101 protein-coding genes and 1 pseudogene (2 of these 102 running past the window's edge) are annotated in these 115343 nt (G+C 42.0%); 54 read left to right on the top strand and 48 right to left on the bottom strand.

What is annotated here, in order from left to right; genetic code table 11:
* Both AM279_RS04640 and AM279_RS04635 read right to left on the bottom strand, forming a co-directional pair.
* Positions 1-1284, bottom strand: partial view of a multicopper oxidase domain-containing protein gene (locus AM279_RS04640; protein ID WP_054406557.1) — the 5' portion only. 939 nt of this gene lie to the left of the window's left edge; only the first 1284 of its 2223 coding nucleotides appear in the window; its start codon is at positions 1282-1284; its stop codon lies beyond the left edge, outside the window.
* 3 nt (positions 1285-1287) lie between these two features.
* A complete protein-coding gene (locus AM279_RS04635) occupies positions 1288-2124 on the bottom strand; it encodes a DUF3347 domain-containing protein (protein WP_074961690.1) in 837 nt (278 codons plus the stop codon).
* Between the two features lie 619 nt (positions 2125-2743).
* On the opposite strand from AM279_RS04635, the gene AM279_RS04625 reads away from it, so the two are divergent.
* The 6 genes from AM279_RS04625 to AM279_RS20600 all read left to right on the top strand — a co-directional run bounded on the left by AM279_RS04625 (position 2744) and on the right by AM279_RS20600 (position 10641).
* Positions 2744-3421 carry a response regulator transcription factor gene (locus AM279_RS04625; protein WP_054406550.1) on the top strand — a complete coding sequence of 226 codons (678 nt, stop codon included), beginning with the start codon at positions 2744-2746 and terminating at the stop codon, positions 3419-3421.
* Positions 3414-4685, top strand: a complete 1272-nt coding sequence (locus AM279_RS04620; protein WP_082344291.1) for a sensor histidine kinase — start codon at positions 3414-3416, stop codon at positions 4683-4685. The genes AM279_RS04625 and AM279_RS04620 overlap by 8 nt, the downstream gene beginning before the upstream one ends.
* A gap of 59 nt (positions 4686-4744) precedes the next feature.
* A complete protein-coding gene (locus AM279_RS04615; RefSeq protein WP_054406545.1) occupies positions 4745-7156 on the top strand; it encodes an outer membrane beta-barrel family protein in 2412 nt (803 codons plus the stop codon).
* Positions 7157-7236: 80 nt separating this feature from the next.
* Entirely contained in the window at positions 7237-9195 is a 1959-nt protein-coding gene (locus tag AM279_RS04610; RefSeq protein WP_054406542.1) for an LTA synthase family protein, read from the top strand.
* 101 nt (positions 9196-9296) lie between these two features.
* Positions 9297-10076 carry a phosphatase PAP2 family protein gene (locus AM279_RS04605; protein WP_082344179.1) on the top strand — a complete coding sequence of 260 codons (780 nt, stop codon included), beginning with the start codon at positions 9297-9299 and terminating at the stop codon, positions 10074-10076.
* Between the two features lie 418 nt (positions 10077-10494).
* Positions 10495-10641 (top strand): hypothetical protein, encoded by a 147-nt coding sequence (locus AM279_RS20600; RefSeq protein WP_160316428.1) that lies wholly within the window; start codon positions 10495-10497, stop codon positions 10639-10641.
* Between the two features lie 425 nt (positions 10642-11066).
* Here AM279_RS20600 and AM279_RS04595 read toward each other — a convergent pair whose 3' ends face one another.
* Positions 11067-11258, bottom strand: coding sequence for a hypothetical protein (locus tag AM279_RS04595; RefSeq protein WP_054406533.1), 192 nt, complete (start codon positions 11256-11258; stop codon positions 11067-11069).
* A 106-nt stretch (positions 11259-11364) separates the two neighbouring features.
* Between AM279_RS04595 and AM279_RS04590 the strand changes: the two genes are divergently transcribed.
* The 3 genes from AM279_RS04590 to AM279_RS04580 all read left to right on the top strand — a co-directional run bounded on the left by AM279_RS04590 (position 11365) and on the right by AM279_RS04580 (position 12590).
* Positions 11365-11739 carry a helix-turn-helix domain-containing protein gene (locus tag AM279_RS04590; protein ID WP_054406530.1) on the top strand — a complete coding sequence of 125 codons (375 nt, stop codon included), beginning with the start codon at positions 11365-11367 and terminating at the stop codon, positions 11737-11739.
* Positions 11740-11823: 84 nt separating this feature from the next.
* Entirely contained in the window at positions 11824-12084 is a 261-nt protein-coding gene (locus AM279_RS04585) for a hypothetical protein (RefSeq protein WP_054406527.1), read from the top strand.
* An 11-nt stretch (positions 12085-12095) separates the two neighbouring features.
* The gene (locus AM279_RS04580) at positions 12096-12590 is read left to right on the top strand and encodes a hypothetical protein (protein ID WP_054406525.1); all 495 of its coding nucleotides are present in this window, start codon (positions 12096-12098) and stop codon (positions 12588-12590) included.
* Positions 12591-12912: 322 nt separating this feature from the next.
* On the opposite strand, the gene AM279_RS04570 is transcribed toward AM279_RS04580, so the two are convergent.
* From AM279_RS04570 to tsaD, 7 genes are all read right to left on the bottom strand, one after another.
* Complete coding sequence (locus AM279_RS04570) at positions 12913-13743, bottom strand: endonuclease/exonuclease/phosphatase family protein (RefSeq protein ID WP_054410128.1); 831 nt, start codon at positions 13741-13743, stop codon at positions 12913-12915.
* 4 nt (positions 13744-13747) lie between these two features.
* A complete protein-coding gene (locus tag AM279_RS04565) occupies positions 13748-14062 on the bottom strand; it encodes a hypothetical protein (RefSeq protein WP_054406520.1) in 315 nt (104 codons plus the stop codon).
* A gap of 215 nt (positions 14063-14277) precedes the next feature.
* Positions 14278-14559: a hypothetical protein gene (locus tag AM279_RS04560; RefSeq protein WP_054406517.1), complete on the bottom strand. Its 282-nt coding sequence runs from the start codon at positions 14557-14559 to the stop codon at positions 14278-14280.
* A 6-nt stretch (positions 14560-14565) separates the two neighbouring features.
* Complete coding sequence (locus tag AM279_RS04555; protein ID WP_054406514.1) at positions 14566-15873, bottom strand: DEAD/DEAH box helicase; 1308 nt, start codon at positions 15871-15873, stop codon at positions 14566-14568.
* A gap of 191 nt (positions 15874-16064) precedes the next feature.
* Positions 16065-16538 (bottom strand): hypothetical protein, encoded by a 474-nt coding sequence (locus AM279_RS04550; RefSeq protein WP_054406511.1) that lies wholly within the window; start codon positions 16536-16538, stop codon positions 16065-16067.
* 282 nt (positions 16539-16820) lie between these two features.
* Positions 16821-17525, bottom strand: coding sequence for a 16S rRNA (uracil(1498)-N(3))-methyltransferase (locus tag AM279_RS04545; RefSeq protein ID WP_054406508.1), 705 nt, complete (start codon positions 17523-17525; stop codon positions 16821-16823).
* The gene (gene tsaD / locus AM279_RS04540) at positions 17525-18559 is read right to left on the bottom strand and encodes a tRNA (adenosine(37)-N6)-threonylcarbamoyltransferase complex transferase subunit TsaD (RefSeq protein ID WP_143090446.1); all 1035 of its coding nucleotides are present in this window, start codon (positions 18557-18559) and stop codon (positions 17525-17527) included. Before tsaD ends, AM279_RS04545 begins: the two co-directional genes overlap by 1 nt.
* A gap of 87 nt (positions 18560-18646) precedes the next feature.
* Here tsaD and AM279_RS04535 point away from each other — a divergent pair, with 87 nt between their 5' ends.
* The 4 genes from AM279_RS04535 to AM279_RS04520 all read left to right on the top strand — a co-directional run bounded on the left by AM279_RS04535 (position 18647) and on the right by AM279_RS04520 (position 26379).
* Positions 18647-23170: a translocation/assembly module TamB domain-containing protein gene (locus AM279_RS04535; RefSeq protein WP_054406506.1), complete on the top strand. Its 4524-nt coding sequence runs from the start codon at positions 18647-18649 to the stop codon at positions 23168-23170.
* A gap of 208 nt (positions 23171-23378) precedes the next feature.
* Positions 23379-24365, top strand: a complete 987-nt coding sequence (gene pfkA, locus AM279_RS04530) for a 6-phosphofructokinase (RefSeq protein WP_054406501.1) — start codon at positions 23379-23381, stop codon at positions 24363-24365.
* A 44-nt stretch (positions 24366-24409) separates the two neighbouring features.
* On the top strand, positions 24410-25411 hold the full coding sequence (gene gap / locus AM279_RS04525; RefSeq protein ID WP_054406499.1) for a type I glyceraldehyde-3-phosphate dehydrogenase: 1002 nt from the start codon (positions 24410-24412) through the stop codon (positions 25409-25411).
* A 119-nt stretch (positions 25412-25530) separates the two neighbouring features.
* A complete protein-coding gene (locus AM279_RS04520; protein WP_054406496.1) occupies positions 25531-26379 on the top strand; it encodes an N-acetylglucosamine kinase in 849 nt (282 codons plus the stop codon).
* A gap of 101 nt (positions 26380-26480) precedes the next feature.
* Here AM279_RS04520 and AM279_RS04515 read toward each other — a convergent pair whose 3' ends face one another.
* Together AM279_RS04515 and AM279_RS04510 are read right to left on the bottom strand one after the other, a co-directional pair.
* The gene (locus tag AM279_RS04515) at positions 26481-26858 is read right to left on the bottom strand and encodes a RidA family protein (RefSeq protein WP_054406493.1); all 378 of its coding nucleotides are present in this window, start codon (positions 26856-26858) and stop codon (positions 26481-26483) included.
* Positions 26859-26882: 24 nt separating this feature from the next.
* Positions 26883-29663: a putative LPS assembly protein LptD gene (locus AM279_RS04510; RefSeq protein WP_054406489.1), complete on the bottom strand. Its 2781-nt coding sequence runs from the start codon at positions 29661-29663 to the stop codon at positions 26883-26885.
* Between the two features lie 61 nt (positions 29664-29724).
* Here AM279_RS04510 and AM279_RS04505 point away from each other — a divergent pair, with 61 nt between their 5' ends.
* From AM279_RS04505 to AM279_RS04455, 11 genes are all read left to right on the top strand, one after another.
* Positions 29725-30870, top strand: a complete 1146-nt coding sequence (locus tag AM279_RS04505; protein WP_054406486.1) for an N-acetylmuramoyl-L-alanine amidase family protein — start codon at positions 29725-29727, stop codon at positions 30868-30870.
* A gap of 66 nt (positions 30871-30936) precedes the next feature.
* Positions 30937-31890 (top strand): MlaD family protein, encoded by a 954-nt coding sequence (locus AM279_RS04500; protein WP_054406484.1) that lies wholly within the window; start codon positions 30937-30939, stop codon positions 31888-31890.
* Positions 31891-31917: 27 nt separating this feature from the next.
* Positions 31918-33249, top strand: a complete 1332-nt coding sequence (locus AM279_RS04495; protein ID WP_054406482.1) for a (Fe-S)-binding protein — start codon at positions 31918-31920, stop codon at positions 33247-33249.
* A 20-nt stretch (positions 33250-33269) separates the two neighbouring features.
* Positions 33270-33722: an LNS2 domain-containing protein gene (locus tag AM279_RS04490; RefSeq protein ID WP_054406481.1), complete on the top strand. Its 453-nt coding sequence runs from the start codon at positions 33270-33272 to the stop codon at positions 33720-33722.
* A gap of 9 nt (positions 33723-33731) precedes the next feature.
* Positions 33732-34526, top strand: coding sequence for a (Fe-S)-binding protein (locus tag AM279_RS04485; protein WP_054406477.1), 795 nt, complete (start codon positions 33732-33734; stop codon positions 34524-34526).
* Between the two features lie 12 nt (positions 34527-34538).
* A complete protein-coding gene (locus AM279_RS04480) occupies positions 34539-35150 on the top strand; it encodes a hypothetical protein (protein WP_054406474.1) in 612 nt (203 codons plus the stop codon).
* A gap of 2 nt (positions 35151-35152) precedes the next feature.
* Complete coding sequence (locus AM279_RS04475) at positions 35153-35635, top strand: hypothetical protein (RefSeq protein ID WP_054406470.1); 483 nt, start codon at positions 35153-35155, stop codon at positions 35633-35635.
* 157 nt (positions 35636-35792) lie between these two features.
* Complete coding sequence (locus tag AM279_RS04470) at positions 35793-38693, top strand: glycoside hydrolase family 3 N-terminal domain-containing protein (protein WP_054406467.1); 2901 nt, start codon at positions 35793-35795, stop codon at positions 38691-38693.
* A gap of 78 nt (positions 38694-38771) precedes the next feature.
* Positions 38772-39230, top strand: coding sequence for a DUF1801 domain-containing protein (locus AM279_RS04465; RefSeq protein ID WP_054406464.1), 459 nt, complete (start codon positions 38772-38774; stop codon positions 39228-39230).
* Positions 39231-39321: 91 nt separating this feature from the next.
* Complete coding sequence (bshA, locus tag AM279_RS04460; RefSeq protein WP_054406461.1) at positions 39322-40461, top strand: N-acetyl-alpha-D-glucosaminyl L-malate synthase BshA; 1140 nt, start codon at positions 39322-39324, stop codon at positions 40459-40461.
* 66 nt (positions 40462-40527) lie between these two features.
* Entirely contained in the window at positions 40528-40959 is a 432-nt protein-coding gene (locus tag AM279_RS04455; protein ID WP_054406458.1) for a protease complex subunit PrcB family protein, read from the top strand.
* A 53-nt stretch (positions 40960-41012) separates the two neighbouring features.
* On the opposite strand, the gene AM279_RS04450 is transcribed toward AM279_RS04455, so the two are convergent.
* The 5 genes from AM279_RS04450 to AM279_RS04430 all read right to left on the bottom strand — a co-directional run bounded on the left by AM279_RS04450 (position 41013) and on the right by AM279_RS04430 (position 45238).
* The gene (locus AM279_RS04450) at positions 41013-42041 is read right to left on the bottom strand and encodes a M28 family metallopeptidase (protein WP_054406456.1); all 1029 of its coding nucleotides are present in this window, start codon (positions 42039-42041) and stop codon (positions 41013-41015) included.
* Between the two features lie 62 nt (positions 42042-42103).
* Positions 42104-42916 (bottom strand): hypothetical protein, encoded by an 813-nt coding sequence (locus AM279_RS04445; RefSeq protein WP_143090447.1) that lies wholly within the window; start codon positions 42914-42916, stop codon positions 42104-42106.
* Between the two features lie 21 nt (positions 42917-42937).
* Positions 42938-43759 (bottom strand): hypothetical protein, encoded by an 822-nt coding sequence (locus AM279_RS04440; RefSeq protein ID WP_054406451.1) that lies wholly within the window; start codon positions 43757-43759, stop codon positions 42938-42940.
* 69 nt (positions 43760-43828) lie between these two features.
* Positions 43829-44599 carry a dienelactone hydrolase family protein gene (locus AM279_RS04435; protein ID WP_054406448.1) on the bottom strand — a complete coding sequence of 257 codons (771 nt, stop codon included), beginning with the start codon at positions 44597-44599 and terminating at the stop codon, positions 43829-43831.
* A gap of 90 nt (positions 44600-44689) precedes the next feature.
* Positions 44690-45238 carry a type 1 glutamine amidotransferase domain-containing protein gene (locus AM279_RS04430; protein ID WP_054406446.1) on the bottom strand — a complete coding sequence of 183 codons (549 nt, stop codon included), beginning with the start codon at positions 45236-45238 and terminating at the stop codon, positions 44690-44692.
* 149 nt (positions 45239-45387) lie between these two features.
* Here AM279_RS04430 and AM279_RS04425 point away from each other — a divergent pair, with 149 nt between their 5' ends.
* Positions 45388-46080, top strand: a complete 693-nt coding sequence (locus tag AM279_RS04425; RefSeq protein ID WP_054406444.1) for a DUF421 domain-containing protein — start codon at positions 45388-45390, stop codon at positions 46078-46080.
* Positions 46081-46171: 91 nt separating this feature from the next.
* Here the strand turns inward: AM279_RS04425 and AM279_RS04420 are convergent, their stop codons facing one another.
* Positions 46172-47446 carry a hypothetical protein gene (locus tag AM279_RS04420; RefSeq protein WP_054406442.1) on the bottom strand — a complete coding sequence of 425 codons (1275 nt, stop codon included), beginning with the start codon at positions 47444-47446 and terminating at the stop codon, positions 46172-46174.
* A gap of 148 nt (positions 47447-47594) precedes the next feature.
* On the opposite strand from AM279_RS04420, the gene AM279_RS04415 reads away from it, so the two are divergent.
* Complete coding sequence (locus tag AM279_RS04415; RefSeq protein ID WP_054406440.1) at positions 47595-48092, top strand: GNAT family N-acetyltransferase; 498 nt, start codon at positions 47595-47597, stop codon at positions 48090-48092.
* A gap of 24 nt (positions 48093-48116) precedes the next feature.
* Here AM279_RS04415 and AM279_RS04410 read toward each other — a convergent pair whose 3' ends face one another.
* Positions 48117-49109 carry a YihY/virulence factor BrkB family protein gene (locus AM279_RS04410; RefSeq protein ID WP_054406437.1) on the bottom strand — a complete coding sequence of 331 codons (993 nt, stop codon included), beginning with the start codon at positions 49107-49109 and terminating at the stop codon, positions 48117-48119.
* A 257-nt stretch (positions 49110-49366) separates the two neighbouring features.
* Between AM279_RS04410 and AM279_RS04405 the strand changes: the two genes are divergently transcribed.
* Positions 49367-50677, top strand: a complete 1311-nt coding sequence (locus AM279_RS04405) for an NAD(P)/FAD-dependent oxidoreductase (protein ID WP_054406434.1) — start codon at positions 49367-49369, stop codon at positions 50675-50677.
* A gap of 97 nt (positions 50678-50774) precedes the next feature.
* Here the strand turns inward: AM279_RS04405 and AM279_RS04400 are convergent, their stop codons facing one another.
* The 3 genes from AM279_RS04400 to AM279_RS04390 all read right to left on the bottom strand — a co-directional run bounded on the left by AM279_RS04400 (position 50775) and on the right by AM279_RS04390 (position 54160).
* Complete coding sequence (locus AM279_RS04400) at positions 50775-51740, bottom strand: D-2-hydroxyacid dehydrogenase (protein WP_054406431.1); 966 nt, start codon at positions 51738-51740, stop codon at positions 50775-50777.
* Between the two features lie 202 nt (positions 51741-51942).
* A complete protein-coding gene (gene serC / locus AM279_RS04395; RefSeq protein ID WP_054406429.1) occupies positions 51943-53019 on the bottom strand; it encodes a 3-phosphoserine/phosphohydroxythreonine transaminase in 1077 nt (358 codons plus the stop codon).
* 82 nt (positions 53020-53101) lie between these two features.
* Positions 53102-54160 (bottom strand): acyl-CoA reductase, encoded by a 1059-nt coding sequence (locus AM279_RS04390; RefSeq protein WP_054406428.1) that lies wholly within the window; start codon positions 54158-54160, stop codon positions 53102-53104.
* Positions 54161-54232: 72 nt separating this feature from the next.
* Between AM279_RS04390 and AM279_RS04385 the strand changes: the two genes are divergently transcribed.
* The 3 genes from AM279_RS04385 to AM279_RS04380 all read left to right on the top strand — a co-directional run bounded on the left by AM279_RS04385 (position 54233) and on the right by AM279_RS04380 (position 56017).
* Complete coding sequence (locus AM279_RS04385) at positions 54233-54583, top strand: 4Fe-4S dicluster domain-containing protein (RefSeq protein WP_054406427.1); 351 nt, start codon at positions 54233-54235, stop codon at positions 54581-54583.
* A 139-nt stretch (positions 54584-54722) separates the two neighbouring features.
* Positions 54723-55151: a transposase gene (locus AM279_RS20810; RefSeq protein ID WP_054410124.1), complete on the top strand. Its 429-nt coding sequence runs from the start codon at positions 54723-54725 to the stop codon at positions 55149-55151.
* A gap of 14 nt (positions 55152-55165) precedes the next feature.
* Entirely contained in the window at positions 55166-56017 is an 852-nt protein-coding gene (locus AM279_RS04380; protein ID WP_054406426.1) for an IS3 family transposase, read from the top strand.
* 143 nt (positions 56018-56160) lie between these two features.
* Here AM279_RS04380 and AM279_RS04375 read toward each other — a convergent pair whose 3' ends face one another.
* Positions 56161-56676 carry a hypothetical protein gene (locus AM279_RS04375; RefSeq protein ID WP_054406425.1) on the bottom strand — a complete coding sequence of 172 codons (516 nt, stop codon included), beginning with the start codon at positions 56674-56676 and terminating at the stop codon, positions 56161-56163.
* Positions 56677-56889: 213 nt separating this feature from the next.
* Here AM279_RS04375 and ychF point away from each other — a divergent pair, with 213 nt between their 5' ends.
* Positions 56890-57984, top strand: coding sequence for a redox-regulated ATPase YchF (gene ychF / locus AM279_RS04370; RefSeq protein ID WP_054406424.1), 1095 nt, complete (start codon positions 56890-56892; stop codon positions 57982-57984).
* A gap of 73 nt (positions 57985-58057) precedes the next feature.
* On the opposite strand, the gene AM279_RS04365 is transcribed toward ychF, so the two are convergent.
* From AM279_RS04365 to AM279_RS04345, 5 genes are all read right to left on the bottom strand, one after another.
* Positions 58058-58792, bottom strand: coding sequence for a hypothetical protein (locus AM279_RS04365; RefSeq protein ID WP_054406423.1), 735 nt, complete (start codon positions 58790-58792; stop codon positions 58058-58060).
* A 234-nt stretch (positions 58793-59026) separates the two neighbouring features.
* The gene (locus tag AM279_RS04360) at positions 59027-59455 is read right to left on the bottom strand and encodes a hypothetical protein (protein ID WP_054406422.1); all 429 of its coding nucleotides are present in this window, start codon (positions 59453-59455) and stop codon (positions 59027-59029) included.
* Between the two features lie 67 nt (positions 59456-59522).
* Positions 59523-61742 carry an NADP-dependent isocitrate dehydrogenase gene (locus AM279_RS04355; protein ID WP_054406421.1) on the bottom strand — a complete coding sequence of 740 codons (2220 nt, stop codon included), beginning with the start codon at positions 61740-61742 and terminating at the stop codon, positions 59523-59525.
* Positions 61743-62132: 390 nt separating this feature from the next.
* Positions 62133-63158, bottom strand: a complete 1026-nt coding sequence (locus AM279_RS04350) for a hypothetical protein (protein WP_143090456.1) — start codon at positions 63156-63158, stop codon at positions 62133-62135.
* A gap of 111 nt (positions 63159-63269) precedes the next feature.
* A complete protein-coding gene (locus AM279_RS04345) occupies positions 63270-65822 on the bottom strand; it encodes an ATP-dependent Clp protease ATP-binding subunit (RefSeq protein ID WP_054406419.1) in 2553 nt (850 codons plus the stop codon).
* A gap of 272 nt (positions 65823-66094) precedes the next feature.
* Between AM279_RS04345 and gyrA the strand changes: the two genes are divergently transcribed.
* The gene (gene gyrA / locus AM279_RS04340) at positions 66095-68671 is read left to right on the top strand and encodes a DNA gyrase subunit A (protein ID WP_054406418.1); all 2577 of its coding nucleotides are present in this window, start codon (positions 66095-66097) and stop codon (positions 68669-68671) included.
* Between the two features lie 17 nt (positions 68672-68688).
* On the top strand, positions 68689-69993 hold the full coding sequence (locus AM279_RS04335) for a tetratricopeptide repeat protein (protein ID WP_074961720.1): 1305 nt from the start codon (positions 68689-68691) through the stop codon (positions 69991-69993).
* A gap of 68 nt (positions 69994-70061) precedes the next feature.
* On the opposite strand, the gene AM279_RS04330 is transcribed toward AM279_RS04335, so the two are convergent.
* Positions 70062-71828: a mechanosensitive ion channel family protein gene (locus AM279_RS04330; protein WP_054406416.1), complete on the bottom strand. Its 1767-nt coding sequence runs from the start codon at positions 71826-71828 to the stop codon at positions 70062-70064.
* 96 nt (positions 71829-71924) lie between these two features.
* Positions 71925-72353 (bottom strand): hypothetical protein, encoded by a 429-nt coding sequence (locus tag AM279_RS20455; protein ID WP_074961718.1) that lies wholly within the window; start codon positions 72351-72353, stop codon positions 71925-71927.
* Between the two features lie 4 nt (positions 72354-72357).
* Here AM279_RS20455 and AM279_RS20595 point away from each other — a divergent pair, with 4 nt between their 5' ends.
* Positions 72358-72516, top strand: a complete 159-nt coding sequence (locus AM279_RS20595) for a hypothetical protein (RefSeq protein ID WP_160316427.1) — start codon at positions 72358-72360, stop codon at positions 72514-72516.
* 67 nt (positions 72517-72583) lie between these two features.
* On the opposite strand, the gene dnaX is transcribed toward AM279_RS20595, so the two are convergent.
* The 10 genes from dnaX to AM279_RS04275 all read right to left on the bottom strand — a co-directional run bounded on the left by dnaX (position 72584) and on the right by AM279_RS04275 (position 83870).
* Positions 72584-73669, bottom strand: coding sequence for a DNA polymerase III subunit gamma/tau (dnaX, locus tag AM279_RS04320; protein WP_054406415.1), 1086 nt, complete (start codon positions 73667-73669; stop codon positions 72584-72586).
* Between the two features lie 165 nt (positions 73670-73834).
* Positions 73835-75085 carry a Na+/H+ antiporter gene (locus tag AM279_RS04315; protein WP_054406414.1) on the bottom strand — a complete coding sequence of 417 codons (1251 nt, stop codon included), beginning with the start codon at positions 75083-75085 and terminating at the stop codon, positions 73835-73837.
* A gap of 113 nt (positions 75086-75198) precedes the next feature.
* Positions 75199-76281 carry a DNA topoisomerase IB gene (locus AM279_RS04310; RefSeq protein WP_054406413.1) on the bottom strand — a complete coding sequence of 361 codons (1083 nt, stop codon included), beginning with the start codon at positions 76279-76281 and terminating at the stop codon, positions 75199-75201.
* A 3-nt stretch (positions 76282-76284) separates the two neighbouring features.
* Positions 76285-76590, bottom strand: a complete 306-nt coding sequence (locus tag AM279_RS04305; protein WP_054406412.1) for a hypothetical protein — start codon at positions 76588-76590, stop codon at positions 76285-76287.
* A 142-nt stretch (positions 76591-76732) separates the two neighbouring features.
* Positions 76733-78157 (bottom strand): L-serine ammonia-lyase, encoded by a 1425-nt coding sequence (locus tag AM279_RS04300; protein WP_054406411.1) that lies wholly within the window; start codon positions 78155-78157, stop codon positions 76733-76735.
* A 295-nt stretch (positions 78158-78452) separates the two neighbouring features.
* The gene (locus AM279_RS04295) at positions 78453-78848 is read right to left on the bottom strand and encodes a GldM family protein (protein ID WP_054406410.1); all 396 of its coding nucleotides are present in this window, start codon (positions 78846-78848) and stop codon (positions 78453-78455) included.
* 109 nt (positions 78849-78957) lie between these two features.
* Positions 78958-80223, bottom strand: coding sequence for a GldM family protein (locus tag AM279_RS04290; RefSeq protein ID WP_054406409.1), 1266 nt, complete (start codon positions 80221-80223; stop codon positions 78958-78960).
* Positions 80224-80475: 252 nt separating this feature from the next.
* On the bottom strand, positions 80476-81129 hold the full coding sequence (locus AM279_RS04285) for an XAC2610-related protein (RefSeq protein ID WP_054406408.1): 654 nt from the start codon (positions 81127-81129) through the stop codon (positions 80476-80478).
* A gap of 11 nt (positions 81130-81140) precedes the next feature.
* Entirely contained in the window at positions 81141-81575 is a 435-nt protein-coding gene (locus AM279_RS04280) for a tetratricopeptide repeat protein (protein WP_054406407.1), read from the bottom strand.
* A gap of 375 nt (positions 81576-81950) precedes the next feature.
* Positions 81951-83870: a M1 family metallopeptidase gene (locus tag AM279_RS04275; RefSeq protein ID WP_054406406.1), complete on the bottom strand. Its 1920-nt coding sequence runs from the start codon at positions 83868-83870 to the stop codon at positions 81951-81953.
* A 180-nt stretch (positions 83871-84050) separates the two neighbouring features.
* Between AM279_RS04275 and ccsA the strand changes: the two genes are divergently transcribed.
* The 3 genes from ccsA to menD all read left to right on the top strand — a co-directional run bounded on the left by ccsA (position 84051) and on the right by menD (position 89598).
* Entirely contained in the window at positions 84051-87215 is a 3165-nt protein-coding gene (gene ccsA, locus AM279_RS04270; RefSeq protein WP_054406405.1) for a cytochrome c biogenesis protein, read from the top strand.
* A gap of 28 nt (positions 87216-87243) precedes the next feature.
* Complete coding sequence (locus AM279_RS04265) at positions 87244-87840, top strand: glutathione peroxidase (protein ID WP_394331214.1); 597 nt, start codon at positions 87244-87246, stop codon at positions 87838-87840.
* A 99-nt stretch (positions 87841-87939) separates the two neighbouring features.
* Positions 87940-89598: a 2-succinyl-5-enolpyruvyl-6-hydroxy-3-cyclohexene-1-carboxylic-acid synthase gene (gene menD / locus AM279_RS04260; RefSeq protein WP_054406403.1), complete on the top strand. Its 1659-nt coding sequence runs from the start codon at positions 87940-87942 to the stop codon at positions 89596-89598.
* Here menD and AM279_RS04255 read toward each other — a convergent pair whose 3' ends face one another.
* A complete protein-coding gene (locus tag AM279_RS04255) occupies positions 89599-91026 on the bottom strand; it encodes a rhomboid family intramembrane serine protease (RefSeq protein ID WP_054406402.1) in 1428 nt (475 codons plus the stop codon).
* Positions 91027-91130: 104 nt separating this feature from the next.
* Here AM279_RS04255 and AM279_RS04250 point away from each other — a divergent pair, with 104 nt between their 5' ends.
* From AM279_RS04250 to AM279_RS04210, 10 genes are all read left to right on the top strand, one after another.
* Entirely contained in the window at positions 91131-91961 is an 831-nt protein-coding gene (locus tag AM279_RS04250; RefSeq protein ID WP_054406401.1) for a CvfB family protein, read from the top strand.
* Between the two features lie 59 nt (positions 91962-92020).
* Positions 92021-92197 carry a CAL67264 family membrane protein gene (locus AM279_RS20450; protein WP_236688537.1) on the top strand — a complete coding sequence of 59 codons (177 nt, stop codon included), beginning with the start codon at positions 92021-92023 and terminating at the stop codon, positions 92195-92197.
* Positions 92198-92240: 43 nt separating this feature from the next.
* On the top strand, positions 92241-92630 hold the full coding sequence (locus tag AM279_RS04245; RefSeq protein ID WP_054406400.1) for a four helix bundle protein: 390 nt from the start codon (positions 92241-92243) through the stop codon (positions 92628-92630).
* Positions 92631-92682: 52 nt separating this feature from the next.
* The gene (gene ettA, locus AM279_RS04240) at positions 92683-94374 is read left to right on the top strand and encodes an energy-dependent translational throttle protein EttA (protein WP_054406399.1); all 1692 of its coding nucleotides are present in this window, start codon (positions 92683-92685) and stop codon (positions 94372-94374) included.
* Between the two features lie 455 nt (positions 94375-94829).
* The gene (locus AM279_RS04235) at positions 94830-95675 is read left to right on the top strand and encodes an RteC domain-containing protein (RefSeq protein WP_054406398.1); all 846 of its coding nucleotides are present in this window, start codon (positions 94830-94832) and stop codon (positions 95673-95675) included.
* A 249-nt stretch (positions 95676-95924) separates the two neighbouring features.
* Positions 95925-96278 (top strand): helix-turn-helix domain-containing protein, encoded by a 354-nt coding sequence (locus tag AM279_RS04230; RefSeq protein ID WP_054406397.1) that lies wholly within the window; start codon positions 95925-95927, stop codon positions 96276-96278.
* Positions 96279-96290: 12 nt separating this feature from the next.
* Complete coding sequence (locus AM279_RS04225; protein WP_002978404.1) at positions 96291-96599, top strand: helix-turn-helix domain-containing protein; 309 nt, start codon at positions 96291-96293, stop codon at positions 96597-96599.
* An 85-nt stretch (positions 96600-96684) separates the two neighbouring features.
* Entirely contained in the window at positions 96685-98145 is a 1461-nt protein-coding gene (locus AM279_RS04220; protein ID WP_054406396.1) for a DUF3945 domain-containing protein, read from the top strand.
* Positions 98146-98151: 6 nt separating this feature from the next.
* Complete coding sequence (locus tag AM279_RS04215; protein WP_054406395.1) at positions 98152-100245, top strand: type IA DNA topoisomerase; 2094 nt, start codon at positions 98152-98154, stop codon at positions 100243-100245.
* Positions 100187-100870 (top strand): ORF6N domain-containing protein, encoded by a 684-nt coding sequence (locus AM279_RS04210; RefSeq protein WP_425319182.1) that lies wholly within the window; start codon positions 100187-100189, stop codon positions 100868-100870. The genes AM279_RS04215 and AM279_RS04210 overlap by 59 nt, the downstream gene beginning before the upstream one ends.
* Before the next feature lie 324 nt (positions 100871-101194).
* On the opposite strand, the gene AM279_RS04205 is transcribed toward AM279_RS04210, so the two are convergent.
* Positions 101195-102604, bottom strand: a complete 1410-nt coding sequence (locus AM279_RS04205; RefSeq protein ID WP_054406394.1) for an aminotransferase-like domain-containing protein — start codon at positions 102602-102604, stop codon at positions 101195-101197.
* A gap of 150 nt (positions 102605-102754) precedes the next feature.
* Between AM279_RS04205 and AM279_RS04200 the strand changes: the two are divergent.
* The 5 genes and pseudogenes from AM279_RS04200 to AM279_RS04185 form a co-directional block, all read left to right on the top strand.
* A pseudogene (locus AM279_RS04200) lies at positions 102755-103690 on the top strand (zinc-binding dehydrogenase); the annotation flags it as partial.
* Between the two features lie 117 nt (positions 103691-103807).
* Complete coding sequence (locus AM279_RS04195; protein ID WP_201782527.1) at positions 103808-104842, top strand: zinc-dependent alcohol dehydrogenase family protein; 1035 nt, start codon at positions 103808-103810, stop codon at positions 104840-104842.
* Positions 104843-104876: 34 nt separating this feature from the next.
* Positions 104877-105023 carry an antibiotic biosynthesis monooxygenase family protein gene (locus AM279_RS20865; protein WP_236688489.1) on the top strand — a complete coding sequence of 49 codons (147 nt, stop codon included), beginning with the start codon at positions 104877-104879 and terminating at the stop codon, positions 105021-105023.
* Complete coding sequence (locus AM279_RS21045) at positions 104980-105207, top strand: Dabb family protein (protein WP_083414784.1); 228 nt, start codon at positions 104980-104982, stop codon at positions 105205-105207. The genes AM279_RS20865 and AM279_RS21045 overlap by 44 nt, the downstream gene beginning before the upstream one ends.
* 12 nt (positions 105208-105219) lie before the next feature.
* Positions 105220-106242: an NAD-dependent epimerase/dehydratase family protein gene (locus tag AM279_RS04185; RefSeq protein WP_054406391.1), complete on the top strand. Its 1023-nt coding sequence runs from the start codon at positions 105220-105222 to the stop codon at positions 106240-106242.
* Between the two features lie 326 nt (positions 106243-106568).
* On the opposite strand, the gene AM279_RS04180 is transcribed toward AM279_RS04185, so the two are convergent.
* Complete coding sequence (locus tag AM279_RS04180; protein ID WP_054406390.1) at positions 106569-108182, bottom strand: hypothetical protein; 1614 nt, start codon at positions 108180-108182, stop codon at positions 106569-106571.
* Positions 108183-108362: 180 nt separating this feature from the next.
* Between AM279_RS04180 and AM279_RS04175 the strand changes: the two genes are divergently transcribed.
* Entirely contained in the window at positions 108363-108800 is a 438-nt protein-coding gene (locus AM279_RS04175) for a DUF1896 domain-containing protein (RefSeq protein WP_054406389.1), read from the top strand.
* Positions 108787-109416, top strand: a complete 630-nt coding sequence (locus AM279_RS20800; RefSeq protein ID WP_054406388.1) for a hypothetical protein — start codon at positions 108787-108789, stop codon at positions 109414-109416. Before AM279_RS04175 ends, AM279_RS20800 begins: the two co-directional genes overlap by 14 nt.
* Positions 109417-109421: 5 nt before the next feature.
* On the opposite strand, the gene AM279_RS04165 is transcribed toward AM279_RS20800, so the two are convergent.
* The 5 genes from AM279_RS04165 to AM279_RS04145 form a co-directional block, all read right to left on the bottom strand.
* A complete protein-coding gene (locus AM279_RS04165; RefSeq protein ID WP_054406387.1) occupies positions 109422-110249 on the bottom strand; it encodes an RteC domain-containing protein in 828 nt (275 codons plus the stop codon).
* Positions 110250-110443: 194 nt separating this feature from the next.
* Positions 110444-111265 carry a DUF4249 family protein gene (locus tag AM279_RS04160; protein WP_054406386.1) on the bottom strand — a complete coding sequence of 274 codons (822 nt, stop codon included), beginning with the start codon at positions 111263-111265 and terminating at the stop codon, positions 110444-110446.
* A gap of 17 nt (positions 111266-111282) precedes the next feature.
* Complete coding sequence (locus AM279_RS04155; RefSeq protein WP_054406385.1) at positions 111283-113655, bottom strand: TonB-dependent receptor; 2373 nt, start codon at positions 113653-113655, stop codon at positions 111283-111285.
* 491 nt (positions 113656-114146) lie between these two features.
* Positions 114147-114848, bottom strand: coding sequence for an ABC transporter ATP-binding protein (locus AM279_RS04150; RefSeq protein ID WP_054410120.1), 702 nt, complete (start codon positions 114846-114848; stop codon positions 114147-114149).
* A gap of 4 nt (positions 114849-114852) precedes the next feature.
* Positions 114853-115343, bottom strand: partial view of an ABC transporter permease gene (locus AM279_RS04145; RefSeq protein ID WP_074961710.1) — the final stretch only. The gene runs 745 nt beyond the window's last position; the window shows 491 of its 1236 coding nt (coding positions 746-1236); the start codon falls outside the window, past its right edge; the stop codon is at positions 114853-114855.

The following is a 115343-nucleotide window of genomic DNA, read 5'->3' as shown; positions in this document are numbered from 1 at the left end:
ACGGAACGGTTTATCGGGTAGCGTGGTTTTTACGGGGGATTTAAGCATGTTGTAGTTAAGTGTAACAATGCTGCTATTACCTTGCATGGAGTAATGGTCGTACCCTTTCATATCTTGCATACCGTCCATTTTTTTGCTATCCATGCCCTGCATATTCATCTCGTTCATTTGAGCGCCTGATATTTCAGGGTACATCACGACATTCATATCCATCTGTTGCAGGCTCATTTTCATGCCTATATCTTTCATGTTGCCACCCAATGTTATCATGTCGTTCATCATCTGCATACCTTCAAAATAGTTAAGCCGTTGCAGCGGATTGGCCAGTTGCTTAACGCCTTTGCCTAACCACAACGATGTCTGCCCCATGCGGTCTTCAGATGTAGCAGCCAGCTCATAAGCCACACCCTTGGGCGGAATGGTTACAATAACATCATAGGTTTCAGAGGTACCTACAATAAACCGGTCAACAGGAACCGGCACCACTTCTGATCCATCGGAAGCTACCACATCCATTTTGCCCCCTGCATAATTAAGCCAGAAATACGTGGAAGAGCTGCCGTTAATAATGCGGATACGTACCTTATCTCCGGGCTTAAATTCCGGGGCTTCAACATCGGTTTTACCATTGGCAAAAAAACGTTCATAATATACATCGCTCACATCCATAGCCCGCATGCGTTTCCATTCGTTTGTAAATTTTGTACCAAACTTACCCTGTTTTATGGCCTGGCCATAGTTTTGAGTGGCGCCTTTTTTAATGCTGAACCAGTCGTTCTCCTTATGCAGCATACGCTCTACTTGGTGTGGGTTAAGGTCGGTCCAATCACTCAGGAGCATGGTATATTCCGGCATTTTAGGTTCATCTTTTTTATGTATGATAAACGCCCCGTACATACCCGACTGTTCCTGCAACATAGTGTGCGAGTGGTACCAGTAGGTACCGCTTTGCTTCAACGGAAATTTATAAGTATGTACACTCATGGGCTTTATGGGCACTGTGGTAAGATACGGCACACCGTCCTCCTCATTGGGTAAGAGCAGGCCATGCCAGTGTACAGAGGTTTCGTGGTGCATCATGTTGTGCACCCGTATCACCGCTGTATCACCCTCAGTAAAATGCAGCTCAGGCCCGGGTATTTTACCGTTAATGGCAATGGCTTCAATACTTTTACCGGTATAGTTAACTACGGTGTCGGTTACATACAGGTCGTACTCCTTAATGTTCTGTGCCTGCACTGCCAGCGAAAGCAATAGCAGGCATATACTTACTAACTTTTGCATAGGCTACTTAAGGGTTTCGGTAGTACTGCCGCAACTTAGCATTTTACTGCCATAGTACGGATTTTTAACCTCTTTATCAAGGCTAAGCCAGTTGGCACCTTTGCCGTTATTATACATAGGGCAATGCTGGTAATACACGGTTTCATCCATCTCAAAAGCCTTGGCTACAGTGTATAAGGCATCAGACAGTGTTACAAAATGGTCGCGCTGGTGCTTTATGTCTTTAGTCTCGGCAATATGCTCTGCACCTTCCTGTAAGGCAGGCAGGTTTTTCATCCATACCATGTGGGCACTATGCTCCATTTTATCCATAGGCACTGCTTTCAGGGCTTTTACAAGTTGTGCCGATGCCGTAGCTGCCGCCACGCCGTTTGACTTTACAAGGGCGTCTTTCAGGGTAAAATAAGATGTATATACCTCTTTAAGGATTGATGTTTCGGCGGGTGTTTCCTGAGTCTTACCCATATGGCTTTCATGCATAGCTGTTTGTGCAGAGGCTTCAGCTTGGCGGTCATACTGGCAGCAGCCTGGTAGTTTATTATACGCTTCCGTCGGGGCAAGGTATTTTTCGTTATCATAACCGGCATAGGCTACTTTTTTAAGCAGTGCATCAGACGTTGTTTTGGTGCTGTCATACGTCAGGGTAAGCTTGTGGCTATCTTTATCCCATGCGGCTTCAGATACTTTTTTTTCTGTAGCAGTTTTTTCAATGGTTTCTTTACACATGTTGCAATTACCCTGCACAGTCAGGATTTCTGTTTTGGCATTTTTTATTTGCGCGTTAGCTTGCAGTGATGCTATAAAAAATACAGGCACCACTATTTTATAGAATAGGTTCATGATTTTAATTTTATAAGTAAACAAATAATTTAGGGAGTGTATTCCTGAGAGAACACACCTATGGCTACGCAATTATGGGTTTAGCTTATTTTGGGAGGAAGGCGTAAGCCTTTTGAATCTGCATTTACAAAAAGTTCAGAATAACTGAATCGTTCTTTTTTAGCATCTGGCAGAAGTAAAAATGTTTGTGGTACTGAAACCACAAGTGGTAAAAACTTAAACATTCCGCTTGTTATACACTGGCAGCAGGCACCGCCGCATTTACCGTGCTTATGGTTGTTGCAATTATGAGAATGGGTTGCTTTGGTGTTACAGCACTTTTTAATAGTTTCATTTCCGCCTATGCCGCAGGATTTATGCTTATATCTCACAGTGTTATGATTATTGCATGCAAAAGTATTAACAGGGCTTAGCATAAAGCCCAAAATCATTATTATGACAGCATAAAACTTTTTCACCTTCAGACAGTATCAGCAAACTTTGATTAAGTTATGTAAAGGTAAGTCTATATTTTTTATAACAGCTTACGTAATTTTATAAAGAATATATAATTTTTTTGGATTGTACTTTCCCTTCCTAATTCAAATTTTCTTCAAAATCTATTCATTAAATTGCAGGTATGAAAGTGCTGATAATCGAAGACGAACCTGCAATTAGCAAAAGCATTAAAGAGTACTTTAAGCCGTATGGTATTCAGTGCGAAAACGCAGCATCAAAGCGCGAAGCACTGGACAAAATAGGCATGTATGAGTATGATTGTATACTTTTGGATTTGATGCTGCCCGACGGAGATGGTTTTGATATACTTAAAGAACTTAAACGGCTTAACAAGACTGACGGCGTAATCATCATTTCAGCAAAGGAAACACTTGAAACCCGCATTGAAGGTTTTAACCTGGGGGCCGACGATTACCTAACAAAGCCTTTTCACTTATCTGAACTGTTGGTTCGTATGCAGGCACTCATACGGCGTAAGAACTTTAATGGCAGCAACATTATTACTTTTAACGAAATTTCGGTCGACCTGCTTGGTAAGAACGTAACTGTAAATGACATTAAGCTGGACATAACCAAAAAAGAAATAGATTTGCTGCTGTATCTAATAGGCAATCAAAACAAGGTGCTGAGTAAAAGTGCTATAGCCGAGTACCTTAGCGGTGATATGGCCGATATGCTTGATAACCACGACTTCGTATATGCCCACATAAAAAACCTTAAAAAGAAACTTACCACGTCCGGCGCGGGCGATTATATAAAAACCGTATATGGCCTGGGGTATAAATGGCAGGATGAGTAAAACAAAGCTTTTAAATAAAACCACCCGAAGTTTTCTGATTTATGCCGTACTCATTCTGCTGGCATCGGCTCCGGCGTTTTATTTTATCAGTCAGTGGTTGTATGTGTACGAAACTGATGAGGTACTGATTTTTCATAAAGAAGACTTTGTAAAAGGCACGCATCATAAGTTTACCGAAAGCGATATCGTTGCCTGGAACAAATACAACCGCGATGTAGAAATAGTACCCGATATGGGAGTTTCTACTGATTCCATCGTGGGTAAGTCGCTTTACGAACCTACATCGGGAGAGATGGAACCGTTCCGTATACTCTATTCTCCTGTAACCATAAACAGCAAAAAGTTTACTTATATAGAAAAGACCAACCTTGTAGAGATGGAGGGGATGGTGGTGAGTATAGCCATGATGTTTTTGTGCATCATTGTAATACTGCTAGCCGGAATTATTTATATATCAAGGGAATCTGCCGCTAAAATATGGAAACCATTTTATGACACGCTTCGCAAAATCCAGGATTTCGAAATAGACAAAAACCGTGAACCTAATTTTGCCCCAACGGATATTAAGGAGTTTGATTCGCTGAACAAAAGCATAGAAAAGCTTATTGAAAAAAATACTGCCATTTACAAAAGCCAGCGCGAGTTTGTAGAAAACGCCGCGCATGAGCTACAAACACCTTTGGCACTTTTCCAGACCAAAGTAGATACCCTTGCACAAGCTGAAGGACTGCCCGATGAAGCCTCTGATATTATAGGCGCGCTTAATAATGATATTTCGCGTATGAACCGCCTTAATAAGAACCTGTTGTTGTTGTCTAAAATAGACAACGACACCTATCTGGAAAAACAGCCGGTACAAATAAACAATTTGATTGAAAAGCACATTGACTTTTTCAGGGAGCAGGGCGAACCTAAAAATCTATCGTTTAAACTTGAATTGGATGTACAGCTTTCAGTCACTACCAATCCCGCTCTTGCAGAGGTACTGGTAAACAACCTGTTTATGAATGCCATAAGGCACAATGTTCAGGATGGCGAAATAATCATTACTACAACTCAAAACACTGTAACGTTTGCCAATACCGGGCTGAACAATCCACTGAATTCGGGGAAGCTGTTTAACCGTTTTTCTAAAGAAAACCCTTCATCGCAAGGCAACGGACTGGGGCTTGCCATCATAAAAAAAATCGGTGAGTTGAACCAATGGAACATTTCGTATGATTTTAAAAATGACCTGCATTATTTTATCGTAACCTTCCCATAATTCAGATTTACTTCCAAATCAGGTTGCAACTTCGCCATATCAAAAAACGAAGTACAACTATGAAAAAGAGCACCATTATTTATTTAGCATTGTTAATGCTGTGTTTTTATCAGGCAGCAATAGCGCAGGTAAAGGAGGTAACCATTTCCGGCACTGTAACTGAAACCGACAGTACAACACCTGTGGCTTATGCCAATGCTGTTATAAAATCGAAAACCAATACAGTTATAACAACTGCCATCACTAACGAAGAAGGAAGCTTTACCCTGTCTCCCATACCGCCCGGCAATTACCTGCTCGAAATACGTTTTATGGGTTATAAAACATTTACAAAAGAGCTGTTTGTGGGTACGCTTTCGGAATTTCTTAATATAGGTAAACTACAACTTACCACAGATGCCCAACAACTTGACGAAGTAGTTATAACCGCCCGGCAAGATGAAATAGGCAATAAACTGGACAAAAAAACATTTACACTTGCCGATAACATTGCCCAAAGCGGAGGATCGGTATTACAGGCTATGCAAAACCTGCCGGGCGTTACCGCCCAGGATGGTAAAGTACAGCTTCGCGGTAATGATAAAGTAATGATACTTATAGACGGAAAACAAACTGCACTTACAGGGTTTAACGCGCAGTCGGGACTGGACAACCTGCCTGCATCGGCTATAGAAAAAATTGAAATTATTAATAACCCTTCTTCTAAATATGATGCCAATGGCAATGCAGGTATTATTAACATCATCCTGAAAAAAAATAAAGATGAGGGGTTAAACGGTAAAGTGGGATTAGCATCAGGCTTAGGGGCGCTATGGCAGCGTAAAGGTAACCTCCCAACCATTCGTCCGCAATACCAGTTCACTCCAAAAATAAATCCTTCATTGTCACTTAACTATCGTAAAGAAAAAATTAATATCTACTTTCAGGGTGATTACCTGTATACCGAAACGCTGAATAAAAATGAATTTGTAACCCGTACTTATGATGACGGCACTATAATAAACCAGCAAACCAAACGCAACCGAAACACGCATTTTACCAACCTTAAAACGGGTATCGACTGGAACTATAATGATAACAACACTCTGGCTTTTTCGGCACTTTTTGGTAGTGAAAAGATTATTGATAATGGGGATGAACCATTTTTTAATGCAGATTATTCCGAGCGCCTGAGGTTATGGCAGTTTCTTGAAGATGAGCTAAAGACTACCGTAATGGCTTCGGCTTCATACCAGCATAAATTTAAAGAGGCCGGACATGTGCTTAATACCGGTGTTAACTACACTTTTCACAGGGAAGATGAAAAATATTTTTTTGATAATATATTGCCAGCTTCTACCGGGAGGGATGCTTTCAAACTTTTGTCAGACGAAAATGTACTGGACGTAAATATAGACTACATAAAGCCGTTATCTTCCGGTAGATTTGAAGCCGGTTTTAAATTCAGGAACAGGATTATCCCAACAAATATGCAGTTCTACCCCGGTCAAAACTCTGTGATAGATGCTGATGCCGGTGGGAAAGCAACGTATGAAGAATCGATACCCGCTGTGTATGGCAACTATATTTATGAAACTAACCTAATTGAAGCTGAAGCAGGGGTACGTGTAGAATATCTTGATCTTGAATATGAAGTGAACCCTAACCACCCCGTTTACCGCACAGACGGTTACCATTATCTGGAGCCATTTCCATCACTTCGCTTTGCATATAAATTAAACGATAACCACAAACTGTCATTGTTTTATAACCGCCGGGTAGACCGCCCTAATGAAGTAGATATCCGTATTTTTCCTAAATATGATGATGCCGAGATTATAAAAGTGGGTAATCCCGGCCTGCGCCCACAATTTACCAATACTGCCGAATTGGGTTATAAGACTAATTTTGAGAAAGGTTACTTTTTTGCGTCGGCATACTACAAGCAGGTAGAGGGCACCATTACACGTATTGCCACAACCACGCCAGGGAGTACACTTATTTATAATGTTTTTGAAAATGCCAGTAAAAGCAAAATGATGGGTTCTGAAGTTATGTTTTCATACAAAGCCACCTCATGGTATTCTTTTAACCTTAATGCTACACTATACCGCAACACCATTGATGGTTATAGTGTAGATATACTGTATCCTGAGCCCACAAATTATTCAGCCACAAAACAACAGATAACATCAGGCAATGTTAAGTGGAACAATACCTTTACTTTCTCGTCTACCCTTACAGGACAACTTATGGCAGCCTACCTGGCACCCGATATTATTCCGCAGGGCAAAACCCTCGGGCGTTTTTCTACTGATATTGGTCTGAAGAAAGTAATACAAAAAGGCAAAGGCGAATTGTTTTTAAATGCTACCGATTTGTTCAACACGCTCGTTATCCGTAAAGAAGTTCAGGGCAATGGTTTTAGCTACATCAGTAAAGATTATTATGAAACTCAGGTAGTGCGTTTCGGTTACAGTTATAAATTTTAGAATACTAAATAACCCAAGATTAGAAATTCTAATTTAATTCAGAATTAGGTTAGAAACTTGCATCATAAACTTAGTATGCAATGTTTCAGAAATTAAATAAATCGGGCAGGTTTTCGGTTTTAGTACACTTTATTTGTTGGTTCCTTATTGTTTGTCAGTTGTTGAGGGTTTGTTTCTTCATCTGGCAATATGATGAGGTTTCGTGGAATATACTGCATGTACTGCAAACATTACTTACCGGCCTGTTTTTCGATTTAGGCACTGTAGCCTTTGTATGTATACCGGCAGTTATTTACTACACACTAATGCCCAATCGTTTTGTGGGTTCGTGGATAGATAAGGGGCTGGTATGGTTCTTTACCGCTCTTACTATAACTATCATAGTATTTACCTTTTTTGCCGAAATTACATTTTGGGATGAGTTTAAAACCCGTTTTAACTTTATAGCGGTAGATTATCTCATTTATACCCATGAGGTAATGGCAAATATTAACCAGTCTTATCCATTACCACTACTCATAGGCGGAGTGTTATGCATAAGCGGGGGCATATTGTTCCTGTTTTACAAAACGGGTGCGTTTGCTACTTCATTTAGTGTAAAAGTATCTATAAAACAACGCCTGTATGTTTTAGGCAGCACAGTTACTGTGGTGTTTATCTTCGTGTTTTTCATTAACAACAGCATGGCAGAGTGGAGCACAAACCGCTATAATTCTGAAATATCTAAATCAGGTATTTACTCTTTTTTTGCGGCTTTCCGTAACAATCAGATGAAATATACTGAGTTTTATACTACGATAAATAACGACAAAGCATTTGCATTGGTACGCAAAAAACTGGGCGGGCCTAATGCTTTTTATACCAAAGAAAATTATTCCATCCACCGCAAGATTACCGATAGTCTTCCGTCTGAGCAAAAGAAGAATGTAGTGTTCATCTTGGTAGAAAGCCTTAGCGGTAGCTTTATGAAAGAATTTGGCAATACCGAAAACATTACCCCGTTTCTGGACAGCCTGGCACAAAAGAGTGTATTCTTTGATAACCTGTATGCTACGGGTACGCGCACCGTTCGCGGTATGGAAGCTGTAACACTTTGTATACCACCCACACCTGGGCAGAGCATTGTAAAACGGCCGGATAATGCAAACCTTTATACCGTAAACAGTGTATTTAAAGCCAAAGGATATGACAGTAACTTCTTTTATGGAGGCGACGGTTATTTTGATAACATGAACGCTTATTTTGGCGGAAACGGCTTTAATATCTACGACCGTGGTCACGGCAGTGTGCTGAGCGATGAAATTCAGGCAGTGCGCAACCACATTGAAGACAATGAGGTAACCTTTGAAAATGCGTGGGGCATTTGCGACGAAGATATTTTTAACAAAATGCTGCGTGTGGCTGACAAGCAATATGCTGCCGGGCAACCTTTTTTCAATTTTGTAATGACCACCTCTAACCACAGGCCATATACTTATCCGTCAGGAAAAATAGACATTCCGTCGGGCACGGGGCGTTCGGGTGCGGTTAAATATACTGATTTTGCACTGCGTGAATTTTTTGCCGATGCCAAAACAAAGCCCTGGTTTAAAAATACGGTTTTTGTTATTGTAGCCGACCATTGTGCCAGCAGCGCCGGTAAAGACGAAATTGATGTGGCCAACTATCATATACCAGCCTTTATTATAAACCTGGCCGAAGCACAAAACCAAAAGATAAACAAACTGTGTTCACAAATAGATTTATTCCCTACGCTTTTTGGCTTGCTGCACTGGAATTATGATTCTGACTTCTTTGGAAAAAATGTACTTAGAAATGAATTTGAAGAACGTTCGCTTATGGGGACCTACCGAAAGCTAACATTAATGAAACAGGATAAAGTAATGATACTGTCAGACCAGCGCAAACAGGCTTTTTATTTGTGGAATAAACAGAACAACAGCCTGAAAGCATTGCCTATGGAACAATCATTTTTAGAAGAAACCATTGCTTGGTACCAAACCGCTGACTATCTGTTTAACCATAAGCTTCTTAAATAATTTCGCGTTCAGGAAAAATTCAAAATCTGTACAGACTTTAGCTAAAAAAACAAGACCATCTTATGAAATAAAATTACGCAAACTTTTTAAATCCCCTTACCATGAGGAAAATCGTAATTTTATTTGCCTGTCTTCTAATTGTGCAACTTTCCAATGCACAGGACGACACTGTAAAAGCCTATACTGTACAGGACAGCTTAAAAGTTGATACCATACAAAAACTCAAGTTTAATTACAAACAGCTTATTATACCTACTATACTTATAGGCTATGGTGTTATAGGTATAGAAAACGACCAGCTGAAAAGTTTTAACACACAGATAAGGGAAGAAGTAAAAGAAGACATTGACCAAAAAACATCTATAGACGATTTTAGCCAGTGGGCACCTGCTGCATCAGTATTTGCACTGGACGCTTTTGGTGTAAGGGCAAAGCACAACCTACGTGACAGGGGTGTTATACTGGCAACATCTTATATTATTATGAGCAGCACTGTTTTTGCATTAAAATCAATATCGCATATAGAACGTCCGGATGGTACATCTAAGAACTCTTTCCCATCCGGGCATACTGCAACCGCCTTTGCCGGAGCCGAATTTTTATGTCAGGAATATAAAGATAAATCGGTTTGGTATGGTATCGCCGGGTATGCCGTTGCTACCGGTACTGGGCTATTCAGGATATACAATAATCGCCACTGGCTTACCGATGTTGCAGCTGGAGCAGGTATTGGTATATTAAGCACTAAAATTGCCTATTGGGTAAACCCGTTTATCAGTAAAACACTTTTCGGAAAGAAAGAAGAAACACACCCTACTTCTTTTATAATGCCATTTTACGATGGCAAAAATGCTGGAATAGGATTTGTGAAAACATTTTAAAATAACAAAGCCATTGGAATCCAATGGCTTTGTTTGTCTTTCTGTGGGCCGTCAGGGATTCGAACTCTTAACTTTCTATTGTTCTAATGTGTACGAGTTAGTGAAATAGTCAAAACAATCTAGACAAACGTTCCAAGTCTTTCTCAAAATAGTTCGACATTTGTTCGGGTAACGCTCCTTGGCGCGACAAGTCTTGGAAATCTGCTCCCCGTTATCGCAACGGAGCTGATATCTCTGGGCGTGATCGTGTCGATTTATTTTATGTACAGGAAAGCCACCCTTCCAAGGCAAAGGCATTGGATTGGACAATTACGGGTTGTGCTTTGTTGTGAACGGGCAGGGTATAGAGGAATGCGCAAGGCTGGGAGGACCTGATATAATTCCTTATTTCACGCATTCAGAAAGCATCAACCAGTGTATGCTGCACAACTACGGCCTGGTTATAGAGAAGCTTAAGGCCGCTTTACCGAATATCCAGGAAAACCATGATTTTGCCAATCAAGCCGTATCGGATTTTTACATTGGCAAAAGCCACTGGAAAATGGATAAGAGGGATATTACCTGAAGGGAATTGATAAAGCCTTTACCGAAAAGCAGTACGTCCGTCCCGACCTTAGGGAGGGATATGAGCTCCTTATTATATAGAAAATCTCTCAAAATAGTGTAAATTTCTACAAAGAAAATTTAAGTGAAGTAGAAGATTAAAAAACCATAAAAATTAGCTAAAACGTAAAAAATATCAAACAGGTAAAATGTGTAAACTACCTTAATTCATAAGTTTACTTAGATATTTTCATATTTAGGCTATATTTTCTCTAATAAGTATCTTGTAAAGTAAAGATAAATTATTTTAATTTAGTACCCTATTTGTACCATTATATTGTAAGTGGTTGATATATAGGCGCTATTAGTTTTGAAGAAGTAAAATAATCTGTTAAGACACAACAACAGGTTTGAAATAATAGACGCCCCGCATTTGTGGGGCGTTTTTTATTTTTCAAGTGGGCTGTTGCTGTACTTTTTATTGTATATAATCTGGTCTATGGTAGAGATGGAAAGATCTCCAAACTCCTTGCTAATTTGCTGTTTTGCTTCATAAGAGGGGATTCGTTTTACTTTAAGTTGTTGGTACCGGCTTATAATTTGCTCGTTTCTGGCTTTTAAAAAATCACTTGCTTTCATAAATTTTTATAATATGCAAAAAAAATCTGTATATTTATAAAGTTAAATTTAAATAAATAATTGCAAAAACAAAAATAAATCAGGTGTTAAAATAATTATAAAATGCATGAGGAATTTTATTGGCTTAAATATTAAATATTTGTGCGAAAATAATTATTTGTCGCAGGATGAGTTTGGGGCTAACTTTGGCCTTAAGAAAAGCGTTGTGGGTACCTATGTTCGCGGCATTTCTACGCCTAAGATAGAGGTGATGCAAAGCATATGTGCAGAGTACAAGCTAACATTAGATGAATTTGTTAATGAAGACCTTTATTTAAAAAATAAAGGTTACAAGTCATCTCCCATATATGCTGTGGCAGAACCCCAAACACGGGATTTTGAAGCAGAAAAACAGGCTTTACTTAAAACTATTGAAGCCCAGAACACTACTATAGAGGCATTAAAAATAGCTTTAGAGACCCTGCGGAAGAAAAATTTATAGCTATTTTAAGAAGCGGATTGTAATTAAATTAATAATTTGGATATGTCCTGTTAACCGGAATGTCTAAACTAATTACAACCCGTTATGCAAAATGATTTTTCTGAAATAATAAAGGCCTTTGAGAAGAATGGGGTAGATGTTGCATCTGCGGCATATTCATTTACGGCATATTCGCTAAACACACCGCTTAGCTTCAGATTTGAAAACCTTGCGGCTTTTTTGCTATTCCTGAATGTTTCTGCCGATAAACAAGGTCAGGTTAAGCAAATGCTTACCGATGCCGGGCTTGAGCCTGATAAATTCTTTTTTGTAAACTTCTTTAAGCCTAAAGTGGCTGAAATTTAATACTATACACTATGGATGTTGGTTACCTCAAAATAAAAATAGATATAAAATCAGAACACGACGACTATAAAAAGCGCTATGAGTTTAAGCGTAAGGAACTTAAGCGCTCTGAAATTAAGCGGGTATTTGATGGCTTTAAAGAGTTTTTTAAGGCTGATGGCAGTTTTAAATTTAAAGAAAACGAACACAGCATAGCTGCTGAGTATAAAGATCATGATATCAAGCTGGATATGGATATCTATAAAAATGTTGATAGCGAGGATTTTAACCTTAATGGGACCATTAAAACCTTTGAGAAAAACGTATATGAGTTTGTTGTAGAGGGTGTTTGTAACAAAGATCTTTCACTAATGCCGCCTGATGCTGATACCCAGGAGCGTATGATTTATGACACCAATTTTTATAAGGATTTTATAGAGGGTGATATAGAATATACCTTTCAGTACCGTATTGCAGGGAGCAAAAAGGCATACATTAGTATGGGGGAGATGCTACTGGCAATGTAAAGTATTTCAGGGTTTAATTATACTTTATTCCTTTTTTTAGCGTTATATATGTTGACACGCACCTAACCCCTTGATATGAAGCTTTTTTCCCTGATACTTTCAGTGCTCACCTTTATAGTTTCCCTGTATTTTTTTGTACTCAAGATACCTTATGTAGATACTTTTGACGAGATTATCTACGTAAGCCTCCTTATAACCCTTATGGCTATATGCGTAACCGGTCTTATTATCAATTGGAGCCTGATTAAAAAGCAGCGAAATAATAGAGTTATCTTATTTGTATCCAGTACTTTATATTCAAAAAAGAAAAAGTAGCCCATGGCTACTTTAATTCTGTTTCTACATATACCGGAGGATGGTCGCTGGGATACCGGCAGTCTTTAGAATCGCTTAATACTGCATATTTTTCAACTGATATTCCTGATTTTGATGTAAATGCATAATCAATGCGTTTGGTTACCGGTTTATTGAACTCAAATGCATTAAATGTACCATCAGGCCCAAACGTTTGATTAGCAACGGCTTTGCTATCGTTCAGGTGGCTGGCAATAAGCTTTATGCTTTCTGAATCCTCTTCAAGATTAAAGTCACCTGTTAAGATAAATGGCAGGTTTTTAGTGTTTAACTCATTGATTTTCTTAAGTATAAGTTTGGCGCTTTCTACACGTGCCACATTACCTAAGTGGTCAAAATGGGTGTTAAATACCCATACCTGCTTCTTGGTCTTAAGGTCTTCAAAAAGGCCGTAGGTACATACCCTGTTACAGGCGGCATCCCAACCAAGCCCCGGTTTATCAGGGGTTTGCGAGAGCCAGAAGGTAGACTGCTGTATCGGCTTATACTTTTTCTCGTTATAAAATATGGCAGAAAACTCGCCCTGGTTGTTGCCGTCATCGCGGCCTACACCAATGTATTTATAGATAGTTAGCACACTATCAAGGTATTGCACCTGGTGGGGTAGCCCTTCCTGTATGCCCATAAAGTCAGGTTCATAGAACTGTACCTGTCCTGACAGCATGGCCTTACGGTTATCCCAGCGGTTAATGCCATCACTCTCAACATCAAGGCGAATGTTATAGCTCATAACCTTTACGGTTTGCCCAAAACTACTCGCAACAGCTAATAAAGATATAGCCAATGATTTGATCTTCATTGTTTTACTTGTCATTTCTATGCTTCAGTAGCTTCTTTATTATAGCACCCGACTCGGCATCGGTAAGGGCATCATTGCCTGTAACCAGTATGCCTTTATGCCCGCTGGCCGACTCAATGCCATATACTGTGGCCTCATCGTCAGGGTTTGTGGCGCCTTCGTAAAAGTAGATGTGTGCAATTTCAAACTCCTCATCACTCCAGCGGCCTGAGTTGCTGGCTAAGTAGTTGTCTTCCAGGTTAAAATCTTCGTTAAAGCCTTTCTCCCGAAGCTCCTGAATGGCCTTTAATACGGTAGCATAATGGTAAACGGTACTCATAATTGTAGCGATTATTGGTTATACTATCAAATGTAAGCAAAATTTGCCATCAGGCGGCGTTAAAAAGTTGTTACCAGATGGGCATAAACCCAACGAAGTAAAACCTTACATTTTAAGATGATTTTAACGCTAATTTTTCACTTTCGGAGTTTGATATTCGTTAACTAATGCCGGAAAGTTAGAGTATAAAAAAATGCCGCTTTTTTAAGCGGCATTTAATCAGTATATTTTTGCGTTATTAAACTGTCTTTATCAAAAACCAATAAATATTTTACCGGCCCTAACGAATTATAATAGGTAACCCAAAATTTACCGTCTTTTGATGTTTGGCTAATTTTATCGGGTTCGCCCAAAAGTGCCTCAACTTTCGAATAGTGATCCTGTTTTTGAACCTTATCAAATTTACTGCCACGAATACTTTGTTCAGCAGAACACGATACCACATAAGCAAATGGCAGTAAGATTATCACAATTACTATTTTAAGCCCTTTTTTCATTTACAGTTAGTACCAGCGCCTTTTGTTCTTCTTCGAGGCTTCACTCTTGCGTGAATTGTTGCCTCCGCCGCCATTACCATTACCTGCCGGTTTCGATTTTCCGTTGCGGGCATTAGCACCGGCTGCCTTGTTCTTGTTGCGCAGGTCGGGCTTCTGGCCTTCCGGCTTGGGTTCGTCATTATAAGGGTAGGGATGCCCGTCAATAACCTTTATCTGCATCCTGATCAGCTTTTCGATATCCTTCAGGTACGGCAGCTCATCCTTGCCGCAAAACGATATGGCAAGTCCGCTGTTGCCCGCCCGGCCCGTACGGCCTATGCGGTGCACGTAGGTTTCAGGAATGTTAGGCAAGTCAAAGTTTATAACATACGGCAGGCTTTCAATATCAATGCCACGTGCCGCAATGTCAGTCGCCACCAAAACGGGAATTTCCTTAGCCTTAAACTGGTCCAATACGCGCTGGCGGGCGTTTTGCGACTTATCGCCGTGTATGGCGCCGGCCTCAACGCCGTTTTTCTTCAGGGCTTTTACCACGTTGTCGGCTCCGTGCTTGGTGCGGGTAAACACCAGTACATTGCTCAGGTTCTCGTTGCGGATAAGGTGGTACAGCAGCTTGCGTTTGTCGCCCTTGTCAACAAGGTACAATTGCTGCTTTACCTTCTCGGCAGTAGATGATATCGGCGCAACCGAAACATACTCCGGTTTCCTCAGGAACGTATCGGCCAGCTCGCGGATGGGCAGCGGCATGGTAGCGCTAAACAGCAGCGTTTGCCTGTTCTCGGGCGTAAGCTTTACAATTTTCTTTACATCGTTAATAAAGCCCATATCCAGCATCTGGTCGGCTTCGTCAAGCACAAGGGTGTGCAGGTGGTCCAGGTTAATGAAACCCTGTTTGTGCAGGTCTAACAAACGGCCGGGAGTGGCGATAAGTATGTCAACGCCCTTTTTAAGCTGGTCTACCTGGCTGGTTTGGTTTACGCCACCAAAAATGGTCAGCTGGCGGATGTTGGTATACTTGCCGTAGGTATCAAAGCTTTCGCCAATTTGCAGGGCAAGCTCACGCGTAGGGGTAATAACCAGTGCGCGGATGTACTTTACTTTCTTTATAGAACCCACAATGCGATGCTGGGCGTTAAGGATAGGGATGGCAAAGGCAGCCGTTTTACCCGTGCCCGTCTGTGCGCAGCCCACAAGGTCTTTGCCCTCTAAAATAATGGGTATAGCCTGCTGTTGTATGGGGGTAGGCGCCTCATAACCTTCTTCGGTAAGGGCCTGTTGTATATTCTTTAATAAATTAAGGTCTTCAAACTTCATGTAATCAATGTGCTGAAAGTCAGCATTAGTATTTATAATGCGGCAAAGATAGCGTTTTTAATGAGATGGAGGGAGAATGGAACGCGGATGACGCGGATTGGGCGGATTTCCACGGATTTTTCCTGTAGAGACACGCTGCGCCTGTCTTACGTAATAATGGGGGGGGGTAAGATACTCCTGTCAGTACAGTTTCAAAACTTCACAAACTCTTTGCATTGTGGCTCTTGCATGATGTACGACTGGTTTTCAATTTCAAAAACATACTCATCTTTTGCTTTGCAATATGCTTCCTTAAAAAGCGGTTTGTCAAGATTGAAAATTCTTAAGATTAAGAATTCAGTTTTAGAGATATAACCCTTTAATGTGTTAATTCGATAATGATATTTTTTATACTCTTCATCTGCCTTGCCAATATAGTCAAAAGCAAGATATACTTTATCTTCAAACCAATTCAAATCAATTTCAAGTGCAGTACCCGCGGTATATTTTTGTTCCAAAAGAATTTTGTTATTTTCAGACACAAAACTAAGCCTAACACCGGAAGTTACGAGTTCATTATCTATAATCAGGATGATGTTAACCTGTGCTTGATTTTCCTGTGCAATTATCTTGGCTACAAATGCAATGAACAGTATTGCTATAAAGTTGAATTTGAGGAGATTCATAATTTGAGCTTTAAATTGAATATATAAATTTAAGATATATTATTTATAGCAAAGGTTGGGAGTGGTATGTTTATTTTCAAAATGTCATCAGTCTATTTTAAACCACCTCGGCCCTCCGAAGGAGGGGAATCCTCACTCATGCCCTTAAAAGATTACTTCGTCGTGCCTCCTCGTAATGACAGGACGTGAAGAATGCAACCTGAAAAAATCCGTGTAAATCCGCCCAATCCGTGTCATCCGCGTTCCATTTTTTCTGAAAGCTAATCGCTGAAAGCTGACAGCTTACTCGTTCACAAACGCCACACTATGCGCTGCCACAACCGCTGCCGTTTCAGTGCGTAGCCTTGTGTTGCCTAATGAAACCGGTACATAACCTAATCCCAGCGCCTGTGCAATCTCTTTGGTGCTGAAATCACCCTCAGGGCCAATCAAAATAGTTATGGCCTCAGCGGGCTTTATTTCGGTTTTTAGGAGCTTCTTGTCCGTTTCCTCGCAGTGGGCTATAAAGGTTAACCCGTCGCGCTGTGCTTTCACAAAAGAGCTGAAAGGAACAGGCTCGTGCAGCACAGGCATGTAGTATTGCAGGCTTTGCTTCATGGCGCTTTGCAGGATTTTCTCAAATCGGTCGGCTTTAAACACCGTGCGTTCGCTGTGTTCGCAAATCAGGGGGGTAATTTCGGTAATACCTATTTCCACCGCTTTTTCCAAAAACCACTCATAGCGGTCGTTCATCTTTGTCGGGGCTACAGCCAAATGCAGGCGATAGGGCATGGGCTCATGAAGTTCAGGGCCTGTAATCTTCACCTCGCACTTCTTCTCGTTTGCAAATACAACTTGAGAAGTAATCAGGTAGCCTTTTCCGTTGGTAATGTGAATAATATCGCCCTCTTTCTTGCGCAATACTTTAACTATGTGGCGGCTCTCTTCCTTATCAAAAATAAAAGAAGCATCGTTGGGCTGTATGTCGGGGTTATAAAAAAGCTGCATTACAGTTCAATACGGGCTTTACTGGTTACAGAGCTGTCGTTAAACTGCCCCTCAAGAAATTTATGGTAACCCACAATGCCTATCATGGCGGCATTATCGGTGGTATATTCAAATTTAGGTATGTACGTTTTCCAGCCGTATTTCTTCTCGGCTTCCTTCAGCGTGTTGCGTATGCCGCTGTTGGCGCTCACACCGCCGCCTATGGCTACCTGGGTAATACCGGTTTCCTTTACGGCCATCTTCAGCTTGTCCATCAATATGTTAATAATGGTATACTGAATACTGGCGCAAATATCGTTCATGTTGTTTTGTATGAAATCCGGGTCGGTTGCCAGCTGCCTCTGCACAAAGTACAAAATCTGCGTTTTAAGCCCGCTAAAGCTAAAGTTAAGCCCCGGTACCTGCGGCTTGGTAAAGGCATAGGCTTTTGGGTTACCCAGTTGCGCATATTTGTCTACCAGCGGCCCGCCGGGGTAGGGAAGCCCCAGTATCTTGGCGCTTTTGTCAAACGCTTCGCCCACGGCATCATCGGTGGTTTCGCCTATTACTTCCATACTAAAATAACTGTCTACGCGCACAATTTGCGTATGCCCGCCGCTTATGGTCATAGCCAGGAACGGGAATGTGGGCTTATCAAAACCATCTTCATCTATAAAATGGGCCAGTATATGCGCCTGCATGTGGTTTACCGCAATAAGGGGCACCCCAAGCGCCATTGCCGCCGATTTTGCAAACGAGCTGCCCACCAAAAGGCTGCCCATTAAACCGGGGCCTTGTGTGAATGCTACCGCACTAAGTTGTTGCTTTTCCACACCTGCTTTTTGTAGCGCCACATCTACCACGGGCACTATATTTTGCTGGTGGGCACGGCTGGCAAGCTCGGGCACCACGCCGCCATATTGCTCGTGCACGCTTTGCCTTGCCACTACATTGCTCAGCACCTGGCTGTTATGTAGTATGGCTGCGGCAGTATCATCGCACGAGCTCTCTATTGCTAATATATAAACGGGGGTATCTCCCACAATTTCAGGCATGGATTTTGAGTTTATAAAAAAGGGTTAAACCCCGATTAATACAAGGCAAAAATTCCTACTTTTGCCACTAAACGCGCCACATACATTTTGGAAGACAAAGTTAAGACAAATAGCGGTTTCAAAAAATTTAAAAAAATACTGCTCCGCACCCTGTTGTGCCTGGTAGTATTTATAATACTGCTGGCTATTACCCTGTCGCTTCCGTTTGTGCAAACCCGCATTGCGCGCTATGCCACTAAAGAGCTTAACGCCAAGTTTGATACCCACATAAGCATAGATAAAGTAGCCATTACCATCTTTGGCAGCGTAAAGCTAAAGGGCGTGCTGGTAATGGACCACCATAACGATACCCTTGTTTCTGCCGAGAGGCTGCAAACCAACATACTTAGCTTTAAGAACATTGCCAACAGCAACCTGCAGTTTGGCACCATTAGTGCAGAAAAGCTTAACTTCCACATGAAGACCTACAAGGGAGAGAAAAGCTCTAACCTTGACCTTGTTATCCAGAAGTTTGACGACGGCAAGCCCGGCACCGGAAAGTTTCGCCTTAAGGCAGGTAAATTGTTTGTTAGCAACGGCCGCTACCGCCTTACGAATGAAAATGCCGTTACGCCCCGTGTGCTTGATTTTAAAAAGCTTAACGGCCAGCTACAGGACTTTTACATTAAAGGCAGCGATATTACGGCGGGCATAAAACGGCTGTCTCTGTTAGATCACCGTGGGCTTTTTATAGAAGACCTTACCGCTAATTTTACACTAACAAAAACCACCATAAAGCTTGAAACGCTAAAGCTAAAAACATCAGAATCTGAGTTGGAAGGTGCTGTGGCGCTTAACTTTAAGGTGGGCGATATGAAGGATTTTGTTAACAAAGTACAGTTCGATTTCCCGGTTACAAAGGCTTCCATATCCAGCAACGAGCTTAATATGTTTTACCCTGAGTTTGGCAAAGACCAGAAATATTTCCTGTCTTCCCATCTCAAAGGCCCCATGAATAACTTTATCCTGCACGACCTTAACCTGGTAGATGACAGCGGTAGCGAAATTATGGGTACGGTAAACTTCCGCCAGTTGTTTAACAAAGAGGGCGGCGGTTTTTATATGAACGGCGATTTCGACAGGATATCGTCAGAATATGCCAACCTGCGTGCCATTATGCCGCGCATACTGGGCAAGAGCCTTCCGCAGGTGCTGGAAAAATTTGGCCGTGTAGACCTTGTAGGCCACGTTACCCTTACTAAAAAAGACCTCGACACGCAGCTTTATGTCATGTCAGAGCTTGGCGAGGCCGATGCTGTGCTGGCCGTTAAAAACTATACTAAACCTACAGAGGCTGTTTATACCGGTACTATAGACCTGCAGGAGTTTAACCTGGGTGCCCTTGCCGATATGAAAACCCTGGGTACCGCCACCATGCATATAGATGTAGACGGGCGCGGGTTTACGCAGCAGTCGCTTAACACTATTGTAGAGGGCAAGGTAACCAGCCTGGCGTTTAACGGGTATTACTACAAAAACATAGAGATAGACGGCCGTCTTAAATGGCCGTATTTCAAAGGACGCTTTAACAGTAACGACCCTAACCTGCTCATGACGTTTGACGGCCTTGTAGACATGAGCCAGCGCACCAAGCAGTATGACTTCCACGCGCAGATAGACTATGCCGACCTTGCTCTGTTGAAAATCATGAAGCAGGATACCCTGAGCATTTTTAAAGGCGACCTTATTTTTGAGGCCAGCGGCACTAACCTTAACGATATGGCGGGCAGCCTGCAAATATCGCAGCTGTCGTATCAAAACAGCCGTGACAGTTATTATTATGAAGACTTTTCGCTGGTATCGTCTTTTGATGAAAACAATGTGCGTACGCTTACCCTTTCGTCTAACGATATTGTAGAGGGTCGCGTGCATGGCGTGTTTGATGTTAACCAGCTTCCTAAAATAATGGAGAACGCTGCAGGCAGCCTGTATGCTAACTATTCGCCGCACAAGCTTAAAAAGGGGCAGTACCTCGACTTTGATTTTACCGTATACAACAAGCTTATAGAAATTTTCCTGCCCGATGTTAAGCTTGGGCCAAACACCCGCCTGAGGGGCATAGTAAATGCCGATAAGGGCGAGTTCAGGATGAATTTTAATTCGCCTACCATTGATTATGGCGCAAACCGGATTAGTAATATTAAGGTGGATGTAAACAACCGCAACCCGCTTTACAACGCTTATATAAGCATAGACAGCGTGCGCATGAAAAACTACAAGGTTTCTGATTTCAGCATCCTTAATGTTACGCAAAACGACACCATGTACCTGCGCAGCGAGTTCAAGGGTGGCAATACCCAGAAAGACTTTTACAACCTCGACCTTTACCATACCATAGACCCGAAGGGTAATTCGGTAGTGGGCTTTAAAAAATCTGAGGTTAACTTTAAAGAATACCTGTGGTATATAAACGAAGATAATGCCACAGACAATAAAATCGTCTTTAATAAAAAGCTTACCGATTTTAATATAGAAGACCTTACCCTGAGCCATAACGACCAGCATGTAGACCTAAGCGGTATTATTAAAGGTAAGGATGTTAAAGACCTTAACCTGTCTTTTAAAGATGTAGACCTGCACAAGGTAACGCCATCGCTGGACAGTATAAACTTTGGCGGCAGGCTAAACGGCAACGTAAGCTTTAAGCAAAATAAGGAAGTGTATGAGCCCTCGGCATCATTAACTATAGATACACTAAGGCTTAATAAGTACACCCTGGGCGATATGCGCCTGCTTGTGGCGGGAGATAAATCATTACGCAGGTTTAATGTAAACAGCAGTATAGAGCATGACGGGCGTGAAACTTTTTCTACACATGGTTCAATAGAAATAGCTAACAAGCAAACCCAGCTGTCGCTCGATGCGCAGTTTTCAGAATTTGATATAAGTCCGCTTACTACCTTCCTTAAAACTATTTTCCCTGAAATAAGGGGTAGGGCTACCGGGCGTGCAGCTATTGTGGGCACGGCATCGCACCCGGAAATTGATGGCATATTATACATCCGCGGGGGTGGGCTTAAAGTGGGCTACCTGAATACCGATTATAATTTTGACGAAAATGCCACGGTAAACATTACCGAGAAAGAAATAATCTTTGGCCACATAGGCCTTACCGATACCAAGTACAAAACCACCGGGCGCCTTACCGGTACGCTTAAGCACGACCTGTTTAAAAAGTGGGAACTTGGCCTCAACATATCGTCAGACAGGATGCTGGTACTCGATACCCAGGATAGCGAAGAGGCACTGTATTTTGGTACGGCATTTATAAAGGGAAATGCATCGCTGCACGGCCCTACAACCAGCCTGGTTATAGATGTGCAGGCAACATCTGAAAAAGGTACCGATATTAAAATACCTATTAACAGTACCGGCGCCGTGAGCAATACCAGCGCCCCATACATACACTTTTTAAGCCCCGAGGAGAAAGAACGCATACTAAAGGGTATAGTAAGCCCAACCAAAACATACAGCGGCCTGGAGCTTAATTTTGACCTTATTGTAAACCCCGATGCTAACCTGGAGGTTATTATAGACCGCAATACCGGCCATATGCTGCGCGCCAGGGGTAACGGTAACCTGCTTATGGAAATTAATACCCTGGGCAAGTTTAATATGTGGGGAGATTATTCTATAACACAGGGCGAGTATTTCTTTAGGTATGGCGGGTTTATAGATAAAAAACTTACAGCACTACCCGGCGGAAGCATATTGTGGGAGGGCGACCCTAAGCGTGCGCGCCTTAATATAGAGGCCGTTTATAAAACAATGGCAAACCCATCTATACTTCTCGAAACGCCTACCTTTAACCGTAATATAAATACAGAGGTGGTTATTAACCTTACCGGTAACCTTATGCTGCCTGACCTCGATTTTAATATTAATTTCCCCGGCGTAAGCTCTGTGCTTAAATCAGACCTTGATTACAGGCTTAACGATGTAGATATGCGTAAGTCTCAGGCACTGGCGCTGCTTTCGTCAGGAGGGTTTATAAGCCCTACAAATGCAAACTCGGCAGTATACGGCAGTTTGTTTGAGAGGGCGGGCAGCCTGCTTAGCGACCTTTTTGCCGATGGTAACAGCAACCTTAATGTAAACCTTACCTACCAGCAGGGCGGGCGCAACCCTTATGCTGAAATGAGTAGCCAGGTGGGGTTAACGCTGTCGTCTCAAATTAACGATCGTATAACCATAAACGGCGTGCTGGGTGTGCCGGTAGGCGGGGTAAATGAAAGTGCCATTGTGGGCAACGTAGAGGTGCAGCTGCGCATAAACGAAGACGGCAGCCTTAAGGCACGCGTGTTTAACCGCGAGAACGATATTAACTTCCTTGGCGAAGGCATTGGCTATACGCAGGGGGTAGGGCTTAGTTATGAGGTAGACTTTGACACCATGCGCGAGCTTATCAATAAGATATTTAAAAAGGTTAAAATAGACAACGACCCCAATAAGAGCAATCCGTATGATACGCCTGACAGCGAGCTGATGCCGGACTACATGCAGTTTGACGAAACACGCAAAAAGAAGCAGGAACAAACCCCTCCGCAACAGCGCATACCCGAAACTGATTAATTTCTACATTATTAATCTAATAATTTTATTATCTCAAAAAAAAGCGGCTATTTTTTATTGATAGAAAAGGTTTTGGATATTTTTTAACAACCTTTTAGGTAAAACTTATTAACGAAAACGTTTGAAAAGTTGCTAATTTTCTAATAATGTGGTATTGATATTCCATTTATCGTATAAAATTCATACTTTTACGAACAAATAATAAAAAATGTCACTTGAAATTAAAAAAATCGCGGTGCTCACTTCCGGTGGCGACTCGCCCGGAATGAATGCCGCTATCAGGGCAGTTGTCCGCACATGCGCTTTCCATAATATTGAATGCATAGGAGTTTACAGGGGCTATCAGGGAATGATAGAGGGTGATTTTAGAGAAATGGGCCCGCGCGATGTAAACAACATTATAAACAAGGGTGGTACTATACTTAAATCTGCCCGTTCTAAAGAATTCATGACACCCGAAGGCCGTAAAAAAGCCTACAACAACCTTAAGGCACAGGGTATTGACGCCTTTGTTGTAATAGGGGGTAACGGTAGCTTTACCGGCGGGCTTATATTTAATGAAGAATATGGTTTCCCTGTAATAGGCATTCCGGGTACAATTGATAACGATATTTATGGCACCAGCTTTACCCTGGGCTATGATACTGCACTTAATACCGTTGTTGAGGCGATTGACAAAATACGTGATACTGCCAGCTCGCACAACAGGTTATTTTTTGTAGAGGTTATGGGCCGCGATGCCGGCCACATTGCACTTAATGCAGGTATTGCAGGCGGTGCCGAAGAAATTCTTATTCCTGAAGAAGATATGGGCCTTGACAGGCTTGTGGAATCTCTTAAAAAGAGTAAGGCAAGCGGCAAACTGTCAAGCATTGTGGTTATTGCCGAAGGCGATAAAATAGGCAAAAACGTGTTTGAGCTCAAAGATTATGTAGACGAAAATATGCCTGAGTATGATGTACGTGTATCTATACTTGGCCATATGCAGCGCGGCGGCACCCCTACGTGTTTTGACCGTGTACTGGCAAGCCGACTGGGTGTTAAGGCAGTAGAAACACTGCTTGAAGGCCAGAGCAACTACATGGTGGGTGTGCTTAAAGACGAAATTGTACTTACCCCGCTTGACCTTGCAGTAAAAGGAAAATCTCAGATAGATAAAGAGCTTATCAGGGTTTCTGATATAGTGTCTATCTAGTTTCAGATAAATTTAAAACAACAAAAAAACAATTAGAAGAAAAAATGGCAACAGTTAAATTAGGGATTAACGGTTTTGGCCGCATTGGCCGTATCGTTTTCCGCGAAACTTTCAACAGGGACAATGTTGAAGTAGTGGCAATTAACGACCTGCTTGATGTAGATCACTTAGCTTACCTGCTTAAATATGATTCAGTTCACGGCCGCTTTCAGGGCGAGGTTGAAGTAAAAGACAACCAGCTTTATGTAAACGGTAAACACATAAGGGTAACTGCCGAAAAAGACCCAAAAAACCTTAAGTGGGATGAAGTAGGTGTAGATGTGGTAGCAGAATCTACCGGTATCTTCACTACTATAGAAGCTGCCCAGCAGCACATTACAGGTGGTGCCAAGAAAGTTATTATTTCTGCTCCGTCGGCTGATGCCCCTATGTTTGTAATGGGTGTTAACCACGAAACAGTTAAGCCGGAAGATACTGTAGTATCTAACGCTTCTTGTACTACAAACTGCCTTGCTCCGCTTGCAAAAGTTATTAACGATAACTTTGGTATAGTAGAAGGCCTTATGACAACCGTTCACGCTACAACGTCAACCCAAATGACTGCTGACGGCCCTTCAAGGAAAGACTGGAGAGGCGGACGCGCTGCAAGCGTAAACATCATTCCTTCATCTACAGGTGCTGCTAAAGCGGTAGGTAAAGTAATCCCTGCACTAAACGGTAAGCTAACAGGTATGTCATTCCGTGTTCCTACGGTAGATGTTTCTGTGGTAGACCTTACTGTAAAAGTGGCTAAAGAAACTTCTTACGAAGAAATCATGGCAGTGCTTAAAGCAGCTTCAGAAAACGAGCTTAAAGGCATCCTTGGCTTTACAGAAGATGATGTAGTTTCTCAGGATTTCGTATCAGACAAACGTACAAGTATTATAGATGCTAAAGCCGGTATTGGCCTTAACTCTACATTCTTTAAGCTTGTATCTTGGTATGACAATGAGTATGGCTACTCAAGCAAGCTAATTGACCTTGCTGCACACATTGCATCAATATAATTAAAACCTTTGTCCCGCCTTTTATCTCAGATAAATGGCGGGACTTTGTTTTTATCAGCCCAAATTTAACCCAAATTTAAATCCTCAAACCCAAACTTAACCCAAACTTTAATTCTGTTATGAAGTTATTAGTTGATAGTGGCGCTACCAAGGCAGACTGGATTGCGCTTGATGACGACGGCAACAGGCTTTTTACAACCCAAACACTTGGCCTTAGCCCCGAAGTTATCAATAAAGAAGAAGCGCTTGAAAGGCTTGAAGCGCGTTTTGATATCTACAACAACCGCAAAGATGTTACTAACCTGTTTTTTTATGGTGCCGGTTGTGGTACAGACAGGATGAAGAACTATATGTCGGGCGTGTTTAAAGAGTTTTTCCCAAATGCAGAGGTAAGCGTTAAAGAAGATACCTATGCAGCAGCTTATGCCACAAACCCAAAGAATGAAAAGGCTATAATCTGTATTTTAGGAACAGGCTCTAACTGCAGCTATTTTGATGGCGAGCAGCTTATACAAAAAGTACAGTCTTTAGGTTATATAGCTATGGACGATTGCAGTGGCAACCGTTTTGGCCGCGACCTGGTAAGGGCTTACTACTTTAACAAGATGCCTAAGCACCTTTCAGAAAAATTTGCTGAAGAGTATAACCTTGACCCGGATGTAATTAAACACAACCTGTATAAGGAGCCAAACCCTAATGCCTACCTGGCTACGTTTGCAAAATTCCTTATTCAGAACAAGCAAGATGCTTTCATCAAAAAAATCATTGTTGATGCCATGCAGGTATTTGTAGACAACTACATCCTTCAGTTTGATGATGCACGCCAAGTGCCGGTTCACTTTGTAGGTTCAATAGCATTCTATCTTAAGGCAGAGCTTGCAGAAGTGCTAAGCGCTAACGGCCTTAAACTTGGTAATGTGCTCAGGAGGCCTATTGACGGTCTTATTGAGTATCATGAGCTTAACTAATCTTTGTATTAGCAGTAATAAAAAAACGGTTTGCATTGCAAACCGTTTTTTTTATGTCCATTGCCTAAAAGTGTGCCAACTGCAATCTGCCATCTGCTATCTTACAAAACCGCTATCATGCTAATTTCCACATTCACATCTTTAGGCAGGCGTGCCACCTGAACGGTTTCGCGTGCTGAGGCAGTTTCATCGGCAATGTAGCTTCCGTAAACAGCATTGATTTTACCAAAATCATCCATATTGCTAATAAAGATAGTGGTCTTTATTACGTTTTCAAACGTAGCGCCGGCGGCTTCAAGCACAGCTTTAAGGTTTTCCATAACCTGTTTGGTTTCATCTTCAATACCTGTTGTAATCAGTTCGCCGGTAGCGGTAAGGGGTATCTGGCCAGATGTATAAAGTGTATTGCCCGTAAGTACTGCCTGGCTGTATGGGCCAATAGGGGCAGGGGCTTTGTCTGTAAAAATAATTTTTTTCATTGTGTATATTGTAATGTTTTGTAATTAGTTACCCAAAGTCCTGTCCGGCACCTGGCGCTTGTCATACTTAATATCGCTAAGTACAGAAGACTTAATGCCTATAAAGAAGCCCCAATAAGTATTATCGCCAAACGGAACCCAGTTAAAGTCCATGCGCCAGCTAAGCAGGTCGCGCTCAAAACGCAGTTGGGTAAACGTAACGCCTTTTTGCACAAAATCATAACCTGATGAAAAGCCCATTTTCCACCTTGGGGTAATATCCACATTACCCGAAAGCATTATAGAGCTGCTGCTAATCTTGTTTTCGCGTTTGGCATTGCTGTACGTTAACGAGTAGGCCAGTCGCAAATCCCAGGGCAGTTCGGCATTATAAAAACCGCCTTTGCCTTTTTTGGGTTTTTCGTTGGTATCGTCTTCATCAAACATACTGTTGCGGCTGTCGCCCAGGTCGGTCGCCGTGCCAAAAAGGTCGTCAGTACGGCCACCGTTTCGTGCCGTCTGGCTATCTTCGTTTTTGCCCTGCCCGCTCTTGCCGTCTTCGCTGGTAATAGAGTAGTTAAGGGTTACGTTAGCGCTGGTCATCCTGAAAAGGCTGCCGCCGTTATTAATGTTGTAGGTGTCAATCCTTCGGCCTGCATTGTCTATGGCATACGGGTCTAACGTAGTACCAAAGTTCAGGTTCAGCTTGTCTTTAAAAAACGTGGTACCACCTGTTATGCGCACCGGAGACCACGCCAGCGAATCGGCTGCCATGTTGTAGCTGGTGCTAAGGTTAAGGTTGTTAAGCAGCATTACTTTTTTAGGCTCGGCATCAGCGCTGTCTTCATCATCATTGCGCACTTTGGCTTCAAAAGTGTTGTTTAGCGCAAGGCCTATGTTGTTGCTGTAACTTTGGCCGGGGGCACCAAAAAGCCCTCCGTTAAAACGGGTATATTCGCCATAGTTACCGGCAGCATCAAGCTGGTAGGTATCCCAATATTGGTCAAAAGATGGGGTGTAAGTGTAAGAAACAGCCGGACGCATTACGTGGCGTATGGCCTGAATTTTTTTGTCTTCGCCAAAGTTAAACGTACCGTAGATGGTGGTACCAATGCTTGAAGAAAAGTTATAGGTGCGGAATGCATCAAAGCCTTTATCAGTACTTATAAGCACTGTATCGCGGGCAGCATTATAAGTGCGCCTTTCGGTATCAAAAACCCAGGTTTCCTGGTAGCTTGTACTGGCCGAAACGCTAAAGAATTTAAATACTTTAAAGTTTGTGCTAAGTGGTATGCTGTGTTGTACACCTGCACGTGCATCGCGAAACATCTGGGGTTTAAAAAACAGTGAATCATAGGTTTGAATCCTGTTTTCGCCTCGCAGGTTGTATTGCAGGTTAATATTTTTTATAATACCCTTTTTAGGCTCGTCATCGCTTGCAAAGGGGTAAATACGGTCTACACTGGCCTGTAGGGTAGGCAGCGTCATGTTTATACTTTGTGTGTTGGTATTTTGGCTGTGTGTGGCAGTTAAAGACATATTTACCTGCGGCACCGTTTGGAATGTTTTTGAGTAGGAAACCGACGATTGCAGGGTGTTGTTAAGGCCTGCACCCACGTTAGCCATATTAAGCGACTGGCGGTAGTACTGGCTCGACCCCATGTTTACACTGGCCGAAAACCTTGAGTTAGGGTTGTTCTTGCTATCCTGGCTGTGGCTCCACTGTATCATGTAGTTACGCGCCCTTTGATAGTCGGGTAGGCCGCGCTCGCTTTGTATAATGTTTTCAAACCTCAGGTTAACGTTACCGCTAAATTTGTAGCGCACGGCATAGCTGCTTTGCGCCCTCAGGCCGTAACTTCCGTTTGTGTAATAGTCTCCCGTAAGGGCAAGGTCATAATAATCGCCCAGGGCAAAATACCACCCGCCGTTTTGCAGGTAAAAGCCCTGGCTGTTGCTGTCGCCATAGGTAGGGAATATAAGCCCCGATGCCGCCTCCTGGCTCATAGGGAAAAATGCCCAGGGTATGGCTACAGGTGTAGGTACATCGGCCACCACAAGGTTGGTAAAGCCTACTACAACCTTTTTGCCGGGCACCAGCTTAATTTTACGTGCCTTAAAATAATATTCGGGGTTGTCTATATTTTTTGAGGTGGTAAACTTGGCATTTTTTAAAAAGTAAACTGAGTCGTTTTCTTTCTTGGTCATTTCGGCAATAACCCTGAATTCGCCCTGGTCGCTGCGGGAGTTCCAAACCCTTGCTTTTTTGGTTACTGTATTAAAGTGTATGGAGTCAGCTTCAACAATGTTATTTCCCTGTTTAAAATAAGGGTACTGGCTGTAGTTGCCTAATGAATCTTTTATCCTTCCTGCAAAAACCTCGTTTTTGCTGTAGTCCATTATAATAATACCGGCCTTTAGCTCTATGTCTTTGTAATAAATTTCGGCCTCATTATACAAAGTAGCCGTTTTTTTACGTTGGTCAAGTTTACGGTAGTCCTTGGCCTTCATTTTAACTACGGCATCAAGTCCCGAAGATTTTTTGGGCTTTAGTGAGTCAGTTTTTACGCGGGTAAGCGAATCGGTTTCGGCAAGGGTTAATGAGTCGGTACTTTCCGGTAATTCAACAGGGGTAAGGGTAACGCGTGTGCTGTCAGGTTGTTGCGGCTTGGGTACGGCAACACCTTTAGCAGGCACTTCCTGTGCCCAGGCCCCTGAACATGGAATTGTTAGGAAAATTGATAATAAAACGATATGAAATAACTTTGCAGGCAATGGTTTTAGTACTATTTTTGTAACAATTAGGCCTATTTTTTGGAGTGTCAAACTTACAATATTTTTGTCAATCACAAGTAATAATAGCAATTATAACACCCAGCTTGATATCATGAAAGGAATTAACGATTTAAAACTTGCTTTTTTATCATTTATTATATGCACCGGCGCTATTTTAGCACAGGGCAACAATAATGCCAAATTTAGGGTAGTATTAGATGCCGGCCACGGCGGAAAAGACTATGGTGCAAACTACCACGGCTATATTGAAAAAAACATAGCGCTAAACACCGTGCTTAAAATAGGCAAGCTTCTTGAAAAAGAAGACGTGCAGGTTATCTATACCCGCAAGACCGATGTTTTTGTAGAGCTTGACGAAAGGGCCAAGGTTGCTAACAGGGCCGATGCCAATTTGTTTGTATCGATACACTGTAATGCCGAAACCAAGAAAACGGCTTTTGGTGCCGAAACCTTTTTTATAGGTACCAGTAAAAACGCCAGCAACCTTGAAGTGGCTAAAAAGGAGAATGCCGTTATTAACCTTGAGGCTAACTCTAAGGAAAAATACGGTGGGTATGACCCTAATAACCCTGAATCTTTTATAGGTATAAGCCTGGGGCAGGAGCAAAACATTAAACAGGCTATAGACCTTGCCCGTAAAGTGCAGGATAACTTTAAAGATGATAACAAGCGCAAAGACCGTGGTGTTAAGCCTGCGCCGTTCCTGGTGCTGCACAAAACCGCTATGCCCAGCATACTGGTTGAGCTTGGTTTCCTTTCGTATAAAGAAGAAGGGGAGTGGCTAAATTCAGACGGCGGCCAGAACGACCTTGCCGAATCTATAGCAAAAGCTATTGTGGCTTATAAAAAAGAATTTTTTACGGCCGGTACCGAAGAGTATAAGCCCGCACCGGAAAATGCACCTGATAAAGATGATAAGCCGGTAGCCAACACGCCTGCTAAAACAAATACTGCCACAACAGCTGCAGCTGCGCAAAAAGGGGTTATATATAAGGTGCAGATTTCTGCCAGCGGAAAATCGTTAGACCTTACACCGTCTAACTTTAAAGGCCTTGACCAGCTTAGTAAAGACGACAGCACCAGCACAATTAAATATTTTTACGGTAATACATCTGACCTTGAAAAAGCCCGCGAACTTTTGGAAGTAGCAAAGGCTAAGGGTTTTCCATCGGCATTTATAGTCCCGTTTAGGGATGGTAAGAAAATAACAATGCAGGAAGCGCTTAAGAAGAAGTAATGTTTACGAAAATATTCACATTTCGGTAAATTTATTTGTCCTACATTTGTTAAAAATTAACCTGTTTTGAAAGTAACAAGAGAAGCAAAGACAGCTATACTGGTAATTGGAGCCATTTTAATGTTTATATGGGGGTATAGCTTTTTAAAGGGTAGGGACCTTTTTAACTCCTACAAAACCTATTATGTAGTATATAATAATGTAGAAGGCCTCTCGCCATCTGCACCCGTTACCCTAAACGGCCTTGTGGTGGGTAAGGTAAATTCAATAGCCTTTCGCGATACCGTGCAGGGCACACTGGTAATTGAGCTACAGGTAAAAACCGATTTCCCAATATCTAAAACCAGCGCAGCCATACTATATGAGCCGGGCCTTGGTATATCGGGCAAACAGATTGCCATTGCGCCAGACCTTAAAAACCACACGCAGGCCGAAAACGGAGACTACCTTAAGAGCAGGCTTGAGCCGGGCATGCTGGCTGTTGTGAGTGATAAGCTTGCGCCGCTGCAAACTAAAATAGAAGCTACTGTAGTAAGCGCCGATAGCCTTTTGCACAACATTAATAATGTTATAGACAGGCAAACCCAGGAAAACCTTCGCACTGCCATTTATGAAATGAGCCTTACCATGAAGGAGTTTAACAAGGCAGCTAAAACCCTTAATGGCACCATATCGGGCAATAAGGCTAATATTGATGCTACTATGGCTAACCTTAACCGTACCAGCGGAAACTTTGCTGCAATATCTGATTCTATCAACCAGGCTAACCTGGGCGCTACCATGAAAAAGCTTGATGCATCGCTTGCTAATGTAGATAAGATAATGAACGATGTACAGTCGGGCAAAGGTACACTTGGTAAATTCCTTAAGGATGAGGCTATGTATGATAATCTTAGGGATGCTTCTGAGGAATTGAAAGAATTAATGGCTGATTTTAAGAATAATCCAAAAAGATACGTGCATTTTTCAGTATTCGGCAAAAAGAATACGCCATACACCGAGGAGAAGAAGAAAAAATAGGTATATTTACGCCCACCTATTATTTTTATGAGCTATATCGATAATATCCTTTTTGTAGTACTGCTTGCATTGGGTTTTGGCTATTTTGCCCTCAATGTAAAAAAACTTGTGCGCAACATAAGGCTGGGCCGCAAGATAAACCGATTTGACAACCCTAACGCCCGCTGGAAAAACATGGCGCTCATTGCCCTTGGGCAAAGCAAAATGGTGCGCCGCCCTGTGGCAGGTATACTCCATATTATAGTATATGTAGGGTTTGTACTTATAAACCTTGAGCTGCTTGAAATTATTATAGACGGCATCTTTGGCACACACCGCCTGTTTTCTTTTATGGGCGGGTTTTACAATTTCTTAATCGCTTCGTTCGAATTGCTTGCCCTTGGTGTAATTGTTTCGGTAACCGCATTCTGGATACGCCGAAACATTATAAAGCTGTGGCGCTTTGCCCATGGCGACCTGAAAGGCTGGCCTAAAAGCGATGCAAACATTATCCTGTATTTTGAAACCGTATTAATGCTGCTGTTCCTTACCATGAACGCGGCAGATGGTTACCTGCAATCTATACATGCACACCATTACGCACACGCAGGTTCATTCCCGGTTTCAGGATTTATTTCTCCGCTGTTTAACGGCATGAGCGAGGGTACAGCCATTATAATAGAGCGCACGGCATGGTGGCTGCACATTGCAGGCATCCTGGCGTTTATGAACTACCTGTACTTTTCTAAACACCTGCACATTCTGCTGGCTTTCCCCAATACTTATTTTGCAAGGCTTGATGCCAAAGGCAAATTTGAAAATAACCCTACCGTTACTGCTGAAGTCAAATTAATGATGGACCCCAATGCCGACCCATTTGCTGCTGCACCACCGGCTGCCGAAGGTGAGGCCCCGGCTAAATTTGGCGCCAGCGATGTTCAGGACCTTAACTGGGTGCAGCTGCTTAACGCTTACACGTGTACTGAGTGTGGCCGCTGTACATCATCATGCCCGGCTAACCAAACCGGCAAAAAGCTTTCTCCAAGGCTTATCATGATGAAAACCCGCGACAGGCTTGAAGAGGTGGGCCGTAATATAGATGCCAATAAAGGCACATTTGTTGATGATGGCAAAATGCTGCTTAACGATTACATTACGCCGGAAGAGCTGTGGGCCTGTACCACCTGCAACGGCTGTGTAGAGGCCTGTCCTGTAAACATAGACCCGCTGTCTATTATTATGGATATGAGGCAGTACCTGGTTATGGAGCAAAGTGCCGCGCCTACAGAGCTTAACAGCATGATGGCAAATATTGAAAACAATGGGGCACCGTGGCAGTACAGCCAGATGGACCGCGCAAACTGGAAAGACGAGTTATAGGTTGATAAATTTCCCCAATTATGAAGAACGAAGACATTGAAAAGAACCTGCAGGCAATTACTGAAAATGGCGAGCACGTGAGCCCCATTTTGCCTCCCGGCATTAAGAATTACCTGATTGACATTGACGGTACAATTTGCGACGACATTCCTAATGAGGAGCCAGAACGCATGGTTACCGCTGAAGTTTACCCGGACGCGCTTGAAACGCTTAACCGCTGGTATGACGAAGGGCATATTATCTTCTTCTTTACCAGCCGCACAGAGGCTCACCGCGAGGTTACCGAGGCATGGCTGAAACAGCATGGCTTTAAATACCACGGCATGCTTATGGGCAAGCCGCGTGGGGGTAACTACCACTGGATAGACAACCACCTGGTAAAAGCCACACGCTACAGGGGTAAGTTTACCGATTTGATTGAAAAAGCCGTTACCATACAGGTGTTTGACGACGGCAAGCACGAAGAAGACTAAAACCAAACTATGAGTCAGGAAAGTATAAATGTTCCTACTATGGCCGATATGATGGCTACAGGGCAGCAACCGGAAGTATTATTTTGGGTGGGCTGCTCAGGTAGTTTTGACGACAGGGCCAAAAAAATAACAAAGGCGTTTGTTAAGCTGCTTAACAGCGCAGGCGTTTCATTTGCCATACTGGGCAGCGAAGAAAGCTGTACCGGCGACCCGGCCAAGCGTTCCGGTAACGAATTTTTGTTCCAGATGCAGGCTATGGCAAATATTGAAGTGCTTAATGCATACGAAGTAAAAAAGATAGTTACGGCCTGTCCGCACTGCTTTAATACTTTAAAAAATGAATACCCGGGGCTGGGCGGAACTTATGATGTGGTACACCACACACAATTCCTTAAGTCGTTGCTTGATGATGGCAGGCTTACTATTGAGGGAGGACAGTTTAAGGGCAAGAAAATTACGTTTCATGACCCATGTTACCTGGGCCGTGCCAACAATATTTATGAGGCTCCGCGTGAGCTTATGGACAAGCTGGATGCTGAGTTACTGGAAATGAAACGCAGCAAACGCAACGGCCTGTGCTGCGGTGCCGGTGGTGCCCAGATGTTTAAGGAACCCGAAAAAGGCAATAAAGACGTAAATGTGGAAAGGACAGAAGATGCCCTGGAGACACAGCCCGAAATTATTGCAGCGGGGTGTCCGTTTTGTAACACCATGCTTACAGATGGCGTTAAGGCCAAAAACCGCGAGCATGATATTAAAGTTATGGATGTGGCAGAATTAATTGCCACTGCAAAGGATTTATAAGATATTAAACCAATGAATAAATTACTCCTCGTATTTTCTTTTGTTTTATTTTTCAATAGTGCCCGCAGTCAGGATATTTTAGATGTTATAACAAAAGATGTTTGTTCTTGTGCCGAAAGTAAAAAAGAAGTGCTTCAGCAGGCCAATTCGCAAAAATTGAAAATGGAAATCGGAATATGTATTATTTCGAGTATTTCAAATCATAAAGAAGAAGTGGATGCTAAATATGGAGATGTTCTCAAGGCTGATGGAGGTATGGAGAAGTTAGGTGGCGAAGTAGGGTTAAAGATGGTAGGGGTTTGTCCGGATGTATTGATGGCATTGGCCGAATCAGGCCAGCTTGACGAATATTTGGAACCGGTTGAAGAAGAGTATTTTACTGTTGAAGGCCGTATCGTAGAAATAAAAACGGAACAATTTCTTACTGTAATGGTAAAAGATATTTCCGGTAGAAACCATACATTGCTTGTACTGACATTTTTTGAAGGCTCTGACATTCTGATTGAAGGTAAATTAAAGAAAAATGATAAAGTTTCCATCGAATATTGGGAGCAGGAATTTTATGACGTAAAAGCCAAAGATTTCAGGTATTACAAAGTAATCCAAGGCATAAAACAAATATAAGTATGTACGTTCCGTTTGAAGAACTTCCGGATGAAAGCCGGATATGGATATACCAGAGCGACCGCAAATTTAGCGATGAGGAAGTTGCCGAGTTAGAAACCGCCCTGAAAACATTTGTAGAACAGTGGGCTGCCCACGGCACAGGCCTTGAGGCATCATACACCCTGCGATACAGCCGTTTTATTATACTGGCTGTTAACCAGGAAGGCCAGCATGCCACAGGCTGTTCTATAGATGCATCAGTGCACTTTATACAGCAGCTGGAGCAAAAATATGGCGTAAACCTGCTTGATAAAATGAATGTAACCTTCCGCCAGGGAGAGTTTATTACACACAAGCAGCTTATCGATTTTAAAAAGATGGCCAAAGATAAATCAGTCTCGGCTAATACTATTGTATTCAACAACCTCGTTAATACAGTAGGCGAGTTTAATGACTATTGGGAAGTTCCCGCCGCCGAAAGCTGGCACAGCCGCTTTTTTTAAGAACGATATTACAACATAATAATAACTGTAAAAATCATCATTATCAACAAAGTAGTGATGATTTTTGTTATTTAAAACGGTGCCGTAAATTTATAAAGACAACTAAAATTAGTAGCTTTGGCATTTGTTTTGGAGCACATAAGAAAAGAAAAGGTTAATGAGGTTTTACATAGTTACTTTACTGCTTGCCCTACAGGCAATGGCCCAGTCGCCAAAGGTTTTTAATGATTATAAGTCGCCCGCCGAGAAGAGCTGGACAGATAGCGTATACAATTCCCTTAGCTTTGACGAGAGGGTAGGGCAGCTGTTTATGGTAGCGGCTTATTCTAATAAAGACTCGGCACACGTTAGGGGTGTAGACAAGCTGGTAAGCGAGTATAAAGTGGGTGGCCTTATTTTTTTTCAGGGTGGGCCGGTAAGACAGGCTAAGCTTACCAACCGTTTTCAAAAGAAAGCCAAAACACCATTGTTTATTGGCATAGATGCCGAATGGGGCCTTAGTATGAGGCTTGATTCTACTTACCGCTATCCGTGGAATATGACACTTGGTGCCGTTCAGGATTTGCAGCTTATCAAGAAAATGGGCTATCAAATGGGCCAGCAAAACAAGCGCATGGGCATACACTTTAACTTTGCTCCGGTAGCCGATATTAATACAAATCCCAACAACCCCATTATAGGTAACCGCTCGTTTGGCGAAGACAAATTTAAAGTAACAGACAGGTCGGTAGCCATGATGCAGGGCATACAGGAGGGCGGTATTTATGCAACCGGCAAGCACTTTCCGGGGCACGGCGATACGGCAACCGATTCGCACCTTGGGCTACCCTCATTACCTTATGACAAGCAGCGCTTGTATGATGTAGAGATGTACCCCTACAAAAAGCTGTTTGATGCCGGTATGGCCAGTATTATGGTAGCACACCTTAGTGTGCCTGCTATAGAGCCTACACCGGGTGTACCTACATCACTATCATACAATACCATTACTAATATTGCACAGGGCGAAATGGGCTTTAAAGGCCTTATTTTTACTGATGCACTAAACATGAAAGGTGCCGCAAACTACCTGCAACCGGGCGAAATAGACCTTGAGGCATTCCTTGCCGGTAACGATGTGCTGCTGTTTGCCGAGAACGTTCCGGTGGCGATTGAAAAATTCCGCCAGGCGTATGCTGATAGTGTACTTACCGATGCACGCCTTGAATTTTCTGTAAAGAAAATATTGGCTTATAAATACCGTGCAGGGCTTAACAAATACAAGCCGGTTGACCTTAAAAACCTGTATGCCGACCTTAATGCCGCCGAGTATGACGACCTCAATTACCAGTTGTATGAGGGTGCTGTTACCGTACTTAAAAATGACCAGGAGCTTGTGCCGGTTATGGAACTTGAAGAAGAAAAAGTGGCATTTATTAAAATGGGTGATGACGATGGTACCGGCTATCTTGAAATGCTTCAAAAATATGCCGATGTTACCGAAATTAAGGAAGATACACTTGCCAAAGCACAGGAAAAGCTTAAAGAGTATACCACAGTAGTTATTGGCTACCACAAGGCAGATGGAGCATGGAAAAAACATGATTTTTCGGCAAAAGAGCTGGAGTGGATTAACACCATTGCCAAAGATAAAAAAGTGGTGCTTACTGTTTTTGCAAAGCCTTATACGCTTGCTGCGATTAAGGATTTCAGTAATATAGAAACGGTTATTTTAGGCTATCAAAATAATACCATAGCGCAAACTGTGGCTGCTGAAATTGTTTTTGGCGCAGTTAGTTCTAAAGGTAAGCTGCCGGTATCTATAGGTTCAGCATTTAAGGTTAACGATGGTTTACATACAAAACAAACCGACAGGCTTGGGTTTACAACACCGGGTAACGTAGGTATGAGCCCTGCTGTCCTTACCAATATAGATATGATTGCCCAGCGTGCCATAAGCGAGAAAATGACTCCGGGCTTACAGGTTTTGGTAGCCCGCCACGGTAAGGTTATTTACCAGAAATCGTTTGGCTACCACACTTATGAAAATGATACTAAGGTAAAAAACACCGATATTTATGATGTGGCTTCGCTTACCAAAATGCTGGCTACATTGCCCAACCTTATGCAACAGTATGACAAGGGTGAACTAAGGCTTGACGAAAAACTGGGCAAGCTGCTGCCTGTTTTTGATAATACTGACAAGGAGAAGATTACAGTTAAAGATATGCTGCTGCACCAGGCACGTTTTCAACCGTGGATGCCATTTTACCAGCAAACACTTGATGCCCAAAAGCACCCTGATTCGCTTTACTACCGCACAACGTATAGTATAGAGTTTCCGCACCAGGTGGCAAATAACCTGTTCCTGCGCGAAGATTACCCAACCGTTATGATTCAGGAAATAGCCGATAGCAAGCTGCTTCCTAAAAAAGAATATAAATACAGCGATTTCTCTTTTATACTTTTCAAGGAATATCTTGAGGGCAAGACTAAAAAATCGCTTGATGTACTGGCAGACCAGCAGTTTTATAAGCCGCTTGGTGCTTACAGCACTACCTATAACCCGTTGCGCAAGTTTGATATGAGTGTAATACCGCCTACAGAGGTTGATAATTATTTCCGTTACCAAACCATACAGGGCTATGTGCATGATATGGCTGCTGCCATGCAGGATGGTGTTGCCGGCCATGCAGGTTTATTTTCTAACAGCCTTGATGTTGCCAAAATCATGCAGATGTACCTGCAAAAAGGTAGCTATGGTGGTAAGCATTATTTTAGCGCCAAAACGTTTGACACTTTTAATACGTGCTACGAATGTAAGGAAGGCAACCGCCGTGGCCTGGGCTTTGATAAGCCTCAGATACAAAATCCGGGGCCTACCTGTGGGTGTGTAAGCAAAGCCAGTTTTGGCCATACAGGCTTTACCGGTACTATGGCCTGGGCCGACCCTGAAACCGGTATAGTATATGTATTCCTAAGCAACAGGACCTATCCTGAAGCAACAGAAAACAAACTTAGTAAAGGCAACATACGCGAGGACATACAAAAAGTTATAGAAGAAGCGATTATTAAATAGTTAATTGGTTGAGGGTTGAGAGTTGCTGAAACCCGCAACTTTAAAAACAACCTTCAACTCATAACTCCCAACTTAAAAATGCAGTCAAGAGCCGCAACACCACAAGACTATTTAAACAGCCTGCCGGAAGACAGGAAAGAAGCCGTTAACAGGCTACGTGATACAATCATACAAAACCTGCCACCGGGTTTTCAGGAAGGTATGGGGTATGGTATGCTGGGCTGGAGTGTGCCGCACAGTACCTATCCTGCGGGGTATCATTGCGACCCTAAGCAACCGTTGCCATTTATGGGGCTGGCCTCGCAAAAAAACAATATTTCGTTTTACCACATGGGCATATATGCCAACAAAGAGCTGTTAGACTGGTTTGTGGGCGAATATCCCAAATATGTAAAAACAAAGCTTGATATGGGCAAGAGCTGCATCCGTTTTAAAAAACCCGAAAATATTCCGTATGCGCTTATAGGCGAGTTGGTTAGTAAGGTAACGCCTGAGCAATGGATTGAAACCTATGAGGCTGCTTTTAAAAAGAAATAGGGGTGGGCTCCTGACGAGTTTAATTTGACACTAAAAGCGGCTTTATGCCGTTTTTTTTGGTTAATTTCGTTAGATATTATATCTGACTTTTATGAAAATCGCAATAGTATGCTACCCTACATATGGAGGTAGTGGCGTGGTGGCAACCGAGCTTGGCCTTGAGCTTGCCCGCCGCGGACACGAAATACACTTTATTACCTACAGGCAGCCCGTGCGCCTGGCATTGCTAAACCCCAACCTGCATTACCACGAAGTACACGTGCCCGAATATCCGCTGTTTCATTACCAGCCGTATGAACTGGCACTGTCGAGCAAGCTGGTAGATATGGTTAAGCTGCACGGTATAGAGCTGCTGCACGTGCATTATGCCATACCACACGCTTATGCGGGCTATATGGCCAAGAAGATGCTTAAGGAGCAGGGAATAAAGATACCTATGGTAACCACGCTTCACGGTACAGATATTACCCTTGTGGGCAACCACCCGTTTTACAAGCCTGCTGTTAGTTTTAGTATTAACCATAGTGATGTGGTAACCTCAGTTTCGCAGGACCTGAAAGATGAAACGTACAGGCTGTTTGATATTAAACGCGAAATTTTTGTAGTGCCCAACTTTATTGAGGTAAATAAAGATAAGCTGGCAGGCCTGCCGTGCAAACGCTCGCAAATGGCGGGAGATAACCAAAAAATTATTACCCATATAAGTAATTTTAGGGAAGTAAAACGTATTCCTGATGTGGTAAAGATTTTTAATGAGATTCAAAAACACATACCTTCTAAGCTGTTAATGGTAGGCGATGGCCCTGAACGCGAACCCGCTGAAAAACTGTGTGAAGAGTTGGGTATTATGGATAAGGTTATTTTCTTTGGCAACAGTAATGAGGTTAATGAAATACTTTGCTTTAGCGATTTGTTCTTACTGCCATCTCAAACCGAAAGCTTTGGCTTAGCTGCCCTTGAGGCTATGGCTACAGGTGTGCCGGTAATATCTACCAATAGCGGAGGCCTGCCAGAAGTAAACCGTGAAGGCTTTTCGGGCTACCTTGGCAATGTGGGCGATGTGCAGTATATGGCGCAAAAAGCCGTAGAGATTTTAAAGGATGATGAAACACTTGCCACCTTCAAGCAAAATGCGCTGAAAGTAGCCCAGGAGTTTGACATACAAAAGATTATGCCAATGTATGAAAACATTTACCGCCGTGCACTTAAGCAGCAGTTAGTACACCCCTGAGAATAAGATTACAAAAACTGGCATGGCTTTTGAAATTTGAATCCTATCAATCTTAAAACAAATATTATGAAACGTATTTTACTATCGGGCCTTGCCGCAGTTATGCTTACCTCGTGCAGCATTAATGTGCTTAATAATGCCACCATTAGCCCGGGTATTGCTTTTGAAGTGCTAAAACAGGAAACGATTGGCGGTCGTGAAGCTGAATCTAAACAGGTTATTTATAACCAAACGCAGTTAAACGACCTGTATAAAGAACTGGGCTGGACCAATGTGCCTTACGTAGATTTTAATAAAAACAATGTTGTGGCAATATTTATGGGGCAAAAAAGTACCGGTGGTTACAGCATTAGTGTTCGTAAAGTATCGGTAGACGGAGATACGGCAACGGTTTATGTAAAAACAACCAAGCCCGAGGGCATGGCTACTATGGCTATTACTACACCCTATACCATTACCCTGATTCCTAAAACAAAAGAAGTTGTTGTTGAAGAATAACCTACCTTTAACAGATATAAAGTAGAAGTCCCGCCATTGGCGGGACTTTCTTTTTATTTTCCATCTTTGTCTACAACCGGGCGGTTAGGGCGGTTAGCCAGTTCCCAGGCGGTTACAAAGGCCAGCTGTGCACGTTTTGCAAGCAGGTCATACTCAATTTTTTCAGGCTCATCGGTTTCCATGTGGTAATCATCATGTACACCATTAAAGTAAAAAATAATCGGGATGCCTTTTTTAGCAAAGTTATAATGGTCGCTCCTGAAATAAAACTGGTTAGGGTCTTTACGGTCGTTAAAGGTATAATCCAGCGTAAGGTGCGTATATCTTTTGTTAGCCTCTTCGTTAATGTTGTGCAGGTCTGTACTTAACCTGTCCGAACCTATTACATATACATAGTTGCCGTTGTCTTTATGTGCATCATCTCGGCGTCCTATCATGTCTATATTAAGGTCGGCAATGGTGCTGTCTGCCGGGAAAAGCGGGTTGTCGTTATAAAAGCGTGAACCGTGCAGGCCAAGTTCTTCACCCGTAACGTGCAGGAACAGTATAGAGCGCTTAGGGCCATAACCTTCTTTCTTGGCCTGTGCAAACGCCTGTGCAATTTCAAGAAGGGCTACTGTGCCTGAGCCGTCGTCATCAGCACCGTTAAATACCTCTCCGTTTTTAGTGCCCACATGGTCATAGTGTGCAGATATAACCAGTATTTCATTAGGCTTTTCAGTACCTTCTATAAAAGCCCAGATGTTTTCAGAATCGCCGGGTTTTACAGGAGAATAAGATCTGCTCATGTAAGCAGCCGGTATCTTTTGGTACCAGTCTGTAGCGGCTTTTGGATACGATATGCCGTTAGCTGTATACTGGCTTATAAGGTAGCGGCCGGCCTTCTTCTGGCCTTCTGTACCGGTATTGCGGCCTTCCATAGAATCATTAGCCACAATAAACAGGTGTTTTTTTAAATCTTCTGCCGTAATGGAATTCATGTATTTTTCCACCGGGGCGGTTGTATAGTCTTTTTTGGCATTTTTACTTGCCCCACAGGCTATAAACAGCCCGGTAAGAGAGAGCAGTGCGAGTTTTTTCATACAGATAAATTAGCTATCGTAAAAATATACATTTTACTTTAAAAACAAATAGGGTAGTGGTTTTAGTTACCTGCTAAAAAATCATCCATTGCATCAGTAAAGACATAAGGGCCAAACCGTTCAACTGCATAGAGGTAAAATTCATGGTATTCGGCGTTATCCGCCATTTCGGCTTTTTTAGCTTTTTCTAAAGGCAGCCATTCTTTTTTTGCCTGCATAGCACTGCTAAACATAGTTTTTGAAAGGTTTCTTTCTACCCAGCCGTATATTGATTCACCATTTTCAAGCTTGTCTCTTTTTGAAACAAAGTTTGCCTTTTTCATGTAAGCTGTCTCTAAAGACCTCCATTCGCGATATGAGTCAGAATCTTGTTGTTTTTTTATAAGTGCGGCAAGTTTTTTTTCAGCATCAATAAAGCCGGTTTCCTGTCTTATGTCTTCCCCATCAACTCCTTTATTCATCATTACATCTGTAACAATCTCCATACCATGTACTTTAGATAGTTCGAACATGGTCTTGTAAAATTCATTATCTTCGGGAGCAATTAACCTTGAGGCGGACTGAGCCTTTGCCCATTCGGCTTCGGCTTCTTCAATGTTTTTGAAGTCTGTTTCACCTATATGTTGCCTTACCCATTGTATTAGTTTATCATCTGAAAATATTTCCTGTATATTACCATTATAATTAGATTTATCAATAAATACCTTGGTGAGTTTGTAAGGGTTGTTCTTATATTTTGATTCAACGTGAGTAACATAAATAGTCCTCAGTTTACGATAATCGGCAGTGTATGCACTGTCTTTTTTTTGTTCTGCTGTATTTTGGGCAAATGAAGCCAGGCTAAACAGCAACAATAGAGAGGAGATATATTTCATAAATTATATTTTGGTTGGTTATTATTCCATAGTCATTACTTCCATCATTATATCCATAGTCATATAATGGCCATATTTGCTTAGGCATTCGTCATTAAAGTCATAAAAAGCTTCATTTTCTTTACGTTCAGCCGCCTTAGCGTCTTCAATTTTATTCCATTCTCTTTTGGCATCAGTAAGGCTGGTAAAAGTAGTACGCGATAAATTTTGCTCTACCCAGTCATACATTGTTTTTGGAAAAACTACTTTATCTTTTCTATGGTCAAAATTGGCTTTTTTACTATACTCTTTATCTAAGGAACGTATTTTTCTAAAGCTTTCTGACTTATTGTGCTCAATAGTAAGGGCTTTCAGTTTTTCATAAGCGGCTTTATATTCGGGATCTTCTTTTGGGTCGCGGTCACCAGCGCCCCGATTCAGCCTTACATCCATGATTATCTTACGGCCATGCTTTTCAGACATTTTCTTTTCCTCTTCATAAAAGTCAAGCTCTTCCTGTGGCCTTACCTGTCTTGCAATTTGCAGTTCCTGCCAAAGCTCATCGGCTTCTACCACACTTCTAAAAGCTGTTTTTTTTATGTTTTCCCGCACCCAAATTATAAGGCCGTCTTCAGAAGCCAATTCTTTCATTTCACCGTCAAATTTGGCTTTCATCATAAACTCTCTTAACAGCTTGTCCGTTTTAGTGGTCTTTTTTGAATCAATATATTTTATGTATAAGGCCCTCAGTTTATAGTAATCGGCTACATAAGTGCTGTCATTACTGTTGTTTGTTGCTGTATCGGGCTGAGCAAATGCAGGGATTAAAAATAAGGATAGGAGGATAGTGCAGATAAATTTCATAAGGATTGATTGGTTTAATTGTAAATATAAAAAAAGGAACGCTAATTGCGTTCCTTATAGTGTGTATACTTATTGTTTTCCAAACAATTCGTTCAGGAAATCTGTAAAATGCTGCCACGACCGCCTGTCGGCACTTTCGTTATAAGCAGCACCTTTGCTGTTGTCATTCCCGGCAGATTTTTCGGTAAAGGCGTGTACGGCATTGGCATAATATACCATTTGCCAGTCGGCCTTGCCGTCTTTCATTTCCTTTTGAAATCCTTCAATATCTTTTTGTGGCACAAAAGGGTCATCAGCGCCATGCAGCACAAGTACTTTGGCTTTTATAGCACTGTTTGGCCTCGAGGCATCTTTGCCCAGCCCCCCGTGAAAAGACACCACACCCTTAACGTTCATGCCTGCGCGTGCTGCTTCAATAGCGCCTGTACCGCCAAAGCAATAGCCAATAATAACAATATCGTCTTTATCGGCACCGGCTTTTATAACCTGGTCTATTGCTGCCTGTATGCGTTTTTGGTAGGCATCAACATTGTTTTTATAATAGCCTGCTTTTTCGCCGGCCTGCTGTGTATTAGCCGGGTAGTTACCTTCGCCATAAATATCGGCTACGAAAGCATAATACCCCATGTCTGATAATTTTGTGGCTACTTCTTTGGCATGGTCGTTAATGCCCATCCAGGCAGGCAGTACTACAATACCCGGTTTTTGTTTTAGTGCTTTTTTTGGGGAGGCCGAAAAGCCGTTTAGTTTCTGGCTGCCTTCGGTATAGGCAACTGATTTAAGTTGTGCATTCATGCTAAATGTTGCCAGTGCCAGCACCAGCGCAAATTTTAATTTCATTACAGGGTGTGTTTATGTTACTGTAAAGATAAGCAAAAAGCCCTCCTGCAAGGTGCAAAAGGGCTTAGCGAATTAAGAATTAAACCTCAATTAACTGTGCTGTAAGGCGTGTTTACCTTCTTTTATTTCTTCTATAAGTTTTTTGTTAAAAGCAGGTAGGTCTTGTGGTGTACGGCTGGTTACAAGGCCCTGGTCTACCACAACTTCACTGTCTTCCCATTTTGCACCTGCATTTTTCAAATCCTGGCTTATGGCTTTAACCGATGTTATTTTACGGCCGTCTACCACACCGGCATTAATTAGCGTTTGCGGGCCGTGACAAATAGCGGCAACAGGTTTCTTCTGGTCAAAAAATGCCTTTACAAAAGCTACTGCATTTTCATTAACCCTTAAATGATCTGGGTTTATAACCCCGCCGGGTAATACCAGTGCATCATAATCAGATGCTGATACCTGACTTACCGTTTTGTCTACAGTATATTCCGGACCCCAGTTTTTATCTGCCCATGATTTTATGCTGCCTGCTTCGGGTGCAATTACCTCAGCTGTCCAGCCTTGTTGTTCAATGGCTTCTTTGGGTGATTTAAGTTCGCTTTCTTCAAATCCGTGGGTGGCCAGTATGGCTACTTTCTTGCTCATGATTTTAATTTTTTAGTTAGTAAAATGTGTTTTATAAAATTACATCACGATGCAGATGACGTCGCCCAATGCTGTATTAAAGTTGTGCTAATGTTTGTTAATGAGAGTTTTAGCATGTGTAACTTTATAAAGATAATTCTTATAACCGCATGAAAGATACATTTGAGTGGGACAGGGTGCTGTTCAATAGCCTGCCGGCCAGCTTTTTATTTGAAGTTGCTTTTCGCACCGTGATTATGTTTGTTGTGGTGCTGATAACTTTAAAGTTAACGGGCAAGCGCGGTGTAAAGCAGCTGTCTATATTTGAAGTGGTAATTATTATATCGTTAGGCTCGGCGGCGGGCGACCCTATGTTTTATGAAGATGTAGGCCTTATACCGGCTATACTGGTATTTGTTATTATTTTAGGGATGTACCGCACTGTAACGTTTCTTTTAGCCAAAAGCAAACGTTTTGAAGCCTTTATGGAAGGCAAGGTGCAATGTATAATAGAAGATGGCCAGTTTAGTATAGAAAGCTTTGAACGAGAAGACCTGGCGCAGGATGAGTTTTTTGCCGAACTGCGTCTGCGTTCAGTTGAACATTTGGGCCAGGTGCGCAATGCATACATAGAAACTAACGGGGCAATAAGTGTTTATTTTTATGAAGATAAATATGTAAAATACGGGTTGCCCATTCGCCCGCAGCTTTTTGACCTTAAGAGTGTTAATATACCAAAAAGTGGGGTATACGCCTGCACTTTTTGTGCCAATACCCAAAACCTGGAACCTACCAAAGGTATATGCACCGTATGTAACCGAAACGAATGGGTAGAAGCCATAAACGTATTACGCGTAAAATAAAAAATCCGGGGATTTTATGCCCGGATTTTCAACTAACTAACTCAAATATAACATCAATATGATAAAGCCTTTCGGCTGATGTTGCCGGTTATTAACCCCTTCTTCCGCCACTGCTATTACCACCCCTGTTAGATGCCGGAGCGCTTTGGCGTGGTGCAGCTTGTGGTGTACTTCTTACCGCAGGTGCGCTTTGCCTTTGTGGCTCGCTGTTTCTTACTGCCGGTACACTTTGCTGTCTTTGTGGTGCAGACGGCGTATTCCTAACTGCAGGGGTAGTATTGCTCCTTTGTTGTACGGCTGGCGTACTTCTTTGCTCTATGGTGGTAGTCCTTTGTGGGGTAGACCTTACGGTTGCAGGAGTACTGTTAGCCCTTTGTGGTGTAGTTATCCTTTCCGGGGTACTATTTGTCCTTTCCGGGGTATTCCTTACTGAAGGTGTCTCAGTACTTACAGACGGTCTGGTAGCATTTCCTCTTGTTGTTGTATTAATCCTTGTAGCATTAGACTCAGTACTTGTAGTCCTGTCACGTGTTATGGTGCTGTTGCTACGTCCATTATTTGTAGCCGGTGTAAGGCTGCTCCTGCCGTTTGTTGTACCACGGCTGTTATTTCTTGTGGCAACTTCGCGGGTTTGTTCAAGCTCACGCCTGTTGCTTACATTAGCATTCCTGTTGCTAAAAGACCTGTTAGGATACTGCCTTTCATAAGCATTTTGCCTGCGGCCTGAATAAATGTTTACGGCCCTTGTGCTCCTGCGGTTGTCTACATACACATAGGTATTATGAACGTTTATGTGGTTGTGTATGTGTCTCCTGTAACGGTATACAGGATACGGAGTCCAGTAGGTATAATAGGTAGGGTAGTAGCCCCAATACCACGGTGAGTAGTAAGGGCGGTAGGTATTTGCCCAAAACACATTAAACATTACTGGCCTTACGGCATATACAGGTTCATAAATGTAGTTAGGGCCATACATATATACATCTCCCACTACCTGAACGCTTACATTATTGCTGCTGTCGCGCTCTACCTCAATAGTGGCTACATCCTGAAAAGTATCTACAGCTAAAACAGCCTGTAGTATTATAACGTGTGTATTGCTTTCGGTGGCTTCTATAACCCTTAGGTAATCAACACGGTTGTCTCCGTTAAGGTCAAGGTTAGATATCTGGTTTTTTGGGTCGTTAAGCCTGCGTTCAAAATCTTCCAGGTCAGACGATTCTCCAAATATAGATGCAACAGCCTGGAGGTCCAGGTTATCGCTTATGTCGGTATTGTTAGCAGTAACAGTGGTTACATCTTGTGCAAATATGCTGCCTATACTTAAAAAGGCAACGAGGGCGGTATTAATGATTGAAGTTTTCATAGCTTAAAAGTATTTCTTGGTACACTTATAGGAACGTTATTGTTGTTTGATTTGTTAATATCCAATATGCGTGCCAAAGTTTTTATGTACCTTTACCAAAAAATGCTAAGCCCCGTAAACACTGGGTTTTAGCTACAAATAAAATTTAATGGAAATAAGAAAAGCCTCTCAGGAAGACTATACTACCATATTTGAAATTGCAAATGTAACCTGGGATAATGCCTATAAAAGCATACTGAGCGAAGCCCAGCTTGAGTATATGATGGATATGATGTACAGCCCTTCGGCATTTACTGAACAGCTAAACATAAAAGGGCATCATTTTTTAATGGCATCAATAGATGGTAAAGATTTGGGCTTTGCATCTTATGAGCTTAATTACCGCTACGGTGTTACCAAGCTCCATAAATTATATGTTTTACCCCAAACACAGGGCACAGGCATGGGGCATGCACTTATAACAGCTGTAGAAAATGCCGCTAAGGCAAATGGCAATGAAACCGTAACACTTAATGTTAACCGTTTTAATAAGGCCATACATTTTTATGAGAAAAACGGCTATGCAAACACCGGTGCTGTAGATGTAAACATAGGCAACGGATACTTAATGGAAGACTATGTAATGGAGAAATCCCTAAGTTTTTAACAATACAAAAAAGCCGGAATTTAGTTATTCCGGCTTTTTTGTGGGTTGAGCATCACTTTCTACAACTGTTTTATGCAAATGTGATGTAATAGGTGCGGCTTCACGTTCAATTTCACGTTGCTCTACAAATACAGCAAATTCAGTAGGCTGAATCCTGCGCCCTTTAAAAATGGCATAAGTACGGGTAAATTCTGCTCCAAAATAAAGTATGGCGGCAGTGTAATATACCCAAAGTAAAATTACAATAAGCGACCCCGCTGCACCATAAGGCGATCCGGCGGCTGTAGTGCTTATGTACAAGCCTATTAAATAACGGCCTATAAGAAATAAGCAGGCTGTAAAAAATGCCCCGGCACGCACATCGCGCCACCTGATTTTGGCATCCGGCAGCACTTTAAATATTACACCAAACAAAACAGTTATTACCAGGAAGCTAATGGCTATGTTAGCGGCATTAAACAGTATTATGGTAAAATCAGGAAACCATTGCTTCAAAATATTATTTAGCCCCACAAGGGCACCATTGGCTATTAGCGAAACCATAAGCAAAAAGCCGAGCCCTATAATTATAGAACCCGAACGCAGCCTGTCTTTTATCAGCTTCAGCCAGCCTTTCCTTGGTTTGGCTTTTACCTTCCATATCATGTTTATAGAGTCCTGTATTTCGCCAAAAACGGTTGTGGCGCCAATTATTAGTGTTATTACACCTATAACTACAGATAGTGTTGTTTTGCCCGAAAGCTGCATATTGCGTATTACCTGTTGTATTTGTGCTGCAGCCTGGTCGCCTATCAGGTCGTGTATTTCGGCAAAAACACGCCCCTCGCTTGCTTCCTGCCCAAATATGGCCCCTGCAAGAGAAATAATAAGCAATAGTAACGGAGCCATAGAAAAGACCGTGTAATAAGATAGCGATGCACTAAGCTTAAGGCCTTTATCCTGCATAAAGCTGGTAAAGGTTTCCTTTAAAACCGTTATGCTGCTTTTAAGCGTTTTTTTGGTAAATATCTTCTTCATTTTTGGGTGTGGTGCGTTTTTATCCAAATGTAAATATACTGTCAGGCGAATGCTACAATATTAACATATCTATAAATTCCACGGTAATTTTTAGTGCCTTTTTTTAAGGGTATAATGGTGGTATGGGGCAAAACAAAATTATTTCATAAAAATGGGTTAAGGGCGTGCCAAGCGCCTTGCCATTTAACAGTAAAAGCCTTAATTTTATAGGGCTTTTCGGGGCATTTTTAATCAATTGGCAACTAACATTTTCCATCATGAAAGTAGTGATAATAGGAGGGGGCTTTGCAGGTGTTAACCTTGCAAACAACCTTGCAAACAACAAAGACTTTGAAGTTACTCTGGTAGACAAAAACAATTATAACTTTTTTCCGCCGCTTATTTACCAGGTGGCAACAGCCTACCTTGAGCCTTCAAGTATTAGCTATCCTTTCAGGAAATACTACCGTGATAAGGAAAATATTACATTCCGTATGGGCGAATTAGTGGCTGTTAGGCCTGCTGAGAATATTGCAGTACTGCATAACGGCGAGCTTGAGTATGATGCCCTTATATTTGCAACCGGGGCTGAAACCAATTACTTTGGTATGGAAAACGTGAAGAAAAACGCCATACCCATGAAAACGCTTAACGATGCGCTGGAAATGCGCAACAAGCTGCTGCAAAGGATGGAAAAAGCCACCCTGCATACTAACAGCCGTGAGCGCCGAAAGTATATGAATATTGTGGTGGCCGGTGGTGGCCCAACTGGTGTAGAAGTATCGGGTATGTTTGCCGAAATGCGTAAAGGTATTATGCGCAAAGAATATCCTGAACTTGCTACAAGTATTAGTAATGTATACCTGGTTGATGGTGCAGATGCACTACTTTCGCCTATGAGCAAGGCCAGCCAGAAAGATACGTATGATGCGCTTAGCAAACTGGGTGTTATAATTAAGCTTAACGTGCGCGTAACCGATTTTGTAGATGATACTGTGCATTTAAGCAACGGCGAAACCATACAGGCAAAGAACCTGATTTGGGCTGCCGGTGTGGGTTGCCGCGTTTATGATGGCCTTCCGGCAGAAAGCTTTGGCCCGGCAAAACGTATGATAGTTGATGAGCATAACAAGGTTGCCAACACAAGCAATATTTATGCAATTGGCGACACCTGTTTCCAGACCAGCGATGCCGATTGGCCTAAAGGGCATCCGCAGGTGGCACAGGTTGCCATACAGCAGGGTAAACACCTTGCCAAAAACTTTAAAAAACAAATAAAAGGCCAGGCACTAACCCCGTTTAAATATCACGATAAAGGCTCAATGGCCATTATTGGTAAAAACAAGGCTGTGGTAGATTTACCTAAACCAAAAATGCACTTTAAAGGATTGCTTGCATGGCTTATGTGGCTGTTTATCCACTTAATGTCTTTGATTACTTTAAGAAACCGTTTGGTTACGTTCTGGAACTGGATGGTATCTTATTTTAGTATGGACCAGCCACTGCGTATGATTATAAGGCCTGAAAAAAAGATTAGGACAGCACCGGGGGCACCGGCAGCTACTTCGCCTGAAAGCAGTAAGGTATAAATTGTAAAACCCGCCAATAAGGCGGGTTTGTTTTTTTATATTCTGTTTACAAAAAAAAGCCACCTAATGGATGGCCTTCATATTGTAAAAATTTCAATTAAGAATTTTCAGTTTTCAGCAGGCTTGCAATTTGCTCAGCAAGCTCTGTGCCTATACGGTCCTGCGCCTCAAGGGTAGCAGCACCTATGTGTGGTGTAAGCGATACATTAGGGTGCATTAGTACCTGTATAGCCGGTGTAGGTTCATTTTCAAATACGTCAAGGCCTGCAAAGGCAACTTTTTTACTGTCAAGCGCTTCAATAAGGGCAACTTCGTCTATCACACCTCCGCGTGAAGCGTTAACAATACCCACGCCGTTTTTCATGGTTTCAAATTCCGGTTTACCTATTACATAACCGCCTTCCTGCGCCGGTACGTGCAGGGTAATAAAGTCGGCTTCCTTAAGTATTTGTTCAATAGGTTCGGTTACAATATCTACATTAATAAACTGGCCGTTGTAAAAGTCAACGCGGATAGCAGCTTCTCCTACAAATTTATCTGATGCTATAACCCTCATGCCAAGGCCAAGGGCCACACGCGCCACAGAGCGCCCTATACGGCCAAAACCAATTATACCAAGGGTCTTGCCTCGAAGTTCGATACCGTTTGCATAGGCTTTTTTAAGCGCTTCAAAATTGGTGTCGCCTTCAAGGGGCATATTGCGGTTAGCATCGTGTAGGAAACGCACACCGGTAAACAGGTGGGCAAATACCAACTCAGCTACCGAGTCTGATGACGAAGCCGGGGTATTGATTACGTGGATGCCTTTTTCGCGGGCATATTCCACATCAATATTATCCATACCCACACCGCCACGGCCTATAATTTTAAGGCCCGGGCAGGCATCTATAATGTCTTTGCGTACCTTGGTAGCGCTGCGCACCAGTAGTACGGCAACATCATTTGTATTTATGTAATTGGCAACCTGCTCCTGGGCTACCTTGGTGGTTATAACTTCAAAACCGGCGTCTTCAAGGGCTATAATGCCGCTTTTAGAGATACCATCGTTTGCTAATATTTTCATTTTTGAAATTAGATTTTAGAATTCAGAAATCAGAATGAGCTTCACTCAGAACCTGAAAACTGTATTTATTTTTGACTGATTAACTTTTTGCGAAATAAAGATTCCTCAACTCCGCTGCGCTTCGTTCGGAGTGACAAAATGCGCTTCGACAGGTTCAGTGTTACTGCTATTGTCGGCTGAGTGAGAATTCCCCCTTTGGGGGTTAGGGGGCTACTGTGCGTTCTAATTCTTTCATTACATCCACCAGTACCTGTACGCTTTCAATGGGCATGGCGTTATAAATAGAGGCGCGGTATCCGCCAACTGACCTGTGCCCGGCAAGGCCACTGATACCGGCGGCTTTCCATAACTTGTCAAACTGCTCTGTATGGGCTTCGTTTTCAAGCAAAAAGCATACGTTCATTTTAGAGCGGTCTTCGGTTTGGGCAGTGCCTTTAAACAGTGGGTTGCGGTCAATTTCGCCATACAGCAGGGCTGCTTTAGCATTGTTTTTGGCCTCTATAGCTGTAACGCCCCCCTGTTCCTTAAGCCATTTCAGCGTAAGGTAAGATGCATATACCGGGAACACCGCCGGGGTGTTGTACATGCTTTCTTTATCAATGTGCTGCTTGTAGTCTAATAGCGACGGAATGCTGCGGCCGGTTTTGCCCAGCAGCTCTTCCTTAATTACAATTAGCGCGGTACCCGCAGGGCCCATGTTTTTTTGTGCACCGGCGTATATAATGCCAAATTTAGAGAAATCAATCTCACGAGAAAAAATATCAGAGCTCATGTCGCACACCAAAGGCACGTCAGTTTCCGGAAATTCGTTCATCTGGGTACCGAAAATAGTATTGTTGCTGGTGCAGTGAAAGTAATCGGCGTCGGCCGGTATGGTATACCCTTTAGGGATGTAGTTATAATTCTGGTCTTTGGATGAAGCCACAACTTCGGTAGAGCCAAACTTCTTAGCCTCTTTTATGGCAGCCGAAGCCCAGGTTCCGGTATCAAGGTAAGCGGCCTTGCCGCCTTCTGTAAGCAGGTTGTAAGGCACGCGGATAAATTCAAGGCTTGCACCACCCGAAAGGAAAAGCGCCTGGTAGCCTTTGCCTGTAAGCCCCATAAGCTCAAGTACAAGGGCGCGGGCATCTTCCATAACGGCAACAAAGTCTTTGCTGCGGTGCGATATTTCCAGGATTGAAAGGCCGGAACCGTTAAAATCAAGAATTGCCTGTGCTGATTTTTCAAATACTTCCTGTGGCAGGATTGATGGCCCTGCACTAAAGTTGTGTTTTTTCATTATTGTTGAAGTGTTACTTAATGTGTGGCAAATTTCTTAATTAAGTGCCGAATAACCGCTAAGAATAACGTAAAAAATCAACTTAAATTTTCGACAAAAATGCAATTGTATCAACATTATCGGCATAATCGCTCAGGCCGGGCTTTTGGGTATTGCCAAATGCTATTGCGCCTTCAAAGCTATTGCCACTAACAATGCATTGTATCTGCTCATGCTCATCCCCAAGCTTTTGTTTTATATCATCAATTTTATCATAATACTCATAAAACACGCTCGATATAGGCGATGCATAGCCCGGGTCTTCCTTAAGGGTAAGGAATTCGTTATCCAGCAGCTTAAAGTTGCTCATAAGGAATACAGCCTTATTATAGTCGTAATTATTGGCATATTTATCGTAGTGGATGATATCGCCATAGGTAAAAATAGCCTCAAAAAAGGCCTTAAAATCATAGCCCTGCGGTACAAAAAGCTTCGACACGTTGCGGCATCCAAGCCCAAAATAGCGGAAGATGTCTTCGCCCAGGCCTACAAGCTCTTCATGTGTTTCGTTGCCAGTCAGTACTGCTACGCTGTTGCGGTTTTTACGGATAATGTTGGGCTTATCTTTAAAGTAGTATTCAAAATAGCGGGCAGTGTTGTTGCTACCGGTGGCAATAACGGCATCAAAACCCTCAAGCTTTTCTTCGGTAAAGGTTATTTGTTCGGCAAGGCCGGGCTCAACTGTAATCAGGTATTTTGCAAGGAAAGGTAACAGCTGCTTGTCGTTACTCGACAGTTTTACCAGTGCCTTATGGCCTGAAACCAAAACCGATACAAAATCGTGGAAGCCCACCAGCGGAATATTCCCCGCAAGTATAAGGGCTACGGTTTTGGGTTGGGTATTATTAATAGTGTACGGGGTAAGCCAATTGTCAAGGTTTTGTGGTGTAAGGGCTTCTGCCCATTGTTCAGCAGCAAAATACACCTGCTCTGGCGTAAACCAGCGGTTGTGGTGCTGCGACTGGTTAATGAGGCTTATAAAGCTCTCAAAAAATGTATCATTAAACGGAACCTCCTGGTTGTGAGTGCTTCCACTTAAATGAAACTGGTTCAGGAAGCTGCCCAGCGTGGTAAATGCTTTTTTTATTTCTGTTAACGTCATGGTGCTTGCTTATGAATGGATTTGGACGTAATTTTGCGGCAAATTTACGTTAATAATATTAAAGAGTAAGCCATGGCTATCATTATAACAGACGAATGTATAAATTGCGGTGCCTGCGAACCCGAATGTCCTAACACGGCCATTTATGAGGGCGCAGACGACTGGCGCTATAAAGATGGTACCAGCCTGCGTGGCAGTATAGTACTGCCCAGCGGCGAAGAAGTAGATGCTGATGCACCCCACACGCCTATAAGCGATGATATTTATTACATTGTACCCGGTAAGTGTACTGAGTGTAAAGGTTTTCATGACGAGCCCCAGTGTGCTGCCGTTTGCCCGGTAGACTGCTGCGTGCCCGATGATAATTATGTAGAAGACGAAGAAACCCTGCTAAACAGGCAATCGTTTTTACATGGAGAATAATTATTTGGATTGTTAGATATTTCGATTGTTTGAATTTTCGACTGAATTCATAAAAAAAACCTGAAGTAACTTACTCCAGGTTTTTTTGTTTCATAGCATGTCCCGTCCTGAAATATCGATACACAAAAAAAGTATCAAAATGGAAGGACAAAACAATTATGTAAGGCGTACCCAAAAAGATTACACTTTAAGTTTAAAGATTCAAATTGTAAAAGAGATTGAATCGGGTGAGCTTTCAACTTATGCCGCGCAAAGAAAATATGGCATCCAGGCTCGTTCAACAGTTGTAAATTGGCTTAGGAAATATGGTAACTTTGATTGGGAGAATCAAACACCATCGAATATGCCAAAGACACCTGAACAACGTATTATGGAACTTGAGGCCAAAGTAAAGCTTTTAGAAAAGCAGAAAGCCCAGCTTGAAAGTCAAAACCATATATCCGATTCTAAAGCTATTATTTTTGATATGATGATAGACTTAGCGGAAAAGGAATATAATATTGACATCAGAAAAAACTTACCACCCGGACAATCCAATCCTTCAGTAAAAAAAGGCAGGAAAGCTTAAGCTTCAGCTGTGGTTTGTTCGGGATAGACAGGCAGGTTTATTATCGAAGTGTTAAACGTGTCAAGCTTCGCAGGAGCCTGGCGGAACAGGTTGTAGGACTTGTAAAGGAACAGCGCATAGCCCAACCCCGGCTTGGTACACGCAAATTGTATCATATACTTAATAATAAGCTTAAAGATTTAAAAGTAGGAAGGGATAAGTTCTTTAGTATTTTAAAAGCAAATCATTTACTGATAAAGCCTAAAAGGAGTTATCATGTCACTACATGGTCACACCATCGTTTTAGAAAGCATCCTAACCTGATTAAAGAACTTGATATTACTAAACCGGAGCAGGTGTGGGTATCCGACATTACATACATCGGGAAACGGGATAAACCTTGTTATTTAAGCTTAATAACAGATGCTTATTCTAAAAAGATAATGGGATATGATGTGTCTGATTCCCTGAGCACACAAGGCAGTATTAATGCTCTAAAAATGGCTCATAAGAACAGGATGTTTAAGGCTGAATCATTAATACATCATTCAGACAGGGGAATACAATATTGTTCGGATGAGTATCAATATTTATTAAAAAAATGTAACTTGAAATGTAGTATGACTCAAAACTCAGATCCTTATGAAAATGCAGTAGCGGAAAGGGTAAATGGAATATTAAAACAGGAGTTTATGATTGACGCTTACCATCTTGAATTATCATTAATGAAAAAGCTGGTAGCGGAGGTTATAAATAAGTATAATCAAATCAGGCCACATTGGTCAAATTATATGCTGACTCCAAACAAAATGCACCTGCAAAGCAGTATCAAAATGAAAACCTATAAAACAAAAAACAGAAGTAACCCGAAAGCTACTTCTGTCTAAAAAAATGTATTTTTACTATTATTAATCCTGTATCGTTATTTTAGGACTAGTCAGCAATTTAGATTCGATAATTCGATTTTTAGATTGTTCGACAGCATCACTTAGTCTATCCGTAAAGTCGGACAATCGAAATATCTAACAATCTAATTATCCTTTTGTTTTGTAAACGTCTGTATTGTTATGCCATCGGCTTTATCATCATAAGTTTCTACAACAAAATCGCCGTTATCGTTAAAATACCCTATAGAGGTACTGTCTTTTGTCCTGTAAATGTATTGGCCGTTAGCGGTTTTACGTACCACGGCATAGTTCCTGTCGTTAGGAGATGCAATTTTGTAGCCTGATTTATCAGTTACAAAAATATATTGTTCACCATTAAGGCTGTAGTAGGTAGGCACGCCATCGCCCGATATGGTTGTAGACCTGCTTACTTCCTGGTTAGTATAAGTGGCTTCTTTGTTTAGTTTTTTGCTATCAGCATCTTTAAGCTGAATGTTTTGGTTAGAAGTCACCGTTTCAGTTTTGGTTACCTTTTTAGGTTTACCCGTACCATCATTAACCGTAACAGTTGTGGTTTTTATCTCTTCTGTTTTGTTTTTATCCTGTGCAGTAGCCGAAAGGCCAAGTGACAGTAGTATTGCGATTGCTATATTTTTCATGATATTCAGTTTTTAGGTTGCTCATACAAAGGTAGTTGTGTAGTGTTAAAGAGAGTTTTAAGGAAAGTCTAAAAGAGTCATAAAAGGTTCTGAGGTGCTTAGGTACTGAGGCGCTTAGCCCAGATGAGTAAGAAAGCTCAGAACCTAAGAACCTAAGTTGCTCAGAACCTTAAAAAAACCTATCTTTGCACCCTCAAAAAACAACAACCTATAATGAAAGCAGGTATAGTAGGATTGCCAAACGTGGGCAAATCGACCCTTTTTAATTGTTTGTCTAACGCCAAGGCGCAAAGTGCCAACTTCCCGTTTTGTACTATTGAGCCTAACGTGGGTGTGGTAAACGTGCCCGACCCAAGGCTTTTAAAGCTTGAAGAGCTGGTAAACCCTGAACGCGTAGTGCCTGCCACTGTAGATATTGTAGATATTGCCGGCCTTGTAAAAGGTGCCAGCAAGGGCGAAGGCCTTGGTAACCAGTTTTTGGGCAACATACGCGAGTGTAACGCTATTATACACGTGTTGCGTTGCTTTGATAACGACAATATTGTACACGTAGACGGCAGCGTAAACCCTATCCGCGATAAAGAAACCATTGATATAGAGCTACAGCTTAAAGACCTTGAAACTGTTGAAAAACGCCTTGAAAAAGCGCGTAAGGCAGCTAAAGTGGGCGCTAAGGAAGCCCAGGTTGAAGTAGCCCTGCTTGAAAGGATAAAAGATGCCCTGCTACAGGCTAAAAGCGCCCGTACCGTGCAGCCACAAAGCCAGGACGAAGCCGACCTTTTAGAGGCGTTCCAGCTTATAACTACAAAGCCGGTGCTGTATGTATGTAACGTAGACGAGAGTTCTGCCGTTAATGGAAATAAGTATGTAGACCAGGTACGTGAGCTTGTTAAAGACGAAAATGCCGAAGTAATGTATCTTGCTGTAGGTACTGAGGCTGATATTACCGAGCTTGAAACCTTTGAAGAGCGCCAGATGTTCCTGGAAGACCTTGGCCTTAAAGAGCCGGGCGCCAGCGCACTTATACGTGCGGCATACAAGTTGCTTACGCTACAAACGTATTTTACCGCCGGTGTAAAAGAGGTTAGGGCGTGGACTATAAACATAGGCAACACTGCACCACAGGCTGCAGGTGTTATCCACACTGATTTTGAAAAAGGCTTTATCCGTGCAGAGGTTATTGCATATGACGATTATGTAACTTTTGGAACTGAAGCTAAAGTTAAAGAAGCCGGTAAACTGCGTGTTGAAGGTAAGGAATATATTGTGAAGGATGGCGATGTAATGCACTTCAGGTTCAACGTATAATGTATTAAGATTACAGTATTAAGTATTAAGACTGTGTTTTAGATATAGAACGCCCCGCAATCGCGGGGCGTTTTTATTGATATAGGAAGGCATTCACTTTTACAGAATCTATTGCTGCCCACTTGCCATTTTGCTGTATATATTTAGCATCAAGGTGCTGTTCTTTTTTTACCTTATGTTTGCCATTCTTTTTCTCGCGATAAAAACAATGTGTATAATGCATGATAACTGTATCGCCGGACATCTCCATTTTAGAGCTTAAATCTTTGTAAATGTCTTTTTTGCCTGTCCAAGCCCATATAGATTCGGTTATGCCCACCTGTTTTTCCTGTGGTATTATGTCATTAAATACATACAATTCTCCTCCGCAGTAGGCTGTACCTGTACCGCAGGTTAAAAACGTGTAGTAATTGCCATATTTACGCAAGCAGTTATCTATACCGTTCCAGCAGCATTCAAAGTTATTAAAGATGTATTTTTCCTTCTTTAAAACAGTACCGTCAGGCCTGGCTTCGCATAGCATATAGCCATAGTGTGCAATAACGCGAACACTGGATATGTAGTTGCCGTTTGCCATTTTGTAGTACTTGCCAAGGGTGTCGGTTACAGGAGCGTTCAGGTCAATCGTGTAAAGTGTATCTGACGGGTCAATCTTTAGCAGTTGAAGCACGTTGGCTGGTGTTATATAACCGGAATCGGCTACAAAGCCTGTAGTTTCTCTATTAGATTTTATGCCTTTGGCAGATATCAAAAAGCAACACAGCGCAATGCCGAAAAGGCCCGCGAGGTAGGGAAGGAGGTTTTTCATAAAGCAGCTGGATTTTATTGTAAATGTAAATAAAAAACTGCCCCGTTTCCGGGGCAGCTTCCACAATTAATTTGAGTTAGTTAGTATTTAATCTGAGGTAATTTCATACTATTCCTACTTTCATAACAGCCTTTTTATATATAGAGCAGTATAATTGTGTAAAGGTTGGGAGCGGAGTAAAAAAAAAGCTATCCGATTAGGGATAGCTTGATTAATATTTAACTGTTAAGCTGATTATTTTTTTCCAAAAAGCTTATCAATTTGCTTGCGGGTCATATATGTACTGTCTGAAGTATCTTCAGAAATACTTTTAGCAATATACTTTTTAAACTGGAAACTCATTGTTCCCATATTTTTTTCAAAATGCAGCTTTACAGTATCTTCGCCAAAGGCTATATCAACGTCAGCTTCTTCTTTTGCTTCCATTTTTTTGGTAATAGCATCATAAAGCTTTTGCAGGTCTTCTTCTGTACCGGTAAGCATAAATGATGCTTTTACATCTTTAGTTTGGTATTTTATATCCTTAAATTCAAACTTGTAATATGTATCGTATTTTTCAAGTATTATGGATCCCGAACCTAAAGGTGCTACTTTTCCAATTTGCGTTTGCGCATTAACCGAAACTACAACTAAAAGAAATAATAGCGAGATGATTTTTTTCATTTTAAGATTGTTTTTTATGAATTAAATGCATCACAATAGTAAAATTGTGATGCATTTTTTTGATTTGTTACAGCTTAGCCAGTATGCTGTTAAGCGTTTCACTTGGCCTCATGGCAGCGCCGGTCTTAGCATTGTCAGGGTGGTAATAACCGCCTATTTCCTGTGCTTTGCCTTGTGCTGCAATAAGTTCAGTATCTATTTTAGCTTCGTTTTCAGTCAGCTCTGCAGCAATAGGGGTAAAGGTAGCTTTAAGTTCGGCATCCTTATCCTGTGCAGCAAGGGCCTGTGCCCAGTATAGCGCAAGGTAAAAATGCGAACCACGGTTGTCTATCTGTCCTACACGGCGTGCAGGGCTCTTATCATTCTCAAGGAATTTCTCGTTAGCCTGGTCAAGCGTTTCGCTAAGTACAAGTGCTTTTTTGTTGTTTTGGGTTTGGCCAAGGTGCTCGAATGATACACCAAGCGCAAGGAACTCACCAAGCGAATCCCAACGCAGGTAACCTTCTTCTACAAATTGCTGTACGTGCTTAGGGGCAGAACCGCCTGCGCCGGTTTCAAACAGGCCTCCACCGTTCATTAGCGGAACGATAGAAAGCATTTTAGCCGATGTGCCCAGCTCAAGGATTGGGAAAAGGTCAGTAAGGTAGTCACGCAGTACGTTACCGGTAACTGATATGGTATCTTTACCTTCTTTAATCCTTCCAAGAGAGAAGTTTGTAGCGGCAATAGGGTCAAGTATTTGTATGTCAAGACCGTCTGTATCGTGGTCCTGAAGGTATTTTTCAACTTTGGCAATAAGCTGTACATCGTGTGCACGGTTTTCGTCAAGCCAGAAAACAGCAGGGGTATCGCTAAGCCTTGCGCGATTAACGGCAAGCTTAACCCAGTCCTGAATAGGTGCATCTTTAGTTTGGCACATCCTGAAGATATCACCGGCCTCTACAGCCTGCTCCATGTATACAGTACCGTTGTTGCTGTCAACCACTTTAATTACACCGTTAGCCGTAGCCTGGAATGTTTTATCGTGAGAGCCATATTCTTCAGCCTTTTGCGCCATAAGGCCCACGTTTGGCACACTGCCCATAGTAGCAGGGTCAAAAGCACCGTTTTTCTTGCAGAAGTCAATAGTTGCAGTATATACACCACTGTAGCTCCTGTCCGGAATGATGGCTTTAGTATCTTGCTGCTTACCTTCTACATTCCACATCTGGCCGCTTGTACGAATCATTGCAGGCATAGAAGCATCTACAATAACATCGCTTGGCACGTGAAGGTTGGTAATACCAAGGTCAGAGTTTACATAAGCAAGGGCAGGGGCAGTAGTGTAAACCGCTTCAATAGCAGCCTTAACTTCAGCTTCCTGTGGTGTGCCGGCTATTTTGGCATACACATCGCCAAGGCCGTTACGGGTATCAACACCAAGCTGCTTAAACAGGTCGGCATATTTTGTGAATACATCTTTGTAGAATACCTCTACTATAGCACCAAAGATGATAGGGTCAGAAACCTTCATCATGGTAGCCTTAAGGTGTACTGAGAATAGTACGCCCGTAGCTTTTGCATCTTCGATTTCTTTAGAAACAAATGCTTTTAGCTTGGCAAGGTTAAGCACAGAGCTGTCAATGATTTCACCTGCTTTAAGCGGGGTAGACGCTTTTAGTACAGTTGAAGCGCCATCGGTACCTACAAACTCAATCTTAACATCGGTAGCTTCTGTAACGGTAACCGATTGCTCGCTGCCGTAGAAGTCGCCTTCGTTCATGCTGGCAACGTGTGTTTTGCTGTCGGCACTCCAGGCACCCATTGAGTGTGGGTGTGCTTTGGCGTAGTTTTTAACGGCCTTAGGCGCACGGCGGTCTGAGTTACCTTCGCGAAGTACAGGGTTAACTGCTGAACCTAATACTTTTGCATATTTTGCCTTAACGGCTTTGTCTTCTTCAGTTTGTGCATCTTCAGGGTAGTTAGGCACGTTGAAGCCCTGCTCCTGAAGTTCTTTAATGGCGGCTTTAAGCTGTGGTACAGAAGCCGAAATGTTTGGAAGCTTAATAATGTTAGCCTCCGGTGTATTGGCAAGCTGGCCAAGCTCTGTAAGGGCATCGCCTATTTTCTGGTCTTCAGTAAGGTTTTCAGGGAAGTTGGCAAGGATACGGCCTGCAAGCGAAATATCCCTGGTTTCTACTTCAATCCCGGCAGTTGAGGCAAATGCCTGAACAATGGGAAGGAACGAATGGGTGGCCAGCATAGGGGCCTCATCAGTTATCGTGTAGTAGATTTTAGATGTAGACATTGTGTTTTGTTTAAAAACCTGTTGCAAACGTGGCAAAAGGATGTTGTTATACGGTTACTTATGTTTGTTTGTTATGTCCTGCAAAATGCATTTGGAAACAGTATGCACGCACACTAACCCCAAATTAAAAAGCAAGGCTCGCAAAGATAGCAAAAGTAACAGCAAATGGTCAATCTTAAATTCGTAAAAAAACGATGTAGAATTTTTGTTATTGGTAATTGGTTCCCAAATTTTTAATGAATTGTAAATAGGGTGTTTTAGCACTAATTGAACTATATAAGTTATGCCCCTGTGTTTAGATGGGGTGGGTTGATTTTAAAATTATAAAAGTTTGCTGTTTGAGTATTTTAATTGTTGTTCAGCAAGAATTAGCCGTTAAAATATGGGGCTTTAGTTGCATTTTACAAGAGTTGCAATGTTATGATAGGCCGAATTAAAGAAATCAACATCATGCACAGGGCTTTTTATGATGTATTGCCGTATATCAAAATCTGAGATGCGTGAATAATGGAACACTATTTTCTTCTCAAATCCTTCAAGGTAGTCCATATAGTATTTTGCCCTGGACACGTTAATTGCCGACTCATGTTCAATCTTATTTGCCCTGTAAAGGCCGCATTGATAGATTTGGTAGTTCCAGTGCCCTATGTCTTCAAAAATGCCGTGGCTTAAAATAATGAATGCTTCAACCTGATAAGGCTTAACAGTGCCGTTGTCTAATTGTTGTAATAACAGATGTTTTATAGCAGAAACAGTTGCCGTATCATTACCCATTTCAAGATAATGTAATATTACAATATCAGATTGCGTGAATGGACCCAATAATGTATCATTTACAACTTTTGCACCGATTCTTTTTTCGTTATAAAACCCATTGGTTTCTAAATAAGCCAGTAGGTTTTTGGTGTTTTCTTTAAAAAGGTTTTGTAAAGTATCAGGCAGTTCATATTCACTTGCAAATTTGGTCTGCCTTAGCCTATTGTAGGTACTGTCTTTGATGAAAAATGTTCTAAGCCCTTGCGTGTACTGTTTGGTTGTGTTTTGAAATTTTTGCCTTATTGTATCAGCTTCTTTAATTATTGCAGCCATATCACTATCATCCAGCCATTTTTTAAAGGTATTGCGTTTAAAGAAATTACTGCCCACTCCTGTTTTGGCAAGTTGGGTTGATAATGCGATAAGTTTTTGTTTGTCGTTTAATTTAGATGAGCACACGCACGCATTATACAAATCCTGTGCAAAAGTTACTCCGGTATTAAAGGCTGCCTGATATTCATTGAGTGCTGCAGTGTAATTATTATCAATAATGTAAAGTTCTGCAGCGTTAGTATGCTTGTTATACATACTGCCTGTGTTTTGTGAATGGCAAACAGTTGTGCTGATAACAAGAAAGAGAAGTAAAATGATTTTTTGCATAGAATGTTGGTTAGGCTGCTGTTATAAACACAAAAAAGGCCCTGATTATTGTAAAGACAAAAAAAGAACCCCGCTAATGCGGGGTTCAATATAAAAATTACTGTAGCTGTATTAGCTTGCAGGGTTTTCAGCTTTTTTGATGGTAACAGCCAGTTCGCTGCCGCCATCTTCAAGATCCATAAAAATTTCATCACCGCTTGATATTTTAGAGGTAATGATTTCCTCGGCAAGAACGTCTTCTACATACTTTTGTATTGCGCGTTTTAGAGGCCTTGCACCATATTGCTTATCAAAACCTTTTTCGGCAATAAAATCAGTTGCCTTCTGGCTCAGCTGAATGTTGTAGCCAAGGTCTTTAATCCTTGCATACAGCTTTTGTAGCTCAATGGTAATAATCTGGTCAATGTGTTCTTTTTCAAGAGCATTAAACACAATTATATCATCTATACGGTTAATGAACTCCGGAGCAAAAGTTTTCTTTAATGCAGCCTCAATAACGCCTTTGGTGTGCTCATCTGCCTGTGATTTTTTGGCAGAAGTACCAAAGCCTACGCCTTGCCCGAAATCTTTCAGCTGGCGGGCACCCACGTTAGAAGTCATTATTATAATGGTATTCTTAAAGTCAATTTTACGGCCCAGGCTATCGGTTAAGAAACCGTCATCCAGCACCTGAAGCATCATGTTGAATACATCAGGGTGGGCTTTTTCAATCTCGTCAAGAAGTACTACACAGTAAGGCTTGCGGCGTACTTTTTCAGTAAGCTGCCCGCCTTCTTCATAACCTACATATCCCGGAGGCGCACCTACAAGGCGCGATATGGCAAATTTTTCCATATACTCGCTCATGTCTATACGTATCAATGCGTCTTCGCTGTCAAACAATTCTTTGGCAATAACCTTGGCAAGCTGGGTTTTACCCACACCGGTCTGTCCTAAGAAAATAAATGAGCCTATGGGTTTGTTAGGGTCTTTAAGCCCAGCACGGTTGCGCTGTATTGACTTGGCAATTTTTTGTACTGCCTCGTCCTGGCCAATTACCTTACCTTTAATGAGTTCCGGTAGTTTAGCTAACTTGTTGCTTTCAGTTTGAGCAATACGGTTTACCGGTATACCGGTCATCATGCTTACCACATCGGCCACGTTGTCTTCGGTAACGGTAACGCGGTTGTTTTTAGAATCTTCTTCCCACTGCTCCTGGGCAATGGCAAGGTCTTTTTCAATGCGTTTTTCGTCGTCGCGAAGCTTGGCAGCTTCTTCGTATTTCTGTTTTTTAACCACGCTGTTTTTTAGCTCACGCACTTCCTCAAGCTTGCGTTCAAGGTCAAGTATTTGCTTAGGTACATCAATGTTGGTAATGTGCACGCGGCTACCTGCCTCATCAAGCGCATCAATAGCCTTGTCCGGAAGGAAACGCTCGCTCATGTAGCGGTCCGTAAGTTTTACACACGCTTCGATAGCCTCATCGGTATAAATAACGTTGTGGTGGTCTTCATATTTGTTCTTGATGTTGTTCAGGATTGTGATAGTTTCCGCTACGCTTGTAGGTTCAACTATAACTTTCTGGAAACGCCTTTCAAGGGCACCATCCTTCTCAATATACTGGCGGTACTCGTCAAGGGTAGTTGCGCCAATGCACTGTATTTCGCCACGGGCAAGGGCAGGCTTAAACATATTGCTTGCATCAAGCGAACCTGTAGCACCACCTGCCCCCACAATGGTGTGAATTTCATCTATAAACAGAATGATATCGTCGTTCTTTTCAAGCTCGTTCATAACGGCTTTCATGCGTTCTTCAAACTGTCCGCGGTACTTGGTGCCGGCCACAAGGCTGGCAAGGTCCAGCGTTACAACGCGTTTGTTAAACAGTATGCGCGATACTTTTTTCTGTATAATGCGCAGTGCAAGCCCTTCGGCAATGGCACTTTTACCTACACCCGGCTCGCCAATAAGCAGCGGGTTGTTTTTCTTGCGGCGGCTAAGGATCTGGCTTACACGCTCAATTTCCTTTTCACGGCCCACAACAGGGTCAAGCTTGCCTTCTTCGGCAAGTTCAGTAAGGTCTCGGCCAAAGTTATCAAGAACCGGGGTTTTTGATTTTTTGTTGGCTTTGTTTCCGGAAGCAGGGTTGCTAAAGCCGCTGTCGCCACGCAGGCTGTCATCTTGTCCCGGATCGTCGTTATAGGACTCTGCCTTTGGCAGGTTTTCCATAAAATCTTCTTCGTTTGATGTCATGCTAATGAATTGTTCTTTAACAGTTTCATAATCAATTTTAAGCTTGTTCAGCAGCTTTGTGGTAGGGTCGTTCTCGTTGCGCAAAATACACAGCAGCAGGTGTGCGGTGCTAATGCTGGTGCTTTGAAACACTTTAGCCTCCAGGAAGGTAGTTCTCAAAGCCCTTTCGGCCTGGCGTGTAAGGTGAAGGTTCTTTTTTTCGTTATTGCGCTCTGCTGTAGGGTTTGCAGGGCTTAATATCTCTACCTTTTTACGCAGGTGGTCAAGGTCAACGTTTATGTTGGTAAGGATGGATATGGCTTTGCCGTTGCCATCTCGCAACATGCCTAACATAAGGTGCTCGGTGCCAATAAAGTCATGCCCCAGGCGCAAGGCTTCTTCCTTGCTGTAGGTAATGACGTCTTTGACCCTTGGTGAAAAATTATCATCCATAAATAATTCCTTTCTATATATCGTAAATGTAATTATTTACATAACATTTTACAAAAATCATACCTACATGAAGTATTGTCATGCTAAGTGACAAAAAAAATGTGAGAAATAAAAGGCTTTTAGTAATAGTTTATTAACCGCAGCCCTTTATTTTACTGTTGATAAATGCTTTAAAATTCTTAATTCAAACGATTACAAACCCGATAAAATTGCGTATATTGGCACGTTTTGATATAACTGTTAAAAATCTATAAATTTTAATATAACTATTTATGGCAGAAGGAGAAAAGTTAATTCCCATTAACATAGAAGACCAAATGAAAAGTGCGTATATCGACTATTCGATGTCGGTAATCGTATCAAGGGCGCTTCCGGATGTTAGGGATGGCTTGAAACCCGTGCACAGAAGGGTACTTTACGGAATGTATGAATTGGGCGTAATGAGCAACAGGGCCCACAAAAAATCAGCAAGGATTGTAGGAGAGGTGCTGGGTAAATACCACCCGCACGGAGACTCATCAGTATATGATACTATGGTGCGTATGGCCCAGGAATGGAGCCTGCGCTACCTGCTTGTAGACGGACAGGGTAACTTTGGCTCTGTAGATGGCGACAGCCCCGCTGCAATGCGTTATACCGAGGCCAGGCTTAAAAAGATTTCTGAGGAAATTATGAGCGACCTTGACAAAGAAACCGTTGACTTTCAGTATAACTTTGACGACACCCTGCAGGAGCCTACTGTAATGCCTACGCGTGTGCCCAACCTGCTTGTAAACGGTGCCAGCGGTATTGCTGTGGGTATGGCCACCAATATGGCCCCGCACAACCTTACCGAAGTTATAGACGGTACCCTTGCCTATATTGACAATAACGATATTGAGATAGACGAACTTATGCACCATATAAAAGCACCTGATTTTCCTACAGGCGGTACAATATATGGTTATGAGGGCGTGCGCGAAGCATTTAAAACAGGCCGTGGCCGCGTTGTTGTGCGTGCCAAGACCAGTTTTGAAGAAGTAGACGGGCGTGAGTGTATTATTGTTACCGAAATTCCGTACCAGGTTAATAAAGCCGACATGATCAAGAAAACGGCTGACATGGTTAACGAGAAGAAAATTGACGGTATTGCCAATATTCGCGATGAGTCTGACCGTAACGGTATGCGCATTGTGTACATACTTAAAAAAGATGCCGTGCCTAATGTGGTGCTTAACACCTTATATAAGTTTACACAGCTACAGTCTTCTTTCAGCGTAAATAACATTGCGCTTGTAAACGGCCGCCCTCAGCTGCTTAACCTTAAAGAAATGATTCATTACTTTGTGGAGCACAGGCATGATGTGGTAGTACGCCGCACGCAGTATGAGCTTCGCAAGGCAGAGGAGAGGGCACACATATTAGAAGGCCTTATTATAGCATCTGATAATATAGACGAGGTTATTGCCATAATCCGTGGCAGTAAAGACGGCGAAGAAGCCCGTGCCAAATTAATGGAGCGCTTTAACCTGAGCGAAATCCAGGCGCGCGCCATTGTAGAAATGAGGCTAAGGCAGCTTACCGGCCTTGAGCAGGATAAGCTTCGTGCAGAATATGCCGAAATAATGAAGTTAATAGCCGAATTAAAAGCACTCCTTGAAAGCAAAGAGCTAAGGATGGAGCTTATTAAAGAAGAGCTTACTGAAATTAAAGATAAGTTTGGCGATGACCGCCGCAGCCAGATTGAATATGCCGGTGGCGACGTGAGCATTGAAGACCTTATTGCCGACGAGAATGTGGTTATTACCATAAGCCACGCCGGCTACATTAAGCGTACCCCGCTTAGCGAATACAAAACCCAAAGCCGTGGCGGTGTAGGCCAGAAAGGTGTGGCTACCCGCGATGCCGACTTCCTGGAGCATCTGTTTGTGGCTACCAACCACCAGTACATGCTGTTCTTTACACAAAAAGGCAAGTGTTTCTGGATGAGGGTATATGAAATTCCGGAAGGCAGCAAAACCAGCAAAGGCCGCGCCATACAAAACCTTATTAATATAGAAAACGATGATAAGGTTAAGGCTTTCATTTGTACCCAGGACCTTAAAAATGAGGAGTACATAAACAGCCACTACGTTATTATGGCTACCAAGCAGGGTATTGTTAAAAAGACTTCGCTTGAGCAATACAGCCGCCCAAGGACTAACGGTATTGCGGCCATTACCATACGTGAAGACGATGAGCTGCTTGAAGCAAAACTAACCACAGGCGAAAGCCAGGTGCTTATTGCCGTTAAGAGCGGTAAGCTGGTGCGTTTTGAAGAAGGTAAGACCCGCCCAATGGGCCGCAGCGCTTCGGGAGTTCGTGGTATAACGCTGGCCGATGAGAAAGATGAAGTAATTGGCATGGTATCTGTAAATGATATGAACAGTGAGATACTTGTGGTGTCTGAAAATGGATATGGCAAGCGTTCGAGCCTTGAAGATTATCGTATTACCAACCGTGGCGGTAAGGGTGTTAAAACACTTAGCATTACCGATAAGACCGGTGCACTGGTGTCTATTAATAACGTTACTGATGCTGATGACCTTATGATCATTAACAAGTCTGGCCTTACCATACGTATGAAGGTAAGCGACCTGCGTGTTATGGGCCGTGCCACACAAGGCGTAAGGCTTATTAACATCAAAGGTAACGACTCTATTGCTGCCGTAACCAAAGTAATGCGTGAGGAAGAGGCCGTTGAGGAAGCTGAAAACGAAGCCCTTGAAGCAGGTGATGAAAACGGTATTAACGGTATAATCCTTCCGGAAGGTACCGATGCCGAAGACCTTGAGCTGGGGACTGAAGATACTGACGAAACAATTGAATAAACTATAATTTGCAACTTATGAAAATTAGATTTGTATTAGCTGCAGCACTTATGCTCTCTATGGGTGCTTATGCACAAAAAGATGAGCTTAAGGCCCTGAAAAAGTATGACACCAAGTTTGAAAAAATGGAAGAGCCTACTGCTGCCGATGTACAGGAATATAAAAACCTGGTAGACGCTGCCGAAACCAAGCTTGCGTTTGCTGAAAAAGAGCAGCAAATAGAAATTTATTTCTATAAAGGTAAGTATAATCTGGGCCAGCTTAGCCAGATGATGACAAACCCTACGGCTTCATCTGATTATTACTTTCACATGAAAGATGCTTTTGACCATGTTATTGAGCTTGAAAAAGACGGTAAGCAAAAGTATACCAAGATTATTATTGATGAGATTTACCCAAGGGTTAAAGCGGTTATATCTACATTGGGAGACCAGCTTGTAAAAGGTGATGAGCTTGCACTGGCATCTCAGTATTTCTATACGGCTTATGGCCTTGATACTACAGATAATTATATGCTGTACAGGGCTGCATCTTATGCAGTAAACGCAAAAGAGTTTAAAAAAGCCCTTGACTATTATTTAGAGCTTGACAAAACCGGCTGGACAGGCGAGGGTTCTGCATTTACTGCAAGAAACAAAGCTACCGGTGTGGTTGAGTCTTTCCCTAACAAATCTGTAAGGGATGCTGCACTTTTACAAGGGTATGACACGCCTTCTGAGCAGAAATTTGAATCGGTTAAAGGCGAAATTGTAAGGAACATTGCACTTTTGTACCTTGAGCTTGGCCAGGAAGATAAAGCTAAAGAAGCTATTGCTAATGCACGTAAGCTAAACCCTAACGATGTGGGGCTTATTATTGCTGAGGCTAACTTCTACCTTACTGCTAAAGATTATGACGGTTACAAAAGGCTTATAAATGAGGCTGTGGCAAAACAGCCTAACAATGCCGACCTCTTTTATAACCTTGCGGCTGTAAGTGCACAAACCAATGCTAAAGAGGCTGAAGCCAACTACAAAAAGGCTATTGAAATTAAGCCTGACTACCAGCTGGCTTATGTAAGGCTGGGTGACCTTATGCTAATGGATGAGGAATCACTTACAAAGCAAATGAACGACCTTGGTAACTCTGCTGCTGATAATAAAAAGTATGCCGAACTTAAAAAGCAGAAAGAAACCAACTATAAGGCTGCTGTAGGTTACTATGAAAAAGCGTATAACCTTGATAAAAACGACCAGTACACAATAGGTATGCTGGCCAGCCTTTACCAGGCGCTTGAAATGAGCGATAAAGCTGCTGAATTTAAAGCAAAACGTAAACAGTAATTCCTGTTTATTTATACAAGAAGGCCCTGCAAATGCAGGGCCTTTCTTATTTTACATATGTTTATTTCCTATTCTTCCTTAGCGGAAATACTGCCTTTTGGCGGGTATTGTATTTTGTCCTTAAGGGCTTCAATACGTTCCGGGTCAAAAGCGGGTAGCTGCAGGTCATCAGTATCAACCCAGTGCTGTACTTTTTCTGCGGCCAGCCTGGTTTTATCTTCATCAATACCTTTATCGCGGGCCATATACAGGGTTTGGCTGGGGTAGGCAAAATCAGTGCCGCTGGCGGCTACAATATCCAGTATGCGCAGGTACAGGTCTTCTTCCACTTCTTCGGCGGTATCAATATTCGGGGCTTCAATGTAGGCGTTAATTTCGATTTTGTAGCCACTTGCGGTAAGGCCACCAAAGCGTACTTTAGCCGGCTCATTGCTTACTTTCGGGTGTGAATAGAACATGGTGCGTATTTCCACCAGCAGGTAGCGCAGTTGTGCCGGAGTAGTTTCCATACGGAATTCAAGTACAGGGTTAAAGAAAAATTTATCGCGATGGGCATAATTTTCAATATTGTTACTGCTAAACAACCCATTTGGTATGGTTACAATTGTGCGCTCAGGGGTGCGCAGACGGGTACTGCGCATACCTATGCTTTCTACGGTGCCTTTTATTTCGCCAACTTTACAAAAATCGCCTACGCGAATGGGCTGGTCTGCAATCAGGGTAACGCTGCCCACAAAGTTCTCCACTGTTTTTTGTGCACCAAGTGCAAGGGCAATACCACCTATGCCCAGTGCGGCAAGCCAGGTGGTAACATCAAAACCTACAGCGCTTAGCACGGCTATAACACCTATTACTACAATAACTATTTTAGCCATACGGCGCAAAAACAGTATTACTGATATTGCGGAGAGGCGTTTGCGCAACGTCATGCGTTGCTGTGTATAAATACTTAAATAATCAGTAAGCCTCCACAGCAGGATAAGGAATGCAAATATGGTAGCGGTAAAAATTATGGTGTTAAATTTTTGACGCACAATGATAGATATGCCCACCTGTAATGATACCGCAACAAAAAGGCGAACCGCAAGGTACAGGCGCACAGGCTGTTCAAAAGCCTGAATTATGGCAGTTGCTTTTTCGCGCTTTTCTTTTTTCCAGAATTTAGAGAGTATGGTGCCTAAGAGCGATATTAATCCCCATGCCACCAGGTATGATAGTATACCAATGGCTATAACTGCCAGCCAATGGCCTACAGGTACACCCCACAGGCGGCGTTCGCGCATTGAGGCAGGCAGTACCTTATCAATCAGCAGGTCGCTTTTTATGTTTATGGAGGTAACATCGTCTACGGTTTCCTGGGTAAAACGCCAAACGGGTGGTTTGCCTTCGCCGGCTGTGTTTTCTACATACAGGTTTATTTCGTCTTCACCAACTGTGATTTTACCTACCTGGTCGGTATTCGGTTCAAGGTCGTCATCGGTACGGCCGGTGGCTTTGTTGCTAAGCAGGGACGATGCATAAAAATCACCACCGGTATCCAGCAGCCTTTGAAATGCCTGTACTACTTTTTTCTTTTGGCTGCTTCGCCTAACCGACCTGCGCAGGGTAAGGTACTGGCTGGCACGGTTGTAGTTCTGATCGCCCATAGCGTTTAAAAAACCATCTACCGTACTGCGTGGGTTGTCGCGCCCCAAAGAATCTTTGGGTACCTCCTGTACTGTCTCTTTGGCATCTGAAGCAGCTGCGCCCAATAGTTGCGCGCTAAGCGATACAGGTAAACATAAAAGTGCAAAAAGGCTAAGCAGTGCAAGCCGGTTTTTGAAAGGTGTGTACATGGCAGTTGGTTTAGCTTAGTAAAGTTAAAGAAACGCTGTAAGAAAGGGTAGTGGGTTTAACGTTATTTTATTCGAAAAGATGTTTATTGCCTGATGCTACACATCAAGGTCAAACATTTTTCTAAGTTGCTCAAGCGCGGGGTTAATGGCCTTAAGCTTTTCGTATTTTTCTTCGGGGGTAAAGGCGTGGCGGGTGCTGATAACCTCATTAACGTGCACATCAATAACAATATCGTGGTTGTGCAGCTTGCCGCGAAGGTAACCCAGCAGTTCGAGCTTGCTATTGTCAAAGTCTACCTTGCTGCCGGCATTGGGCAGCTCAAGGCGAATGGTAAACCCGTCTTTATCAAGCACGGGGTCGTTAATTTGCATATAGGTAGCCATAATTTTTTGGCCGCTGTCGCTAAGGCGCTGTGCAAATTTATTCCATTGCAGGCGCATATCAGTCTCGCTAAAGGCTTCGCGCGGAAGCTCATCAGGGTTTTTAATCTGCGAACGCTGCGTTTCCTGCAACTCACGCTTCATCCTGATGCTCGAGAGTGAAAATGCCGAAACCCTGGGCTGGCCGTCGTCATCGTTTTTAACAACGGGAGGCTTTACTACTTCGGGTTCTTCAACCTCAAGTTCTTTTACAGGGAGTGCAGTAATGGGTGCAGGTGCTGTTTGTTGTGCAGCAGATGTGGCCTGAGGTGCGTTGGCTACAGGTGCTGAAACCGGTACAACAGGCTGGGAATCTTTAAAATAATGCGCGGGGACTATATAGCCGTCAACTTTTTTTTTTCTCCATCAAAAGTGATAGAGGCAAGCTGCATAAGGCACAGTTCTACTAAAAGGCGCTGGTTTTGGCTGGTTTTATACTTCAGGTCGGTATCATTGGCAATATCAATGGCCTGAAGCAAAAACGCCTGGCTGGCTTTTTGGGCCTGTGCGGCATAAAGTGCCTGAGCTACTTCGCCGGCTTCTAAAAGCACAAGCGTGGCAGGGTTTTGGCACACCATAAGGTCGCGGAAATGCGATGCAAGCCCGGCAACAAAGTGGTGCCCGTCAAAACCTTTGGCTAAAATTTCGTTATAAATAAGCAGCAGTTCGGGTATACGGTTGCCTAGTATAAGGTCGGTTACCTTTACATAATACTCATAATCAAGTACATTAAGATTTTCGGTAACGGCCTGGCGTGTAAGGTTAGTACCGCAGTAACTTACCACACGGTCAAAAATAGAAAGGGCATCGCGCATGGCGCCGTCTGCCTTTTGGGCTATAATGTGCAGTGCATCGTCTTCAAAGGTAATACCCTGGCTGCGCGCTACTTCGGCAAGGTGGTCTTTGGCATCTTTAACCGTTATGCGCTTAAAGTCGAATATCTGGCAGCGCGATAATATAGTGGGGATAATCTTGTGCTTCTCGGTAGTAGCCAGTATAAAAATGGCATGGCGCGGCGGTTCTTCAAGCGTTTTAAGGAACGCATTAAAAGCCGCCTGAGACAGCATGTGCACCTCATCTATAATATACACCTTGTACTTGCCGGTTTGGGGTGGTATGCGCACCTGGTCTATAAGGCTGCGGATGTCGTCTACCGAGTTGTTACTGGCGGCATCGAGCTCAAACACATTAAAGGCAAAATCTTCAAAAGGGTCATCATAACCCTCCTGGTTTATTTTGCGGGCCAGTATGCGTGCGCAGGTGGTTTTGCCCACACCGCGCGGGCCGGTAAACAGCAGCGCCTGGGCTAAGTGGTTGTTGTCTATGGCGTTTAGCAGCGTATTGGTAATAGCCTGCTGGCCCACTACGTCTTTAAACGTTTGGGGGCGGTACTTGCGGGCTGATACGATGAATTGTTCCATAGGTCTATTGGCAAAGATAATTGATTTTTGGAATTTTAGTATGTTAGAATTTTAGAATATTAGACAGGACGGAAGCGGTCAGCCATCAGCAATTAGCTATCAGATGATTAGGTGTTTATGTGTTATGTCTAATATTCTAAAATACCAAAATTCTAATATACCAACCTAACACTCCTTTTCAGAAGACAGCTTCTTAACCAGCCATGGCAGTGTTAAGCCCTGACCTAATAACGTAAACAGCACTACGGCTACTGATATAAATATAATCTCGTTGCGCAGGGGGAAGGGCGTGCCGTCTTCCAGCTCCTTGGGTAACCCAATGGCTATGGCAAGCGATACTATGCCGCGCATGCCGCTCCAGCTTATAATAAGGCTTGTGCGGAAGTCGAGCAATGCTTCTTTGGTTATGCGCGAGCGTTTCATGGAAAGTGCCTTTTTTAGCCTGCTGCGTTGCATAAACACACGCAACGTGCGGATGAGCAGCGTTACCACCGTTATGAGCAGGGCATATAGTAAATACGGAATTACCTGGTCTTTCGGGATGTTTTTTAATACGTAAGGATATTGCAGGCCGATTAAAATAAAAATCAGGCCGTTGAGCATAAAGATGATGATATCCCAAATGTGGCGCGACTGGTTTTTAAGGTTATCGGGGAACACCTTGTTGCTTACAAAAGCTATGGAAAGGCCCAGCGTTACCACGGCTATTACGCCCGATACATGGAGTTCTTCAGCCAAAAGATAGGTTACAAACGGTAGCAACAGCAGGAAACTGATGATAATCATGGGGCTTTGGCGCACAAACTTCAATAAAAAAATAAGGCGTGACATAAGCGAACCAATTACAATTCCCCCGGCAAGGAGCATTACAAACTCGAGGGATGCTTTCCATAATATGAATGAAGCCCCGCCCACAGCTGCCACGGCAAAGCGGTAGGCCACAAGTGCAGAGGCATCGTTTATAAGGCTTTCGCCCTCGAGTATGGTGTTGGTTTTATGTGATATATTGAGCCCCCTGGTAATGCTCATGGCAGCAACGGCATCGGTAGCGCTGAGTATGGCGCCCAGTACAAATGCCAGCGGCCACGTCATGCCAGGCACCAGATAGCGTGCCACTACGGCTATGCCCAGCGTGGTGAGGAATACCAGTGTTATGGCCAGCGTGCTTATGGTGCTTATGTGTGTCTTAAAATCGGTAAACGAAATATTAAAAGCAGCATCATACAGCAGGGGAGGCAAAAAGATAAGGAATACAATCTCGGGGTTTATCTCTATTTTAGGCACTTCTGGCGCAAAGCCTATGGCAATGCCTGCCACTATAAGCAATATAGGGTAGGGGAATTTAAACTTTTCGGCCACGGCAGAAAGCCCTATCATTATGGCCATTATAAACAGTACTACGGTGTAGTTTTCCAATTTTTATTGAACGATTTAAAGATTGAATGATTTAAAAATTCGTGACTATAAATATAGTAAACCTTATAAATCCCACGAATTTTTCAATCTTTAAATCGTCAATTTTTAAATTTTTATGCCACTACTTCGGCAATTTTCTCGGTGGAAAGCAGGTCGAGCAGGGCGTGCTCTGATGCGTTGAGCTCGCCGGCGTTATGTGTTTCTGTAACGGTGGCGTTGTAGTTCCATATAGAACCGTTTTCATAAGCGGCTACTACGGTGGGATGCACATAGTATTTTTTACATACGGTGCGGGTATTGCCCAGTTTTTGCGCCACGTGGTCTAACACGTTAATGATGTTCTTTTTAAGCTCGGCCTGGGTTTTAAATTCGCCCAATTCATGAAAGGCACACAGCGCGTTGAGGCTGCCGGCCCAGGCACGGAAATCTTTGGCGGTAAAGTCTTCGCCCGATACTTCTTTTAAGTAATGGTTTACATCTGCCGAGCCTATGCTGTGGTGCTTGCCGTCATGGTCATAATATTGGAAAAGCTCCTGCCCGGGTATGTCCCTGCATTTTTTTACCAGGTTGGCCATACGGCGGCTTTGCAGCTTGATTTTGTGCTTAACGCCCTTTTTACCCACAAACTCAAAGTTTACGGTAGCGCCATCAAATTTTACGTGCTTATCGCGAAGGGTGGTAAGCCCAAAAGAGCCGTATAACTTTTTATAGGCATCGTTACCAATGCGTATGTTGGTGAGCTCAATTAGCTTTATTACAAGGGCCACTACCTTTTCATAAGGCAGCCCCTGCCGCTTCAGGTCATGCTCTACCTGCTCGCGTATGTGGGGCAGGGCAAGGGCAAAACGGCGCAGACGGTAAAATTTGCTTTGGTTTCTGATTTTATTCCAATCAGGGTGGTAGCGGTATTGCTTGCGGCCTTTGGCATCTATACCCGTTACCTGCAAGTGCCCGTTTTGATAAGGGGAAATCCAAACGTATTGCCATGCCGGGGGGATGACCAGCTTTTTAATACGTTCTAAAACCTCCTTATCCTTAACGGTATTTCCGGATTCGTCTTTATATGAAAAGCCGTTGGCGCGGCGCTTGCGGTAATATCCTTTATCGGATGCTAAGCAATAGCGCAGGCCAACGGCTTTAGCGGTTGTTTTAGGGTCGCTCCCTATTTTTTCAAGCTTTTTTTGCAGGCGTTCCATGGGTTATTGCTGTTCAATACGGCCACGGATACTCATATCAAGCAATCGTTTCGCAGCGTCATTTTCATCGCCACCGGGGCCAACTACAAACACGCCTTTTTCGCCTTTGGCAGACCTTATGCCATATACGGTAGATTCATCGCCGGGGTCTGATTCGCCCTCATAGCGATAAATGTGCTCAATGGTAAAGTCATCTGCATTGTGTGCTATGCGTTCTTCTTCAAGGTTAAAGTCGGTTGTAAAACCTTTTTCGGCAAGTTCCTGCAGGGCCTTGCTTACTGTTGCGTAGTGATACATCTGTCTGTCCATAATCGCTAATTTTTTAAGTTACGTTTGTTTTACACTTAAAATTAGCCAATATGTTTTTTGAAGTCACCCAACTAAATGTTAAACATTTCAGATGGCAGGTAGCAGGTAGCAGTTTTCAGGCGTCTGCCATCTGCTATCTGAATCAGCAATCCGCATTATTAACCGTTACGGCCAGGCCGCCTTCAGAGGTTTCTTTGTACTTATTGTTCATGTCCTGGGCGGTTTGCCACATGGTGTTGACAACCTTATCAAGAGGTACTTTTGCGTTTTTTGGGTCGGTTTCAAGGGCAAGCTCGGCGGCGTTAATGGCTTTAATGGCACCCATGGTATTGCGCTCAATACACGGAATTTGTACCAGCCCGCCTATAGGGTCGCACGTCATGCCCAGGTGGTGTTCCATGGCAATTTCGGCAGCCATAAGGCATTGCTCGGGTGAACCGCCCATAACCTCGCACAAGGCAGCGGCAGCCATAGCGCTCGATACGCCAATTTCGGCCTGGCAGCCCCCCATAGCAGCGCTGATGGTAGCGCCCTTTTTAAAGATGCTGCCCACTTCGCCGGCCACCATAAGGAATTGTTTTATGTGGCGCTCATCGGCCTGGTGGTTTTCTATAACCATATAATACATAAGCACAGCCGGAATAACACCCGCACTACCGTTAGTAGGTGCGGTAACCACACGGCCCAGGGCAGCATTAACCTCATTTACCGCAAGGGCAAAGCAGCTAACCCATTTGAGTATCTGGCGGAATTTGACCTCGGTTTTGCGGATAACCTGAAGCCATTCCTGTGGGGTAGTGTAGGGCAAATCGCCAATGAGTTTGCTGTGCATATCAAAAGCACGGCGGCGCACGTTTAGCCCTCCCGGCAGTATGCCTTCGGTATGGCAACCGGTATGCATACACTCCAGCATGGTGTTCCACACACGCATTAGTTCGTGGTGGATTTCATCTTCGGTGCGGATGGATTTTTCGTTTTCATACACCACCTCGCTAATGCTCATGTTTAGCTCGTGGCAGTATTTTAAAAGCTCGTCGGCCTTATCTACAGGGTATGGGAACGACTTGCGTATTTCCTGTTTTTCTTTTGCTACAACACGCTCTTCCTTAACTACAAAGCCACCACCTATTGAATAAAAGGTAGAGGTGTATTCGCCGCCGTCATATTGCGCCGTAAAGGTAAAACCATTGGCATGAAACGGCAGGAAGTTGCGGTTAAAAACAATATCGGTATTAATAAAAAACGGGATTATTTTTTCGCCACCCAGGTTGAGCCGGTAGCTTACGCTGATGCTGTTTATAATATCTGAAATGCTTTCGATGGGCACATACTCAGGGTCGGCACCGCTAAGCCCCAGCATCACGGCAAGGTCGGTCGCGTGGCCTTTCCCGGTAAGGGAAAGTGAGCCATAGAGGTCTACCTGCACGCGGGTAACGGCGTTAAAAATGCCTTCTTCGCGCAGTTCATTAAGAAAGCGTTCGGCGCCACGCCATGGCCCCAAAGTGTGTGAGCTCGAAGGGCCTACGCCTATCTTGAGCATATCAAAAACAGAAATACATTCGGTCATAGCAATTCGCGGAATTGTTGCAAATATAGTAGTTTTGCAAGGAGCAAATGTAATTAATTTATGATTGCTACAACGTTTTAGTGGTTAATTTGTTGATTATTTAAATTTGTATCAGGTTTAAAGTTTCAGGTTCTGCCTGCCGGTGCGTTTTAACTGTTTATATCACAAAATTGCGCAAAGAAGGCGTAATCCCGATAGCTATCGGGACGCAAAGTTTTTGGGGTTATATCACGGAGATTTTAAGTGTGAGTGAAGCCCAACCTGAAACTTTAAACTTTAAACCTGAAATGAACAGTTACTCTACAATCATAATCTTTTGGCTGCCGGTGTATTTATGCCACGTTTTATCGCCGGGAACCTGATATTTTATGTTTTGAATAATGACGGTATCGCCGGATTTTAGGCGGGAAATGGCTTGATGAACATTTACCAATACCTTATTGCCTCCTATAACGTGACGGGGCTTTTCGGGGAACGTTAACTCAAAACAGGCTATATGGGTTTTTTCAGGCAAGTTTGCGGCCGGGTCAAGGGTTACAACGGCTTCTTTAAGCTGTTCGCGGGTAAATTTGAGTACGTCGTCCTGCATACTCTGTCCGTTGATTAATACTTTGTGGCTGGAGGCTGTAACATTTGATGCATTTTGTGCAAAAGCGCTTACGCTAATCAAAAGGAAAAGGATGTATTTCATGGCGGTTGTGTTTTATTGCTGTAAGATACGTAATTATTTGATTAGTAAGTGATTTTATTATGAAATACGGATAACACGGATTGAGCGGATGAATGAAGATTTTATTAGATTATTTAATCAGTACGGTTTCAATCATTGGCGGTCTTACGCCTACCATACCTGTTTCGGGAAGATTGTAGTCTGTCACTATTATTCTGATTTTTGAGCCAGGTTTTAGTTTTTGTATTTCCTTATATACTTCGGATGTAATTTTATCTCCCTTAACCTCAATGGCTTTTTCGTCTGTTACTGCTATTATATATGATGATATGGGTACATTTCTGTAAGCAGGCACCATAACATTATCAAAGCTCAGGCTTATTACTGCGTTTTCAAAATCTTTGGCCTTCATTTCAACCGTACAGCCATTACAGCCCTTATTGTTGATAAGCCCGCGCAATTCTATATTTAAAATTTCATACTGTTCTTTGTAGTAAATCAGCGAATCTCCGTGCAGGGTTACCTCAAAATCGACATCAACTTTATCTCCCTTAACTGCAGATACGTTAAAAATATAGTCGCCGTTATCATTAATTTTTTTCAATCCCGGTGCAGTAGCCTTAAATGATTTAGCGCCCGGTACTGTAAGTATAAGCTTGTTTTCTATACCGCGGTACAGCGTGCGAAATTGTGGCGAGTAGGCAATGGGCCCGGGCAGTTCTTCTTCTTTGTAAGGCAGCGGGTCATCAACAACTTCGATAGTAAGGGGGGCAACACCTTTTAAAAGTAAGCGGGGGTCAGGATTGTTTCTTCTTATATGGTTAATTATTATAACAGAACCCGTTTGCAGGGATTCTATTTTAACTTTAATACTGTCTGGTATGGTATTGCCTTGTATGGTAATTGTGTCTTTAGGCATATAGAGTGTAAACTCTTCTACTTTATAAAATGCATCACCATGTTCATGATATGTGTCTATAGTTGTGTTAAGTTTTAAGTTGGCTATTTGCTTACGTGTAAGATGGTATTCATATTCGCAACAACTTTTTTGATTTTCTATATATGCATAAGGCGGAGGTACAGGTACAACCCTAAACTCTTTGTTTTCTACAACCGTTTTACCATTAGCATTTTTATAAGTGATCATAACTTTTGACCTCATACCACTTACTGATGTTACATTCCACTTATAATACCCCGGCTGGTTTTCTATGGGTTTAATCTGTCCGCCGGTGGATGTTACCGTTATATTGGTTTGTTCTAAACCGGGCACACCAATTTTGAGAAGGTTGTCTATGCCGCGATACACAATATTATCTTTGTCAAGCGATATTATGGCACGGCCTTCCTGTGCAAAGGCGCTTATGCTGAGTAGTAATAAAAAGATGTATTTCATTGGTTGGTTGTTGGTTTCGTTTATATACCATGTCTCTTAGGGCGTTGCCCCGGGCTAATATGCGCGACCCTTACAGGGTCAATTGTGTTTTAACCACCCCGCCATAGGACTATCGTTTGGACACAAATAGCGCATAATTTTTTCTATCACTAAGGCCACCAAGATTTTACACTAAGGACATTCTCTTAAAGGCTACAAAGCTTTGCCCATATTAGGTTCCGGGTTTTTGACCTTTGACTTTATTACTTTCGACTATTTTACAGATATCCAATTCCCGTTTTTGTAGGTATAGTTACGTTCAATAAATTCATCCTCACCGGGCTCGGCCACTGTACGTTCAAAAGGTTGTGCATGGTTTTTAATTATCCTGTATTTTGTTGTAGTATAGCCGTAAATACCGCCTGATTCAGAAGTAATCAGGATTTTTCTACGGTCGTCATATTCGGGGTTGCTAAAGTAATCGTTGTTGGTTTCGGCATCAATAAGCTTTACCAGCCTTTCATCTTTGGCACTGTTGAGGAATATTTGAGTGTAAGCATTGCCGTGCGCCGCCATTTCATTAATACAAACCAAATCCTGATGTCCATCGTTGTTGAAATCTGTGACCCTGAAAGAAGATACTATAGGGGCATTTTCCTGCCACTGCCAGTTGTTTACATCGCACGGAATTGTGTCCTGCACTATATAGCTGCCCTTTATATTCTGCGAGAGCAGGGCCGTAACTTCGTCAACCAATGTTATGCGGTACTGTAGCGGCTTTTTGCCTTTTAGGGTAACGTTGGTATAGGTTTCAAGGCTGTCAATAGAAAACATGAGGTAACCATCGGCCTCCAGGGCTACATAGCCGTTTTGTGCGGCGGTAAAATAGGGGATTGCCGTAAACAGGAGTAGTAAGAGGTGTTTCATATACCTAAAAGTTAAGGGCAATAGTAATTAACAATACTGCCGGCCTCGTCTAAATTTAAGCCTAACGATTTGGCCATGCTAAGGTCGTCGCAACCGGTTGGGGTATATTCGCCATTGTTTAATAGTTTGCAAAGCCCACGCATATAATATGCCGTGGTAAGCGTGGAATGGCTTATATCGGGGTGGTTTATGGCATAGGTAAAATCGGCAATGGCCTTATCGTGTTGCTGTAACGACAGGTAAGCCGCACCACGCCTGAAAGTGACTTCTTTATCCGGGTTTATGGCAATGGCTTTGCTGTAAGCCTCTATGGCGTTTTTGTATTGCTTAGCCATAGCGAGCGAATCGGCCTGTTTAACCAACTGTGTAAATTGTGGCGAGGGTTGCTGTTGCTGTGCCAATGCTATAAAAGGGAGGAACAGGAGGGAGAAGAATAGGTGTTTCATGGCTGGTGATTGGTTTGATGCTAATATAACGTAAATCTTAATCGTAAAAATATACAGCTGTAAAAATTGGGGCCAAAAATCTTCTGCAAAGTTACGATGGTTTTTACAGGATTTAGTGCAGCCATTTTTGCACTAAAAAATGAGATAAACCGGACGAAAGTTTAACGTCGAAAGTCAAAAGTCTGAAATGAGAATAGCCAGACTTTATGACTTTACAAACTTTTGACTTTAAAACTGAATATCGAACTCCGAAAGTGAAATATTAGCGTTAAAATAAAGTTAAAACATAAGAAAATACATCAAAAATAAAAAAATCCGCAAAACTTAAAATTTTGCGGATTTCATAAAAATGATATGTCTTATTTCTATAGGAAATTACTCCTTAGTCCAGGTATTGTCGCTGGCGGTAATATCCGGCAGTACCCTTTCCGGGTCAATCTCCACAGCCTTAACCGTTTTGTCTGACTTAAGCAGGTATTTCCATTCGTTGGTACGTTGCCATACTTCAACCGGTAACGTCTTGATTTCTGATGAGTTATCGTCATACGTAACCTTAAATACCACCGGTGCAGGCATAGTGCCACTGTTGATAAAGGTTATGGTTGTGCCGCCTTTTATAGCGCTTACATCTTTGATACCCAGGTCTATATTGGCGTTTTCTACAAACCATCCCCTCCAGAACCAGTTCAGGTTCTCGCCGGCAGCGTTGTCCATAGCGTTAAAGAAGTCGCTTGGTTGTGGGTGCTTAAACGCCCAGTTTTTAATGTACTGGCGGAAGGCATAATCAAAACGCTCATGGCCTAATATGTACTCCCTCAGCATGATAAGGCCTGTTGCAGGCTTGTAGTAAGCTGTGTAACCCAGGTTCATAGACTTGGCAACGTCAGGGTAGGTAGCAATACTCTCGCGGTATTTAGATTTAAACCAGTGCACGCGGTTGCGGCTTTTGGCTATATCGCTCTGATACTCACCGTTATTAAAGGCCAGGGTGCTGTAGTAGTTTATAAAGGTATTGAAACCCTCATCCATCCAGGCATAGCGGCGCTCGTTGCTGCCCACTATCATAGGGAACCAGTTGTGGCCAAATTCGTGGTCGGTTACATCCCACAGGTCGCCACCCGAACTGCCTGCACTACAGAATGATACACCCGGGTATTCCATACCGCCGGCGTTACTTGCCACGTTTACGGCATTAGGCCACGGGTACTCAAACCACATAGATGAGTAGTGTTCTATAGAGGCTTTGGTATATTCTGTACTGCGTCCCCAGGCTTTTTCGCCTGCGCTTTCTTTAGTGTAAGCACTCTGAGCCACAGCCTTTTTGCCGCTTGGCAGGTTAATGCGGGCAGCATCCCAAATAAAGTTTTTGGCGCTGGCCCAGGCTATATCGCGGCTGTTATTCATTTTAAAATGCCAGGTAACCTTACCGCTTTGCACCGGCCTTGTAAGGGCTGGGTTACCGGCTTCGGTATCGCTGATAAGCACCACGGTTTTGTCGCTGTTTTTAGCTTGTTCCCAGCGCTTTAGCTGTTCTTTGGTAAGTACCTCTTTAGCGTTTACAAGTTCGCCGCTGCCCACCACAATGTGGTTGTAAGGCACGGTTACCTTGTAATCAAAGTTTCCGTATTCAACATAAAATTCACCTGCACCAAGGTAAGGCTCAGTGTTCCAGCCTACTACGTCATCATAAACAGCTGCACGCGGATACCATTGTGCCATAGAGTAGGTAGTACCGCCGTTAGTATCAAGGCGGCCCATGCGGTCCATACCTGCTTCCGGAATGTGGAACTCAAAATCCATGCTTATGGTGGCGGTTTTGCCCGGTTTTAGCGGCTCGGCAAGTATAACCTGCATACGGGTATCGCTAATAACATATTTGTTTGATGTGCCTTTAGTCTTGGCAACCAGGTTAGTAATGGTTAGGCCACCATCAGTATCGCCACTGTAGCGGTTGCCCATAATTGGGGTGGTTAGCGTGCCGCGGGAAGTATCTGTAAAGCGGTTTTGCTCTACATACAGCCATATATAAGGCAGTTCCTGCGGGGAGTTGTTGTGGTAGGTCATGGTTAACCTGCCTTTTAGTATGTTGGTTTGGTCGTTCAGGTCGGCTTCAATAACATAATCGGCGCTGTTTTGCCAGTATTTAGGCCCCGGAACGCCCGATGCAGCGCGGTAATCGTTGCCACGGCGGTACATAACATCATCAAAAAGGTGCTGGTTGTTAGGTATAACTTCCTGTGCGGCAGCAGTAAGGCTAATAAGCCCTGTGAGGAGGAGTAGTCTTGGTAATTTCATTCAACGTAAATGTTGGGGTTAGTTAATACATTAGGCATCAAATATACCTAACTAAAATTTAATATTAAAATTATGTGTCAACAGGCAGGATGAATTGAATTTGTCAAAAAATAAGGGTATAAAATTGAACTTTTGCCGTATTTTTGCGGCAATTTATATCAAAATACTACCCATACACACATGGATAAGATTATTGCCTTCTTTTCTTCCACCCGTTTAATGGCCGTGCTATTTGTTGTTTTTGCTGCTGCCATGGGTATAGGTACCTTTATTGAAGACGCCTATAATACCGAAACTGCCCGCGTTTTTATTTACAATACCAAGTGGTTTGAAGCCATAATGGTAATTTTTGTAATCAACTTTTTTGGCAACATTAAGCGTTACCAGCTTCATAAGAAAGAAAAGTGGGCTACACTGCTGCTGCACCTTTCGTTTATACTTATAATACTGGGGGCATTTGTAACCCGATATATAAGCTATGAGGGTATGATGCCCATTCGCGAGGGCGCTACCGAAAGCCACTTTTACAGCGATAAGCCTTACCTGACCGTATTGGTAGATGGTGAATACCAGGGAGGTATGAGCCGCCTGTCTTTTGAAAAGCCTATTTTAATGAGCAGCAAGGAGTTTCCGCTTTTTGCCAATAACCACTTTACATTAGCCAACAGCTTTAATAAAATACCTTTTGAGGTTGAGTATAAGGATTTTATACTTGGCGCAAAAGACACTATTGTGCCCGATGCCAATGGCGATGAGTACATAAAGCTGGTGGAACAAACCACAGGACAGCGCCGCGAACACTACCTTAAATCTGGTGAGGTTCAAAATATTAGTAACATACTTTTTGCCTTTAATAAACAAACTGCCGGTGCGGTAAATGTAAGTAAATCAGGCGATGAGTACACTTTTAACGCGCCGTTTGAAGGAAACTATATGCGCATGGCCGACAGGTTTCAGGGGGCTGTTGCAAAAGACAGTGTACAGCCGCTTATGTTCCGTTCGTTATACAATATGGCTGGTGCCATGTTTGTATTCCCTGAGCCTGCCATTAAAGGTAAGCAGGTATACAGGAGTAACGGCGATTTTAAAACCAAAGAAGAAAGCGCCCTTGTTGTTACTGTAAAAAGCGGCGGACAGGAAAAAGAAGTAACCCTGCTGGGTGGTAAAGGCCAGATAGGCATGCCGGTAGCCATAAAGCTGGGTGAACTTGATTTTACCCTTATGTACGGCAGTAAAACCTACGAACTTCCGTTTAAAATACAGCTTAACGATTTTATAGGCAACCGCTACCCGGGTATGGAGGGGCAGGCTGCCGGTTTCTCTTCATTTGAGAGCAAGGTTAGCGTTATAGATGATGAGAAGAAAGACAAATTTGATTACCATATTTATATGAACCACGTAATGGATTACAGGGGCTACCGTTTCTTCCAAAGCGGGTTTGACGAAGATGAGAAAGGCACAAAACTATCGGTAAGCCATGACTTTTGGGGTACCTGGTTGTCTTACATAGGCTACTTCCTGCTGTATATTGGCCTTATGGCAATCCTGTTTGATAAAAACACCCGATTTAAAGACCTTGAGCGTAAGCTTAATAAGATAAAAGAGAAGAAAAAGGCAATGGCCGCAGCAGTAATGCTATTAGTTGCCTTTAGCGGATATTCTCAGGATGACCATACCCATACTACGCACACAAAACCATCTGAAGGCGAAATTGAAACCATGCTGGAGAGGACTAAAGTAAGCCCTGAGCACGCAGCACGTTTTGGTAAGCTGGTAGCGCAGGATGGTGGCCGTATGGTGCCTATGAATACTATGGCATCTGAAATACTGAGGAAACTGAGCAAGAAAGATACCTTTAAAGGTATGAATGCTGAGCAGGCATTTATTTCTATGTCGCTGTTACAGGAAGCCTGGGTAGATGTGCCTGTTATAGCGCTACCCCGTGGTAACGGCAGTATTAGAAAAGTAGCCGGGCTGCCGCTTGATACAAAATTTGCTGCCATGAGCGACTTTTTTGATGCACAGGGCAACTATAAATTGAGCGCTGTGCTGGAAGAAGGTGCGCACAAGCGTGAAATGAATAAGTTTGATACTGATTTTAAATTGCTTAATGAGCAAATAGTACTGCTTAACCTAACCCTTAGCGGGCAAATGTTTAATGTAATGCCTATACCGAATGATAAAGGCCATAAATGGGTGTCTTATGCCCAGATTATGGGCGACAGCATAAAAGGTATGGATACCATAAGGAACATTATACCTTACTATTGGGAATCGGTTGCAAAAGCGCTACAGGATAAAGATTACAGCACGGCCGAAAAAGTACTTACCGGCCTGGAAAACTACCAGAAAAAATTTGGCGCCGAAGTAATGCCTGCTGAAGCCAAAATTGACGCCGAAATACGCTATAACAAAATGCATATATTTGAAAGGCTGTACCAGTGCTATGCGCTTTTTGGTATCCTGATGATGGCATTTGTTATTGTAAACATCTTTAATAAAAAGAAGTGGGTGGGTATTACGGTAAAGGTATTCCATGTGCTGATAGGCATAATGTTTGTTTTGCACACCCTTGGGCTTGCTATGCGCTGGTACATATCCGGCCACGCACCGTGGAGCGATGCTTATGAGTCTATTGTTTATGTGGGCTGGGCTACCATGTTCTTTGGCCTTGCCTTTGGCCGTAAATCGCAGCTAACAGTTGCAGCCACGGCATTTGTGGCAGCCATTGTGCTTTGGGTGGCGCACCTAAACTTTACAGACCCGGGCATTGCTAACCTGCAGCCAGTACTTAACTCATACTGGCTTATGATTCACGTGGCGGTAATTGTGGCCTGCTACGGGCCGTTTACCCTTGGGTTTATACTGGGCTTGCTTTCGCTTTTCCTTATGATTTTTACCAACAGTAAAAACAAGGCAAAAATGGATATCAACATAAAAGAGATAACTTATATAAACGAAATGGCGCTTACCGTGGGCCTTGTAATGCTTGCCATAGGTAACTTCCTTGGCGGGCAATGGGCTAACGAAAGCTGGGGCCGTTACTGGGGTTGGGACCCTAAAGAAACCTGGGCTATGGTAAGTATTATGGTATATGCGTTTGTAATACACATGCGTTTTGTACCGGCACTACGTGGCACGTGGATTTTTAACTTCTTTAGTGTGTTTGCATTTGCATCTATACTTATGACGTATTTTGGTGTAAACTTCTACCTTACAGGCCTGCACAGTTATGCAAGTGGCGAAATGCGCACACCGGCTTATTTTTACTACATGGCACTGGGTGGAATTATAATTGGCACACTGGCAAACATTCAGTACCGTAAACACCTTAAAAAGAAGTAATTTTTATACCTTTAATGTAAATTTTGAAATGATGAAAAATTTGATATTATCGGCGGTTAGCCTGCTTGCAGTAAGCTTTTGCAACTGCGAGCACAAAAAATCATTTACTTCAACCCACAGGACAGAAAATAAGAAAGATATGGCTGTACACTCAATATACCAGTATAAAGTAAAAGATATTACCGGCAAGGAGTTTGACTTTGCAACCCTTAAAGGCAAAAAAGTAATGATTGTAAACACGGCTTCTAAATGTGGCTTAACCCCACAGTATGAAAGCCTTGAAAAACTGTATAAAGAATACAGCAGCAAAAATTTTGTAATTATTGGTTTCCCTGCCAATAACTTTGCCTCTCAGGAACCGGGTACTAACGATGAAATTGCTTCATTTTGCAAACTTAACTATGGTGTTACCTTCCCTATGATGGAAAAGATATCGGTTAAGGGCGATGATATGGCACCTATATACCAGTTTCTTACACAAAAAGAAAAGAACGGGCTACAGGACAGCGAAGTGGAGTGGAACTTCCAGAAATACCTGATTAACGAAAACGGTATGCTGGAAAGGGTAGTAGGCCCTAAAACGCTTCCGGATGATGAGTCTGTAACAGAGTGGATTAACTCGTAAATATAAACCCATAAGCCCCCTAACCCCCAAAGGGGGGATTCTTACTCCTGCTTTCAGTACGGAGAGGAAATGCCCCCTTTGGGGGTTGGGGGGGCTAACATGATTTACCCTAAAATACCTTTGGCACAGAGCATTATACAAATATGCCTTGCCAAAGGGATAACTAATGTTGTTATATCTCCCGGTTCGCGCAATGCGCCACTAACCATAGGCTTTGCCAATAATCCTGAATTTACCTGCTATAGTATTGCCGATGAGCGCTGTGCCGCTTTCTTTGGTATGGGGCTTGCCCAGCAGCTAAAGAAACCGGTAGCTGTAGTGTGTACTTCAGGCTCGGCATTGCTGAATTATTATCCGGCTGTAGCCGAGGCTTTTTACAGCCAGATTCCCCTTATTGTTATTTCTGCAGACAGGCCGCATGATAAGATTGATATAGGCGATGGGCAAACCATACGTCAGGAAAACGTATATGCTAACCATATACTGTTTAGCGCCAACCTTAACGAAGAAGCCTCTGAGGAAAATGATGCGCTTATAAATGAGGCTATTGCCGTTGCCAAATTTAAAAACGGCCCCGTGCATATTAATGCCCCGTTTGAAGAGCCACTGTATGAAACGGTTGAAGAGCTTTCGGTTAATGTACAGGTGCATTATGTGCCGCAGGAGGAAAGGAAGTTTGACAACTACCTGGAGTATTATCTTGATAAATGGAACTCTGCTGCTAAAAAACTGGTGCTGGTAGGGGTAAACGAACCCGGCAGTATAGATGAGGCCATAATAAGCCAATTGGCTGCCGACCCAAGTGTGGTGGTAATGACCGAAACCACCAGCAACCTGCACCACCCAACGTTTTTAAACAGTATTGATACTATAATAACCCCTTTTACGGCTGAGGATTTTGAAGCATGGAAGCCGGATGTACTGCTTACTTTTGGCGGTATGGTGGTGAGTAAAAGGGTAAAGGCATGGCTGCGCAAATACAAGCCTGCCGACCACTGGCACGTAGACTGCCTGCGTGCTTATGATACTTTTGGTGCGCTTACCCGCCATTTTGAAGCAGAGCCTAATGAATTCCTGACTGCATTTTTGCCACAAACCAAAGCTGTAGAAAGCAACTACAACCGCATGGCGCAGGATATGAAGGAATTCCGTAAAGTAAAGCACGATGAGTACCTGGGTAAAATCCCCTTTAGCGACCTTAAGGTTTTTGAACGTATTTTACCTGCATTGCCTCATGGCAGCCAGGTGCAGATAAGTAACAGTTCGGCTATCAGGTATGCACAATTGTTTGATATAAAGCCCGGGGTAGAGGTGTTTTGCAACCGTGGCACCAGCGGTATAGACGGCAGTACCAGCACGGCAATAGGGGCTGCTGTGGGTAGCGGTAAACCTAATGTGGTTATTACAGGCGATGTAAGCTTTTTATATGACAGTAATGCTTTATGGAACAGTTATATCCCTAAAGACTTCAAAATTATATTGATAAACAACGCCGGTGGTGGCATCTTCAGGATATTGCCGGGCCACAAAGAAACCCCTGTATTTAATACTTATTTTGAAACCACACACAACCTGACTGCTGAACACCTGTCTAAAATGTACGGCTTTAATTACACTACAGCCCATAATGAAGATGATTTGTTGGTAAGTTTACCTGCTTTTTTTGCGGATGATAACCAGCCACAGCTGCTTGAGGTGTTTACCCCAATGCTGGAAAATGATAAGGTGTTGTTACAGTACTTTAAAGAATTGGTTTAATTAAGGCTTTACTTCAGATTTATTACGTAACGCATTAACCTCATTAATTATCGACTGGGTTTCATTGTTAATTTGAAGGAGGTCATTATCATAAGCCTTACTCTTTTCATCTATGCCTTTGAGTAGCAAAGTGTAGTAATTTATTCGTAAATCAGTATATTTTACAATAAGGTTTTGTTCATTACTAATAGATTCTGGTAAATCAAGTGAGGCAATTTTGGCGTTTATTTCTTTATTTTTTTTCCAGTAAGGAAGTATTTTAGTGCGTATTGCATTGGCAATCTTATTATAGTCAGTACTGTTTATCATAGCCTGTTGTTGATTAACAGCAAGCTTTTCATTTTGAGACAATTCATTTCTAAGCTTATTGTATTCCGCAATATGATCTGTAGCATAATTATAAGCAAACCATCCTGAACCCAGCCCAATTATTAGTGCCCCTATATAGCCTGCAAGCTTTAAGGATATGTTTTTGGGCTTTTTCAGGCCCGGTACCATTACAAAGCCAATGAGTATGCCGCTCAGCAATCCGCCTATATGCCCGGCATTGTCAATGCCCGATGCTGCAAAACCAAAAGACAGGTTAATAATAACAAACCCTGCCATACTTGCTAAAAGCTCTTTTTGGAACTGTTTGTTAACTATACCGCTAAGCAGCATAGCTATAAACATACCATACATACCAAATACAGCACCTGAAGCACCTGCACTCGCACCAAAGTTATTCCAATAAAGACTTAAAGCGCTTGATGCTACACCTGTTAAGAGATAAGCTGTTATATAACGCCATTTGCCAATGAGTGGCTCCAGCATAACGCCTATATAGAGTAGTGCATACATATTTACTGCCAGGTGTAATATACCAAAATGAAGGAAACAGGAGGTTACCAATCGCCACCATTCGCCATTTAATGTATAAGGCTTAAAGTTGGCACCCCAAGCAACCATTATTTCGCCGTCGGGCTTAAAAAAATCCATCCCTTTAATAACCATCAGTATAAAAATCAGTACGTTGGCATATATAATAAAAGGGGTAAATAAATAATTTCTAGTAGGTACAAAAAACTGCAGGAAGCTTTCAGATTGTTTGCCATCTGTTAATGCACTGTCTTTTTCAAAACGTTGTGATAGTGCATAATAATGATTATGAATGGTATGAGGGTCTAAATGGGTAACGGTATACTCAAAGGCGGTTTTCAGGGTTTCAACGTTATGCCGGGCAGTATCGCTATCGCCACCTTTTGCGGCAATGTTTATGCCTTCTTCGGTTTTAATAATCCTTATGTCCTGTCCCTCAGCCGGAGCTGCTATTATACCCTGCCTGGTTATGTGTTTTATTTTCCACTTAAGGTTGTTTACAGCGTTAAAGGCAGCTACAATAAAAGCTTCGTCAGGCATTGTGCCGTTATGGTTGTGCGCGTTGTCCATCAATTTTATTCTTACTGTAAATATAACCCAATAGATATTATCCTGCAAAGGCATACATAAGTTAGCGCCTAAATTGTACCTTTGCGCACTGCAATTACATGATAATGATTGAAACCGGAAAATACAATACCCTTAAAATAGACCGCAGTACTACTGTGGGCCTCTTTCTTACCGATGGTACTAACGATGTGCTGCTGCCTAACAAGTATGTGCCCAAAGATTGGGAGCAGGGGCAGGAGCTTACTGTGTTTGTATACCTTGACCAGGAAGAGAGAAAAGTAGCTACTACACTTAAACCGTACATTGAACTTGATTCATTTTCATTGCTAAGGGTCAGCTATATAAATAAATTTGGGGCGTTTATGGACTGGGGCCTTGAGAAAGATTTGTTTGTGCCTTTCCGCGAGCAGGCCAGGCCTATGGAAGAAGGCAAACGTTACCTTATATACATGAGCCTTGATGAAAAGAGCAACCGCCTTGTGGGCAGCAGTAAGATAAGCCAGTTTCTGGATAATGAAGAACTGACTGTGACTGAAGGCGAGGAAGTTGACCTTATTGTATCGCGGTTTACTGATATGGGCGTTAATGTAATAATCAACGAAAAGCACGAAGGCCTTATCTACAAAAACGAAGTATATGATGATTTAAGGCTTGGCGAACGCCTTACCGGTTTTATAAAAACTATACGCCCCGGTAATAAGGTTGATGTAAGCCTTGTAAAAGCCGGTGTTGAAGCCATAGAGCCTAATGCCGAAAAAATACTGGATGAACTGCGCGCCAGCCGTGGTTTTCTTCGCCTTACTGATGACAGCCACCCTGAAGATATTAAGACCGTACTAAAAATGAGCAAAAAAGCCTTTAAAAAGGCTGTTGGCTCGCTCTACAAGCAAAGGCTGATTGAAATAAAAGAAGACGGGATTTATCTTGTAAAATAGGCTGTTGGCAACATAGTTTAAATTGCCGATATTTGTTTTTTAAATGGATAGAAAAAATGATGAATAAAAATACGGTACTGGGCTGGGCCACGCTTATTATGGTTATAATGGGTGTTTTGCTTGTATGCCTTGGGGCCTTTAAATATGACGATGTAGCCGGCTATGGCTTTGGCGCCGTGGGCATAGGCTTTTTCTCTATTGCATGGGTGTTTAACGCGCTCAAAGGGCGCGTATAAGTTAAGTTCATAGTTTAGTGTTCATTGTTCATTGTTTCCACTCATGGCGAAAATAAATAAGTTTGAAGAGTTACAGATTTGGCAGTATTCGAGAGAATTGTGCCGATATGTTGAAGTACTTTTTCAAACTACGCCTTTGGGAGGCAATTATGCAATTAGAAATCAGATTGAAAGGAGCTCAGGTAGTATTATGGATAATATTGCCGAAGGTTTTGAGAGGGGAGGCAATAAAGAATTTATACAATTTCTTAGTATCTCTAAAGGTTCGTGCGGAGAAGTAAAATCACAATCTTACAGGGCGTTCGATAAAAAACTGATTTCTGAAGAACAACATCTAAAATTGAACGATCAGTGTGAATTAGTGAAAAATAAAATTGGCGCCATGATTAATTATTTACTCAACAGTGAAATGAAAGGCCTGAAGTTTAAATAATTACCAAGCCCACAACCATAAACAATGAACTATAAACAATCGAACATAAAAAATGAGCGACGATAAGAAAGTAATTTTTTCGATGTCCCGGGTAAACAAAACCTACCAGGGCGCACAAAAACCGGTACTGAAAGATATATACCTGAGCTTCTTTTACGGGGCTAAAATAGGTATCCTGGGCCTTAACGGTTCGGGTAAATCAACCCTTTTAAAAATCATAGCCGGGGTAGACAAGAGCTACCAGGGCGATGTAGTGTTTTCACCGGGCTACACAGTGGGCTACCTTGAGCAGGAGCCTCAATTAGACGAAAACAAAACGGTTATAGAAGTTGTTCGCGAAGGCGTGGCCGAAACCGTTGCCATTCTTGACGAATTTAACGCCATTAACGACCAGTTTATGCTGCCGGAGGTGTATGAGGATGCCGACAAGATGCAGAAGCTTATGGACCGCCAGGCTGCGCTTCAGGATAAAATTGATGCCGCCGGTGCATGGGAGCTTGATACCAAGCTTGAAATTGCAATGGATGCACTGCGCACTCCTGAGGCCGATACACCTATAAGCGTACTTTCAGGTGGTGAGAAAAGGCGTGTGGCACTATGCCGTTTGCTATTACAACAACCTGATGTACTGTTGCTTGACGAACCTACCAACCACCTTGATGCCGAGAGCGTACTATGGCTGGAGCAGCACTTATCGCAATATGCAGGTACGGTAATTGCCGTAACGCACGACCGTTATTTTCTTGACAACGTAGCCGGATGGATCCTGGAGCTTGACAGGGGAGAGGGTATTCCGTGGAAAGGCAACTACTCATCTTGGCTTGACCAAAAGGCTAAACGCCTTGAACAGGAAGAGAAAACGGCTTCTAAGCGCCGCAAAACCCTTGAGCGAGAGCTTGACTGGGTGCGCCAGGGAGCCAAAGGCCGCCAGACCAAACAAAAAGCGCGTCTACAAAACTATGACAAGCTATTAAACGAAGACCAGAAAGAGCTTGACGAAAAGTTAGAGCTTTACATACCAAACGGCCCAAGGCTTGGTACTAACGTTATTGAGGCGCAGGGCGTTGCCAAGGCATTTGGCGATAAGCTGCTGTATGACAACCTTAACTTCACATTGCCACAGGCGGGTATTGTAGGTATTATTGGGCCAAACGGTGCCGGTAAAACTACTATTTTCCGCATGATAATGGGCGAACAAACCCCCGATAAAGGCGAGTTTAAAGTGGGCGAAACCGTTAAGATTGCTTACGTTGACCAAAGCCACGCCAACATTAACCCAGACAAAACAATATGGGAAAACTTTGCCGATGGACAGGAGCTGATTATGATGGGCGGCAGGCAGGTTAACAGCCGTGCTTACCTGAGCCGTTTTAACTTTAGCGGAAGCGACCAGAACAAAAAAGTAAGTGCTCTTTCGGGTGGTGAGCGCAACAGGCTGCACCTTGCCATTACGCTTAAGGAAGAAGGTAACGTACTCCTGCTGGATGAGCCTACCAACGACCTTGACGTTAATACATTACGTGCGCTTGAAGAAGGCCTTGATAACTTTGCAGGCTGTGCGGTAATCATAAGCCACGACAGGTGGTTCCTTGACAGGGTGTGTACGCACATACTGGCGTTTGAGGGTGACTCTGAAGTGTATTTCTTTGAAGGCAGCTTCTCTGAATATGAAGAAAACCGCAAAAAACGCCTTGGCGGCGACCTTACACCTAAGCGTATTAAGTACAAGAAGCTAATCCGTTAATAAACGGTTTTGAGATAAAATTGAACGCCTCTGTAACTACAGGGGCGTTTTTTTTATATTTTTTTGGGTATATCCATCATTTGATGAAGTATGCGGATAATCTGGATTATATTATCAGTTCCTTTTTTATAAAAAAAGATTAATAAAGCCAAAAGTGGCTAATAGAGAAGAGTTTACAATAACCGGAAGTGCTTTTGGTAACGATTTAGTAATGGTGCTTACTGCACTCTATTTCATCTGATTACCTTGTAAATCATTACTGCAAATTTAATAAATAAAAGGGTAAAGTATATTAAGACTTTACCCTTTTATCGTATTGCCCTTTCAAAAAAATATTCCCCAATATGGGGTAATCTGTGAGATTGGTTTCATTAGAATTTTCAAATTTTGGGTTACTAAAATTTTTTAGATGTAGCTCTGAAACAAATAGTACAAACTTCTAAAATGCTTGCGCTATGGAAATCGTGTTGAATGAAATACTATCAAAAATCCGGCATCAAGAGGACAAGTTGTCATCCAAAATGATGCGAACAGCGGAAGAGGCTTACCAAATGACCTTATTCCTAAATGAAATGCTGTTTACTGTAAAGATGAAAGTCTTACAAACCGGGTTTAAAGACGAACAGCAGGAAATTAATTTTTTCAGGAACATTAAACCGCAGATTTTAGGAAAACTCATTTATTACAATAAAGTATTCCGTATTGAAACTAGCTGCCCGGTAAGTACCGGAAGAATACACCAAAGCTATTTTGAAAATCAACTTAAAATCCTTAAATCCGAATATAAAGAAAGCATATCCAATGAGGATTTTTACAGGTATTACCGTGCAGGTAGGATTGATCGAGACCATTGTTATTTCAGGCTCGGAAAAATCAATTACCATGATGGTTTAAAAAGTACTGTATTTGAAATTGATCTTAGCTTTTCAACTTATTACGATAACAAAGTCGCCCATATTATCGCCAATGAATTACTTTATACCTATTTGCTTACCAAAATAAATCCCGGAAAAAATCCTGACACCATTTTAATAAACGGAGATGCGAATAAAGATATTTCGTGGACTAATTCGCAAAATGCACTTATAGAATTGATTTATGCGCTGTACGCTTCAAAATCCATTGCGCACGGTAAAATAGGCATAAGAAAATTAGCATTGATTTTTCAAATCTTATTCCGAACCTCCTTAAATGACATACATCATTCTTTCCACCGGATGAAAACAAGGGCAGGCTCCCGAACGGTGTTTTTAGACCAGATCAAAATTTCCCTCGAAGAGTATATGGATAAGGACTTTTAGCAATATCAGCAAAGGCGTTTGAAAGCAGTATACAAAATGTACTGCTTTTTATTTGCCCATATCTGCCAATTGGCAAATGCTGGCAGAAGGCTATTTGAAAATAGGAGCAACACACTGAAATCCTTGTTTTACAAGGGTTTTTCTCATTGCAAAAAAAATCAAAAAAGTGCCAAACCAATGGGCAAGCATTGGCAAACAAACACTACCACACTTCTGAATTTTGTCCTGTGAATATTAAACAACAGTGCTATGAACATTATAACAATTGACGAAGAAGTTTGGAAGTACCTCAACGAACGGTTGAAAGCCATTAGCGAATATATCCTCAAACTGGAAGATACAAGCTACGACAGCTTATGGCTTAACAATCACGAAGTCTGCCAGTATCTCCACATCAGCGAAAAAACATTGTGGCGTATGCGCACCAACGGGCAGATAGCCTTTTCAAAAATGTACGGACAGTATTACTATACCATTGGTGCTATCAAGGAAATGCTCAACGCTAACGCTGTGCAGACTACCGATGAATATGTGGAGCAGCTTATGGCGAAAGGCAAAAGCTATATCGAAAAAGGCAGAAAGCTGAAATCAGGTAATCATTAAAAGCGTATCCGTATGAATATCGACAAAATGGAATTTGTGGCGTGGATGGAACGCATAATGGACAGGCTGGACATTCTCGGCAACCACATAGACGATTTACAAAAGAAACGGAACAGCATAGACGGCGAAGAGTTACTTGATAATCAGGATTTATTGCAAATGCTGAAAATAAGTAACCGTTCCCTGCAACGGTATCGCTCCATAGGCAAACTCCCTTATTATACCATTAGCGGAAAACTGTATTACAAGCTGTCTGATGTACATCAGTTCATCAGGGAAAGTTTTAACCCACCCTTGCCCAAACTGGATGCCAATAAGTGACAAACACTGCCTTTGAGTGCCACATAGTGCAAATCAGTGAAGGCTTCCTTTACATTCGACCGTGAAATTTTAAAATTTTCATACTATGAGCGAAGAAACAACAACTAAGCAGGAAATGCCCGAACAGCTTTCGGACATATTACTTGTACTGGATAAAGAGAAAATGAAAATCCAGGCAGTAAAAAGTATCGACGAAAACGGAAAAATGGAAACCGTTGACCCCACGAAAAAAAATCAAAACCAGTTTATGCGTGTGGATAAAAGCGGCGATTTCTTTTCCAACTTCTTTTCCAATTTTTTCAGCCAGTTAAAGAACCCTACAAACTTTACTTTCTTCAAAGTGCCTGCCCCGGTTGCTGCGGAAAAAGCACAGGAACTTCAAAAGCACGTAGATAAGCCTACTCCACAGGGCGAAAAAGTGCTGAAAGAATACGAAATGAAAGCAGAACCCCAACCGGATAAAAAACAAGAAAATCAAAATAATATGGCAACAGCACAAACAACAACGGAAGCAAGCGAATACCGCTACAAGCCGGAGCAGATTGATTGGGACACAATGAAAAACCTCGGATTAAGCAAAGAGTATCTTGAAAAAAGAAACCTGCTCAACCCTTTGTTACGAGGTTACAAAACCAATGAGCTTTTACCGATAGGTATTAACCTCGGTGGCTCTATCCTCCGCACAGATGCCCGCCTGTCTTTACAGCAAGGCGAAGACGGCAATGTTATCGTGGCAATACACGGTATCAAAAAAGAACCTAATCTGCACTTTGAGTTTTTCAGTCACAAGTTTACGGACGAAGACAAGAAAAACCTGCTCGAAACGGGCAATATGGGGCGTGTGGTCAATCTCGTAAATTCCAAAACAGGCGAACTGATGCCGTCCATTATCAGTATTGACAGGCTGACCAATGATGTAATTGCACTGCGCACGGAGTTTATAAAAATTCCCGATGAAATTAAGGGTGTGAAACTGAATGAGGAACAAAAGCAAACTTTAATGGAGGGCAAACCACTCTACTTAGAGGGTATGATTTCCACGAAAGGAACGGAATTTTCGGCAACGGTACAATTCAATGCCGATAAACGATACGTTGAGTTCCTGTTTGACAGAAGCAACAACAATCAGCAAGCCCAAACGAACCAGCAGAACACCCAACAAAACAATCAGCAAAGCCAACCGCAGGAAGCTCCAAGAACTTTCAGGGGCAAAGAACTGGATGATGAGCAGTATAACAAGTTCAAAGCCGGACAAACCATATATGTTGAGCTGAAAGATAAAAAAGACCAACCGTATAAGGGTTATATCACTTTCGACAAAGATACCGGAAAGACCAACTTTGAGTTCCCCGGTCAGTATAAAGCACGGGTAGAACCTGCTGAAACTCATAAAACGCAGACTGCCGTTAATTCGGAGGGTAAAACCAACGAAGCGACTAAGAACGTCCAAGAGCCTTTGAAGTCCGGGCAGCGAAGACCGAAAAACGAAAAGCAGCAAGAACAGCAGTACAACAAGCCTGCAAAATCCAAAGGCAGAAAAATATAATACAGTATGAAAACAATTATTGCAGAAAAACCAAGCGTAGCAAGAGAGATAGCCGGCTTGTTGGGAGCATCCGATAAAAAGGATGGCTACCTGACAGGTAACGGCTATTTTGTTACGTGGGCATTCGGTCATTTAATAGGACTGGGAATGCCCGAAGACTACGGCATTTCGGGATTTGACAAAACATCCCTGCCGATATTACCCAATCCGTTTTTATTGACCGTTCGCAAGGTCAAAAAAGACAAAGGGTACGCTGCCGATGCTGGCGCATTAAAGCAACTGAAAGTCATTGAGCAGCTTTTTACGAAGAGCAACAGCATTATCGTTGCTACCGATGCAGGTCGTGAGGGCGAACTCATTTTCAGGTACATTTATGAATACCTGAAATGCAGCAAACCTTTTGAACGCCTTTGGATAAGTTCACTTACCGAAAAGGCAATAAAGCAGGGCTTTGACAACCTTAAAGATGGGGCAGCATTTGACGGACTGTATCAGGCAGCGCAAGGCAGAAGCCGTGCCGACTGGCTTGTGGGCATTAATGCTACGCAGGCATTGAGCATTGCCGCAGGAAACGGTATCTATTCGCTCGGAAGAGTGCAAACGCCCACACTGGCTTTGATATGCAAACGCTACCTCGACAATATGAATTTCACGGTAAAGATATACTGGCAGGTACAATTAACGCATAACAAAGCCCAGGTTGATTTCAAAAGTATTTCCGCAACCAAATGGGACGAAAAGCAGCTTTCCGATGATACCCTTAAAGCTATTCAGCGTGGCGCAACGGCAACCGTCACATCGGTAGAAACCAAAAGCGTTACGGAACAACCGCCTTTATTGTTCGACCTTACTGGGTTGCAAAAAGAAGCCAATAAAAAGCTAAGCTTATCAGCCGATGAAACCCTAAACATTGCCCAAAGTCTTTACGAAAAGAAATTCATCACGTACCCACGTACCGGAAGCAAATACATTCCTGAAGATATGTGGGCAGAAATTTCCAACCTTGTGCGGGCTTTGCAGAACCGTCAGGATTGCAAGCAAGCCCTTACCAAAATCAAATGGGGACGGTTCAATAAACGTATCGTGAATGACCTCCGTGTAACAGACCATCACGGTTTGTTGATTACGGATAAAGTACCGTCCGTACTTAATGCAGACGAAAACAAGATTTACAATATGATTGCGCTTCGGTTGCTCGAAGCCATATCGCAAGCCTGTGTCAAAGAAATAACCGATGTATCATTACAGGTATTGCATTACGGCTTTACGGCAAAAGGCTGTAAAATTCAGGAAGCGGGTTGGCGTTCCATTAAAGGGAGTTTTACGGACGATGGCGAAGAACCAGTGCAGGAATTACCTGAACTGCGTAAAGGCGACGAACTTGCCCTAAAGGAAGCTGCCGTTTTGGAAAAGCAGACCAAACCGCCAGTGCTTTACACCGAAGCCGGGCTTTTGTCGGCTATGGAAACCGCAGGGAAAAAAATTGAGAACGAAGAAGAGCGCAAAGCCCTCAAAAATATCGGTATCGGTACGCCTGCGACAAGAGCCGCCATTATAGAAACCCTGTTTACCCGTAATTATATCCAAAGGGATAAACGTTCTTTAATCCCTACCGAAAAAGGATTGCAGGTGTACGGGCTTGTCAAAGAACGTAAAATTGCTGACGTGGCAATGACCGCCGAATGGGAATTGGCATTGCAGAAAATCGAGAACAACGATGCGGATGCGGGAACATTCCAAAAGGAAATGGAAACCTATGCCAAATCCATTACTGATGAATTGCTGCAAACTTCTATTGCAAGCACCAATCAGCCGAAACTGACCTGCCCGAAATGCAAAAGTCAGCAGCTCATTATCCGTGATAAGATTGTGAAATGCCCTGATGAGGCTTGTAACTGGGTACAGTTCCGCACCGTCTGCGGTGTACAAATCAGTATTGAAAATGTAATAAATCTTGTCAATAAAGGCAAAACCTCGCTTATTAAAGGAATGACAAGCAAAGCTGGAAAAAAATTCGATGCTTATATCATACTGAAAGAAAATGCCGAAAGTTCTTTTGAGTTTGAGAAAAACAAAAGCAGTAAAAGCAATGGAAAATAAACCGTCAATCGTACCCAAAGAAATCAGGAACCTGATTTATACCGTCCGGGGCAAACAGGTAATGTTGGATAGCAACCTCGCTGCCTTATATAAGGTAGAAACAAAGAACCTGAACAAAGCCGTTAAAAGAAATATTGAGCGTTTCCCTGTATCATTCTGCTTTCAACTGACCGAAGAGGAAGTTGAAAACTTGAGGTTCCAAATTGGAACCTCAAGTTTAAGCTACGGCGGCAGACGTTATTTGCCCTATGTCTTTACCGAACAAGGCGTTGCAATGGCATCTGCCATACTCCGTTCGGATATAGCTGTTAAAATGAGTGTGGAAATAATGGAAGCCTTTGTAGAAATGCGGCGTATGCTTATCAGCAACGCTTCTTTGTTTCATCGTTTGGACAATATCGAGTTAAAGCAACTGGAAGCCGATCAAAAATTTGAAGAGCTATTTAAGGCTTTGGAAAGCGACAAGCTCTATAGCGAAAAAGGCATTTTCTATAACGGGCAGGTATTTGATGCCTACGCCTTTGTTTCCGACATTATCCGAAGTGCCAAAAATTCTATTATCCTGCTCGATAATTATGTGGGTGATACGGTACTTACCTTATTAGGTAAGCGTAGAATGGCGTAACTGCTACAATCCTTACCAAAAGCATCAGCATTCAGTTACGGTTAGATTTACAACGCTACAATAGCCAATATCCTCCGGTAGATATTGAGGTTTTCTCCGATGCCCACGACCGTTTTCTGATTATTGACCATATAGAACTCTACCATATCGGGGCATCACTCAAAGACCTGGGCAAAAAATGGTTTGCCTTTTCAAGAATGGATATTGAAGTCAGCAGGATGCTTCAAATGTTGCATTTAAACCATTTCATGATTATCTAATTGGATTACAGGAGCCTAGGCGAAAAAGCGTCTTTAGGTAAGCCATAATTCAGCCATAAATAATCTAAATCAGCTTTGAAATAGATATTACTGCATTTTCTGTCTTACTATTCCATAATGGACAGTAATTTATCCTAATAAAATGATGATAGAAATTAGAGGTCGAAAATATATGACCTGGGCATATTCCAATTCCTTTTCCCAATACAGCCTTTTGTAGAGCGAATGCATCAGTGTTTTCAGGTAGTTCTATCCAAATGCTGAGACCACCTTGGGGAGGTGACAACCTTATATCTTTTGGGAAGTAATTAGAAATGGCATTAACATATTTCATCATCTGGCCCTGAAGTGCCGATCTCAGTTTTCTAAGATGTGTTTCATACTGCCCACTTTCCAAGTAACGTCCTATTGCATCCTGTAGTGCGGGGTTGGTGGAAATGTTAGAGCCGAATTTCAGCCGTTCAATTTTTGCCTGATATTTTCCAGCAGATACCCAACCGATCCTGAACCCGGGAGCAAGCGTTTTCGAAAATGAAGAACAATAGAGAACATTATCATATTTATCAAATGCCTTTACAGGCAATGACCTCTCTATACTGAAATTCAGCTCACCAAGGGAATCATCTTCGATCAGCGGAATACCACGTTTACCCAATAGGTCTGCAAGCAAAAGCTTATTCGCATTGGTCATTGAACTTCCCGTGGGATTATGGCATGATGGCATAAAGACACATGCAGCAACTTTTTGATTGGTAATCGCTTCCCTAAGAAGTTCAATCGACACGCCACCTTTAGCATCCAGTCCAATTTCGAGTGCTCTAAGTCCCCTGCTTTCCAAGCTTTGAAGTATCCCATGATAAGTGGGAGATTCTATCGCTACAATATCTCCTGGTCTACAAACTGCATCCAAACTTAGGTTGATGGCTTCCATGCAACCATTTGTTACCAAGATGTTTCCTGTAGATAAAGGGGTATTCCAATCTCCAGTTCTCCTGGCAATCTGTTTGAGCAATCTTGGATGCCCGTCAACCAGTGGATATTGAAAATTATCATTACTGAGTGAAGTAAGTGATGCATGTACCGCTTTGTTGAGCTTGGTGATGGGAAGCAATTCATTTACCGGAGCAAGGATCGAAAAATTAACGATACCATTTTCTTTTGCATTTTTCATCATGGCAGATGCCATAGCAGTAACTTCTACTGTTGATGGGATGGAAAATTTAAAAACTTCTTTTGGAGCTTGAAACGAACTAGAAAATGAATTGATGATATACCCAGAACGCGGTCTCGAAACGATCAGGCCTTTTGCTTCCAGAATAGAATATGCCTGAAAGACTGTGTTAATGCTTACGTTCATTTCCTCACTCAGTTTTCTGACTGAAGGAACCTTATCTCCACCCTTTAGCATTAGTCTTCCTATCGACGCTTCAATTCTCTCGGCAACCTGTTCATACAAAAAACTTTTCCCAACCATAATTATTCGATATGCATTGTCTTAATTCACTATTTCACAAAGTAAAGAAAAATTTATATGCAATCCATCTGATACCTTTTTTTAATTAACATCTGAAACTGTTTTTATTTATTGAAATGCCGCACCTTTGTTGAACAAAATCAAGAAATAATGTCAAACGATATAAAAACAATGAAAGCTTGGCGTTTGCAAGCTTTTGGATTGGAAAACCTAACACTGGATACAGTAGAAATTCCTACGGTCGGTCCAAATGATGTGCTGATAAAAGTAGGCGCAGTTTCGCTAAACGTTAGGGACAAGGCAATAGTCGATGGAATCTATGAACCAGACATGATCCCTAAGCAATTGATACCTGTTTCCGATGCTGCTGGGACAGTAGTAAAGGTTGGTACAAATGTAACAAGATATAAGATCGGAGATCGTGTAACACCACATCTTTACTCAAAATGGATCGAGGGAGCACCTGCACCAAATGAACCAGATTTCTGCTTTGGAGCACCACTACCAGGTGGCTTGGCAGAATATATGGTCATCCATGAAGAATTAGCAGTCTTGGCTCCTGAAACCCTTACTGATGAAGAAGCCTCTACATTACCAATCGCTGCATTAACCGCATGGTATTCCTTGATAACATACGGCAACCTTCAAGCAGAAGAAACCGTGGTGATTCAGGGAACGGGTGGTGTTTCCATATTTGGAATTCAGATTGCACATTCGTTAGGTGCCAGAGTGATTGCAACAACCAGCAGCGATGAGAAAGGAAAAATGGCCCAGGAGCTAGGTGCCGATGAGATCATCAATTATATAACCACACCAGATTGGGCGAAGGAAGTTCAAAGGCTGACAAATGGAAAGGGGCAGATCAGCTATTAGAGGTTGTTGGTGGTGAAGGACTAAATGATTCTGTAGAAACTACAAAGGTTACAGGGCAAATAGCCGTAATAGGGTTTTTGGCGGGACAGACAACCAATCTGAATTTGATGAAGGTAATCTTCAAGCAAACCAAAATTCAGGGGATTGCCGTTGGGAACAGAACAGCATTTGAGGAAATGAACAAAGCCTTTGATCAGTATAATATTAAGCCCGTAATCGAAAAAGTATATGGGTTTGACGAGGCAATAGAAGCCTACCAACACCTTGCAAAATGAGCATTTGGAAAGATTGTAATCAAAATAAGTTAGGTAAATATTTAAAATTAAAAACATGTCACAAAATATAAAAACAATGAAAGCTTGGCAATTACAAGGTTTCGGGATGGATAATCTCAAATCAATAACTACTGAAATACCAACGCCAGCAAAAAATGAAATATTGGTAAAGGTGGGTGCAGTATCCCTTAACTTTAGGGATAAGGCCATTATTGATCAGATTTATCTGCCTGAGATCATGCAGTTCCCATTTACCCCGGTTTCTGATCTAGCGGGAGAAGTGTTAGCGATCGGTTCAGAAGTAGCCCGCTTCAACATTGGCGACCGTGTTACTTCACACCTATATGGAAGTTGGATCAAAGGTAAAAAACATACCTCTCAAACAGCATTATCTGGACTAGGTGGGCCAGTGAATGGTGGACTAGCAGAATATGTACTTTTGGATGAACAGGCTGCTGTAATTACTCCTTCAACTCTTACGGATGAAGAGGCGGCTACATTACCGATCGCAGCTTTGACAGCTTTTTTTGCGTTGACAGAGCATGGTGGTCTTGAAAAAGGTCAGACGGTTCTAGTACAGGGAACTGGCGGTGTTTCAATATTTGCGCTCCAACTTGCTAAAGCATTGGGGGCAAAAGTTATCGTGACTTCCAGCAGTGATGAGAAACTTGCTAAGGCAAAAGCATTGGGTGCTGATGAGGTGATCAATTATATCAAAACCCCAGAATGGGATAAGGAAGCTTTAAGGCTTACCGGGGGTGCAGGAGTAGATCATATCCTTGAGGTTGTTGGTGGTGAAAACTTTGAAAGATCGGTTGAAGCTGCTGCAATTGGCGGGCAGATACACGTAATCGGATTTCTGAATGGAACACATTCAAATGCTGCCATGCTGACCATTTTGTTTAAAGGGGTTAGAATCAACGGTATCTTGGTCGGAAACCGAAATGCTTTCGAACAAATGAACTTATTGATACAGGAGCATAATATAAAACCTGTTATAGATACCGTTTACGATTTTGAGAATGCAAAAGAAGCCTACAAACATATCGAACGTGGTGCTTTTGGCAAGCTTGTTATAAAAGTTTCATAATTTTTCTACTTATCCATAAATTAAAATTATTCATATGAACGAGGCAATAAACACTTCCGAACAGGCATCCATCCAAAGGGTGGTATGCTTCAAATTTAAGAACGAAACTTCGACCGAAACAATTCAGGCACACATTGATGGGTTTGATGCTCTTAAGAATACCATATATCCTACCACATAAAGCTGGCCTAACCATTCAGGGAGAATTAAAAGATACTCCTGAATATGATGTTATGCATTATATGACCTTTAGGCGTGAAGAAGATATCCAGTTGTATTATGATCATCCGACCCACATGGACTTCTTTGGAAAGTTCGGTGAAACTTGGGAAAAATTCTTAGTTGTCAATTCTAAATTGGTATAAATTATAGCCTTTATGTCAAACGACAAACAGAAACCCGAAATTTTTATTACAGGTGCAACCGGTTATATCGGTGGCACCTTTCTTCATCTGATGTTGCAGCGTGACTACCTGAGTAAGTTCATCATTTCAGCGCTAGTATGTCGTAAAGAAGATACGAAAACCATGGAAGATTTGGGCATAGTTCCCGTGATTGGAACACTGGATGATTTTGAACTATTGAAACGCAAGTCAACGGAAGCCACTATAGTATTTAACATGGCAAACTGTGATCATCAGCAAAGTGCTATTGCTATTTTACAAGGGCTGACCCATCGGTTCAAACAAACGAATGAACGTCCAATTTTGATCCATACCTCAGGAGCAGGCGTATTGTCTGAAAATTCTAATGGTATGGGAAGCCCGCTTTCTGAAGACCCAACCGCAATGTTGTGGGATGATAGCGATTTTAAATCTCATGTTGACATTCCAGATTATGCTCCCCATCGCCATGTTGATGCAGAGGTTTTTGCAGATGCAAAAGAAGGGGCGGTAAAGACATATTTAATGGTTCCGCCAACGGTATTCGGGAAGGGGCTTGGGATATTTGCCGAAAAATGGATGTCAATTCAAATACCACGACTTGTATATCAGACCCTTGTGAGCCGTAAAGCGATGTTTGTCGGTAGTGGAGAAAATCAATGGACAAATGTTCACGTTGAAGATTTGGCCGAGATTTACCTTCTGGTTTTAGATAAAGCATTGGAAGATTTGGCACCTGAAGGATTGAAGGGAATATATTATCCGGACAGCGAATTTTTTGCTTGGTCGTCAGTAGCAAATCGAATTGCGGAAATCCTTTACCTAAAGAAAATAATCAGTAACCCTGTTGCTTCCAGTGGTCTCCAGCCTGGATGGTTTTGGGGAAGTAACGTTCGTGTGAAATCCACAAATGGTAAAAAGTTAGGATGGCGATCAAAAATGGGAGGCACGGATGCTATGCTGAAAAGTGTAGATTGGGATGTCGAACTAATGTTGGATTTTCTATTAAATAGATAATTATGTGTAAGAACTCAGCCAGTAAGGCATATTGATTTGTATAAGAATTCGAAATGAAAAGGGCCGAAACCCTTTGTTTTTCGAATAAAAACGGCAATTATTGAACATTTATATTTGTTGATAATATTGTGACTATCACACAAATAGTAAAAAATACGCCTTTATTGTTGTTTAAATGATGTTTTTTGTTTCTCTTTAATTAAGAGAATAAATGAAAAACTCTGCCAAATCACCCAAAATGACGGATAAAAAACCCCTTTTAGAGTATCAAAAACATCGTTTAGAACTCGCTATTGACGAGATATCCACTCCTCAATAGAGCTTAATTAAATTCTCCTTGTCCAACTTGAATTAGCAGATATTAATTCGATTATTAGGGTTTCCAGTATTTCATTTACCCATTCTAATTCAAAAATCAAGTTGTTTTTAGCAAACCTAAAAGTTAAATCTTGTTTTTCTGCGTGAAATATCTTGTTTCGTAAATAGTAACAGTATTTTATACAGATGAATATAATAATTTCCAATTCGGTATTTGCTACTGGATTTTTAACTTTATCCTTTAAGTATTCTTTAATCTTCTTAAAGATTATTTCATTGTCTGCCGAAGACTTATTGTTATGATAAAGTTCTTTGATATAGTCGAACTTATTAAACTTACTTTCAACTTTATCCAGATTGAAAATATCTTTTAAATCAGCTTCAAAATAACTGATATTATCAAATAGGTTTTTACAAATAACCGGATTGTGATACCTGAAGATAAATGCAATAAAAGAAACAATCTTTTCTTTTGTGTCGTAATCATTACTTAGTAGCTCATAGAAACGAACTTTTTCCCGAAGTTCTTTAGCCGTAATGGTTCTTGCCTTATGCAATGATTTTGAGAATAATGTTGGATCGGCAAGTATAAAATCTCTCATTAAACGATGGCATTCATTTTCATTTGCACCATTTCCAAAGTAGTAATATATTGAATTAAAAGACTTCCACAGCTTTTCAAAACGCTCGCTCTCTTCATTGGTAATTTTTGACTTCAAAAGATAAGTTAAAGCATATTGGATTGCGTTGGATTTATCATTAATCTTAAATATGTCGACGATATTGGCAGTTGGAATATCAACGCCTTGAAACTTATCGTTCAATATCTGTTCAATATCAATTTTTGCGGTTGGCAACGAAAGTATTGCTTCTTCTCCTGTCTGCTTTATTCGGTTAATGGAGATCTCCTGAATAGGAATAAAACGGTTTACTCGAATATAATAATATATCAGAGATTTTATAATCTGATTATGAATAGAATTGCTTTCCGAAAAAACAATGTTTATAAGATTGATTTTTGCAGTTCTATTGCACTTAATGGTTAGCTTATTGTTCTCAACTACTAACTCGTCATTTGTATCTGAACTTCCTTGATATTCCATTTCAAAAACTTCCTTAGTAATTGAAGTATCATGAGCCGAAAAACTGAGGTTGATGGAATAATTGTGCTTTATTTTAGTCTTTGCGAATGTCTTAATTGAGCTTGTTATAAAGCTGTCAAACTTTGACTTCTTTTCATAATTATAAATATCATAAATGTAAGGATATAAATATTTAAACTTTATCTTGAAATCTGTTATCGTATAAGGGTCGCCATTAAATGAATTGTGCAAAATCAAAAGTTTATCATTAATGGTTTTAACTGGTTTTCCTTTCTTTTTTTTAGTCAATCTTACATCTTCGCCAAGATTTTGCAATGCTCTAAAGGCTTGCTCTTTAACTTCAAATATTCTGTCCGTTTTCATCAAACGATACAATTCTTTTTTGCTGTCAAAGCATTTATACTTTGAAAAGAAATCTATTGCTATCAATCTGTTTTGGAAGTCGGATATATCATTTGCAAGGCTTATATATTCTGCAATATTGTTTGGTTTCTTACTCTCAAAATCCTTTTTAGCCATATTCTTTCCCGGTATTGTTTAATTGTCAAATTTAATCAAAACCAATCTGTATTCGGGTGCTTCGCTGATTATGTTTACGCCAAATCCTGCCACTCAACGCCAAACCCTACACCATTCTCAAAGGCATTTGCTCTTGCATCTAATTTTAGTATTTAAGTAAAATTCTAAACAAAATAAAGTATGGATGTACAGCAAAAAGACCTATCATATTTCAGATTAAGGCTGCAAGAATTATTAAACAGCAGCTTTCCCGAAAAGGCACACGACCAAAAATTTATAGACCAACGCTCTTCGTGGGCTGCCAATGCTTACGAGGGTGCTTTCCGTTCAGGAAACGCCGTTGAGCAATGCGACGAAATAGCCAACTACATTCTTTTTGAGGGCTTGCACTTCTCCAAGTTCGACACGGTTTTCAAAGTGGTATACAATGAATTTGACACCCTAATGGCGGACGAGGAACTGCGACCATTCGCCCTGAAAATGTTCCCCGTTTGTGAGCCTGTTTTCGCAGGATATGAATTAACTGATGATTTCGCCAACAGAAATGAGTTTGACATGCTCTATACCGAACTGACCGGAACCATCTCAATGTGGATTGAGGAAAATGGGCTTCAGTAAAAAGCAACATCTCCAACTGAATATTGATGCCCTGCGAATTGTTTTTAAACTGGAAAAGGAGAAACGGCAAGCCACCGTAGGCGAAAGACTGCTAATGATGCGATACAGCGGATTTGGCGGTCTTAAATTCGTTCTGAACCCCGTAGAGAAGGCAATAGACATCAATCACTGGAGAAAGACGGAACACGACCTGTTTCCGCTCACGCAGGAACTACACACGCTACTCAAAGAAAATTCCGAAGATGATAAACAATACCGCAGGTATGTGGACAGTAACGGGATAATTGCGAAAGATGAAAAGCTGGCGGCTATGAACTTCCTGAACGCACTGGAGAAATTGTCCGGCTATATCGAGCAGGAACAAAAGAAGATTGTGGAAATTAAAAAAGACTTACCTGTTCTTCAGGAAGTATTTAACGGAAACTGGTCTAAGGAAAGCCGATTGAGTGAGCTTAAAACGGAACTGGCTGCCGTAGAAAGAAAGATACAGCTATCCATTACACTGGAAATCAAACAAGATGCCCCGGAGCAGGTCGAAAAGCAGAAAGAAACCCCTGTGGTATCTGAAACCATTGTACGGACAAAAGGTGTTCATTTGCACCGTGGAATATTGTAAGAAAGCTATTCTCTTTCTTCCTGTTCATCAATTTTCTTGATTAGCGCATCCCGTAGGCTGTCAAGAAATTTTGTTTGATTTATTTTCCGGCTTTTAAGTTCTAAATAAGTATGATAGAAATCGCCCAGGTTGATATTAAAAGCAAGTTCAAATGTCTTGGCTATAATTTTAATGTCCGTATTGCCATTGTCAAAAACACCTTGTGAATGAAGTGCATAAATCAGCTCCGTTAACGCTGTTTTACTTGCTGTCCAAGTCAAAGGATAACCGTCAGATTTTTTTTTCTGATTGCGTTTGTTTAACTGGTCTTCAATATAAACTTGTACAAGGTCATTCGCAATAATTTTGGCGACTTTATAATCGTGGGAAGTTGAAAAGCGGTGGTCTGCTTCAAAATAAAAAGTGTCTAAACTCAACTTAATGTCACATCTACCCCTGACGAAAAGTTTTTCGTCAATAAACGTGCTATTGGTACGGTAATATTTATAAAATTCCAAGTTATTATCAAAATACCTTTTAATTTTTTTTAGCTCTCGATTAAGAAATTTTCTTACCGGCTTTGATCCGTATGGCTTTTTGGTTTCGATTTTATAAATGGAGTTAAAGTAAATGAGTTTAGATACGATAGCAGGTTTCTGGTATTTAAAAAACTGGATTTCCTCATTAATGCTGTTAAATCCCCTTTTTATAACAAATTCCTTTAATTCGGACAAGCCTTTAAGAATAAAGGTTATAGCTGTTTCTGTTTTTTCGATTGAATTACCGGCTTCAATCTCTAACTCATTGATTGCTGTTTCCAGATTATTTAGTATTTCATAGTAAAATTTATCCATTTAGGAGTTTAAATATGATAATTGATTGCCTCTAGATAAAGTTTAACCATTGAACTGAGGTTCATTCAAGGTTATTACAGTTGAAATATTATAACAATATGAGTAATAATAAAACATATTTATATAGATTATCATTATACAACATGTAGTAAATCCTTTCCATATATACTGTCATATAAACTATATTTCTTATTTTATTGTACCACGTAATTCATACTGGCAACCTCCGATACTCTAAAATATCCATATGCAAAGTTTTCAAAATGAGTTTGGTTTAAGATATTTCCTCTCACTGAACCTGGTAATGTCTGGAATGGTCCAGACCCTGCACCGGAAGCTGCTAATAACTTTCTGAAATAATCATAGTATCTCTTTGAAATACCATACAACCTAATGTTTACCTGATCTCCGGCTTTTAAATCTTCGTCAGAAAAAAATTGACGCATAAGGTTGCCCTGACTTTGTTCATCATCCTGGGCCTTATATTCCGGATAAGTTGATACAGGCGAGACAATACGGTGCAAATAGTAATTTTCGTTTTGCCCGTCATCCTGATATTTGTATTCGATTTCAATTTCATCGCCACTAAAGCCACCAGCATTATTCTGTATAATATTATTTTCAATTTCTGGTACACCTATCAACGTTTCGGTTGAGGTATAAACTTCGCCATTCAACTCTATTTTCAAGGTATAAGTTTCGCCCAGAACAGGTGCAAAATTGTTGCAGATATATTCTCCAGTTCCGGGAGTTTCTATAAAATCAAAAGCAATATTTGCCGAATTTGTTACAACAACACTTGCCCCCGAAACTGTTGGGAACTCGGCATTGTAATATCCTGTAGTAGCAGAAAGTATTACTTTCTGGTCGTTCCCTGTTGTGCCTTTTACCCAATCTATTGAGGCATCAATAACCAATTGAGGGGTTGCTATTTCTAGATCTACATCAACCACTTTTTCGCATGAAAAAAGAGAGATGCACAATAGTATAAGTAAATATTTATAAGTTGTTTTCATTTTGCATGTTTTTAAAATTAAAATCTAAAATTGTAGCTCACGCCGGGGATGATACCGAAAATGGAAATCTTCTTTGCCTCGCTTATTCCTGTATCCCGGTTTTGTTCAAACATTAGCGTCGCTGCGTTGCCTCTATTGTAAACATTGTAGATGCTGAAAACCCATTCACTTTTCCATCTTTTTTTACTGTCAGGCTTTGGTGTGTAGGTAGCCGATAAATCCAAATGATGATAGGCCGGAAGCGAGTTAATATTTCGTTCGCCGTAATTGGCAATAGTAATGCCCTGATAAAGATATTTGCCGATTGGATAAGTTGTAGCTTTCCCTGTTTGGTAGGTGAAGACACCACCAAAATTCCATTTTTTATTGAGCTGATAGGCACCTGTGAGGGAGAAATTATGCGTTTTATCGTAATTGGCACGATACCACTCGCCGTTGTTGATGCCAGATTCATATGCATTTCTTCCGGGTGTACGTTGCTCTGCCCTGGAAAGTGTGTAAGAAAGCCAGCCTGTAAGTTTTCCTGTATTTTTTTTCAGCATCAGCTCTAGCCCGCAAGACCTTCCCTCGCCATTAAGCATTACCTCCTCTATCGCTTTGTTGGCGATCAACTCGGCACCGTCAATGTAATCAGTCTTGTTTTTAATTCTCTTGTAAAAAGTTTCTGCTTCCAATGAGTAATTACCATTGCCGAAATTTCTGAAATATCCCAGTGCCACCTGGTCCAGAATTTCGGGTTTTAAGTATTGGTCGCTCGGTGCCCAAATGTCCAATGGGGAAACTGATGCTGTATTAGAAATTAAATGTATGTATTGGCTCATCCGGTTATAACTCGCCTTAACGGATTGGTTATCATTTATGACATAAGAAACTGCTAAGCGGGGCTCAAAATTGCCAAAATCAATAATCCTCTCGTTTTTATTATAATGTATTGTACCTGTTGGCGTTCCTGCTTCGTAAATCTTTAATTCAGGATTATAAACGACGGCTTGGTTATTGGCATATGTGTTTACATTCTGTTCACCTAAGCGCTGAAAATTGCTATATCGCAATCCATAAGTCAATGATATTTTATCAGAAAGTTTTTGTTCAGCACTGATGTATAAGGCATTTTCCCAGGCATATTTTTCTTCAATCTGGTCTGGATTGATAGACGATGTGAAATCCATCGGTTTTATTGTACCTGGATTGAATTGATAATAAATAGAGTTGATGCCATAATTCAAAATAATTTTATCAGACAGGTTATGGGTGAAGTTGTATTTGAAATTGTAGTTATTAATATCAGATACCCAATCAATGCCAACGTATTTTATCTTTAAGCCATAATCGTATTTGCTATAAATTACCGACGCATTGGAAAATAACTTCTCAGAAAAGGTATGATTCCACCTAAGATTAAGAAATGAGTTGCCATAGTTATTGCTGAAAAAATTACCAAAATCCATTTGATCTTTCCCAAAATATCCCGATAGGAAAATGCGGTTATTATCATTAATCTTATGGTTGAGTTTGGCATTCAGATCATAAAAAGAAACAGAATTGGCATTATCCGCCAGTTTCAAAAATAAGTGTGCATAGGAAGCACGGCCTGCAACTACGAAAGAACTTTTATCTTTTACCAGGGGGCCTTCAACTAATAATCTGCTGGCAACTGCCCCGATTCCTCCCGTTACGTGATATTCCTGATTGTTCCCTTCCTTTTGATAAATATCTAGTACAGAGGAAGTACGCCCTCCAAAATTAGCAGGTATACCGCCTTTATACAATTTCAAATCCTTGATCACATCAGCATTAAAAACTGAGAAAAAGCCAAATAGGTGCGAGGTATTATAAACGACGGCTTCATCTAAAAGCACCAGATTTCCATCAACCGAACCACCCCTAACGTTAAAACCTGTTGCGCCTTCCTGCGCATTACAAACCCCTGGCAGTTGCAGTATAGCCTTCAAAATATCAACCTCGCCCATAATTGCGGGCATTTTTTTAATGGTGTTGATGGAAAGTCTATTTACACTCATTTCCGGTTTACGGATGTTTGTTCTTGAGTGGTTTACTGAAATTACTACGGCATCTAATTCGGTGCTCTTTGCGAACATAGAGAAATCTTTTTTGATGTTTCCTGTTAAAGAAAGATGTTCCTCAATAGTCTCAAAACCTACATAACTGATTACGAGTGTATATTCTCCTTTTGGAAGTGTAATAGAATAAAAACCATAAGAATTGGTCACTGCCGAAACATTTGCCTCTGGAATGTAGATGCTTGCGCCGATTATAGTTTCGGTATTTTCTTTTATAGCGATAGTACCGCTAAGTGTAAATTTTTCCTGTCCGTATGCCACAAATGAAATTGCGATAAGGAGCAATGTGTAAATGATTTTGTTTGTCATCTTATTGAAATCGATTTAACGATTAATTTTGGATGCAAACCTATTGTTCTGAGCAACTGCCTCTTTTTAAATTATACCAAATTGGTTGCTTTTTATACTAAAATGCATTGTGGTACTACTAAAAATAATACAGCATTTTATTGAAATTCGAGCAATGCTTATTCGGTATAAAAAATAAAATCTTAGATAGAGCTTGCAAAGCCCTTATCAATGTGTTATTTGATCCGTTCTTTACGATGGCGTAGTATCTTCTGACCCAAGAGTAATAACAGGATATCGGTATAGCAGCAGATAATTTGGAGTGTTTGCCGATAACAGAGAAAATATTTCGGATGTCCTCACATAGTGTTCATCCATGAGCCTATAGTAAAAAAGAATGTAAAATAAGATGGTCTAACCTAAAACTAAAATTCACATGAAGATTCTCAGGGAAATTACAAATCCCCACTTTCTTTATACATTAATTAATTATTAGGCTAGGTGTTTAATGCTTAATCAAAGTGTTTATCGTGGCTGATAATCCTACCATCTGCCAACTCAATCGTGCGGTCGCTGTTTGCAGCAAAGTCGTTATCGTGCGTTACCGCTATAATGGTTTTATTATGGTCTTTTGTAATCTGCTTGAAAATATCAAATACAACCTGGGTATTTTTGCTGTCCAGATTACCCGTTGGTTCGTCACACATAATAATGGCCGGGTCATTAATAAGCGCCCTTGCAATAGCAACTCTCTGTTGTTGTCCGCCGCTGAGTTTTGAAGACTGTTTTAACGCCTGGTTTTCAAGCCCCAGCATTTCGAGTTTTTGGTAGGCTTTTACCTCAGCCTCTTCATGGGATAGCCTTCCAAGCTTTAGTGCAGGGATCATTACATTTTTTAAACACGAAAATTCTGGCAACAAGTAATGAAATTGGAAAATGAACCCAATATCCGCGTTTCGCATAGCAGATAGTTGATTTTGCTTTTGCCCAGTGACCTTTACACCGTTGATATAGATTTTGCCTTCATAGGATGTATCCATGGTACTCAGGCAATACAATAATGTAGACTTTCCTGACCCACTTTTCCCTACAAGTGTCAGGAATTCTCCCTTAAAGGCTTCTATATTTATATCGTCAAGCACCTTGAATTTTACGGGCTCATTAAAATATTTTCCAAGTGATTTGGTACTCAATATGATTTCTTTGTTTTTCATGCTATTATTTTCTAAAAATTTCCACAGGATCAACATCCGCAGCTTTCTTTGCCGGAAAATAGCCTGCACATATTGTTATGAATAAACCAAGTGCCGAACTGCTGGCAAATAGTCCGCCCTCGAACTTGATGGGGAAATACCCTATGTGGCCTCCCATATATACATTAGACATAATAGCAATAAATATCCCACCAGCAATTAAACCTATAAAAATTCCGACTAGTCCCATAAAGATTGCTTCAATTAGGAATATCCATACCACATTGCTTCCTGAAAAACCGATGGCTTTTAAAATAGCAATGTCATTTATTTTTTGTGAAATCGTGGAACTTAAGATATTGTAAATACCAAAAGCGGCAACAATCAATATGGAAAGTGAAATTGCGTTCATTAATGCATTCCTTGTCCTGTTTGATGAAAGCGCGTCTGCATTGGTGGTTTTCCAGTCCTCCACCGTGTATGTGGTAAGCTGCCTCAACCTTGCCCCATAGATGT

This window comes from Flavobacterium akiainvivens, assembly GCF_001278115.1.
GTDB classification, from domain to species: Bacteria; Bacteroidota; Bacteroidia; order Flavobacteriales; family Flavobacteriaceae; genus Flavobacterium; species Flavobacterium akiainvivens.
Note: the sequence above shows the minus strand (reverse complement) of the source record. Positions and strands in the feature narration are given on the sequence as shown.

Bases quoted from the DNA above. Each gene is read 5' to 3' on its own strand.
- AM279_RS04255 (WP_054406402.1), bottom strand. From the start codon at position 91,026: ATGGACAACGCGCACAACCATAACGGCACAATGCCTGACGAAGCTTTT.
- AM279_RS04175 (WP_054406389.1), top strand. From the start codon at position 108,363: ATGGATGTACAGCAAAAAGACCTATCATATTTCAGATTAAGGCTGCAA.
- AM279_RS04300 (WP_054406411.1), bottom strand. From the start codon at position 78,157: ATGACCGAATGTATTTCTGTTTTTGATATGCTCAAGATAGGCGTAGGC.
- AM279_RS04585 (WP_054406527.1), top strand. From the start codon at position 11,824: ATGCAAAATGATTTTTCTGAAATAATAAAGGCCTTTGAGAAGAATGGG.
- AM279_RS04295 (WP_054406410.1), bottom strand. From the start codon at position 78,848: ATGAAATACATCCTTTTCCTTTTGATTAGCGTAAGCGCTTTTGCACAA.
- AM279_RS04610 (WP_054406542.1), top strand. From the start codon at position 7,237: ATGTTTCAGAAATTAAATAAATCGGGCAGGTTTTCGGTTTTAGTACAC.
- AM279_RS04375 (WP_054406425.1), bottom strand. From the start codon at position 56,676: ATGAAAAATATAGCAATCGCAATACTACTGTCACTTGGCCTTTCGGCT.
- AM279_RS04385 (WP_054406427.1), top strand. From the start codon at position 54,233: ATGGCTATCATTATAACAGACGAATGTATAAATTGCGGTGCCTGCGAA.
- AM279_RS04480 (WP_054406474.1), top strand. From the start codon at position 34,539: ATGAATAAATTACTCCTCGTATTTTCTTTTGTTTTATTTTTCAATAGT.
- AM279_RS04205 (WP_054406394.1), bottom strand. From the start codon at position 102,604: ATGGTTGGGAAAAGTTTTTTGTATGAACAGGTTGCCGAGAGAATTGAA.
- AM279_RS20450 (WP_236688537.1), top strand. From the start codon at position 92,021: ATGAATAAAAATACGGTACTGGGCTGGGCCACGCTTATTATGGTTATA.
- AM279_RS20810 (WP_054410124.1), top strand. From the start codon at position 54,723: ATGGAAGGACAAAACAATTATGTAAGGCGTACCCAAAAAGATTACACT.
- AM279_RS04215 (WP_054406395.1), top strand. From the start codon at position 98,152: ATGAAAACAATTATTGCAGAAAAACCAAGCGTAGCAAGAGAGATAGCC.
- AM279_RS04230 (WP_054406397.1), top strand. From the start codon at position 95,925: ATGAACATTATAACAATTGACGAAGAAGTTTGGAAGTACCTCAACGAA.
- AM279_RS04570 (WP_054410128.1), bottom strand. From the start codon at position 13,743: ATGAAGATCAAATCATTGGCTATATCTTTATTAGCTGTTGCGAGTAGT.
- AM279_RS04360 (WP_054406422.1), bottom strand. From the start codon at position 59,455: ATGAAAAAAATCATCTCGCTATTATTTCTTTTAGTTGTAGTTTCGGTT.
- AM279_RS04440 (WP_054406451.1), bottom strand. From the start codon at position 43,759: ATGAAATTTATCTGCACTATCCTCCTATCCTTATTTTTAATCCCTGCA.
- ychF (WP_054406424.1), top strand. From the start codon at position 56,890: ATGAAAGCAGGTATAGTAGGATTGCCAAACGTGGGCAAATCGACCCTT.
- AM279_RS04425 (WP_054406444.1), top strand. From the start codon at position 45,388: ATGAAAGATACATTTGAGTGGGACAGGGTGCTGTTCAATAGCCTGCCG.
- dnaX (WP_054406415.1), bottom strand. From the start codon at position 73,669: ATGGAACAATTCATCGTATCAGCCCGCAAGTACCGCCCCCAAACGTTT.
- serC (WP_054406429.1), bottom strand. From the start codon at position 53,019: ATGAAAAAACACAACTTTAGTGCAGGGCCATCAATCCTGCCACAGGAA.
- AM279_RS04580 (WP_054406525.1), top strand. From the start codon at position 12,096: ATGGATGTTGGTTACCTCAAAATAAAAATAGATATAAAATCAGAACAC.
- AM279_RS04220 (WP_054406396.1), top strand. From the start codon at position 96,685: ATGAGCGAAGAAACAACAACTAAGCAGGAAATGCCCGAACAGCTTTCG.
- AM279_RS04245 (WP_054406400.1), top strand. From the start codon at position 92,241: ATGGCGAAAATAAATAAGTTTGAAGAGTTACAGATTTGGCAGTATTCG.
- AM279_RS20865 (WP_236688489.1), top strand. From the start codon at position 104,877: ATGAACGAGGCAATAAACACTTCCGAACAGGCATCCATCCAAAGGGTG.
- tsaD (WP_143090446.1), bottom strand. From the start codon at position 18,559: ATGCCTGAAATTGTGGGAGATACCCCCGTTTATATATTAGCAATAGAG.
- gap (WP_054406499.1), top strand. From the start codon at position 24,410: ATGGCAACAGTTAAATTAGGGATTAACGGTTTTGGCCGCATTGGCCGT.
- AM279_RS04150 (WP_054410120.1), bottom strand. From the start codon at position 114,848: ATGAAAAACAAAGAAATCATATTGAGTACCAAATCACTTGGAAAATAT.
- AM279_RS04400 (WP_054406431.1), bottom strand. From the start codon at position 51,740: ATGAAAATATTAGCAAACGATGGTATCTCTAAAAGCGGCATTATAGCC.
- AM279_RS04595 (WP_054406533.1), bottom strand. From the start codon at position 11,258: ATGAAAGCAAGTGATTTTTTAAAAGCCAGAAACGAGCAAATTATAAGC.
- AM279_RS04365 (WP_054406423.1), bottom strand. From the start codon at position 58,792: ATGAAAAACCTCCTTCCCTACCTCGCGGGCCTTTTCGGCATTGCGCTG.
- AM279_RS04475 (WP_054406470.1), top strand. From the start codon at position 35,153: ATGTACGTTCCGTTTGAAGAACTTCCGGATGAAAGCCGGATATGGATA.
- AM279_RS04250 (WP_054406401.1), top strand. From the start codon at position 91,131: ATGATTGAAACCGGAAAATACAATACCCTTAAAATAGACCGCAGTACT.
- AM279_RS04550 (WP_054406511.1), bottom strand. From the start codon at position 16,538: ATGAATCTCCTCAAATTCAACTTTATAGCAATACTGTTCATTGCATTT.
- AM279_RS04350 (WP_143090456.1), bottom strand. From the start codon at position 63,158: ATGCAAAAAATCATTTTACTTCTCTTTCTTGTTATCAGCACAACTGTT.
- AM279_RS04185 (WP_054406391.1), top strand. From the start codon at position 105,220: ATGTCAAACGACAAACAGAAACCCGAAATTTTTATTACAGGTGCAACC.
- AM279_RS04465 (WP_054406464.1), top strand. From the start codon at position 38,772: ATGCAGTCAAGAGCCGCAACACCACAAGACTATTTAAACAGCCTGCCG.
- AM279_RS04430 (WP_054406446.1), bottom strand. From the start codon at position 45,238: ATGAGCAAGAAAGTAGCCATACTGGCCACCCACGGATTTGAAGAAAGC.
- ettA (WP_054406399.1), top strand. From the start codon at position 92,683: ATGAGCGACGATAAGAAAGTAATTTTTTCGATGTCCCGGGTAAACAAA.
- ccsA (WP_054406405.1), top strand. From the start codon at position 84,051: ATGGATAAGATTATTGCCTTCTTTTCTTCCACCCGTTTAATGGCCGTG.
- AM279_RS04490 (WP_054406481.1), top strand. From the start codon at position 33,270: ATGAAGAACGAAGACATTGAAAAGAACCTGCAGGCAATTACTGAAAAT.
- AM279_RS04275 (WP_054406406.1), bottom strand. From the start codon at position 83,870: ATGAAATTACCAAGACTACTCCTCCTCACAGGGCTTATTAGCCTTACT.
- AM279_RS20455 (WP_074961718.1), bottom strand. From the start codon at position 72,353: ATGAAGCGTGAGTTGCAGGAAACGCAGCGTTCGCAGATTAAAAACCCT.
- AM279_RS04495 (WP_054406482.1), top strand. From the start codon at position 31,918: ATGAGCTATATCGATAATATCCTTTTTGTAGTACTGCTTGCATTGGGT.
- AM279_RS04470 (WP_054406467.1), top strand. From the start codon at position 35,793: ATGAGGTTTTACATAGTTACTTTACTGCTTGCCCTACAGGCAATGGCC.
- AM279_RS04555 (WP_054406514.1), bottom strand. From the start codon at position 15,873: ATGAAGTTTGAAGACCTTAATTTATTAAAGAATATACAACAGGCCCTT.
- menD (WP_054406403.1), top strand. From the start codon at position 87,940: ATGATTTACCCTAAAATACCTTTGGCACAGAGCATTATACAAATATGC.
- AM279_RS04620 (WP_082344291.1), top strand. From the start codon at position 3,414: ATGAGTAAAACAAAGCTTTTAAATAAAACCACCCGAAGTTTTCTGATT.
- AM279_RS04345 (WP_054406419.1), bottom strand. From the start codon at position 65,822: ATGGATGATAATTTTTCACCAAGGGTCAAAGACGTCATTACCTACAGC.
- AM279_RS04565 (WP_054406520.1), bottom strand. From the start codon at position 14,062: ATGAGTACCGTTTACCATTATGCTACCGTATTAAAGGCCATTCAGGAG.
- AM279_RS04390 (WP_054406428.1), bottom strand. From the start codon at position 54,160: ATGACGTTAACAGAAATAAAAAAAGCATTTACCACGCTGGGCAGCTTC.
- AM279_RS04210 (WP_425319182.1), top strand. From the start codon at position 100,187: ATGCCGAAAGTTCTTTTGAGTTTGAGAAAAACAAAAGCAGTAAAAGCA.
- AM279_RS04605 (WP_082344179.1), top strand. From the start codon at position 9,297: ATGAGGAAAATCGTAATTTTATTTGCCTGTCTTCTAATTGTGCAACTT.
- AM279_RS04415 (WP_054406440.1), top strand. From the start codon at position 47,595: ATGGAAATAAGAAAAGCCTCTCAGGAAGACTATACTACCATATTTGAA.
- AM279_RS21045 (WP_083414784.1), top strand. From the start codon at position 104,980: ATGGGTTTGATGCTCTTAAGAATACCATATATCCTACCACATAAAGCT.
- AM279_RS04285 (WP_054406408.1), bottom strand. From the start codon at position 81,129: ATGAAACACCTCTTACTACTCCTGTTTACGGCAATCCCCTATTTTACC.
- AM279_RS20600 (WP_160316428.1), top strand. From the start codon at position 10,495: ATGCTGCACAACTACGGCCTGGTTATAGAGAAGCTTAAGGCCGCTTTA.
- AM279_RS04160 (WP_054406386.1), bottom strand. From the start codon at position 111,265: ATGAAAACAACTTATAAATATTTACTTATACTATTGTGCATCTCTCTT.
- AM279_RS04225 (WP_002978404.1), top strand. From the start codon at position 96,291: ATGAATATCGACAAAATGGAATTTGTGGCGTGGATGGAACGCATAATG.
- AM279_RS04280 (WP_054406407.1), bottom strand. From the start codon at position 81,575: ATGAAACACCTATTCTTCTCCCTCCTGTTCCTCCCTTTTATAGCATTG.
- AM279_RS04265 (WP_394331214.1), top strand. From the start codon at position 87,244: ATGATGAAAAATTTGATATTATCGGCGGTTAGCCTGCTTGCAGTAAGC.
- AM279_RS04505 (WP_054406486.1), top strand. From the start codon at position 29,725: ATGAAAGGAATTAACGATTTAAAACTTGCTTTTTTATCATTTATTATA.
- gyrA (WP_054406418.1), top strand. From the start codon at position 66,095: ATGGCAGAAGGAGAAAAGTTAATTCCCATTAACATAGAAGACCAAATG.
- AM279_RS04195 (WP_201782527.1), top strand. From the start codon at position 103,808: ATGTCACAAAATATAAAAACAATGAAAGCTTGGCAATTACAAGGTTTC.
- AM279_RS04355 (WP_054406421.1), bottom strand. From the start codon at position 61,742: ATGTCTACATCTAAAATCTACTACACGATAACTGATGAGGCCCCTATG.
- AM279_RS04445 (WP_143090447.1), bottom strand. From the start codon at position 42,916: ATGAAATATATCTCCTCTCTATTGTTGCTGTTTAGCCTGGCTTCATTT.
- AM279_RS04310 (WP_054406413.1), bottom strand. From the start codon at position 76,281: ATGGAACGCCTGCAAAAAAAGCTTGAAAAAATAGGGAGCGACCCTAAA.
- AM279_RS04420 (WP_054406442.1), bottom strand. From the start codon at position 47,446: ATGAAAACTTCAATCATTAATACCGCCCTCGTTGCCTTTTTAAGTATA.
- AM279_RS04235 (WP_054406398.1), top strand. From the start codon at position 94,830: ATGGAAATCGTGTTGAATGAAATACTATCAAAAATCCGGCATCAAGAG.
- AM279_RS04635 (WP_074961690.1), bottom strand. From the start codon at position 2,124: ATGAACCTATTCTATAAAATAGTGGTGCCTGTATTTTTTATAGCATCA.
- AM279_RS04405 (WP_054406434.1), top strand. From the start codon at position 49,367: ATGAAAGTAGTGATAATAGGAGGGGGCTTTGCAGGTGTTAACCTTGCA.
- AM279_RS04520 (WP_054406496.1), top strand. From the start codon at position 25,531: ATGAAGTTATTAGTTGATAGTGGCGCTACCAAGGCAGACTGGATTGCG.
- AM279_RS04545 (WP_054406508.1), bottom strand. From the start codon at position 17,525: ATGCAGCTTTTTTATAACCCCGACATACAGCCCAACGATGCTTCTTTT.
- AM279_RS04625 (WP_054406550.1), top strand. From the start codon at position 2,744: ATGAAAGTGCTGATAATCGAAGACGAACCTGCAATTAGCAAAAGCATT.
- AM279_RS04155 (WP_054406385.1), bottom strand. From the start codon at position 113,655: ATGACAAACAAAATCATTTACACATTGCTCCTTATCGCAATTTCATTT.
- pfkA (WP_054406501.1), top strand. From the start codon at position 23,379: ATGTCACTTGAAATTAAAAAAATCGCGGTGCTCACTTCCGGTGGCGAC.
- AM279_RS04485 (WP_054406477.1), top strand. From the start codon at position 33,732: ATGAGTCAGGAAAGTATAAATGTTCCTACTATGGCCGATATGATGGCT.
- AM279_RS04615 (WP_054406545.1), top strand. From the start codon at position 4,745: ATGAAAAAGAGCACCATTATTTATTTAGCATTGTTAATGCTGTGTTTT.
- AM279_RS20800 (WP_054406388.1), top strand. From the start codon at position 108,787: ATGGGCTTCAGTAAAAAGCAACATCTCCAACTGAATATTGATGCCCTG.
- AM279_RS04410 (WP_054406437.1), bottom strand. From the start codon at position 49,109: ATGAAGAAGATATTTACCAAAAAAACGCTTAAAAGCAGCATAACGGTT.
- AM279_RS04435 (WP_054406448.1), bottom strand. From the start codon at position 44,599: ATGAAATTAAAATTTGCGCTGGTGCTGGCACTGGCAACATTTAGCATG.
- AM279_RS04560 (WP_054406517.1), bottom strand. From the start codon at position 14,559: ATGAAAAAAGGGCTTAAAATAGTAATTGTGATAATCTTACTGCCATTT.
- AM279_RS04450 (WP_054406456.1), bottom strand. From the start codon at position 42,041: ATGAAAAAACTCGCACTGCTCTCTCTTACCGGGCTGTTTATAGCCTGT.
- AM279_RS04330 (WP_054406416.1), bottom strand. From the start codon at position 71,828: ATGTACACACCTTTCAAAAACCGGCTTGCACTGCTTAGCCTTTTTGCA.
- AM279_RS04180 (WP_054406390.1), bottom strand. From the start codon at position 108,182: ATGGCTAAAAAGGATTTTGAGAGTAAGAAACCAAACAATATTGCAGAA.
- AM279_RS04290 (WP_054406409.1), bottom strand. From the start codon at position 80,223: ATGAAATACATCTTTTTATTACTACTCAGCATAAGCGCCTTTGCACAG.
- bshA (WP_054406461.1), top strand. From the start codon at position 39,322: ATGAAAATCGCAATAGTATGCTACCCTACATATGGAGGTAGTGGCGTG.
- AM279_RS04335 (WP_074961720.1), top strand. From the start codon at position 68,689: ATGAAAATTAGATTTGTATTAGCTGCAGCACTTATGCTCTCTATGGGT.
- AM279_RS04305 (WP_054406412.1), bottom strand. From the start codon at position 76,590: ATGGACAGACAGATGTATCACTACGCAACAGTAAGCAAGGCCCTGCAG.
- AM279_RS20595 (WP_160316427.1), top strand. From the start codon at position 72,358: ATGCTCGAGAGTGAAAATGCCGAAACCCTGGGCTGGCCGTCGTCATCG.
- AM279_RS04590 (WP_054406530.1), top strand. From the start codon at position 11,365: ATGAGGAATTTTATTGGCTTAAATATTAAATATTTGTGCGAAAATAAT.
- AM279_RS04455 (WP_054406458.1), top strand. From the start codon at position 40,528: ATGAAACGTATTTTACTATCGGGCCTTGCCGCAGTTATGCTTACCTCG.
- AM279_RS04165 (WP_054406387.1), bottom strand. From the start codon at position 110,249: ATGGATAAATTTTACTATGAAATACTAAATAATCTGGAAACAGCAATC.
- AM279_RS04515 (WP_054406493.1), bottom strand. From the start codon at position 26,858: ATGAAAAAAATTATTTTTACAGACAAAGCCCCTGCCCCTATTGGCCCA.